At 27.8% G+C, this 115343-nt stretch carries 113 protein-coding genes, 1 tRNA gene and 1 other RNA gene (1 of these 115 running past the window's edge); 73 read left to right on the top strand and 42 right to left on the bottom strand.

Going from position 1 to position 115343, the window contains the following annotated elements:
• Positions 1-366: the end of an RIP metalloprotease RseP gene (gene rseP, locus DB723_RS00575; RefSeq protein WP_151551360.1), read on the top strand. 936 nt of this gene lie to the left of the window's left edge; 366 of the gene's 1302 nt are visible here — the last part of the coding sequence; the start codon falls outside the window, past its left edge; its stop codon occupies positions 364-366.
• Positions 367-387: 21 nt separating this feature from the next.
• Here rseP and trhA read toward each other — a convergent pair whose 3' ends face one another.
• Positions 388-1089: a PAQR family membrane homeostasis protein TrhA gene (gene trhA / locus DB723_RS00570; RefSeq protein WP_151551358.1), complete on the bottom strand. Its 702-nt coding sequence runs from the start codon at positions 1087-1089 to the stop codon at positions 388-390.
• Positions 1090-1302: 213 nt separating this feature from the next.
• Between trhA and DB723_RS00565 the strand changes: the two genes are divergently transcribed.
• From DB723_RS00565 to dnaB, 6 genes are all read left to right on the top strand, one after another.
• The gene (locus DB723_RS00565; protein ID WP_151551356.1) at positions 1303-3003 is read left to right on the top strand and encodes a PTS transporter subunit EIIC; all 1701 of its coding nucleotides are present in this window, start codon (positions 1303-1305) and stop codon (positions 3001-3003) included.
• A 144-nt stretch (positions 3004-3147) separates the two neighbouring features.
• Positions 3148-3567, top strand: a complete 420-nt coding sequence (rpsF, locus tag DB723_RS00560) for a 30S ribosomal protein S6 (protein WP_151551354.1) — start codon at positions 3148-3150, stop codon at positions 3565-3567.
• An 11-nt stretch (positions 3568-3578) separates the two neighbouring features.
• Complete coding sequence (locus DB723_RS00555; protein WP_151551351.1) at positions 3579-4028, top strand: single-stranded DNA-binding protein; 450 nt, start codon at positions 3579-3581, stop codon at positions 4026-4028.
• A gap of 14 nt (positions 4029-4042) precedes the next feature.
• Positions 4043-4333 carry a 30S ribosomal protein S18 gene (gene rpsR, locus DB723_RS00550; RefSeq protein WP_091973022.1) on the top strand — a complete coding sequence of 97 codons (291 nt, stop codon included), beginning with the start codon at positions 4043-4045 and terminating at the stop codon, positions 4331-4333.
• A 16-nt stretch (positions 4334-4349) separates the two neighbouring features.
• Positions 4350-4850 (top strand): 50S ribosomal protein L9, encoded by a 501-nt coding sequence (gene rplI, locus DB723_RS00545; RefSeq protein WP_151551349.1) that lies wholly within the window; start codon positions 4350-4352, stop codon positions 4848-4850.
• Positions 4851-4874: 24 nt separating this feature from the next.
• Positions 4875-6242: a replicative DNA helicase gene (gene dnaB / locus DB723_RS00540; RefSeq protein WP_151551347.1), complete on the top strand. Its 1368-nt coding sequence runs from the start codon at positions 4875-4877 to the stop codon at positions 6240-6242.
• Positions 6243-6252: 10 nt separating this feature from the next.
• Here dnaB and DB723_RS00535 read toward each other — a convergent pair whose 3' ends face one another.
• Entirely contained in the window at positions 6253-7623 is a 1371-nt protein-coding gene (locus DB723_RS00535; RefSeq protein WP_151551345.1) for a hypothetical protein, read from the bottom strand.
• 142 nt (positions 7624-7765) lie between these two features.
• Here DB723_RS00535 and DB723_RS00530 point away from each other — a divergent pair, with 142 nt between their 5' ends.
• The 7 genes from DB723_RS00530 to DB723_RS00500 all read left to right on the top strand — a co-directional run bounded on the left by DB723_RS00530 (position 7766) and on the right by DB723_RS00500 (position 15193).
• On the top strand, positions 7766-8959 hold the full coding sequence (locus DB723_RS00530; RefSeq protein ID WP_151551343.1) for an acetyl-CoA C-acyltransferase: 1194 nt from the start codon (positions 7766-7768) through the stop codon (positions 8957-8959).
• Positions 8960-9037: 78 nt separating this feature from the next.
• The gene (locus tag DB723_RS00525) at positions 9038-10048 is read left to right on the top strand and encodes a peptidylprolyl isomerase (protein ID WP_151551341.1); all 1011 of its coding nucleotides are present in this window, start codon (positions 9038-9040) and stop codon (positions 10046-10048) included.
• Between the two features lie 37 nt (positions 10049-10085).
• The gene (gene nusB / locus DB723_RS00520) at positions 10086-10514 is read left to right on the top strand and encodes a transcription antitermination factor NusB (RefSeq protein WP_151552890.1); all 429 of its coding nucleotides are present in this window, start codon (positions 10086-10088) and stop codon (positions 10512-10514) included.
• Positions 10501-12168, top strand: coding sequence for a tetratricopeptide repeat protein (locus DB723_RS00515; RefSeq protein ID WP_188093252.1), 1668 nt, complete (start codon positions 10501-10503; stop codon positions 12166-12168). The genes nusB and DB723_RS00515 overlap by 14 nt, the downstream gene beginning before the upstream one ends.
• Positions 12161-12916 (top strand): type I methionyl aminopeptidase, encoded by a 756-nt coding sequence (map, locus tag DB723_RS00510; protein WP_151551339.1) that lies wholly within the window; start codon positions 12161-12163, stop codon positions 12914-12916. Before DB723_RS00515 ends, map begins: the two co-directional genes overlap by 8 nt.
• Before the next feature lie 73 nt (positions 12917-12989).
• On the top strand, positions 12990-14414 hold the full coding sequence (htrA, locus tag DB723_RS00505) for a DegQ family serine endoprotease HtrA (RefSeq protein WP_151551337.1): 1425 nt from the start codon (positions 12990-12992) through the stop codon (positions 14412-14414).
• Between the two features lie 185 nt (positions 14415-14599).
• Positions 14600-15193, top strand: coding sequence for a phosphoribosyltransferase (locus DB723_RS00500; protein WP_151551335.1), 594 nt, complete (start codon positions 14600-14602; stop codon positions 15191-15193).
• Here the strand turns inward: DB723_RS00500 and DB723_RS00495 are convergent.
• Together DB723_RS00495 and asnS are read right to left on the bottom strand one after the other, a co-directional pair.
• Complete coding sequence (locus tag DB723_RS00495) at positions 15190-15711, bottom strand: hypothetical protein (protein ID WP_151551333.1); 522 nt, start codon at positions 15709-15711, stop codon at positions 15190-15192. The genes DB723_RS00500 and DB723_RS00495 overlap by 4 nt on opposite strands.
• A 23-nt stretch (positions 15712-15734) precedes the next feature.
• Positions 15735-17123: an asparagine--tRNA ligase gene (gene asnS, locus DB723_RS00490; protein WP_151551332.1), complete on the bottom strand. Its 1389-nt coding sequence runs from the start codon at positions 17121-17123 to the stop codon at positions 15735-15737.
• Between the two features lie 162 nt (positions 17124-17285).
• On the opposite strand from asnS, the gene murI reads away from it, so the two are divergent.
• The 14 genes from murI to DB723_RS00420 all read left to right on the top strand — a co-directional run bounded on the left by murI (position 17286) and on the right by DB723_RS00420 (position 32992).
• Positions 17286-18068, top strand: a complete 783-nt coding sequence (murI, locus tag DB723_RS00485; RefSeq protein WP_151551330.1) for a glutamate racemase — start codon at positions 17286-17288, stop codon at positions 18066-18068.
• Complete coding sequence (gene rsgA / locus DB723_RS00480; protein ID WP_151551329.1) at positions 18065-18988, top strand: ribosome small subunit-dependent GTPase A; 924 nt, start codon at positions 18065-18067, stop codon at positions 18986-18988. The genes murI and rsgA overlap by 4 nt, the downstream gene beginning before the upstream one ends.
• On the top strand, positions 18978-21323 hold the full coding sequence (locus DB723_RS00475) for an endonuclease MutS2 (protein ID WP_151551327.1): 2346 nt from the start codon (positions 18978-18980) through the stop codon (positions 21321-21323). Before rsgA ends, DB723_RS00475 begins: the two co-directional genes overlap by 11 nt.
• Before the next feature lie 5 nt (positions 21324-21328).
• A complete protein-coding gene (locus DB723_RS00470; RefSeq protein WP_151551326.1) occupies positions 21329-21715 on the top strand; it encodes a hypothetical protein in 387 nt (128 codons plus the stop codon).
• Positions 21716-21898: 183 nt separating this feature from the next.
• Positions 21899-22498, top strand: a complete 600-nt coding sequence (locus DB723_RS00465) for a V-type ATP synthase subunit E (RefSeq protein WP_151551324.1) — start codon at positions 21899-21901, stop codon at positions 22496-22498.
• A 9-nt stretch (positions 22499-22507) separates the two neighbouring features.
• On the top strand, positions 22508-23053 hold the full coding sequence (locus DB723_RS00460; RefSeq protein ID WP_151551323.1) for a hypothetical protein: 546 nt from the start codon (positions 22508-22510) through the stop codon (positions 23051-23053).
• A gap of 13 nt (positions 23054-23066) precedes the next feature.
• Positions 23067-24794, top strand: a complete 1728-nt coding sequence (locus DB723_RS00455) for a V-type ATP synthase subunit A (protein WP_151551321.1) — start codon at positions 23067-23069, stop codon at positions 24792-24794.
• A gap of 20 nt (positions 24795-24814) precedes the next feature.
• Positions 24815-26119 (top strand): V-type ATP synthase subunit B, encoded by a 1305-nt coding sequence (locus DB723_RS00450; protein WP_151551320.1) that lies wholly within the window; start codon positions 24815-24817, stop codon positions 26117-26119.
• A 2-nt stretch (positions 26120-26121) separates the two neighbouring features.
• On the top strand, positions 26122-26718 hold the full coding sequence (locus tag DB723_RS00445) for a V-type ATP synthase subunit D (RefSeq protein WP_151551319.1): 597 nt from the start codon (positions 26122-26124) through the stop codon (positions 26716-26718).
• A 10-nt stretch (positions 26719-26728) separates the two neighbouring features.
• Positions 26729-28555: a V-type ATP synthase subunit I gene (locus DB723_RS00440; protein WP_151551317.1), complete on the top strand. Its 1827-nt coding sequence runs from the start codon at positions 26729-26731 to the stop codon at positions 28553-28555.
• 16 nt (positions 28556-28571) lie between these two features.
• The gene (locus DB723_RS00435) at positions 28572-29006 is read left to right on the top strand and encodes an ATP synthase subunit K (protein WP_010255396.1); all 435 of its coding nucleotides are present in this window, start codon (positions 28572-28574) and stop codon (positions 29004-29006) included.
• A 71-nt stretch (positions 29007-29077) separates the two neighbouring features.
• Positions 29078-30073: a hypothetical protein gene (locus DB723_RS00430; protein ID WP_151551316.1), complete on the top strand. Its 996-nt coding sequence runs from the start codon at positions 29078-29080 to the stop codon at positions 30071-30073.
• A gap of 28 nt (positions 30074-30101) precedes the next feature.
• On the top strand, positions 30102-31910 hold the full coding sequence (gene lepA / locus DB723_RS00425) for a translation elongation factor 4 (protein ID WP_151551314.1): 1809 nt from the start codon (positions 30102-30104) through the stop codon (positions 31908-31910).
• A 131-nt stretch (positions 31911-32041) separates the two neighbouring features.
• Positions 32042-32992 carry an L-lactate dehydrogenase gene (locus tag DB723_RS00420; RefSeq protein ID WP_151551313.1) on the top strand — a complete coding sequence of 317 codons (951 nt, stop codon included), beginning with the start codon at positions 32042-32044 and terminating at the stop codon, positions 32990-32992.
• Positions 32993-33018: 26 nt separating this feature from the next.
• On the opposite strand, the gene DB723_RS00415 is transcribed toward DB723_RS00420, so the two are convergent.
• The 3 genes from DB723_RS00415 to DB723_RS00405 form a co-directional block, all read right to left on the bottom strand.
• The gene (locus DB723_RS00415; protein ID WP_151551311.1) at positions 33019-34554 is read right to left on the bottom strand and encodes a YifB family Mg chelatase-like AAA ATPase; all 1536 of its coding nucleotides are present in this window, start codon (positions 34552-34554) and stop codon (positions 33019-33021) included.
• The gene (locus DB723_RS00410) at positions 34551-34979 is read right to left on the bottom strand and encodes an iron-sulfur cluster assembly scaffold protein (protein ID WP_151551310.1); all 429 of its coding nucleotides are present in this window, start codon (positions 34977-34979) and stop codon (positions 34551-34553) included. The genes DB723_RS00415 and DB723_RS00410 overlap by 4 nt, the downstream gene beginning before the upstream one ends.
• A 218-nt stretch (positions 34980-35197) precedes the next feature.
• Positions 35198-36466, bottom strand: coding sequence for a cysteine desulfurase (locus tag DB723_RS00405; protein ID WP_151551309.1), 1269 nt, complete (start codon positions 36464-36466; stop codon positions 35198-35200).
• Between the two features lie 180 nt (positions 36467-36646).
• Here DB723_RS00405 and DB723_RS00400 point away from each other — a divergent pair, with 180 nt between their 5' ends.
• Together DB723_RS00400 and DB723_RS00395 are read left to right on the top strand one after the other, a co-directional pair.
• On the top strand, positions 36647-36967 hold the full coding sequence (locus tag DB723_RS00400; protein ID WP_151551307.1) for a hypothetical protein: 321 nt from the start codon (positions 36647-36649) through the stop codon (positions 36965-36967).
• Complete coding sequence (locus tag DB723_RS00395) at positions 36960-38258, top strand: hypothetical protein (RefSeq protein WP_151551305.1); 1299 nt, start codon at positions 36960-36962, stop codon at positions 38256-38258. The genes DB723_RS00400 and DB723_RS00395 overlap by 8 nt, the downstream gene beginning before the upstream one ends.
• An 8-nt stretch (positions 38259-38266) precedes the next feature.
• Here the strand turns inward: DB723_RS00395 and DB723_RS00390 are convergent, their stop codons facing one another.
• The 13 genes from DB723_RS00390 to DB723_RS00330 form a co-directional block, all read right to left on the bottom strand.
• Positions 38267-39517 (bottom strand): ABC transporter permease, encoded by a 1251-nt coding sequence (locus DB723_RS00390; protein ID WP_151552888.1) that lies wholly within the window; start codon positions 39515-39517, stop codon positions 38267-38269.
• A complete protein-coding gene (locus DB723_RS00385) occupies positions 39517-40197 on the bottom strand; it encodes an ABC transporter ATP-binding protein (RefSeq protein WP_151551303.1) in 681 nt (226 codons plus the stop codon). Before DB723_RS00385 ends, DB723_RS00390 begins: the two co-directional genes overlap by 1 nt.
• A gap of 1 nt (position 40198) precedes the next feature.
• The gene (locus DB723_RS00380) at positions 40199-41452 is read right to left on the bottom strand and encodes an ABC transporter permease (protein ID WP_151551301.1); all 1254 of its coding nucleotides are present in this window, start codon (positions 41450-41452) and stop codon (positions 40199-40201) included.
• Positions 41453-42481, bottom strand: a complete 1029-nt coding sequence (locus DB723_RS00375) for a hypothetical protein (protein ID WP_151551299.1) — start codon at positions 42479-42481, stop codon at positions 41453-41455.
• The gene (ftsY, locus tag DB723_RS00370) at positions 42478-43323 is read right to left on the bottom strand and encodes a signal recognition particle-docking protein FtsY (RefSeq protein ID WP_151551297.1); all 846 of its coding nucleotides are present in this window, start codon (positions 43321-43323) and stop codon (positions 42478-42480) included. The genes DB723_RS00375 and ftsY overlap by 4 nt, the downstream gene beginning before the upstream one ends.
• Positions 43324-43359: 36 nt before the next feature.
• Positions 43360-44769: a hypothetical protein gene (locus DB723_RS00365; RefSeq protein WP_151551295.1), complete on the bottom strand. Its 1410-nt coding sequence runs from the start codon at positions 44767-44769 to the stop codon at positions 43360-43362.
• A protein-coding gene (prfB, locus tag DB723_RS00360) for a peptide chain release factor 2 (RefSeq protein WP_151551292.1) occupies positions 44751-45828 on the bottom strand; the annotation gives its coding sequence in 2 pieces (ribosomal slippage) (positions 44751-45770 and positions 45772-45828; 1077 coding nt in all). The genes DB723_RS00365 and prfB overlap by 19 nt, the downstream gene beginning before the upstream one ends.
• 15 nt (positions 45829-45843) lie before the next feature.
• Positions 45844-46404, bottom strand: coding sequence for a hypothetical protein (locus tag DB723_RS00355; RefSeq protein WP_151551290.1), 561 nt, complete (start codon positions 46402-46404; stop codon positions 45844-45846).
• Positions 46401-48719 carry an RnfABCDGE type electron transport complex subunit D gene (locus DB723_RS00350; RefSeq protein WP_151551289.1) on the bottom strand — a complete coding sequence of 773 codons (2319 nt, stop codon included), beginning with the start codon at positions 48717-48719 and terminating at the stop codon, positions 46401-46403. The genes DB723_RS00355 and DB723_RS00350 overlap by 4 nt, the downstream gene beginning before the upstream one ends.
• 8 nt (positions 48720-48727) lie before the next feature.
• Positions 48728-50200: a hypothetical protein gene (locus tag DB723_RS00345; protein WP_151551287.1), complete on the bottom strand. Its 1473-nt coding sequence runs from the start codon at positions 50198-50200 to the stop codon at positions 48728-48730.
• 15 nt (positions 50201-50215) lie between these two features.
• Positions 50216-50677 (bottom strand): divergent PAP2 family protein, encoded by a 462-nt coding sequence (locus DB723_RS00340; protein ID WP_151551285.1) that lies wholly within the window; start codon positions 50675-50677, stop codon positions 50216-50218.
• Between the two features lie 14 nt (positions 50678-50691).
• The gene (locus tag DB723_RS00335) at positions 50692-51930 is read right to left on the bottom strand and encodes an aminopeptidase (protein ID WP_151551283.1); all 1239 of its coding nucleotides are present in this window, start codon (positions 51928-51930) and stop codon (positions 50692-50694) included.
• A gap of 9 nt (positions 51931-51939) precedes the next feature.
• Positions 51940-52821, bottom strand: a complete 882-nt coding sequence (locus DB723_RS00330) for an HAD family hydrolase (protein ID WP_151551282.1) — start codon at positions 52819-52821, stop codon at positions 51940-51942.
• A gap of 114 nt (positions 52822-52935) precedes the next feature.
• Here DB723_RS00330 and DB723_RS00325 point away from each other — a divergent pair, with 114 nt between their 5' ends.
• From DB723_RS00325 to DB723_RS00305, 5 genes are read left to right on the top strand one after another with little or no spacing between them, the layout of a single operon-like run.
• A complete protein-coding gene (locus DB723_RS00325) occupies positions 52936-54714 on the top strand; it encodes an aminopeptidase P family protein (protein ID WP_151551280.1) in 1779 nt (592 codons plus the stop codon).
• Entirely contained in the window at positions 54711-55397 is a 687-nt protein-coding gene (locus DB723_RS00320; protein ID WP_151551278.1) for a hypothetical protein, read from the top strand. Before DB723_RS00325 ends, DB723_RS00320 begins: the two co-directional genes overlap by 4 nt.
• A gap of 36 nt (positions 55398-55433) precedes the next feature.
• The gene (def, locus tag DB723_RS00315; RefSeq protein WP_151551276.1) at positions 55434-55931 is read left to right on the top strand and encodes a peptide deformylase; all 498 of its coding nucleotides are present in this window, start codon (positions 55434-55436) and stop codon (positions 55929-55931) included.
• On the top strand, positions 55928-56875 hold the full coding sequence (fmt, locus tag DB723_RS00310) for a methionyl-tRNA formyltransferase (RefSeq protein WP_151551274.1): 948 nt from the start codon (positions 55928-55930) through the stop codon (positions 56873-56875). The genes def and fmt overlap by 4 nt, the downstream gene beginning before the upstream one ends.
• A gap of 49 nt (positions 56876-56924) precedes the next feature.
• Positions 56925-57932 carry a PASTA domain-containing protein gene (locus tag DB723_RS00305; protein WP_188093251.1) on the top strand — a complete coding sequence of 336 codons (1008 nt, stop codon included), beginning with the start codon at positions 56925-56927 and terminating at the stop codon, positions 57930-57932.
• A 56-nt stretch (positions 57933-57988) separates the two neighbouring features.
• On the opposite strand, the gene DB723_RS00300 is transcribed toward DB723_RS00305, so the two are convergent.
• Positions 57989-58705 (bottom strand): 16S rRNA (uracil(1498)-N(3))-methyltransferase, encoded by a 717-nt coding sequence (locus tag DB723_RS00300; RefSeq protein WP_151551272.1) that lies wholly within the window; start codon positions 58703-58705, stop codon positions 57989-57991.
• A 73-nt stretch (positions 58706-58778) separates the two neighbouring features.
• Between DB723_RS00300 and trxA the strand changes: the two genes are divergently transcribed.
• The 8 genes from trxA (at position 58779) to secG (ending at position 65873) form a co-directional block, all read left to right on the top strand.
• Positions 58779-59132 carry a thioredoxin gene (gene trxA, locus DB723_RS00295; RefSeq protein WP_151551270.1) on the top strand — a complete coding sequence of 118 codons (354 nt, stop codon included), beginning with the start codon at positions 58779-58781 and terminating at the stop codon, positions 59130-59132.
• A gap of 83 nt (positions 59133-59215) precedes the next feature.
• Positions 59216-59674: an rRNA maturation RNase YbeY gene (gene ybeY / locus DB723_RS00290; protein WP_151551269.1), complete on the top strand. Its 459-nt coding sequence runs from the start codon at positions 59216-59218 to the stop codon at positions 59672-59674.
• On the top strand, positions 59675-60454 hold the full coding sequence (locus tag DB723_RS00285) for a hemolysin family protein (RefSeq protein ID WP_151551268.1): 780 nt from the start codon (positions 59675-59677) through the stop codon (positions 60452-60454). It abuts the gene before it with no gap.
• On the top strand, positions 60451-62442 hold the full coding sequence (locus DB723_RS00280) for a tetratricopeptide repeat protein (protein WP_151551266.1): 1992 nt from the start codon (positions 60451-60453) through the stop codon (positions 62440-62442). The genes DB723_RS00285 and DB723_RS00280 overlap by 4 nt, the downstream gene beginning before the upstream one ends.
• Before the next feature lie 73 nt (positions 62443-62515).
• Positions 62516-63523 carry a type I glyceraldehyde-3-phosphate dehydrogenase gene (gene gap / locus DB723_RS00275; protein ID WP_151551265.1) on the top strand — a complete coding sequence of 336 codons (1008 nt, stop codon included), beginning with the start codon at positions 62516-62518 and terminating at the stop codon, positions 63521-63523.
• Between the two features lie 24 nt (positions 63524-63547).
• Positions 63548-64729 carry a phosphoglycerate kinase gene (locus tag DB723_RS00270; RefSeq protein WP_151551263.1) on the top strand — a complete coding sequence of 394 codons (1182 nt, stop codon included), beginning with the start codon at positions 63548-63550 and terminating at the stop codon, positions 64727-64729.
• 1 nt (position 64730) lies between these two features.
• Complete coding sequence (tpiA, locus tag DB723_RS00265) at positions 64731-65492, top strand: triose-phosphate isomerase (RefSeq protein ID WP_151551262.1); 762 nt, start codon at positions 64731-64733, stop codon at positions 65490-65492.
• 15 nt (positions 65493-65507) lie between these two features.
• The gene (gene secG / locus DB723_RS00260; RefSeq protein ID WP_151551260.1) at positions 65508-65873 is read left to right on the top strand and encodes a preprotein translocase subunit SecG; all 366 of its coding nucleotides are present in this window, start codon (positions 65508-65510) and stop codon (positions 65871-65873) included.
• A 119-nt stretch (positions 65874-65992) separates the two neighbouring features.
• Here secG and ung read toward each other — a convergent pair whose 3' ends face one another.
• The 3 genes from ung to DB723_RS00245 all read right to left on the bottom strand — a co-directional run bounded on the left by ung (position 65993) and on the right by DB723_RS00245 (position 68302).
• Entirely contained in the window at positions 65993-66664 is a 672-nt protein-coding gene (ung, locus tag DB723_RS00255) for a uracil-DNA glycosylase (RefSeq protein ID WP_151551259.1), read from the bottom strand.
• A 219-nt stretch (positions 66665-66883) separates the two neighbouring features.
• Positions 66884-67585 carry a queuosine precursor transporter gene (locus DB723_RS00250; RefSeq protein ID WP_188093250.1) on the bottom strand — a complete coding sequence of 234 codons (702 nt, stop codon included), beginning with the start codon at positions 67583-67585 and terminating at the stop codon, positions 66884-66886.
• A gap of 42 nt (positions 67586-67627) precedes the next feature.
• The gene (locus tag DB723_RS00245; protein WP_151551257.1) at positions 67628-68302 is read right to left on the bottom strand and encodes a queuosine precursor transporter; all 675 of its coding nucleotides are present in this window, start codon (positions 68300-68302) and stop codon (positions 67628-67630) included.
• A 111-nt stretch (positions 68303-68413) separates the two neighbouring features.
• Between DB723_RS00245 and ssrA the strand changes: the two genes are divergently transcribed.
• Positions 68414-68776: a transfer-messenger RNA gene (gene ssrA, locus DB723_RS00240) on the top strand.
• 77 nt (positions 68777-68853) lie between these two features.
• Here ssrA and DB723_RS00235 read toward each other — a convergent pair.
• Positions 68854-68925: transfer RNA gene (locus DB723_RS00235), tRNA-Gly, on the bottom strand.
• Between the two features lie 150 nt (positions 68926-69075).
• On the opposite strand from DB723_RS00235, the gene DB723_RS00230 reads away from it, so the two are divergent.
• On the top strand, positions 69076-69456 hold the full coding sequence (locus DB723_RS00230) for a DUF3276 family protein (protein ID WP_151551256.1): 381 nt from the start codon (positions 69076-69078) through the stop codon (positions 69454-69456).
• 26 nt (positions 69457-69482) lie between these two features.
• On the opposite strand, the gene DB723_RS00225 is transcribed toward DB723_RS00230, so the two are convergent.
• Complete coding sequence (locus DB723_RS00225) at positions 69483-70028, bottom strand: ribonuclease HII (RefSeq protein ID WP_151551254.1); 546 nt, start codon at positions 70026-70028, stop codon at positions 69483-69485.
• A 92-nt stretch (positions 70029-70120) separates the two neighbouring features.
• Between DB723_RS00225 and DB723_RS00220 the strand changes: the two genes are divergently transcribed.
• From DB723_RS00220 to phoU, 4 genes are read left to right on the top strand one after another with little or no spacing between them, the layout of a single operon-like run.
• A complete protein-coding gene (locus DB723_RS00220) occupies positions 70121-72568 on the top strand; it encodes an AAA family ATPase (RefSeq protein WP_151551253.1) in 2448 nt (815 codons plus the stop codon).
• Positions 72569-72594: 26 nt separating this feature from the next.
• Entirely contained in the window at positions 72595-72996 is a 402-nt protein-coding gene (locus DB723_RS00215) for a hypothetical protein (protein WP_151551251.1), read from the top strand.
• Positions 72993-73982, top strand: a complete 990-nt coding sequence (locus DB723_RS00210; RefSeq protein ID WP_151551250.1) for a tetratricopeptide repeat protein — start codon at positions 72993-72995, stop codon at positions 73980-73982. The genes DB723_RS00215 and DB723_RS00210 overlap by 4 nt, the downstream gene beginning before the upstream one ends.
• Before the next feature lie 13 nt (positions 73983-73995).
• The gene (phoU, locus tag DB723_RS00205) at positions 73996-74667 is read left to right on the top strand and encodes a phosphate signaling complex protein PhoU (protein WP_151551249.1); all 672 of its coding nucleotides are present in this window, start codon (positions 73996-73998) and stop codon (positions 74665-74667) included.
• A gap of 33 nt (positions 74668-74700) precedes the next feature.
• On the opposite strand, the gene DB723_RS00200 is transcribed toward phoU, so the two are convergent.
• Complete coding sequence (locus tag DB723_RS00200) at positions 74701-75555, bottom strand: protein-glutamate O-methyltransferase (RefSeq protein WP_151551247.1); 855 nt, start codon at positions 75553-75555, stop codon at positions 74701-74703.
• 187 nt (positions 75556-75742) lie between these two features.
• On the opposite strand from DB723_RS00200, the gene DB723_RS00195 reads away from it, so the two are divergent.
• The 6 genes from DB723_RS00195 to DB723_RS00170 all read left to right on the top strand — a co-directional run bounded on the left by DB723_RS00195 (position 75743) and on the right by DB723_RS00170 (position 83838).
• Positions 75743-77245 carry a peptidylprolyl isomerase gene (locus DB723_RS00195; RefSeq protein ID WP_151551246.1) on the top strand — a complete coding sequence of 501 codons (1503 nt, stop codon included), beginning with the start codon at positions 75743-75745 and terminating at the stop codon, positions 77243-77245.
• Positions 77246-77256: 11 nt separating this feature from the next.
• The gene (locus DB723_RS00190) at positions 77257-78774 is read left to right on the top strand and encodes a pallilysin-related adhesin (RefSeq protein ID WP_151551245.1); all 1518 of its coding nucleotides are present in this window, start codon (positions 77257-77259) and stop codon (positions 78772-78774) included.
• An 8-nt stretch (positions 78775-78782) separates the two neighbouring features.
• Positions 78783-79523, top strand: a complete 741-nt coding sequence (locus tag DB723_RS00185; protein ID WP_151551243.1) for a 1-acyl-sn-glycerol-3-phosphate acyltransferase — start codon at positions 78783-78785, stop codon at positions 79521-79523.
• 20 nt (positions 79524-79543) lie between these two features.
• Positions 79544-81343 (top strand): DNA topoisomerase IV subunit B, encoded by a 1800-nt coding sequence (locus DB723_RS00180; RefSeq protein WP_151551242.1) that lies wholly within the window; start codon positions 79544-79546, stop codon positions 81341-81343.
• On the top strand, positions 81343-83223 hold the full coding sequence (locus DB723_RS00175; protein WP_151551240.1) for a DNA topoisomerase IV subunit A: 1881 nt from the start codon (positions 81343-81345) through the stop codon (positions 83221-83223). The genes DB723_RS00180 and DB723_RS00175 overlap by 1 nt, the downstream gene beginning before the upstream one ends.
• Before the next feature lie 78 nt (positions 83224-83301).
• Positions 83302-83838 (top strand): P13 family porin, encoded by a 537-nt coding sequence (locus tag DB723_RS00170; RefSeq protein ID WP_151551239.1) that lies wholly within the window; start codon positions 83302-83304, stop codon positions 83836-83838.
• A gap of 72 nt (positions 83839-83910) precedes the next feature.
• Here DB723_RS00170 and smpB read toward each other — a convergent pair whose 3' ends face one another.
• Together smpB and DB723_RS00160 are read right to left on the bottom strand one after the other, a co-directional pair.
• On the bottom strand, positions 83911-84363 hold the full coding sequence (smpB, locus tag DB723_RS00165) for an SsrA-binding protein SmpB (protein ID WP_151551237.1): 453 nt from the start codon (positions 84361-84363) through the stop codon (positions 83911-83913).
• 11 nt (positions 84364-84374) lie between these two features.
• On the bottom strand, positions 84375-85838 hold the full coding sequence (locus DB723_RS00160; protein WP_151551235.1) for an SUMF1/EgtB/PvdO family nonheme iron enzyme: 1464 nt from the start codon (positions 85836-85838) through the stop codon (positions 84375-84377).
• A 70-nt stretch (positions 85839-85908) separates the two neighbouring features.
• Between DB723_RS00160 and lepB (DB723_RS00155) the strand changes: the two genes are divergently transcribed.
• From lepB (DB723_RS00155) to DB723_RS00145, 3 genes are read left to right on the top strand one after another with little or no spacing between them, the layout of a single operon-like run.
• Entirely contained in the window at positions 85909-86889 is a 981-nt protein-coding gene (gene lepB, locus DB723_RS00155) for a signal peptidase I (protein ID WP_151551233.1), read from the top strand.
• Position 86890: 1 nt separating this feature from the next.
• Positions 86891-87526 carry a signal peptidase I gene (lepB, locus tag DB723_RS00150; protein WP_151551231.1) on the top strand — a complete coding sequence of 212 codons (636 nt, stop codon included), beginning with the start codon at positions 86891-86893 and terminating at the stop codon, positions 87524-87526.
• Positions 87516-87950 carry a DUF188 domain-containing protein gene (locus DB723_RS00145; RefSeq protein WP_151551229.1) on the top strand — a complete coding sequence of 145 codons (435 nt, stop codon included), beginning with the start codon at positions 87516-87518 and terminating at the stop codon, positions 87948-87950. Before lepB (DB723_RS00150) ends, DB723_RS00145 begins: the two co-directional genes overlap by 11 nt.
• Here DB723_RS00145 and bamB read toward each other — a convergent pair.
• Both bamB and DB723_RS00135 read right to left on the bottom strand, forming a co-directional pair.
• Complete coding sequence (gene bamB, locus DB723_RS00140; RefSeq protein ID WP_151551227.1) at positions 87936-88985, bottom strand: outer membrane protein assembly factor BamB; 1050 nt, start codon at positions 88983-88985, stop codon at positions 87936-87938. The two genes, DB723_RS00145 and bamB, sit on opposite strands and share 15 nt — an antisense overlap.
• Positions 88986-88992: 7 nt before the next feature.
• The gene (locus DB723_RS00135) at positions 88993-89631 is read right to left on the bottom strand and encodes a BB0027 family outer member beta-barrel protein (RefSeq protein ID WP_151551225.1); all 639 of its coding nucleotides are present in this window, start codon (positions 89629-89631) and stop codon (positions 88993-88995) included.
• Positions 89632-89779: 148 nt separating this feature from the next.
• Between DB723_RS00135 and DB723_RS00130 the strand changes: the two genes are divergently transcribed.
• Together DB723_RS00130 and DB723_RS00125 are read left to right on the top strand one after the other, a co-directional pair.
• On the top strand, positions 89780-90685 hold the full coding sequence (locus DB723_RS00130) for a bifunctional 5,10-methylenetetrahydrofolate dehydrogenase/5,10-methenyltetrahydrofolate cyclohydrolase (RefSeq protein ID WP_151551223.1): 906 nt from the start codon (positions 89780-89782) through the stop codon (positions 90683-90685).
• Positions 90686-91417 carry a YebC/PmpR family DNA-binding transcriptional regulator gene (locus DB723_RS00125; protein WP_151551221.1) on the top strand — a complete coding sequence of 244 codons (732 nt, stop codon included), beginning with the start codon at positions 90686-90688 and terminating at the stop codon, positions 91415-91417.
• 6 nt (positions 91418-91423) lie between these two features.
• Here DB723_RS00125 and DB723_RS00120 read toward each other — a convergent pair whose 3' ends face one another.
• Entirely contained in the window at positions 91424-92563 is a 1140-nt protein-coding gene (locus DB723_RS00120; protein WP_151551219.1) for a PQQ-dependent sugar dehydrogenase, read from the bottom strand.
• A 69-nt stretch (positions 92564-92632) separates the two neighbouring features.
• Between DB723_RS00120 and ruvA the strand changes: the two genes are divergently transcribed.
• The 6 genes from ruvA to DB723_RS00090 all read left to right on the top strand — a co-directional run bounded on the left by ruvA (position 92633) and on the right by DB723_RS00090 (position 98571).
• Complete coding sequence (ruvA, locus tag DB723_RS00115) at positions 92633-93223, top strand: Holliday junction branch migration protein RuvA (protein WP_151551218.1); 591 nt, start codon at positions 92633-92635, stop codon at positions 93221-93223.
• A 44-nt stretch (positions 93224-93267) separates the two neighbouring features.
• On the top strand, positions 93268-94311 hold the full coding sequence (gene ruvB / locus DB723_RS00110; RefSeq protein ID WP_151551216.1) for a Holliday junction branch migration DNA helicase RuvB: 1044 nt from the start codon (positions 93268-93270) through the stop codon (positions 94309-94311).
• Positions 94286-95326 carry a tRNA preQ1(34) S-adenosylmethionine ribosyltransferase-isomerase QueA gene (queA, locus tag DB723_RS00105; RefSeq protein WP_151551214.1) on the top strand — a complete coding sequence of 347 codons (1041 nt, stop codon included), beginning with the start codon at positions 94286-94288 and terminating at the stop codon, positions 95324-95326. Before ruvB ends, queA begins: the two co-directional genes overlap by 26 nt.
• Before the next feature lie 72 nt (positions 95327-95398).
• Positions 95399-97066, top strand: a complete 1668-nt coding sequence (locus DB723_RS00100) for a diphosphate--fructose-6-phosphate 1-phosphotransferase (protein ID WP_151551212.1) — start codon at positions 95399-95401, stop codon at positions 97064-97066.
• Between the two features lie 7 nt (positions 97067-97073).
• Complete coding sequence (locus tag DB723_RS00095; protein WP_151551210.1) at positions 97074-97583, top strand: hypothetical protein; 510 nt, start codon at positions 97074-97076, stop codon at positions 97581-97583.
• 4 nt (positions 97584-97587) lie between these two features.
• Entirely contained in the window at positions 97588-98571 is a 984-nt protein-coding gene (locus DB723_RS00090; protein WP_151551209.1) for an RluA family pseudouridine synthase, read from the top strand.
• Here DB723_RS00090 and DB723_RS00085 read toward each other — a convergent pair.
• Complete coding sequence (locus DB723_RS00085) at positions 98568-99533, bottom strand: YitT family protein (RefSeq protein WP_151551207.1); 966 nt, start codon at positions 99531-99533, stop codon at positions 98568-98570. The two genes, DB723_RS00090 and DB723_RS00085, sit on opposite strands and share 4 nt — an antisense overlap.
• 139 nt (positions 99534-99672) lie before the next feature.
• On the opposite strand from DB723_RS00085, the gene DB723_RS00080 reads away from it, so the two are divergent.
• Both DB723_RS00080 and udk read left to right on the top strand, forming a co-directional pair.
• Positions 99673-100056, top strand: coding sequence for a rhodanese-like domain-containing protein (locus DB723_RS00080; protein ID WP_151552881.1), 384 nt, complete (start codon positions 99673-99675; stop codon positions 100054-100056).
• On the top strand, positions 100049-100669 hold the full coding sequence (gene udk, locus DB723_RS00075) for a uridine kinase (RefSeq protein ID WP_151551206.1): 621 nt from the start codon (positions 100049-100051) through the stop codon (positions 100667-100669). Before DB723_RS00080 ends, udk begins: the two co-directional genes overlap by 8 nt.
• Here the strand turns inward: udk and priA are convergent.
• The 7 genes from priA to cdaA are packed head-to-tail and all read right to left on the bottom strand — an operon-like array spanning position 100666 to position 106973.
• Entirely contained in the window at positions 100666-102654 is a 1989-nt protein-coding gene (priA, locus tag DB723_RS00070; protein WP_151551204.1) for a replication restart helicase PriA, read from the bottom strand. The two genes, udk and priA, sit on opposite strands and share 4 nt — an antisense overlap.
• Positions 102647-103246: a uracil-DNA glycosylase family protein gene (locus tag DB723_RS00065; protein ID WP_151551203.1), complete on the bottom strand. Its 600-nt coding sequence runs from the start codon at positions 103244-103246 to the stop codon at positions 102647-102649. Before DB723_RS00065 ends, priA begins: the two co-directional genes overlap by 8 nt.
• Entirely contained in the window at positions 103239-103979 is a 741-nt protein-coding gene (truA, locus tag DB723_RS00060; RefSeq protein WP_151551201.1) for a tRNA pseudouridine(38-40) synthase TruA, read from the bottom strand. The genes DB723_RS00065 and truA overlap by 8 nt, the downstream gene beginning before the upstream one ends.
• A complete protein-coding gene (locus DB723_RS00055) occupies positions 103980-104819 on the bottom strand; it encodes a DUF2225 domain-containing protein (protein ID WP_151551200.1) in 840 nt (279 codons plus the stop codon).
• A 3-nt stretch (positions 104820-104822) separates the two neighbouring features.
• On the bottom strand, positions 104823-105197 hold the full coding sequence (acpS, locus tag DB723_RS00050; RefSeq protein WP_151551199.1) for a holo-ACP synthase: 375 nt from the start codon (positions 105195-105197) through the stop codon (positions 104823-104825).
• The gene (locus DB723_RS00045) at positions 105194-106198 is read right to left on the bottom strand and encodes a YbbR-like domain-containing protein (RefSeq protein WP_151551198.1); all 1005 of its coding nucleotides are present in this window, start codon (positions 106196-106198) and stop codon (positions 105194-105196) included. Before DB723_RS00045 ends, acpS begins: the two co-directional genes overlap by 4 nt.
• Positions 106199-106202: 4 nt before the next feature.
• Positions 106203-106973, bottom strand: a complete 771-nt coding sequence (gene cdaA / locus DB723_RS00040; protein ID WP_151551197.1) for a diadenylate cyclase CdaA — start codon at positions 106971-106973, stop codon at positions 106203-106205.
• Between the two features lie 118 nt (positions 106974-107091).
• Here cdaA and DB723_RS00035 point away from each other — a divergent pair, with 118 nt between their 5' ends.
• From DB723_RS00035 to trpS, 3 genes are read left to right on the top strand one after another with little or no spacing between them, the layout of a single operon-like run.
• A complete protein-coding gene (locus DB723_RS00035; protein WP_151551195.1) occupies positions 107092-107949 on the top strand; it encodes an HAD family hydrolase in 858 nt (285 codons plus the stop codon).
• 57 nt (positions 107950-108006) lie between these two features.
• Complete coding sequence (locus DB723_RS00030) at positions 108007-109098, top strand: AI-2E family transporter (RefSeq protein ID WP_151551194.1); 1092 nt, start codon at positions 108007-108009, stop codon at positions 109096-109098.
• A 2-nt stretch (positions 109099-109100) separates the two neighbouring features.
• Entirely contained in the window at positions 109101-110150 is a 1050-nt protein-coding gene (gene trpS / locus DB723_RS00025) for a tryptophan--tRNA ligase (RefSeq protein ID WP_151551193.1), read from the top strand.
• A 68-nt stretch (positions 110151-110218) separates the two neighbouring features.
• Here trpS and DB723_RS00020 read toward each other — a convergent pair whose 3' ends face one another.
• Positions 110219-112006 carry a phosphoglucomutase gene (locus DB723_RS00020; protein WP_188093249.1) on the bottom strand — a complete coding sequence of 596 codons (1788 nt, stop codon included), beginning with the start codon at positions 112004-112006 and terminating at the stop codon, positions 110219-110221.
• 143 nt (positions 112007-112149) lie between these two features.
• On the opposite strand from DB723_RS00020, the gene DB723_RS00015 reads away from it, so the two are divergent.
• Together DB723_RS00015 and DB723_RS00010 are read left to right on the top strand one after the other, a co-directional pair.
• Positions 112150-113631, top strand: coding sequence for a UTP--glucose-1-phosphate uridylyltransferase (locus DB723_RS00015; protein WP_151551191.1), 1482 nt, complete (start codon positions 112150-112152; stop codon positions 113629-113631).
• A complete protein-coding gene (locus DB723_RS00010; protein ID WP_151551190.1) occupies positions 113619-114644 on the top strand; it encodes a glycoside hydrolase family 3 N-terminal domain-containing protein in 1026 nt (341 codons plus the stop codon). The genes DB723_RS00015 and DB723_RS00010 overlap by 13 nt, the downstream gene beginning before the upstream one ends.
• A 41-nt stretch (positions 114645-114685) precedes the next feature.
• Here DB723_RS00010 and DB723_RS00005 read toward each other — a convergent pair whose 3' ends face one another.
• Complete coding sequence (locus tag DB723_RS00005) at positions 114686-115264, bottom strand: hypothetical protein (RefSeq protein WP_151551188.1); 579 nt, start codon at positions 115262-115264, stop codon at positions 114686-114688.
• Positions 115265-115343: the final 79 nt, after the last annotated feature.

The following is a 115343-nucleotide window of genomic DNA, read 5'->3' as shown; positions in this document are numbered from 1 at the left end:
TTGCAAGACATTTTGTATTCTATTTTTTTGTTGATAACAAATTTTTTAAATACTTCTAAGAGTGTATCAGGTCCTGTTGGGATTGTTGGTATACTTTCTTCGTCCTATTCTTTAGGACTGTTGTATTGGATTAATAGCATTTCTTTCTTGAGTTTAATTCTTGCCGGCATGAATCTGTTTTTTATTGTAATACCTGTTTTTGACGGAGGGCAAATTTTTATTAGCTTTATTGAACTTTTGCGTGGGAAAAGATTTAAGGCCAAAACCATTTATTATTTTTATAGCTTTGGCATTTTCTTTGCGCTGTTTCTTTTTAGTTTAGGCCTTTTTAATGATTTAAAGGGTCTTTTAAATATATTTAATTAAAAATTTAATTAAATATATTTTTTAGAAGTTAGAAATGTATTTTAGCATAAGCCAAAAGTGAGATGCTGATGCAATTATTATTAATATATGAAATACATCATGCATTTTCATATTAATTGTTGGATTAAATTTTTTACTTAATATGTATACTATTCCGCCTATTGTATATACAATTCCGCCAAAAACTAGCCAAAAAAATCCTTTTTCTTCAAGTGCCTTGTAAATGGGCTTAATCCTTAAAAGGATGATCCACCCCATGATTATAAATATAGATCCATTAAACCAACCAGGGCTATTTGTAAATATTGCCTTGAAAATGATCCCGATTATAGCTAGACTCCACACTATACACAATATTATTATTCCGGATTTGTTTGGCACAAGAATTGCACATGCAGGGGTATATGTTCCTGCTATTAGAATAAATATTGAAATATGGTCGAATTTTCTAAAGATTTTTTTTATTTTACTTCCTTTGGGAAATATGTGGTAAAGAGTGCTCATTGAATACAATAGAGTCATTGAAAATCCGTAAATAAAAAATACAAACATATGTAAATCTTTTTTCTTAATGGCAGATATTGTCATAAGAATTGTTGTTCCAATTATAGACAGAATGATTCCCAAAAGATGCGATATAGAACTAAAAAGTTCATTTTTCGGTATTTTGCCTGTATTAATATCACTTAATGAGTAATTTTTAAGTTTGTTTTCTGTAAGCACAACTTTTTCTCCATTTTATCATTTTTTTATAAAAATTATATAATACATTACTTTAATTCTAAGTTTTTCTCAAGATTAAATTAAATCTTGCTTGATTTGTCTAATCGCATTATTTTATTATTATTGGGTTTGTTTTATAAGCAAAGTTTTTTTTTGTAAAAAAAGCTTTATAATAGATAGTGTTTGCTGAAATTAGCATTGGAGAGGCTTAGCATGATTAATTTTATTAAAATAATTAACTTTTCAAGTTTGCAAAAATTTTCTAAAGCACTACGAGTGCCTATTTCTATTTTACCAATTTCATGTTTATTGATTGGTATTGGATCTGTATTTTCAAATTCTTCTAATATTGTTTATATTGATAAAATCTTTTTTCAAGATGTTTTAGGCTTAATGAAAGCTATAGGCAATGCTATTCTTCTCAATATGCCTTTAATCTTTTCTATTGGAATTGCCATTGGAGTTGCAAGAATGGGGCAGGGAACAGCTGCTTTGGGGGGGCTTATTGGTTATTTGACATTTAATATTACTGAGAATTATTTTATTGAGACTTTCTCAGGACTTGTTGAAGCAGAGGCAATGTCTTCTGTGGGGCGTATAAATTTTCTTGGTGTTCAAACTTTAAATACGGGAATTGCAGGGTCTTTGGCGGTAGGACTTGTAGTTGGTTATTTGCATAACAAATTTTATAATATGAAACTGCCAAAGCCTTTTATTTTTTTTTCAGAGTGTCATTTTGTGCCTATAGTAATTATTTTGCCTTTTTGTGTTATTTTAGCTATATTTTTTTGTTTAATTTGGTCAACTTTTGACAAGTTAATTGCATCTTTAGGTGCATTTGTTTTTAAGTTTGAATATTTTGGTAGTTTTCTTTATGGATTTTTAAATAGGTTGTTATTGCCTTTGGGATTGCATTCTATTTTATCTTTTCCTTTTGAGTTTACTTCTTTAGGGGGAGTGGAGGTAGTTAATGGTAATACTGTTAGAGGTCTTAAGAATATATTTTACGCTCAGCTGTTAGATCCATCGCTTAGTAAATATTCATCAGGTTTTGCTAAGATTAGCAGTGGCTTTTATCTTTCTATTATGTTTGGACTACCTGGAGCAGCATTAGGAGTTTACAAAGGTATTGTTCATGAAGATAAAAGCAAGGTTGCAGCTCTTCTTTTTTCTGGGGCTTTGACTGCTTTTTTGACAGGAATAACTGAGCCTTTAGAATTTTTATTTATTTTCACAGCGCCTTTGCTTTATTTTGTTCATGCTGTTTATTCAGGATTTGCATTGTTGCTTGCTAATTTTTTTGATGTTACTATTGGAAATACTTTTTCTACTGGATTTTTGGATTTTTTTATGTTTGGAATACTTCAAGGGAATTCTAAGACAAATTGGATTAGTGTAATACCTTTAGGGGCAATCTTTTTTGTTCTTTATTATTTTACTTTTAGTTGGCTTTATAGATATTTTGATTTTCAGATATTTATTGCAGATGATCCATTTTTTGAAGGCCAAGAGGGTAAATTAGAGAGTCTAGGTATTGCTCATCTTTTAATTCAAGGGCTTGGTGGATTTGATAATATTACAAAGCTTGATGTTTGTTCTACAAGATTACATGTAGATGTTGTTAATACTGAACTTGTTGATAATAATTTGCTTAAAGAGGCTGGAGTTCTTAAGGTAGGATTTGTTAATGGCAAGGTTCAGCTTTTTTATGGATCTAATGTATATTATATTAAAAAAGCTGTTGATACTTATTCTCCAAAAAGTCTGTTTGAAGCTAGTGTTATGGTTGCAGTTGATAATGTAAAAAAAGGCTTTAAGACTTATATTGAAATGAAAGAAGACAAAAAACTTGAGAAGCAAGGCAAATTGGGAAAAACTTATAAGCTTAGCGAATCAGAATCGGAAGAAGATTAAGCATTGAGATTATGTTTTATTTACATTTTTCTATGTTATAAATAAATTTTTTATTGTTGAAAAAAATCAATCTCTTTTATATACTAACTTAAGTAACCTTTGTTGCATATTTTGCAATGCGATAGACCATAAGGAGTTTTAGTGATGATTAAAAGATATGAGGCATGTTTTTTGTTTAAAAGTGAAGAAATTGAATATAAGGGTTCTTTAGAGGAAGTAAAAAAATCTTTAGAATTGTTTGGTGCTACTGATATTGTTAGTAATTTTATTGGAGAGAGAGCCTTAGAATATCCTATCAAAAAGCAAGCTAGGGGTCGTTATGAAATAATAGATTTTAGTATGGAAGGTAATAATTTGAAAGAACTTGAATCAAGGCTTAAGTTAATTAAAAATTTGCTTAGGTATATGATTTTGGTAAAAATAGTTAGAAAGATCAATACTAAAAAAATAAAAAGAAGAAATTTTAGAGAATTTAGAGACAATATCGATAAAGACAGTTTTAGAGGTGGCTCTAAAATCGAAACACCAATAGGCTCTGAAAGCACAGATGTTCAAGAAAAATAAGAGGGTTTTGAATGGCTGATATTAATTCATTAGTTTTGTCTGGCAGACTTACAAGAGATTCCGAACTTTCTTATACAGAAAGTGGCATGGCTATTCTTAGGTTTTCTTTAGCTAATAATAGAAGGATGAAGAAAAATGATGAATGGATTGATTATCCACAATATTTTGATTGTGTTATTTTTTCAAAAAGAGCTGAAAGTCTCAATGATTATTTGAAAAAAGGTAAACAAGTTGTGGTAAGCGGATCTCTTAAATATGAAAGCTGGCAAGACAGGAATACGGGTGATAAGAGGAGTAAGATAAATATATTTGTAGATAATTTGCAAATGTTTAGTTCAGGTTCTAATACTTTGCAAATGCAAGATTCAGATATCAATAGCTTGACAAGTCATAAGGGAGAAGATGTAGTTAAGGATATTGATATTGTTGATGACAAGTTTAGCGAAGATATACCGTTTTAATGGAGTTTAAGTTTATGTATAAAGATAGAGATGCAAATCAAAGAGATTCTAGATTTGAAAATCAGCAGGATGGCTTTAAAAAAAATTCAAATTTTAGATTTTTTAAGAGAAAGTCGTGTAAATTTTGTGATTCTGGGAAACATCCTGATTATAAAGATTTTGATTTTCTTAAAAAGTTTATTACCGAGCAAGGTAAAATTTTACCCAAAAGAATTACTGGAACTTCTGCCAAGCATCAAAGGCGCTTGGCGTTAGAAGTTAAACGTGCAAGATATATGGCCTTGTTGCCTTTTGTAAAAAAATAATTATTTAGGGGTAATTATGAAAGTTATTTTAAAGGAAGATTTTATTAATCTCGGAAGAGAAGGAGATACCGTAGAGGTACGCGATGGGTTTGCAAGAAATTATTTGCTACCTAAGGGTTTTGCAGTTTTTTCAAATAAACATAATATTGAGATTTTTAATCAAAAAAGAAGATCAATATTAAAAAAGCAAGAAACAAAAAAACAAATTGCCAACGATCTGAAATCTAAGCTTGATCTTGTTAAATTAGAATTTTTTATGAAATCCAATGATTCTGGCAAATTGTTTCATAGCATTAACAGCTTAAATATTGTTGATGAACTTTCTAAGCTTGGTTTTAATATAGAGAGAAAAAAAATAGATATACATCATGGAACTTTAAAGGCTTTTGGAACTTATGATGTGACAATTAAGCTTTATGAAGGGATTAGCTCTATTATTAAAGTAGAGATAAAAAAAGAAAACAAGCAAGAGGATAAAAAGTCTTTAAATAAAAAGTTAAATGAAACAGATGAGTAGACTTAAATAGAAGGAGTGTGATTTGTGGCTTTAGCAGCTTTTTCAAGTTCTGCACTTCTTTTTAATGATGGTGCAGAAAAAGCGGTAATTTCTAGTATATTTTATAATTCAGATAAGTTAGAACAAATTGCTTTTCATGTAAGAGCTGATGATTTTTACAATGAAACGCACAAATTGATTTTCAAAGCAATGGTTTCTCTTTATGAAAAAAGGGAAAATATTGATCCCATCACCGTTTTTGAAGAAGTATCTAAGCATGTTTCAAAAACACAGCTTTTGATTAAAAAAGATTTAATCAATTTGCCAGATTATTTAGATTCACTTTCAGTTTATTTGCCAACAGATAGAACTATAAACGTTTATGCAAAAATTGTAAAAGAACAGAGTGTTCGTAGAAGTATTTTAAATGTCTCTAAAGAACTTAATGATTATATAAATGATTCTACAAAAACTATTAATGAGATTGTTGAAGAATCTCAACAAAAGATTCTTTCAATTGAGTTAGATTATTCTAGTAAAAACCTATATCATGCTAAAGTTGTTGCAGAGCGTGTTCATAATGAGATATATGAGCGTAGTATGAAGAAAAAGGAAGCAAATTATGGCATTCCAAGTGGGTTTAGAAGGGTTGATTCTCTTATTGGGGGGTTTAGGAACAGTGATTTTATTATAGTTGGTGCTCGTCCTAGTATTGGTAAAACAGCATTTGCTTTAAATATTGCATCTGCTATAGCATTGAGAAAAGAAGGAAAAAAAAAGGTAGGATTTTTTTCCCTTGAAATGACAGCAGATGCTTTAATAAAAAGAATAATATCGTCTCAATCTTGTATTGATAGCTTCAAGGTTCAAAATAGCATTTTATCCGGACAAGAGATAAAATCATTAAATGATATTGTAAATGAAATTAGTGATTCTGAGCTTTATATTGAAGATACTCCAAATATTAGTTTGCTAACTTTGGCAACTCAGGCTAGAAAGCTCAAGCGATTTTATGGTATAGATATAATATTTGTTGATTATATCAGCCTGATTTCTTTTGAAACAAAAAATCTTCCAAGGCATGAACAAGTTGCTTCAATTAGCAAATCTCTTAAAGAGCTTGCTAGAGAGCTTGAGATTCCTATTATTGCATTGTCTCAGCTTACAAGAGATACAGAAGGGCGTGAACCCAATCTTGCTAGTCTGAGAGAATCAGGAGCATTAGAGCAAGACGCTGACATTGTAATTTTGCTTCATAGAGATAAGGATTTTAAATTTGAATCTTCTACTGAGATAGAGCCAATAGAAACTAAGGTTATTGTAGCAAAACATAGAAATGGCCCTACAGGTAGAGCAGATATATTATTTTTACCACATATTACTAAGTTTGTTAACAAGGACCATCAGTATTAATTTAATGTTATTATTTAATGATTATTCCAATTCCCAAATAATTAAAGTTAATAGAATGTTTTTCTAATTTTTTTTCATCTTGATTATAAGCTAGAGGAATGTAACTGACTTTTGAATATATTTTAAAAATATATTCGGTGTTATGGCATTCTAGCATTTTAAACAAAAATCCCAGTTCATTTTCAATTCCAGCTTGAAGAACATTTTTTATTCTTATTGGTCTAGAGATGCTTTTAATATCTTGGTTATTTTGATTATAGGCAAAAAATAAACCTGCAATGATGTAAGGATTGAACGTTTTTTGCGGCAAAAATTCATACATGATGCCCGATGATAATCGATTTGTAAAGCTATTAGTTTCATTATAATTGGTGTAATAATTTGTTGATATTGAAAAGTAATGGTTGATATTTTCATTTATTTTATAAAATAATGAATTTCTTATTTTTAATGGTATCATAATATCAAATCCAAAATAAAAATTATTGCTTACAATATTAAATTCATTTTTTGATTCTGGTATTGTTTTGTATTCTTCAGGTGTAATAATTATCCCAAATCCCCCAACGCTTAAGAAATTTTCTTTGGTTGAAAAGTTTTTAATGTTTAAATTATTTGTTATGAAAAAATTTTTAGAGTAAAATTGATAATTTATTCCAATTCCCGTTTCTGCTTCTTGTATTTTTGAGTATGTTTTAAGACTTTTAATTTGATTTTGAATTTGAGAGTAAAGTTTTATATCAAATCCAATGTTTTTATTTTTTAAGGTAATTCCAATGCTATTTTTGATAAAATAATCTGCAAAATAAGATAAATCCATATAATTTTCTAAATTTAAAAAATTCATGTAAGAGTAATTCAGGGCAAAACTTAAAAATCCCCTGTAATTGTAGCTATCGTAGCTTTTTATGTTTGGAATTGGACGGTGTTGATTTAAAATGAGGTGAATTATGCTTTGCATTAAGTGTCCTCCCCAGTCTCCGAATAATAAATTTTTAACTCCAATTCCCAAATCTATTTCTCCAAAATTTTTTCCGTTAATTAGCAATAAAATTGGAAAGTAATACATGAAACCTATTTCAATTAAGTCTGCTCTACTAATTAAATCTTTTGGCGAGTCTTTATAGCCTCTATAAGTTAACATGTGTGCTTCTAAATTTATTATAAAATTGTATTTTGAAATATAGGTGAAAATTAGAGAGCCACTTCTTAAATCATCAAAAAAATCGCTTAATGAAAATCCAAATCCATCATTTAGTATTTCAAAACAATATTTGTCAATACCTTCATTTTTGTATTGGATTGCATAATTATAAGAATAAGCTTTTAAAGTAGAAATTATAAATATAAATTTTATTAAAAGTATTTTTTCAAATTTCACTTAAAAATTATAACATTTGAGTTTATTTATTAAGTAATTTATTTAAATATTTTAGATTTTTATTGAATGAACTTGGTTTTTGTAGTGATCTATTGTATTGTATAATTCAATAAAGTTCGCCAAAACTTTAGGAGTAGTTGTAATGAAAAAAGTAGCTATTATTGATGGACTTAGAACACCTAATACCAAGTTTGGAGGTTCTTTTAAAGGTTTAAATATTATTGATGAATCTTCGAAAGTTGTTAAAGCTTTACTTGCAAGGAATAAATTATCTAAAGTGGATGAGGTGATTGTTGGCAATGTAATATCTGCAGGACTTGGTCAAAATATTGCAAGGCAAATTGCTTTAAACTCTGGTTTGGGCGATGCTGTGCCTGCATTTAGCGTTAATAAAGTTTGTGGCTCTGGTCTTAAGGCTTTGGAGCTTGCATTTAATTCTATTGTTCTTGGAGGCAATGATATTGTTTTAGCTGGAGGAGTTGAAGATCTAACCAATTCTCCTTATTTATTACCTAGAAAGATTAGATTTGACGGTCTTAAATTTGGCAATTTTGGGATTGAAGATTCAATTCAAAAAGATGCCTTGACTGATCCTTTAAATTTTGTTTCCATGGGACTTACAGCGGAAAACCTTTCAGAAAAATATAGAATAACAAGAGAGATGCAAGATGAATTTGCATATAATTCTCACTCGAAGGCATTAAAGGCTAGAGAGATTGGATATTTCGAAGATGAAATTTATCCTTTGACTGTTTTTGATAAGAAGACCAATTCTAGCAGAGTTGTCTCAAGTGATGAGGAAATAAGAGATAATTTAACTCTAGATAAGCTTACATTTCTTAATCCTGTTTTTAAAGAATCAGGCACAGTAACTGCTGGAAATTCCTCTAGTTTAAATGATGGGGCTTGTTTTTTGGTTTTAGCAAGTGAAGAAAGAGTAAAAAGCTTAGGGGTAAGTCCATTAGCTTATATTGGGGGATTTAAAAGTGTAGGGCTTGATCCGCTTTACATGGGCTTTGGAGCTTATGTAGCCATTGAGGGAATTATTGATAAATTAAGTTTAAATTCCAGCGAGATAGATTTGATTGAAGTAAATGAAGCATTTGCCGTTCAAGCATTAAGCATTGAAAAAGCGTTGTTTGAAAAATACAATATAACTAGTGACATTATTAATGTAAATGGTGGCGCTATTGCTTTGGGACATCCATTTGCAGTTAGTGGTTCAAGAATTTTATTAACACTTGCGCGTTCTATGAAAATTAGGAATAAAACAAAAGGAATAGCATCTATTTGTGTTGGGGGTGGGCAAGGGATTTCTAGTTTTTTGTATAGATGAAATGTTTTATTAACTAGATTTAAATGTAAAATTTTGTTAAATTAGTGTTTAAGTGATTCTTTAATAAGAGGTTGTGTTATGAAGAGCTTATTATTTTTGTTAATGTTGGGAATTATGGGGATTAACTCTTTTGCTCAAAATACTCCTGTTGCTATTATTAATTTATATAAAAACGAAATTATTACTAAAACTAGTTTTGATTCTAAGGTTGATATATTTAAAAAGACTCAAGGTCGAGATTTGACTGCTGCTGAGAAAAAGCAAGTTTTGCAAGTTTTAATAGCAGATGTTCTTTTTAGTCAAGAAGCTTCAAAACAAGGAATTAAAATTTCAGATGATGAGGTTATGCAAACAATTAGAACTCAATTTGGACTTGTAAATCTTACTGATGAGCAAATTAAGCAAATGATAGAAAAACAAGGTACAAATTGGAATGAGCTTTTATCTTCAATGAAAAGATCTCTGTCTTCTCAAAAACTTGTTTTAAAGCAAGCTCAGCCTAGGTTTTCTGAAGTTAAAACTCCTAGTGAGAAAGAAATTGTTGAGTATTATGAAGCTAATAAAACCAAATTTGTAAATCCCGATATTTCAAGAGTTAGTCATGTATTTTTTTCTACTAAGGATAAAAAAAGATCAGATGTTTTAGACCAAGCAAAAAATATTTTAAGCCAAATAAGGTCAAAAAAAATTACTTTTGAAGAAGCTGTTAGAAAATATTCAAATGACGAGGCTTCTAAGTCTAAAAATGGCGATCTAGGTTTTTTGTCAAGGGGTGATCAAAATGCTCAAAATCTTCTTGGAGCTGATTTTGTGAAAGAGATTTTTAATTTTAATAAGGGGGAGATATCTTCGCCTATTGCCTCAAAGGAAGGGTTTCATATAATTAAAGTTACAGAAAAATATGATCAGAGATTTTTAGGCTTGAATGATAAAGTATCACCTACTACAGATTTGATTGTCAAAGATGCAATAAGAAATAACATGGTTAATGTTCAACAGCAGCAAATTGTTGTTCAAGTACAGCAAGATGTGTATGCTAAGCTCAGCAAGTCTGCAAATATACAAATTTTAGATTCTAGTTTAAAATAAAACATATTTTTATTTATATAATTTTGGTATGGATTTAATGCATGAAGTTAGAGTTTTAGCTTTTCAAAAGATTTACAGTATTGATATTAATAAAAGCGCAATGGATGATATTTTTGATATTTTTAATATTGAGGATAAAGGATTAGATATGGAAAATGAATCTATTAAGTTGTTTTATTCTTCTTTAGTAAATGGTACTTTTGATAATTTAGAGCATATTGATAGCTTGATTAGGGATATTTCTTTAAATTGGTCCTTAGATCGTATTGATAAGGTTGATCTTGCAATACTTAGAATGGGTGTCTATTCTTTGAAGTTCCAAAATTTTGAAAATTCAAAACGTGCCGTAATTGATGAAGCAATTTTGATTGCTAAGAAATATGGAAGTAGAAATTCTTACAAATTTATAAATGGTATATTGGATGCTTTATTGAAAAATATGGAGAATTGTATTGAAAAAAAATAAAATTTTAGTGTTCATCTTATTATTTTTATTTCTGATTTTTTTAGGTGGTTTTTATTTTTATTTCAATCCCAATATTTTATATTTTTTGAAAGGTGAAAAAGATTTTAGCAAGCTTATTATGGGAATTGATTTTTACATTGATAAAAAAAAATTTGCTGAGGCTAAAAAAGCAATACGATTTTCATCATATTATGCTAATACTGAATTTAAGTGGTTAGCTCTTATCAAAAGAGCTAAGGTTTGGGCTTTAAATACAGACGACTACCGCCTTATGGGCGATATAGTAGACCTTAGTGTTAAAGTTTTGCCGGGTAATTTAAAACTAAGATCTTTAGAAGTTTATTCTAAGCTTAAAATTGGGCTTTTAAAGGATGCTTATGGAATTGCAAATCAATATCTTTTAAATAGTGAAGAGTATAAGGGCCTTTATGATGAAGTTTTTATGAAAAATTTAAGTTTAGATAATGGGATTTTAGATTTTAAAAAATTTATTGATAAAATTTATAGAGAAAAGGATGCTCGTATTTTTGAAGAGATAGGCTTAAATCTTAAAAATAATGCGTTTTTAGTAAATGCAATGCTTTTGTATATAGAGAAAAAAAATATGGATGCTGCTAGGCGCATACTTTTTAAAATTAAAGAAGACAAAAACTTTTTCAGAGAACTTGCATATATTTCATATAATCTTAATAATTTAGATTTTACAATTTCTAATCTTAGGTTTATAAAAAATGAAAATGACCCAACTTTACTTTTTTTACTTGCTGATGCTTATTTTAAAAAAGGAGATATTAAGAATGCTAAGAATGAATATTTAAAGCTTTATACAAAATTTCCTGATTATAATGTTCTTGTTTACTTAAATCTTGCGCTTATAGCTAATAATGAGAATGATTCTAAAAGAGCAATTTCTTATTTAAATAAGGCTAATGAAGTGTTTAAAGATAATAAGATAATAAATTATTATTTGGCAAACATATATTTTAAAATTAAGAATTATTTTAAAACTAATGAAATTATAGCAAATTACAAAGAAGATCCTTTATTTTTTAAACTTTATTTTGCATTGAATTATGCAAATTCTGAGTATGAGTCAAAAAAATCTTATTTGTGGCGACTGTTTTATAAGACAGATTACAATTCTAGCGTTGCACAATTTTTGGCTTGGAATTTGTTGCTTTATTCAGATTTAAAAGACTTAGATTTATTTTTTAAAATTTATAATTTTTATGAAAATAAACAAGATTGGTATGATTTTTATAAATTTTATTATTATTTTCTTAAAAGAGATTTCATTAGTTCAAAAAGGATAATTTTTGACAATAAATCTTCCAAATATATGTTTGGAATTTATTATAATCTTGGAGTTTTGAGCTTTTCTGAAAAAAATTATAAAGAAGCAGAAAGATATTTTAATCAAGGAATATCTTTGTTGCCTAGTAGTTTTTATGATAAAGGTTATAATTCTGATTATGAGCGCGAGCTTGTATCAAAAATATACTTAAAGCAAGGAATTAATTATCTTTATTTGGGTAAAATGGAAAAAGGCAAAGAAGCTATTTTAACTTCTTATTCTTTTTATAAAACTGATGAAGGAAGGCTTTATAAAAATATGATAGATACACTTAGGGAAAGGAAGTTGAATTTTGACTAAACTTAGATTGAAATCTAAAGATGAGATTAAAAAAATAAAGGCTTCAGCACATCTTTTAGCGCTTACTTTGTTAGAAGTTGAAAGGAATATTGTTCCTGGTATTAGTACTAAAGAACTTGATTTAATAGCATATGATTTTATTATTAAAAATAAAGCCAAGCCTGCTTTTAAAGGGTATCGTGGGTTTAAAGGCACTATTTGTGCATCTGTTAATGAAGAGGTTATTCACGGTATTCCCGGAAAAAGAAAATTAACTAATGGGGATATTATTAGTATTGATTGCGGAGTTAATCTTGATGGGTTTTATAGTGATATGGCAAAAACTTTTAAAGTGGGAAATGTAGATTCTAGTGTTGAAAGGCTTTTAGAAGTTACAAACGCTTCTCTTTACAAGGGTATTGCTGAAATGAAAGTGGGAAATAGAATTTTAAATATATCAAAAGCAATAGAAGATTATATAAAACCATTTGGGTTTGGAATAGTTAGAGAATACACGGGGCACGGTGTTGGATTCCAACTTCATGAAGAGCCGAGTGTTCCAAATTATTATGCTCCTTTTTTTAAAAATATTAGAATTCAAGAAGGTATGGTTTTGGCTATTGAGCCTATGGTAAACTTAAAGGGGCACGAAGTTTCAATAAAAAGTGATGGTTGGACCGTTTTTGCATCTGATCTAAGTTATTCTGCTCATTTTGAACATACTGTTGCTGTTGTTGATGGATTGCCTTTAATTTTAAGCGAAGTTTAAGTTTTAAAATATTCAAATATTAAAATATTGATTATTATTTATAAAATTGAGTAATTATGTGGAGGTTATAAAAGTGGAAAAAAAGTTTTTTTCTGGATTTATTCTCAGTTTTTTGGCTTTAGGCATTGGATTTTTTATTGGAATGCATTATTTAGATTCTAATAGAAGTAACATTGTTTTTGCAGAAGAAAAGGGCAATACAGTACAAGCCTTGCAAGATTCTTTTAGAGAAGTTTCCAAGAAAATTTTACCATCATCTGTAGAAGTTCATGCAACAGGGGTAATTAAGCAGAGTTTTCCTATTCCATTTTTCTTTTTTGATATGCCAGAATTTGATTCTGAGAGAAAAAGCAATTGGGCAGGTTCTGGAGTAATAATTGGTAGAGATTCTCAGAAAAAATCATTATTTTATGTGATTACAAATAGTCATGTGGTAGATAAGGCAACTGAACTTGAAGTTGTATCTTATGATAAGAAAAAGCACAAGGCTAAGTTAGTTGGTAAAGACGAAAAAAAAGATATTGCTCTAATTAGTTTTGAAAGCAATGATTCAGCCATTAGAGTAGCTGATCTTGGAGACAGTGATAAGATTGAAATAGGTGATTGGGTTATGGCAGTAGGTAGTCCTTTTCAATTTAGTTTTACAGTTACAGCAGGAATTGTAAGTGGGTTGCAACGTTCTGCAAATCCTAATTTGCAATCAAGGAATTTATTTATACAAACTGATGCCGCAATCAATAGAGGTAATTCAGGTGGTCCTCTTGTAAATATAAAAGGTGAAGTTATTGGGATTAATGCTTGGATAGCTTCAAATTCTGGAGGAAATATTGGCTTAGGTTTTGCAATTCCTGTTAACAATATTAAAAGTACTGTAGATTTTTTCCTTAAAGGTAAAAAAATTGAATCAGCATGGCTTGGAATTTCTTTCTATCCATTAAAAACAAGAGATTCTGAAGTGCTAAAAAGCTTAGGAGTTGAAGGTAAGGATGTTTCAGCTGCAATTATTGCCTCTCTTTATCCAGGTTCACCTGCTGTTAGGTCGGGGCTTAGAGCGGGGGACATTATTGTGAAGGTTAATGAAGTTCCAATGAGTGTTTTTCAAGACGTCACATCATATATTAGTGATTTTTATGCTGGTGAGAAAGTAAATGTGGAAATTTTAAGAGGCAATGTCAAAAAAAACATTGAGATTGTTCTTGCTGTTAGACCTAAGGATAAAGAACTTTCTTCTTCAAAAATGCTTCCCGGTTTTGTTGTTTATCCATTAGTCGATGATATTAAAGCTCAGCTTAATTTAAGAAACTGGATTAAAGGTGTTGTTGTTGATTATATTGATAAAAATTTAGCATCAAATATTAAAATGAAGTCAGGAGATGTAATTATTTCTGTAAATTCAAAAAATGTTTCTAATTTAAGAGAATTTTATGATGCTCTTGAGGTTGGAAAAAATACTTATAAAGTTTTAAGAGGAAATGATTCTTTTAAAATTACGTTTTAGTAAATTTTAGTTTTGGGTTAAGAGCTGATCTTAGCCCTTTTTGCTTTATGTGCTTTATTACGCTTTGCTTTAGATTATAATGCTTTTATTTTATGTTAAGTATTTGAGTTAATCTACAGGTAAAATATTTTGATTAAATAAAATTTATTGTTGTTGGGAATGAATAAAAGGAATAAGTTTGCATTATGAAAAAATATGTTTCTTATGAAGAGATAAGAATTAATGGGTTTAAGCTTGCTTATAAAATTTATAAAGATGGATTTATTCCAGATATTATGTATGTTTCTTTGAGGGGAGGAGCCTATCTTGGCAATATTATTAGTGAATTTTTTAAATTTGTAAAGACAGATAAGCCCCTTTTATATGCTGCTGTTGTTGCCAGATCTTATGATATTTTTAATGAGCAAAAAAAGATAATGATAGATGGGTGGACTTATGATCCAAAATATTTAAGGGCAGGTGATAAAGTTTTATTTGTTGATGATGTTTTTGATACAGGCCGTACTATTGTTTATTTGAGAGGTGAAGTTTTAAAAAAGGGTATAGAGAGTAAAAATGTTAAAATAGCAGTTTACGATTATAAGAATCATGGATTTGTAGATTATGTTCCTGATTATTACGTTAATAAATATTCTAGTCAAGAAGAATTGAATACTTGGATTCATTATGGAAATCATGAGCTGACAGGATTAAAAGAAAGCGAATATAAGAATAGTTTTAAATATATAGATGATGAGCTTAGTGAGGTTTTAAAATTTTTGGCAAAAAATAAATTCTAATTAGTTTCTTCTATATGTTCTATTAAAGTGTATCCCTTTGTTTTTAGCATTTTGATTATTATTCCTAGATTATCTTTTAATATTGGGCCAATTAGTGCGTGAGTTTTTTTGGTTTTAACTGAAAATTTATTAGTATTTTTAATTGTCTCAAAGTTATCATTTTTATAGCTAGGATAAACTTTAACATAATTATTTGCTGTAAAATTTGTAGCATTTGCAGTTTTTTGATTGATATTATTGTTTAAATTTTTGTTAGGATAATTAATTTTTTTTGATTTTTGTATGTATATATTGAAGTTTGTATTTTTTTCACTGTTTGCATCTTTTTTTAAAATTAGTTCTTTTTGAATATTTTTTAAATTTGAGTTTGAATCGCAAGTCTTAGATTTTTTTTTTATTTTTGTTTCTACGTTTGAAAATAGTTCTAATTTATTGTTTAAATTTTCATCTTTTACTGGAAATAATCTTATTGTAAAAAGAAAGAATAGTATTAATTTGCAGAGCTTTGCTAATCTCATCTTATTTTTTTCCTTTTGTTTGATTAAAAATAAAGATTTTTGGGAGTTCTTGGGAATGGTATTGAATCTCTTATATTAGGTATTCCTGTTGAGTATTGCACCAATCTTTCAAGACCAAGTCCAAAGCCAGAATGGGGAGTCGAGCCAAATCTTCTTAGATCAAGATACCAGTTTAGATGCTCAATGTTTAGGTTTAATTCTTTTATTCTGTCTTCTAATTTTTGTAAGTCATCTTCTCTTTCACTTCCTCCTATAATCTCTCCAATTTTTGGAACAAGTATGTCCATTCCTTTAACAGTTTTGTTATCTTTGTTTATTTTCATGTAAAATGCTTTGAAATTTTTTGGATAATCAATGACCACCACTGGTTTTTTAAAAGTTTCTTCTGTTAAGAATCTCTCGTGATCTGTTTGCAAATCTATTCCCCAGTAAGGTTTTGTTTCAAAATTTTTTTTTGAGCTTTCAAGAATTTCAATTGCTTGAGTATAGGTAATAATTTCAAAATTTGAATTTATTACGTTTTCTAGTTTTTTAATTAGCCCTTTTTCAATATAATTTTCTAAAAAATCCATATCTTGTGAGCATTCATTTAAGATTGAACTTAAAATATATTTTAAGAGATCTTCTGCTAGGATAATATTGTCTTTAAGCTTGTAAAAAGCCATTTCTGGTTCTATCATCCAAAATTCTGAAGCGTGGCGCGTGGTGTTAGAATTTTCTGCTCGAAATGTTGGACCGAATGTATATATTTTAGATAAAGCCATTGCATATGCTTCTCCGTGTAATTGACCGGTTACAGAGAGAAAAGCTTCTTTCCCAAAGAAATCATCTTTAAAATCAATATTACTAAGTGAGTTATTTGTTTTATTTAATTTTAGTGTGGAAACCCTAAACATTTCACCAGCACCTTCTCCATCATTTGATGTAATTATTGGTGTATTGATATAAAAAAAACCATTTTTTTGGAAATATTCATGAATTTTGTATGAAATTTTATTTCTTACCCTAGCAATAGCTCCAAATGTATTGGTTCGTATTCTTAAATGAGGTATTTCTCTTAAAAACTCAAAAGTATGTCTTTTTTTTTGCAATGGGTAGGTTTTTTGGTCCGCTTCTCCGATTACATTAAAATTGTCTGTTTTTATTTCGTAATTTTGTCCTTTTGCAGGACTTCCCACCAATAGACCGGTTAGCGATATGCTTGCTCCTGTTGTTAGTTTTTTTAAATCTTTTTCACTAAATTGATTTTCTTCTTCGTTTATTACAGCTTGAATTCCTTTAAGTGTTGAGCCGTCATTAATTTCTATAAATCCAATCTTACCATTACTTCTCTTGGTTCTAATCCAGCCATTTATTGTAACACTTTTGTTTAAAATTGGATTTTCTAAAATATCTTTAATGCTTGAAAACATTTTATTTATCACCTTAAATACTTATTAATATTGCTAAATCAATTTTATTATAGCTTAAAACTTTTTTTAAAAAAATATTCGACAATTTTTATTATTTTAATTCTTGAAATTAACTTTGTTAATATTTATACTTTGTTTTTTAGGAGTGATTATTATTTTGTAATGAAAAATTTCAAAGAAGTAATAATTGTTTTTGATTCAGGAATAGGGGGTCTTTCTTATTTTAAATATGTTAAAAGTAAAATAGAAGGATACCAATATGTTTATGTTGCTGATAATAAAAATTTCCCTTATGGAGAAAAGAGTTCAGAATATCTTTTAGAAGTAGTTTTATTGTTTATTGAGAAGCTTAAAAAGATCTATAATATTAGTGCATTAATTTTGGCTTGCAATACAATTTCCGTTAGTGTGTACAATAAATTAAATTTTGATTTTCCGGTAGTTTATACTTTACCAGAAGTAAGTTTGGTTCCAGATCTTGCTTTAAAAAGAGTTCTTTTGATTGCAACAAGTACTACTCTTGAAAGCAAATTCGTTAAGGATCAAGTAAATATACATAATGATTTAATTGTAAAAGCTGCTGGAGAGCTTGTTAATTTTGTTGAATATGGGCAGAAGTACAGAAAAGATGCTCTTAAATGTTTGGAAGCTTTAAAATTTGAAGTTGTAAACACCGGTAGAGAAATTGTTTTTCTCGGATGCACACATTATTTACATCTGAAGGAAATGATAGAAGATTTTTTAAAAATCCCTGTTTATGAGAATCGTGAACTAGTTGTACAAAGGCTTATTAGATCAATAAATTTTTCTAAATATAAAGGCGACTCTTGTAGAAATGATGCTGACTTTGTAGATGAATTTTATTTAACTAAAAATGAAAATTTGGCTTTTTATCAAGATTTTTGCAAAAAATATAATCTCCGCTTTAAAGGAATTATACTTTGAATTATCTTGAATTTGAAGTTATTTGGGGAGTTAATAATATATATTCTATTTTAGAACTTAAGAGCAAATTGATTTATGAAGGAATTTTTAAGGGGAAGGTATTAGAAACAGGTTGTAAGGAATATAGCCCTTTAGTTCCAGGAGATATAGTTTTAGGATATGTTTATGGTTCTCGCAAAGTGTATATTGATAAGCGAGCAAGTAGGAAAAATATTCTTTGGCGCTATAATAGAAAAGCAGATCTTAGACAGACAATTGTTGCCAATGTTAACAATGTTTTGATTGTAAATTCTGCTAATTTCCCCGAGATGAAAAATTTTTTTATTGACAGAATTCTTGTTGTTGCAGAAGAGCAAAATATTTTTCCTGTTATTGTAATTAATAAAATTGATAAAGGAATAAGCCAAAGAGTTGAAGAGTTGTCTGAAATTTATGAAAATCTAGGATACAAGGTTTTAAAAACTTCTGTTAAAACTTTTGAGGGTATTAAAGAAATAAAAGAGATTTTGGGAAATTCAAGAACTTCTTTTATTGGCCAATCTGGTGTTGGTAAATCTTCTTTAATAAATTTAATTGATTCAAGAGCTTCTCAAGCAGTAAATGAGATTTCACATAAGTATTCTAGAGGAAAGCATACTACTGTTTATTCAATATCATTTCATTCTGATAGTGGGGTAATAGTTGATACTCCTGGAATAAAGGAGTTTGGAATTGAAACATTGCCTTTTGAGAATCTTAAATATTATTTTAAAGAGTTTGAAAATTTTGCTGGTTTTTGTAAATATAAATCCTGTTTGCATGTTAGTGAACCTTGTTGTTCTGTTATAAGTTCTTTAGGCAATGGTATTTCTAATCTCAGGTACGAAAGCTATTTAAAGATTTTGTCGGAGCTTAAAAATTATAAAAATTATGCAAGATAAATATTTAAAAAATATTGATTTTTATGAAATTTTGTCTTTAGTATCGAAGTATGTTTCTAATCCAGACACTATTAATCTACTAAATAATCAAAAAATATTAAAAACAAGAGAAAGTTTAGAAAAAATGTTTTCCTTTGTAAATCTCATTAGAATGCTTTTTGAGAGTTTTAAAGGGTATCCAAATTCTTTTATAAATAGTTTGAAATATCCCATTTCATTATTATCAAAAGAAAATTCAAGAGTTTCTATTGAAAATTTGAGAGATATTATAGGGTTTTTAGATGAAGTTTTGAGATTAAATTTATTTTTAAATAAAAACAGTGATGCCAAGCATCTTAATGTACAGATTTTATATGATTTATTATTTTTAAGTCCAGAGCTAAAGAATTTGCTTAGTGAGTTGAAAGAATATATAGATGTTGATGCTCTTGAATTGAAAAGCGGTGTTGTAAAAGAATATGATTCGATTGAATTTGAAATTAAAAATTTAAATGGACGAGTTGAAAAGCAGATAAAAAGAATAATTGGCTTGAATTCAGAGTATTTAGCTTCCAATTTTGTTTATTATAAATCAAATAAATATGTCCTTGCTCTTAAGTCTAATTTTAAAGGTAAGATTAAAGGCAATGTTATTTCTGTTTCTTCATCGGGCGAAACTCTTTATATTGAACCAAATGATATTGTAAATGATAACAATAGGTTAAGTTATCTGTATTTAGAGAAAAAAAGAATATTTTTAAAAATTTTGCAAAATCTTTCTGGTAAAGTTCGCAGCAACATTATTCTTTTAGATAATCTTTATAATAATTTTTTGTATTATGATTCTTTAAAAGCACGAGCGATTTATGGAATTGAAACTAAAGGGGTATTTCCTGAGATTTCAGATGTATTAAATATTCTTGATGCACATCATCCTTTGGTAAAGGATTCAAAGGCAATAAATTTTACTCCTGTTGAGAATCGTGTTGTAATTATTACTGGTCCTAATGCTGGTGGAAAAACGGTAACTTTAAAGACAATTGGACTACTTAGTGCAATGTTTCAGTTTGGTATTCCTATTATTGTTAGTGAGTCTAGTACTTTTAAAATTTTTGACAACATTTTTATTGATATTGGTGATGAGCAGTCAATTCCTAATTCTCTTTCAACTTTTTCAAGCCATATGAGTAATATTTCTTATATTTTAAAAAATGCTACAAAAAATAGCCTTGTAATATTTGATGAATTTTGCTCAGGAACAGACATTGATCAAGGCCAGGCGCTTGCTATTGCGATTCTTGAATATTTAATCAATATTAATTCTTATGTTTTAATATCAACTCATTATAATGCCCTTAAATATTTTGCATATATCCATGAAGGTGTTATTAATGCTTCTATGCGGATGGATTTAGAGACAATGCAGCCCAGTTATAATTTGATTTTTTCCATTCCCGGTGAAAGTTATGCGTTTAATGTTGCTAGTAAAGCTTTGATTGACAAGAAAATAGTAATTCGTGCTAATGAGATTTATTCATTTCAAAAAACAGAAGTTAATGAAATTTTAGAAAGATTAATAGAGAAAGAAAAAGATTTGCTTTTACTTAAAGAAACCATAAATAATAAATTAATTCAAATAGAACTGCAAGAAAAAGAAGTAGAAAATCTTTATCAAGATCTTTTATTAAAGGAAAAAAATATTGAGACGGAGCTTTTAAATGAGCAAAATGAATTTTTAAAAAATTCAAGAAAAGTTTTAGAAAATTTAGTTAGAGAAATAAAAGAAGGCAATGTTAATGTTGCAAAGAATAAAACTTTTATATCAGATTTAGAAAAAAATATAGATCTTAAATTAAATAAAGTAAATTCTCTTAACAATAAGAGAAATGTAGTAACAGATTTTAAAATAGGAGATATGGTGAGGATAATTAGTTCCAATGCAAAAGGAAAAATAGTTGGGATTTCTAAAAAGAAGATTACTGTTAATGCGGGCGCTTTTAATATTAGTGTTTCTAGATTAGAGATATCTTTAGAAAATATTAAAGAACAGAAAAAAGAGAGTGGTAAAAATTTTAGCTTTTCAATTGATCATAATGATTATGATAAGGAAACCTTGCTAGGTTTTACCATTGATATTAGAGGTATGAGGACTGTTGATGCTCTAGACTTTTTAAACAAGAAAATAGATAATATTATATTAAATGGCATTAATAAATTTGAGATCATTCATGGAAAAGGGGAAGGGCATCTTATGAAGGAAGTTCACAATTTATTAAAAGAGTTAAGGTTTGTTAAAAAATATTATTTTGCTCATCCTAGTGATGGAGGAGCTGGTAAAACCATAGTTGAGATTTAATTTAAGTGGATATAACTAAATTTAATGAATTTGAAAATATATTGTTTCACATTTGTCTTGATGTTGATTTTATGCTTGAAGACGAATTTGGCGATTCTTATGATATTCATCCCAATAGACCTTTTAGGGGTAAGGCCGCAAACGGTCTTTTAGATGGTCTTTTCAGTGTTACAACAACTTTTACATCAGGCTATGGATCTAAGTTTGGAAGAGGTTATTTGATTGTTATTGAAATACTGACTTTAAATTTTGTTGATAGTGAATTTTGGGATAAGATAAATAAAAGGGGTATTGAAATTTTTAGAGAAGGACTTAAAAATAAATTTCCAAACAAAAATCTTGATATAGTGCTTGATGGCAATGTTTATAAAATTATTGGGCAATTTTTTTAATGACTGTATTATTTCTAATAATTAATAATAAATGTATTCTTAAAGAAGTATTTTTGTGCTAAATTGATATGTCTTGTTATATTATAAAATTTTTGATATTAAGAAATTTATTTTGCGCTTTTTTAAAGTTTTGTTTACTAATAATTGTTAATTTATTTTTACTTTGTATAATAAGGAGTTTTAATGCAATTTGAAGTAAAGGATCTGATAAATAAAATTAAAAAAGATGGGCTTGAAGAAGCTGAGAGAGTATCTAATGATATTATTTTGAAGGCTAAAAGAGAGGCAGAAGAAATAGTTTCTAGAGCAGAAGAAGCTGCCAAAGTATTAAAGCTAAAATCAGAAAAAGAAGCTAATGATTATAAACGCCATGCCCTTGAAGCTTCTCGCCAGGCAGCAAGAGATTTAATTATTGGTGTTGAAAAGAATCTTAAATCTCTTTTTGAAAATATCTTAAAAGATAATGTGGGAGAGGTTTTTAGTGATAATAATTTCTTAGCAGAGCTTATAATTAAAATAACAGATTCTTGGATTAAAGAAGAAAAAGTAGTTGTCCAATTAAATGAATTTGATGTTTCTAGCTTAGAGCATATGTTAAAACTAAAACTTGGAAATAAGCTTAAGGAAGAAATAGAAATTAAGCCCTTCAGGGGGATAAGCAAGGGTTTTAGGCTTCAAAAAAAGAATACTGATTTGCATTATGATTTTTCAGTGGAAACTATTGCAGACATTCTTTTTGATTATCTTAATCCAAGATTTAAGGAAGTTGTAAAAGTGGTCTAGGAGACTTTTGTGTTAGATTCATATTATTATGTTTTATCTTCTCTGCCTTATATTGATTTAAAATCTTTAAAAAGTTATAGTGTTTCAGATTTTTTAAACAATGTCGAACTTTCTTTAAGCAAAAAGGACTTCAATTTTTTAAAAGAGTTGCTAGAATTTAAGGTAGATAGAGGCAAATCACGAGTTATTGATCTTTTTCTTGATTTTGAAGATACGATAAGATATACACTTGCAGCTTTAAGGGCAGAAAAATTGGGTTTGTCTAAGGATTTTTATTTGGAATCTGCTTATTTCTCGAGTTATTATCTGAGTATTTTGAGAAATATTTGTTTGAAAGAAAATTCTTTTGAGATAGAATTGGGTCTTGACCTTCTCAAGTGGCAATTTTTGACTGATCTTGAGGTTGGGCATGAATTTGATTTTGAGAAATTAATAATTTACTTTTTAAAGTTAAGGTTATTTTTGAGGCATAATTTATTTAAAGAAAAATTAGGTATTCAAAATTTTGACAAGATTTGTCAAAATTTAATTGATAAAACTAATGGAAAAGTTTAGGAAAGGAATTTTAATGAAGACAAAAGGAAAAGTTGTTGGAGTAAATGGAAACTTAGTTACTATTGAAGTAGAAGGTTCAGTTTCTATGAATGAAGTTTTATTTATAAATACCGGTGGCAGGAATTTAAAAGCAGAAGTAATTCGTATTAGAGGGAATGAAGTTGATGCACAAGTTTTTGAATTGACAAAGGGAATATCTGTTGGAGATGTAGTTGAATTCACAGATAAGCTCTTAACAGTTGAATTAGGGCCAGGTCTTTTAACTCAAGTGTATGATGGACTTCAAAATCCTTTACCTGAACTAGCTATTCAGTGTGGATTTTTTTTAGAAAGGGGAGTGTATTTAAAGCCTTTGAATAAAAATAAGAAATGGAATTTCAAAAAAACTTCCAAAGTCGGAAAAATTGTTATTGCAGGAGATTTTTTGGGCTTTGTAATTGAAGGGACTGTCCACCATCAAATAATGATTCCATTTTATAAAAGAGATTGTTATAAAATTGTTGAGATTGTAAATGATGGTGACTATACGATTGATGATCAAATTGCAGTAATTGAAGATGATTCTGGGATGAGGCATAGCATTACAATGTCTTTTCATTGGCCTGTTAAAATTCCTATTACTAATTATAAGGAACGGCTTATTCCTAGTGAGCCTATGTTAACTCAAACTAGAATTATAGATACGTTTTTCCCAGTTGCCAAGGGAGGAACTTTTTGCATCCCAGGTCCTTTTGGAGCTGGAAAAACGGTTCTTCAGCAGGTTACAAGTCGAAATGCTGATGTTGATGTGGTGATTATTGCAGCTTGTGGTGAGCGAGCAGGTGAGGTGGTAGAAACTCTTAAAGAGTTTCCCGAATTGACCGATCCTAAAACCGGTAAATCTTTAATGGATAGGACTTGTATTATTTGTAATACATCTTCAATGCCAGTTGCAGCTAGGGAAGCTTCTGTTTATACTGCTATTACTATTGGTGAATATTATAGGCAGATGGGTCTTGATATTCTTCTTTTGGCAGATTCAACTTCAAGATGGGCTCAAGCAATGAGAGAAATGTCTGGTCGCCTTGAAGAAATTCCTGGTGAGGAGGCTTTTCCAGCTTATCTTGAGTCTGTCATTGCGTCATTTTATGAAAGAGCAGGCATTGTAGTTCTTAATAATGGTGATATTGGATCTGTAACAGTTGGTGGATCTGTGAGTCCTGCTGCTGGCAATTTTGAAGAACCAGTTACTCAAGCAACTTTAAAGGTTGTGGGAGCCTTCCATGGGCTTACAAGAGAAAGATCTGATGCTAGGAAATTTCCAGCTATTAGTCCTCTTGAATCTTGGAGCAAATATAAAGGTGTTATTGATCCCAAAAAAACAGAATATGCAAGATCTTTTTTAGTGAAAGGTAACGAAATTAATCAAATGATGAAAGTTGTTGGAGAAGAGGGTATAAGTAATGAAGATTTTTTAATTTATTTGAAATCCGAGCTACTTGATTCATGCTATTTGCAACAAAATTCATTTGATTCTATTGATGCTGCTGTTAGTTCAGAGCGTCAAAATTATATGTTTGATATAGTTTATAACATTCTTAAAACCAACTTTGAGTTTTCTGATAAGCTTCAAGCAAGAGATTTTATAAATGAGTTAAGGCAAAATCTTTTAGACATGAATCTTTCTTCTTTTAAAGATCATAAGTTTAATAAATTGGAGCATGCTTTGGGTGAATTGATAAATTTTAAAAAGGTAATTTAGGGGGTTCGAGAAATATATATATGAAAAGAGTCTATAGTAAGATAGAGTCTATAGCAGGCAATGTAATAACTGTTACAGCTCAAGGTATTAAGTACGGTGAGCTTGCTATTGTAAAAGCAAAAGATACAAGTTCTCTAGCCGAAGTAATTAAGCTTGATCGAGAAAAAGTTTCTCTTCAAGTTTATGGTGGTACAAGAGGTGTTTCCACATCAGACGAGATAAAGTTTTTAGGACATTCAATGCAAGTTTCATTTTCTGACAATTTGTTGGGCAGAATTTTTGATGGTTCTGGGAATCCTAGAGATGGAGGGCCTTCTCTTGATGACAGCTTGATTGAAATTGGTGGGCCTTCTGCGAATCCTACAAAACGTATTGTTCCTAGAAACATGATAAGGACAGGACTTCCAATGATAGATGTTTTTAACACTCTTGTTGAATCTCAAAAATTACCAATCTTTTCTGTTTCTGGTGAGCCCTATAATGAGCTTCTTGTGAGGATTGCACTTCAAGCAGAGGTTGATTTAATAATTCTTGGGGGGATGGGGCTTAAGCATGATGATTATTTAACTTTTAAAGATTCTTTAGAAAAAGGAGGCGCTTTAAGTAGAGCAATTTTTTTTGTTCATACTGCTAATGATTCTGTTGTTGAATCTTTAACTGTTCCTGATATTTCACTTGCTGTTGCTGAAAAGTTTGCTCTCAAGGGCAAAAAAGTCTTGGTGCTTCTCACAGACATGACAAATTTTGCTGATGCAATGAAAGAAATATCTATTACGATGGAGCAAGTGCCTTCTAACAGAGGTTATCCCGGGGATTTATATTCTCAGCTTGCATATCGTTATGAGAAAGCTATTGATTTTGAGGGTGCAGGATCGATTACAATACTTGCAGTTACAACTATGCCGGGTGATGATGTTACTCATCCTGTTCCTGACAATACTGGATACATTACAGAAGGTCAGTACTATTTAAAGGGTGGCAGGATAGAGCCTTTTGGATCGCTTTCAAGACTCAAGCAAATGGTAAACAGTAGAACTAGAGATGATCATAGGACTATAATGGATTCAATGATTAAACTTTATGCGTCTTCAAAAGAATCTGTAGAGAAGAAAGCTATGGGATTTAATATGACTAAGTGGGACGAGAAATTACTCAAGTATAGTAGCATGTTTGAAAGTAAGATGATGGATTTGTCTGTTAATATTCCCTTAGAAGAGGCTTTAGATTTGGGCTGGAGCATTCTTGCCAGTTGTTTTAGTCCAAAAGAAACGGGAATAAAAACAGACCTTATTAAAAAATATTGGCCTAAAAAAGAGACCTATTGATTATGTCTAAAATTAAATTGACCAAAAATGATCTTAAAAAGCAAAAAGATGAGCTTAAAATGTTTAAGAGGTATTTGCCTACTTTGCAGCTTAAGAAGCAACAGCTTTATATGGAAATTGTTAGAATTGAGAATTCTTGCAAAATTAAAAGTCTTGAGCAACAAAACCTTAAGGACAGTATTTCTAGTTGGATTTCTCTTTTTAGTGAAAAATTTCCTTTTGAAAGTTGGATTCAAGTAAAAACAGTATTCAAAAAGTCTTTAAATATTGCGGGGGTTGCTATTCCTTTATTTGATTCTATTGAATATGAAGACATAAAACACGATTTACTTTTTACTCCTTATTGGGTAGATAAGGGAATTGAGGTTCTTAAAACTGTAATTCAAATTGATGTAGAACTTAAAATTTTAAAAAAACAGATTGATTTGCTTTTAAAAGAGTTTAGAGTAACATCTCAGAGGGTTAATTTATTTGAGAAAGTTATGATACCAACAGTTAAGGCTAATATAAAAAAAATTAATGTATATCTTGGGGATCAGCAAACTGCGGCTGTTGTAAGAGGTAAAATTGCTAAGGCTAGTTTGATAAAAAAAAGATAGGAACAAGCTTATGATTGTAAAAATGAAAAAAGTTTTACTTTTGACTTTATCAAAATATAAAAAAGAATCATTAGAGATTTTAAGAGATTTTGGAGCAGTTCATATTAATTTTTGCAATAAGAATTCAGATTCTTTAAAAAAAAGCATTGATAATCGGCGAATTTTAATGCAAGCTTTTTCGCTACTTAAAGAAGATGGAGGTGTTAAGGCTTTAAAATCTTCTAATGGAAATTTTTTAGATATTGCAAAAAGCATAGTCAATTTAGGTAATGAGATTAAAGAATTTCAAGATATTAAGCGATCTTTATTGCATGAAAGGAATTTAATTTCTGTTTGGGGGAATTTTTCTTTGGATGATATTGACAAATTAAAAGATTCTGGCATTTACATTCAATTTTTTAAAATCCAAAAAAGTGAATATAAAAATTTATTAAAAGACCCTAATGTTAATGTACTTTTGATTCAAAATGTAAAAAACACTTATTATTTTGTGAGCGTTAGTGAGTTTGAGCAAAAAATTGAAATTGCTGATGAATTTAAGTTTAATTTTGATTTTGATTATATTAATAATAAATTAAAGGTTGTTGATGAGATTTTAGATCAAAAATTAACTCAAATCTCTCTTTTTAATAAATACATTGATATTTTAAGAGATGAAATAAAAAATTACGATCAAATCGTAGAGTTTGAGCAAGTCTTAGCTGATATGCAATCTGATTTTGAAGATTTTTCATATATTACGGGATTTGTTCCGGTTGAAAGGCAAGAATCTCTTAAAAGCTCAGTTTTAAAAGCAGGCTTTGCGGTGCAATTTGCAGATCCTGAAGAAAATGATATTATTCCAACCTATATAAAAAGAAAAGGAATTGCCAATTTAGCTGCGCCTATTTTTAATATTTTAGAGACGATTCCCGGATATAAAGAAAGGGATATAAGTTTTATTTTTATGTTATTTTTCTTTGTGTTTTTTGGTATGATAGTGGGTGATGCAGCTTATGGTGTAATATTTTTTTTGATAGGAATTTTGCTTAGTTTGAGTTTTATTCTTAGGGGCAAGCCCCTAACTCCGATTCATGGGTTAATATTTTATCTTAGTATATCATCGATACTTTATGGTTCTATGACTGGGACTTGGTTTGGTAGTCCTTTAATTCTTGAAATTTTTCCTATTTTAAATTCATTTAAAGTTAGTTATTTGACAGATAAAGATAGTGTACAAAATGTTATCTTTATTTGCTTTTCAATAGGAGTTTTGCAAATTGCATTGGCTCATGCTTGGAATTTTTTAAGACAAGTAAAAGAAAAACCCCATATTCATTCAATTGCACAGATTGGTTGGCTTATAGCTATAATTGGCCTTTATTACCTTGTTTTAAATTTAATAATAAGTCAATCTCGATTTCCCATGCACAGTGTTGTTTACAATGTAATATATTTGGGCATTGCGCTTGTATTTATTTTTGGCAAGCAAGATGGTTCAAATTTTTTCAAGTGTATCTTGAAAAGTTTTGGGGGAATTATAGAGCAATTTTTAACTACTGTGTCTGGGTTTGCAGATATAATATCTTATATTAGACTTTTTGCAGTTGGACTTGCAGGACTTTCAATTTCAGCAAGTTTTAATACTATGTCAATACCTTTACTAAAATCTTCTAATATTGGTTTTATAATAGTTGGAGCTATTGTTATACTTTTTGGACATGTTTTAAATATAATGTTATCTTTGCTTTCAGTAGTTGTTCATGGATTAAGGCTTAATATGCTTGAATTTTCAAACCATTTAGGCCAAGAATGGAATGGATATGCTTATAAGCCTTTTAGAAAAATAAAAAAATAAATAAAAAGGAGTACTTATGGATATAGGTTTAATAGGAGTTAATTCAGCTTTGACAATTTCAGCAATAGGCTCTGCCTTGGGCATGGGAGCAGCAGGCAGTGCTGCTATTGGGGCATGGAAGAGATGCTATATGCAAGGAAAGCCGGCACCATTTTTATTGATTGTTTTTGTTTCAGCGCCATTGACTCAAATAATATATGGGTATATTTTAATGAACACATTGTATGAGGTAATGATGCAGACAAATCCATGGTTATTGTTTGGAGCCGGTATTGGCGGTGGGTTTGCAATTGCTGTTTCTGGATTTGCTCAAGGTAAAGCAGCAGCAGGGGCTTGTGATGCTTTTTCTGAGACAGGTAAAGGATTTGCTACATATCTATTAGTTTTGGGATTAATAGAATCTGTTGCTCTTTTTGTAATGGTATTCTTGATGATCTTTAAGTTTGTTTAATTTTTTATTTATGTTTCTTTTAATATTAAATTTTCTCGTAATTTATGAGTTAATTTAATATATTTATTATTATGAGAAATTTGTTTTTATTCTTTTTTGCCCTGTTTTTTTCTATTTCTTTGAATTCTTTAAGTAATAATTTGAATTCTGTAGGTAATAAAAATTTTCCGTATTGGATTTTACTTGAAAAAGGTAGGCAATTTCTTTATTCTAAATCTGAACTTGGTAAGTCTAATCTTACACATGCGATTAATTATTTGCAGGAAGCTTTGCTTAGAAAAGGGGTTTATCCCGAAGCCAGCTATTATTTATCAGTGGCTTATAGTATGTCTGGGAATGCTGTTCTTGAAAAATTAAACCTTTACAAGTCTTTTGAAGACAAAGATTATTTATTAGATGAATCTTTTGAAAAAAAAATACTTTTTTCTTTAGCCAAAATGGCTGAACTTGAAAATAATTATGTTGATACAATTGATTATTTAAATGATATATTAAATAAGTTTTCAACTAAAAAAGATTACTATAGTTATCATGATTATTCTCAAAGTGAGAATGGTGCTCCAGACAATAAATTTAATGTTTCATTTTATCTAACTTCTTATTTAAAACAAGTAAGAGGAGCTTTTGGTCTTGATTTTACTTTTAATCTTTACAGATTTAAAAACTACAATGTTATTGATACTCATCAATTATTGTCAAAAGTTTATTTACGCTTAAGAGCTTATGAACTTTCAATTATTCATGGGCTTATAGCTACAGTGGGGATTCTAACAAGAATGTATGATTATATTTCTTATTATGAACCCGTTTATCAGTTTAAAAATTTAAGATCTTTTGTTAAAAAAATTAATGAGTATAAGGCAATAAAAAATGCTTTTGAATCTACAGATTTTTGGGAAATAGTTTATAATGTTGCTGTTGCTACTTATGCGTATTCCAATGGTAATTATAGATTTAGAGCAATAGATACTTGGAAATTAATAGTGGATCTTGCACCAAGATTTTCTCCTTATATTGCGAAATCAAGAAGTGAAATTAAAAATTATGTATATTTAAAAAAGGAGTAAATCTTTAAATCTTGATTTGTAGTTCGGGGTGAGTAGTATTAGTATTCGTAAGAAAAATTTTTGCATTATTGCACACATTGATCATGGTAAGTCAACATTAGCCGATAGATTTATTCAAAAGGCTAAAATAATATCTGATCGTGATTTTAAAAGTCAAATGCTTGACAATATGGATATTGAGCGAGAAAGAGGCATTACAATAAAAAGTCAGGCAGTAACAATTACCTATAAAAGTAATGATGGTAATTGTTATGAATTAAATTTTGTAGATACTCCAGGCCATGTTGATTTTTCTTATGAAGTTTCAAGAGCAATTTCATCTTGTGAGGGCGCTCTTTTATTAATTGATGCAAGCCAGGGGATACAAGCTCAGACAGTTTCTAATTTTTACATGGCTTTTGAGCATGATTTAGAAATTATTCCTGTTATTAATAAAATAGATCTTCCAAATGCAAATATTGATTTTGTAAAGAAGCAAATAAAGAGTGATTTAGGATTGAATGAAGAAATTGCTATTTCTATTTCTGCTAAGAATGGAATAGGAATTGATGATTTGCTTGAAGCTATTTGTAAGTATGTGCCATCTCCTAGGGGAAGTGTTAAAGATCCGTTAAGAGCATTAATTTTTGATTCGCATTATGATTCTTATAGAGGAGTTGTTGTTCACTTTAGAATTTTCGAAGGACAAATCAAGACGGGCGATAAGATTAAGTTAATGCATACTGGTAGCGAGCATTTAATTGAAGAGATTGGAATTTTTAAAATATCACTTGAAAGAAAGGATAGTCTAGAAGCAGGGGATGTTGGATATTTTATTGCAGGAATAAAAAATATATCAGATGTGAAGATTGGAGATACAGTAACCCTTTGTGATTTTACCGCATTATCTCCTCTTGAGGGATTTAAAGAAGTTAAGCCCGTAGTGTTTTCTTCAGTATATCCTGTTGATGCTAATCAATATGATGATCTTTTAAAGGCAATGGATAGATTAAAGCTTAATGATGCGTCGTTAACATTTGAAAAAGATTCATCATCTGCTCTTGGGCATGGTTTTAAATGTGGATTTCTTGGACTTTTGCATTTAGAAGTCATTCAAGAACGCATTGAACGTGAATTTAATTTAAATGTGATACTAACTTCCCCTTCTGTTAGATACAAAATAATTCCTAAAAAGGGAGAATCTTATTTTATTGAAACTCCTGAACAATTTCCTGGAAATGAATCTATTGAAAGTGTTCTTGAGCCTTATATTAAGGCCAATATTATTGTTCCTACAGAATTTTTAGGTAATATTATGAGTGTGTGTTTATTGAAAAGAGGAGTTCAGACGAACTTAATCTATCTTGATACTAAGCGTGTTGAACTTATTTATAAAATGCCTCTTTCTGAGATCCTTTTTGATTTTTATGATAAGATTAAATCTGTGAGTCGTGGATATGCTTCTTTTGATTATGAACTTTTAGATTATGAATATACAGATTTAGTAAGATTAGATATATTAGTCAATGGGGATAGAGTTGATGCACTCTCTCAATTAGTTTTTAAAGATAGCGCAAGAACTAAGGCTGTTGTGATTTGTAAAAAGTTGAAAGAAGAAATAGCAAGGCAGCAATTTAGAATAGCTATTCAAGGTGCTATTGGTTCTAATGTTATTGCTCGAGAGACAATTTCTCCTGTTAGAAAAGATGTTACTGCTAAGTGTTATGGAGGTGATATTACTCGTAAGCGAAAACTTTTAGAAAAGCAGAAAGAAGGCAAAAAGCGAATGAAGATGGTAGGAAATGTTGAGATCCCACAAAGCGCTTTTCTTGCAGTTTTGAAATCTAACGACAATTAAATGTGTTTTTAATTGTTAAAGGCATTTAAAGGTTTATGATTGGCAAAGCTCTTAGAAATGCGATAGAATATTTGTATCATTACTTATTTAAAATTAGTTTTTACGTAGTTTAAATTTATATGGAGTAATTTATGCTTAAGTCTAATAAAGTTGTTCTTATTGGAGCTGGTGGGGTTGGTTCAAGCTTTGCTTATGCTTTGACAATAGACAATTCACTTGTACATGAACTTGTAATTATTGACGTTAATGAAAATAAAGCAAAAGGGGAGGTCATGGACCTTAATCATGGCCAAATGTTTTTAAAGAAGAATATTAATGTATCGTTTGGGACTTACAAAGATTGTGCTAATGCAGACATTATTGTAATTACGGCAGGGCTTAACCAAAAACCTGGTGAGACAAGACTTGATTTGGTTGATAAAAATTCTAAAATATTTAAAGATATTGTAACTAATGTTGTATCTAGTGGTTTTGATGGTATTTTTGTTGTTGCAAGCAATCCTGTAGACATTATGACTTATGTTACAATGAAGTATTCTAAATTTCCTATTCATAAGGTTATTGGGACTGGAACTATTCTTGATACTTCAAGACTTCGATATTTTTTAAGTGATCATTTTAATGTGAACACTCAAAATATACATTCATATGTTATGGGTGAGCATGGTGATAGTTCTTTTGCTACTTGGGATGAAACAAAAATAGCAATGAAGCCTTTATCAGAATATCTTGCTGAAGGCAAAATAACTGAATTGGAGCTTGATGAAATTCATAAAAAGGTTGTGAATGCTGCTTATGAGGTGATTAAGTTAAAGGGAGCAACCTATTATGCAATTGGACTTGGTATTAAGAATATTGTAAATGCAATAATTGGAGATCAGAATATTATTTTGCCAATATCTTCTTATATTAATGGTCAGTATGGGGGATTGATTAAAGATCTTTATATTGGGGCACCTGCCATAGTTTGTAAGGAGGGAGTCAAAGAAGTTTTAAACTTTAATATAAGTCCTAAAGAGCTTGAAAAGTTTAACAGTTCTGCTAATCAGCTTAAAAGCTATATTGATAAAATAGAATTTTAGTTTTAAGGCCCCAATTTTTGGGGTTTTTATTTTTCAAGCATATTTTCTCCGTTTTTTCTGTGTTCAATTGCTTCAAGTAAGGCTTCTTTTGAAATATTTTTTTCTTCTTTTAAATCAGAGATTGTTCTTGCAATTTTTAATATTGAATGTGTTGCTCTTGAGGATATGTTGAGTTTATTTAAAATGTAAATCAAATCATTTTTTAAGATTGTATCTAATTTGCAAAATTTTTCAATGTGATCGGAATTAAGATCAGAATTTTTATTTATGTTTGCAAAATTTTCGTATCTTATATTTTGGATGTTTCTTGCTTTTATTATTCTTTGTTTTATTTCGCTTGAACTTTCGCTTGTTTCGCTGAGTAATTTTTCATTATTAATTGCTCTTGTTGGAACCCTAATGTCAATTCTATCAAGCATTGCAGCTCCAAGTTTTTTCCAATAATTGGAAATTTCTTGTTGCGAACAAAAGCAGTCTGTGTGTTTTTTGCCAAGATTTCCACAGGGGCAAAGATTCATTGCAAGCATTAGTTGGAAATTTGCAGGGTATTTGAATAATTTAGAACTTGCTCTTGAGATTGAAATTGATTTGTCTTCAATAGGTTCACGTAAGGATTGTAAGATAGATTTTTTAAATTCTAAAGCTTCATCTAAAAATAATATTCCATTGTGGGCAAGAGAAACTTCTCCGGGCAAAGGGTTAGGGCCTCCACCGATTATTCCTTCTTTACTAGCAGTGTGGTGGGGATTTCTAAAAGGTCTTTGTTTTATTATCTTTCTTTCTATTAATTTCCCGGATATTGACCATATTCTATTTGTTTCTATTAGCTCTTTGTTTGTAAGTGGAGGAAGAATAGATTGAGCGCACTTAATACTAAGTGTTTTTCCGCTTCCAGGCGGACCAAATAACATGATATTATGTCCACCAGCAATTGCTATTTCAATTGCTCTTTTTACTCTTTGTTGTCCTTTTATATTCTTGAAGTCATAATCTAAAATATAATCTTGTTCAATTACTGGCTGCGGTTTAATATTTGTTCTTGGGGGGAGTATATTGTTGTTTAATTGGTTTATTATATTTATAGTTTCTTTTAAATCTTTAACTCCCCAAATATTCAAACCATTTATTAGACGTGCTTCTTCTAAATTTTCAAAGGGAACTATTGCAAATTTTATTTTCCTTTCTTTGGCAAGAGCAATTGCTGGTAAAACCGCTTTTATTGATCTTATTTGGCCATCTAATTGCAATTCTCCCAATATTAAGATTTCTAAATTTTTATTATTCTTGTTTTCTTGTATTTTAATAATGCTGATAGCAATAGAAAGGTCAAGAGCTGTACCAAGCTTTTTAACCCCAGCAGGTGCAAGATTTATTAATATTCTATTTTTAGGAAAATGAAAATTTGAATTCTTGATAGCTGATTTTACCCTTTCTCTTGATTCTTTAATTTCGCTTCCAGCAAGCCCTACGATATCAATTCCAGAAATTCCCTTTTTAATATCTATTTCAATCTCAATTAGTTCTCCTTCATATCCGATTGATGAGTGTGAATAGATTTTCATTTAATAGCTCTCCTTAAAGGCTTATAGCTTTCTAAACTATCTTTTAATGATTTGTATGGTAGTAAAAAACAGTCTTTTCTGTTTGTATTTGTAAATATGTTAAAAATTTTTAAACTTACATCAATCTCGTCTAAATTTGTAAAATCGCTGTTTATTACTTTTTGCACTAAGTTTAGGATTTCTGGTTTTGGTTTGTCATTACATAATTTGTTTAAAGCGTTGGCGCTTGCAAGTAAAATCATACATCCAGATGCATGATGTTTAAAGTTAAATTTTCCGTTATTTATTTCTATTGTTTGGAATAAAATTTGATCTCCACATTTAGATTGATGTTTTAGATTTTGATTTGTTTCTATTTTATCTATTATATAATTATTTACTTTACTAAGTCTTAGTAATTCTTTTTTGGTTTTTTCAGTGAGCATAATTTAATTTTATTTTCTTTGATTTATTAAATCAATAATAAAAGATAGTGTGATAGAAGATAGTGTGAAGAATTTTAAATAAAAAATTTTAAAAATATAGTTGAAATTGCTTTGAGATTTTTAACGCTTGAAATAATGTTTATTAAGCCTTAAGTTAAAGTTAATCAAAAATCTTTTTTTTTGATTAACTTTGTTAAGATGCTTATTTTTTTAAATTTTTATGAAAGCTCTTTTATTACTTTTTTTAATCCCAGTATGAAATTATCAATTTCTTCTTGTGTATTGTAAAAATAAAAGCTAATTCTTAAAAGATGGTCTTTATTTAAATTTTCTGGAAAAAATGCTACGTAAGAACAAGTTTTTCCAGCCCTAGTTGCTATTCCCATTGTATCTAGATAGGTTTCAATATCGTGTGAATGAATATTTTTTACCGTAAATGATATTATTGAATTTCGTTTAAGATTTGTATTTAGTAAAAATTCGACTTCATCAAGCTCTTGTAATTTTTTTACTCCATAGTCGATTAACTGCTGATCATGATCTAAAATAAAATCCATAGAAATGTTATTAATGTATTTTATTGCCTCTTCAAGTCCAATAATTCCTGCAATGTTTGGGGTTCCCGATTCAAATTTATTAGGAGTATCAGATGGTTTAAATTTAATTTTTTCATTTTCTATAAATATTTTTTCTACGGTATTCCCTCCCAATTTTGAACTATTAAGTTTTTCAGACATACTATTTGAAATGTATAAAATACCTATTCCTGTTGGAGCAAGCATTTTGTGTCCGGAAAATACCAAAAAGTCACAGCCAATTTTTTTGACATCTATTTTTATATGAGGTGCCATTTGCGCAGCATCTACAAATAGACTTATATTATATTTTTTTGCGATTTTTCCAATAGATTCTAAATCATTAATGGTTCCCAAAGTATTATTTATTCCTGCAATACTAATGAGCTTTGTTTTTTCTGTAATAAGTTTTTCAATTTCTTCAGGGGTAACAATTCCCATTTCATTAAATTTGGCGAACTTAATTGTTAGATCAGCTAATTTTGCAAGATTTGCCCATGGCAGCAAATTGCTATTATGTTCGAGGGTTGTGAGAATAATTTCATCTTTTTTTTTAAAGTATTTTGAGCAAAAAAATGAGTTTGCGATGGTATTAACTCCATCCGTAGTTCCAGAATTAAATATTATATTTTTTGCAGATTCTGCATTAATGAAATTTTTTACAAGTTCTCTTGTTTTTTCTATTTTTATGCTAGATTCAATTCCAAATTTGTGTCCGCTTCTATGCACATTTCCGTTGTAATTTTCATAATATTCTATGCTAGAATAAATTACTTTTTTGGGCTTTTGAGAGGTTGCCGCATTATCAAAATAAATTATATTTTTATTGTCAAACTTTTTATTTAAAATAGGAAAATCTTTTCTTAAAAGCTTAACCTTTTCGGCATTGCTTTTTATTTGTTTTAAATACATATCCTTACAAGTTCCTTTCTTCTGATTTTTAGCTTTTAATTATTATATCATTATTTTTTATTTCATAAAAAAAGTTTAAAATGATTATTAATTAATAATCATTTTTTTTAGAATTGAAATTAATTTTTTGTATAAATTTGTTTATTGGTTATGTATTTTGATTATGGTATACTCGTTTATATGAAAGAAGTAATTTATAGGTTTGAAAAAGCTGAGGATTATAAATTAATTCCTGTTAATAATATTTATGGGAATATAACTAATGCGGGAGAAATTTTTTGTGATCTTGTTTTCGAGTCTACTGAGATTTCTGAGGATATTGCTTACACAAAAACCAAAGAAGGTGTTTTGGAAGAGGCTTCAAAAGAGCTAAAACGCGGAGAAGAGGGAAAAATAGTATTAATTAATTCTTTTATAGGAATTTCTATTACAAAGACTACTGCCAGAAATATTGCTTATTGGCTTTTAAAAAAAGTTGATGAATTAGAAGACAATGAATAGTCGTAAAACATCTGAAGATAGAATTAAAGTTTATTTATCAAAACTTAGGAAACATAGGAATAAGATTTTAACCAAAAAGAGTATCAAAAATATTATTGAAGTATCAGATATTTCTGATAATGATATTGAGAATATAGAATTTCATTTTAAAAGATCTTATGCCAGAGTTAAAAGATTTTTTGATATGGGTAAGGTAGATATTGCTTTTAGAGAGCTTGAATCCGTCTATTTTTATTCTCTTCATAATAAATCAACTTTTAGTTTATTTTTTTTTCTTTTTAAAGAAATTACCGATAAGTTAAATACTAAAGAATCTAAAAAAAAAATGATGCATGTAATTTTGCAAGCAAAAGAATTTGGAATAAGAAATGATTTAGATTTAATTGACTATTATGAGTCTAAAAAATCCAAGAACAGAATGTTAATATTAACTTTGAGTTCCATTTTAATATTTTTTATTTCTTTAATTACTTACAGATCTTTTCAGGGTTTTATTGGTTTGAATGGAAATGGTAAAATGTCTTTAAAAGAAAAATTTACTCCTTCTTATACATCGCAAGGTCTTCCTCCTATTACTATGGCTACGGATTTAGTAGTTGAAGCTGCTAATCTTATTTCAGATCCTAAGGATTTATATTACATAGAAATAGAAGATGCCAAAGTTTTAGTGTTTGAAGATGCGCATTTATACCAGCTTAAAGCCGGTGTTGTCTCAACAACTCATCCTGTTAAAAAGATTTCTTACAGAGTTACAATTTACGATGATCTTGGCAAATCTGTTTTTAACCAGGTTTTTGCCAAAGAAAGTGATTTTTCTGCAAAGTGGGGTAAAAATGTTTATATTCCAATTGATGTTATATCGAGTATCCCAAGAGCTATTGATGTTAACCCTAAGAAAATAGTATTGGATATAATTGATATTGATTTTTTTAAGAATGTTGATGACAAAATTGGTGTCAATCTTGATTCAGATTCTTTTACATTAAAATTTAAATATATTGGAAATTATTTTAAAAATTCTTTTGGGATTTGTAAGGCAAATACTGTGATAGAAGTTTTCAATTCTTCAAGGGATGTTGTTAAAAATTTGGAAATTGGAATCAGCTATATTGATAAGGAGGGCAAAATAATTAGGTCTTTGAGACGTAAATTAATCTCTTCTTCTAATTCTTTTTTGAAATCTAAATCTAAACAGAGTTTTACAATTAGTACAATTTTCCCAAATGAGATTTATCCTACAATTGAAAAGGATTTTTCATCTATTAAAATTTATAATGTGATTATTAAATAATTTTTTAACTATCTTAAGATTTCTTTTTCTTTTAAATTTGAAACAATGTTAAGTGGAATCAGCGTGGTTAAAATGTTTATTAACATATACATGCCAAGAAGTGTTAAGCTAAAGCTTAGGCTTAAATGTATTTGGAATTCGGAAACATAATATTCTGGATTTAATATTTCAGAATTTTCTTCTCCAAGTATTTTTAAAAAAAAGTTTAAAACATTATCAACAAAGTTTATTAAATAAGATATTTTAAGTGTTAAATAATTTCCAATTATTATTCCAATTCCACAAAAGATGGTACTTAATGTGAATGATATCAAAAGAAATATTATTTTTATGTTTAAATTATTCATTCCAATGGATTTTAATATTGCAATTTTCTTTTTATTTTCAAAAATAAGCATTGAAAGAGATGAAGATATATTAATGCTTGCAAATATTATGATCAAAGCCATAATGAATATTAAAAGTTTTTTACTTATATCTAAATTATTATATTTATTTAAGTAAAGTTCATAAAATGTTTGTATTTGAAATTCTTGAAATTCAGTTTCTAAATTCTGTTTTAAGATTTCATTGGTTTTTATGGAGTTGGAATTTGTATTAAGCCCAATTATGCTTTTTGAAAATTTTTTTGACATTAAATTTTCGTTTTCAAAAGAAATTAACACTAAATTATTATCAATATCTTTTAGTCCTGTTTCAATTATTCCTGAGATATTAAACTTTTTTATTTTAGGTATTATTTTGTTGTTTTTTGTATTTGGAATCAAAATGTCAATTTTTTCATTTAGATTTAAATTAAGTTTATTTTTTATTTGATTTGAAATGAGTATAGAATCTTTTTTTAAATTTTTAATACCTTTTATTAATTTTATTGATTTGTTTTTTAATATGAATTCATTTTCTATTGCTCTTATTAACAAACCTTGTTTTTTATTATTTCCAATAATTCCATAAGTTCTTTTCTCAAAAAAATAATTTAAATCTTTATAATTATATTTGTTTTTAAATGAGCTTAATCTGTCTTTTAGGTAATTGGTTTTATTTGTGTCGTTGTATTCTATTTGTATGAAAAATCCTTCACTTTCAATGTATTTATTAATAGTAGAAGTCATAATATTGCTCGACATATAGTAGACAATAATTAATGGGATCATTACTAAGCTTAATGATATTCCAGAGCCTATTAAAGCTATTTTATTTGTTGAATTTTTAAAAATTATATAAGCAATTTTTGTAATTTCTATTAGCTTTAGAAACATCATAGTTTTTTTAATGTCCTATCTTTGAATTCATATTTTGAATCTGCTTTGTTTGCAAATTGTGGGTTATGACTAACTAGTATTAAGGTTTTTTTAAAATTTTTTGCTGTGTTGATAAGTAGATTTTCTACGGTTTTAGCTGTGCTTAAGTCTAAATTTCCTGTAGGCTCATCACACAATATTATATCAGGTTCATTAATTAGTGCTCTAGCAATGGCAACTCTTTGTGATTCGCCCCCCGAGAGCTCTGAAGGGTAATGTTTTGCTCTGTTTTCTATTTTTAGTATTTTCATTAGATCCACAGCTTTTTTATTTATTGTTACTTTTGTTTCTTGGCCTGAGATGATTTGGGGTAAAATTATATTTTCAATTACACTAAACTCATTTATTAAATTATAATTTTGGAATACTAAACCTATTTGCCTGTTTTTATACAAACTCAATGTTTTTTCATTTGCATTTTTTAAACATATTCCGCAAGATATTATCTCTCCAGAATCTATTTTATCAATTCCCGAAATCATATTAAAAAGGGTTGATTTACCACAGCCACTTTTCCCTTGAATTGAAATAAATTCACCTTTTTCTACAGTTAAGTTTAAATTTTCTATTACTTGAATTTTTGTTTTATTTTTTTTGTATGCCTTGTAGAGATTTTTTATAATTAATATATTTTCCATTTTATGATCCATTTATAGTTTCAATGTTTTTTTGACTTCCAATTTGTTTTGTTACTTTTAAGCTTGAATATATTGTAGAAAAGCATGCAAAAAAGAAAGTAAATGCTAAATCACTTAAAAATAATTTGGGAGTAATTGTGTTTTTTACTATTTGTATTTTAATGCTAGCTATTTCTAAGGCCAATATTTTATTTAAAAAAATTATTAAGACGTTTGCCAGATTGTCAATTATTTTTAAAATTTCATTTATATTTAAGGAAATAGAAATTCCCAGCAACAAACCTAGAAGGCCTCCTATAGTGCAGATTATTATTGCGTGAATAAAAAAAATTTGCTTTATTTTTTTTATTCTAAGCCCCATAGCTAATAGTATTAAAATAGCTTTATTTTTATTTATTATTATTCTTTTTTGTAGATAGTATGCATTAACGGCAATAACAATGAAAATGCTTGTTAAAATAATTAACATTGTATTTCGTTCTATTTTCAATGTTTTGTAGAATTCTTTATTGTATTCATTCCAAGTTTTTACTTTGATTTTTGGGTTAACAGCTTTGATCTTTTTAATTAATTTGTTACTTGGATTTAAATTTTTTGTTTTTATTTGGTAATTAATACTTGAATTATTTAAAATTTTATTTTTAATGAAATAGTCTATGTTCATAAAAATTAAAGTTTCATTTATTTTTGCATAATTGCTTTTGAAAATCGATTTTATTTTAAAGTTTTTTATATCATTTTCTAATGAGATAAAAAACTTTATTTCATCTGTGATTATTAATCCCAGTGTATCATTTTCAAATAAGTTGAAATTGTGGGAAAGTACATTTCCAATGATGACCTCATTATCTTTAATATCCATTTCATCTTCATTAAGTCCTGTAAATGAAATAAAATTTTGGTCTTTTTTGAGATTTTCAATATCAATTGCAATGACATTTAAAATAGTCGGATAATAATAATTTTGAATTCCAATGCCTTGTGTTTCGTATATTTTATTTATGTGTTTTATTCCTTCAATTTTTTTAATTTCTTCGATTTCTTCTTGAGTAAGTTCATTTTCTATTTTCAAATTTCCGCTTTCTACATTTGTAATGCTAAGGAAAAAGTCGTTTTGGAAGCCGTTCATTATCGATATTGTTAGGATAATTATTATTTCACCTAAGGCAATACTTAATATTATTACAATTGTGAGGGCTAGGCTATTTTTTTCTTCTAATATTAATTTTTTAAGCAAAAAATTTCTTATACCCATTTAATTTGTTCCTATTGGTTTTTCTTCGGTAACTTTTCCATTCTTGTGCTTTACTCTAAGAGCAGGCTTTTTATTGTAGTATATTTCTTCTTCATATTCATTATCATTATGGTATTCGGCTTTTAGATAAATTATATCGTTTTCATAAATTTTTTTAATTTTTAATTGATTGTCTTGGTTATATTCGTATTCAATTTTAGTATTAGTGTATTGGTCTTTATCCTTTTCTTTAGTGTTTTGAAAAATTATCATATCAGATTCGTTGTATTGAAAATCATTTGTTTTTATAAGTTCATTGTTTTTATATGTTTCTTCTTTAATTAGGTTGTTCCCCTGGTAGGTGGATATTATTTTTGTATTGTCTTCTTCAAAGGTATTTACTGTTTTTTGGTCATCTAGATATTGGTTTTTTTCTTTGGATTTTGTTTTATTATTAGCAATTATTGTACTGTTTAAATTTCTTTTTTTGTCATCGTATTTTATCACTTTTGTTGTTGATTTTTTGATGTCAAAATATGTAGATTTTATGTCACCATTAATTCCATAGTTCCAAATTTGAAAATTTGATCCCGTTATTTTTAGTAATTTACCATTTTCATCTTTGGAGTAATGTATTAGTTTTGGTTTTTGATTTATTATTTTTAAATTTTTAGATATTAAGTTGCCGTTTTCATAAAAGTAATTTGCTGTTTCAAGAATTTTTCCCTTATTGTTATATTCAATTTCTTGTATTTTATTATTTAAATTGTCGTAAACTTCTTCTTTTCTTTTTATGTCTTTTGTATCATAAAATGTGATTTTTTTTGTATTTTCTATTGTTTGAATTGTCTTGTATTTTATTAAATTTTTTTCTTTGTATAAGTAAAGTTTTTCAGTGTCATCAATAGAATAATACTCAATGTAAAATCCCTCTTTTGGTTTTTCGCTTAATTTTTGGTATTTATTGAAAAATGCATCAGATGCAAAATAGCTTTTTGCATAAATGATTTGTGGGATAAATATAAGAAATATTAATTTTGTTTTTTTCATAGCAATTTATTAAAATATTCATTTATATCAAATTCTTTAATATCTTCTAGTTTTTCCCCAAAGGTAGTAAAGTATATAGGTTTTTTGAGAATTTTTGAAATGTTTATTATTGCACCTGCTTTTGAGGATGAATCAAGTTTTGTGATTATTATTCCGTCTATTTCTATTGCTTTATTAAAAATTTCTGCTTGGCTATTTGCATTTTTCCCAATAGTAGAATCGATTACAAGTATTTTTTGATAATTGATGTTAGTATTATTTATTTGCTTTAATATTACATTGTTTATTTTTTTAAGCTCTTTTATTAAATTTTCTTTATTTTGCAATCTTCCGGCTGTGTCAATAATTAATGCATCGTAATTTTTAAGCTTAGCGCTTGAAATGCTGTCAAATATTACAGCCGATGGATCGCTTCCTTGGTTTTGAGATATTATTCGAACACCTATTTGTTCTCCATAAATTTTCATTTGTTCAATTGCAGCTGCTCTGAATGTATCAGCAGCCGATATTAATATATTTTTGCCTTCATTTTTTAATTTATTTGCAAGTTTTGCTATACTTGATGTTTTTCCAATTCCATTTATGCCAACTATTAGTAAAATGTTTAATTTGTTATTTTCTAGAGTAAATTTTTTTGTGTTAATATAATTACTTAAAAGTTCTTTTAGTTTTTCAATAATAGTTTGTTCGTTTTTATTTTTTTCTTTTGTTAATTTGTTTGTTATTTCTATTACAATTTCATTATTAATGTCTGATTCTAATAGAATGTCTTCTAGGTTTTCAATAACATTTTCTTGTTGTTCTTTTTTAAATAAATTTTTTATTTTTTCTAAAATTCCCAAAATTTTGTTCTCCTATTTTATTGCTAATTATTAAGCCTATTCTCCTAGATTTGCTTCTTTAATGTATTTTACTAAATGAGTTATTAATGAAATAAAGCTGCCAATAGTTAAAGTGATACCTGCTCCAAATAGAAATGTTGCAGTCATTTGTTCTGCTTTTGCCATATAAACATCCTCAGCTGTTAATTTTTGGTTTAGAAAATGATTACCAGTTATTTTGTAAAGTGTTTCTGAATTATTAATTAATGTTCCTGCAAAAATGGCTCCTATTGTACTTAATGTAAAAACAGCCAAATTAACATAAAATTTATCTCTTGCATCACTAAGTCTATTTTTATTGGTTTTTATCATTTCTATTTGTACTTGATCTTCATCTTTATTTATTAATTTGAATCTATCTTTATACCCTTGAGATTTAAGCAAAATGATGTCTTGATTTTCCGGTTTTTCAATTTCAATTGGGGTTTCTCCTATAAATATGCCTTTTTTAAAAACTTTAGATTCTACATTGCTTGTAATTGATACTTTTTTAGAGATTGTTCTTTTTAAGTCAATATTTAATATTATTGAATCTGCATTTTTTACTTTTCTTTTAATATAGTAGTTTTCGAAATTTGTACTTGTGATTTGTATTTCAATCTCTTGGTTTGGGAGTTTAGAAATGTCAAAAATATTATCGTAATAGATTCCTTTTGAAACAAATTTTTCATTTATATAGATTTTTGCATCTGGGTTGTTTTTGACATTAATATTGATTTTTAAAAATTCTCTACCCAATATTTCTTTGAAACTTTGGCTTGTGATTTTATCCGCAATTTCATTAATAGAAGATGATGTTTTAAATACCGCTTTTTTAGTCTCAATTTTTTCAGGGGTGATGTTACTAATTTCTAGTAAATAATAATTTTCTATTTTTTTCAGATCAATATAGTTAATAAAAAATAATGCTTCTCTTATGAAAAATTCTTTATTTAAATCTGATATGTTTATTTGTTCTTCGATTTTTTTATATTTTACTTTTAGTTTTTTTAAATTATTAAAATATTCTGCAAATTTTTTTTGCTTGCTGTTAATATTTTGAATATTTTTTTTAAGCTCATTAATTTTAGTATTGGTGCTATGCTTTTCTTTGGAGTTTATTATGTTTTGAAGTTTTTTTTTATCCATTTCTTCTCTTAATTTGCTAATTTCAAGTTCTGTTTTTATTATATCTTGATTTATATAAATATCTTCAATGATATTCTTGTTATTATTGTTTACGATATGTTCTGTTATTTTATCGTAGATTTTGTCCAATTGTTTTTCAATGCCTTTTTTAAGGTCAATATTTTCTTTTTTTGTATTAATTATGTAGGAAAAGTTATACTCAATATTACTTTGAGCGTGTATTTTGTATATTGTAAATATTAGTAAGGCTATTACTAATGTTAGTTTAAGCTTTTCCATTTTAAATACTCTTCTATGAAATTGTCTATGTTGCCGTCCATAACCGAAGTTGTGTTTGAATTTTCAAATTTTGTTCTGTGATCTTTTACCAAATTATAAGGCTGAAATACGTAAGATCTTATCTGGTTACCCCAGGAAATTTCTTTTTTTGTATCTTGTTTGGATTTATTTTTTTCATCTTCTTTATTCTTGTAGTATTCATAAAGTCTTGATTTTAAAACTTTCATTGCCATTTCTTTGTTTTTGTGCTGACTTCGGTCGCTTTGAGATTGAGTTACTATTCCTGTTTCAATGTGAGTTATTCTCACAGCAGAGGATGTTTTGTTAACGTGTTGCCCTCCGGCTCCCGATGCTCTGTATGTATCAATTCTAATATCTTCTGGTTTAATTATTATTTCTATTTTTTCATCAATAACAGGGTCAATAAATACTGATGCAAAAGAGGTATGTCTTTTTTTAGCAGCATCAAACGGAGAAATTCTTATAAGACGATGTATTCCCACTTCACTTTTTAAAAGTCCATACGCATACTCACCTTTTATTTCTATTGTAACAGATTTGATCCCACCTTCTGCTTCAAGCAAATCAATAAGCTCTGTTTTGTATTTTTTTCTCTCAGCATATCTTGAATACATTCTGTAAAGCATTGCAACCCAGTCGCATGCTTCAGTGCCTCCAGCTCCAGAATGAATAGTTAAAAAAGCTCCATTTGCATCAAGCTCTTCTTTAAAGTAAGAAATTGTGAGTAAATCTTTGTACTGTTTTTCAAGTGCATTAAATTCAATTTCCAAGCTGTTAGTATCTTTTTCATTTTCAATAATTTCGTATAGATCACTTAATTCTTTGATTTTGTTTAATAGCTCTTCCCACAGATCAATTTTGTTTTTTAAAATACTTTGAGCTTTAATGACTTCTTTGGCTTTTTTAGGATCATTCCAAAAATTTTTCTGGTTTATTTCTTTTTCGTATTTTTCGATTTTAGCTTGAATTTCTTTTTTGTCAAAGCTTCCTCCAAATGTCTTCAGCTTGTTTAAATAATGCATTTATTTTTTCTTTCATCTTTATTTCTCGCTATCATTGATTGTATATTAATATAATTATATTTGGAATTAAAGATAAAATAAACATTATAAAAAAATATATTGATTCGTTGTCTAGTATTTTTATTTTAGGGTTTTTGTCAAAATTTTTTTTTATTAATGTTATTGACATTAAAGCTATTAGTATTCCAAGTGCAGACAGAATGAGTATTTCTAGTCCTTCAAAAAATCCATTATTTTTATCAAGTGCAAAAAATGTTATTGCAATTAAGCTGCTGTTTGAAAGCATGAAATCGTTTGAATAATTTGATTTTTTATTGTAAGCAATAAATATATCATTTAATACTTTAAATGATAATATCAATATGTAAATTAAAATTACATAAAAAATTGGAATTAAGAACAATACATTATTCTTCGCAAGCAGTTTATAAGGATAGAATGATATTGAATATATTAATAAAGAAATAATTGTTATTATGAGATATTTTTTTATTAAGATTGAATTACTTTTTATTTTTATATCCTCAAATCCAACAAAGTGTATTAAAGTTAAGTTGTTAATAATCAAGTATGTAATCAAATTGTTAGTCATAATTTTATTATATCCTTTTCATTCTCAAGAGGAGTTTTGAATGTTTTTTCTTTATTTGTTTTCAAAACATGTATTATTTTTTTAATTTTTAAGGTTAAACTATATTTTTTTATTAAGCTTGAACTTATTTGTAAGATAAAAATAGATATTATGATCGACAAAGTTTCAAAAGGAATATAGCTTAATATTAAAAAGTATGTAAATGCCAATAGTGATCCGTAGAGTATTTGCTCAAATTTAAAGTGTGGTGTTATTTGCACTTCTGTTGCCATTGTAAATATTAAGAGCATTGTTATTGGAGAAATAAGCAGTGTTAGCATGTCTGAGCTTATGTGGTTTAGCATTCCCATATTATGTGCTATGTATGAGATTGTCATCAAGCTTATATAAAATGACAGCGGTATTAATTTGTTAATTATGTATTTGTCAATTATTAATAAGAGTCCAAGATAAAGCAAGATTGGAGATATTTTTTTTTCATTATTAACTCCCAAAAGACTTTCAATATGGAATCTTGTGATAATTATATTGAAAGTGGAAAAAATGTTTTTATTTACAAAGTTTTCAATAGCATCAATTGTTTTGTTTTCATATCTTGTGAAGGTATTCAAGCTTTTTAAATTTTTTATGTTTGGATTTGTATCAATTATTTCGTTCCAGGTTGGAATTGTTGATGTTGAGTTTTTAAGTCCTTCTTGATAAGTTTGCTTAAAGCTTACTGGAAAATTTAATACAAAAAACATAAAAGAAATTAATATAGGATTTGCTAAAAATGCTGATAGCCTGAGAAAGTAAAAGAATACTAAAAAAGCAAATAATAATGAGGTTATTTTTAGTGTAATTCCTAAATTTAAGGGCAATATAATGCTCATCATTAAGGCGCTATAAACAAAAAAGGATAAACATTTGTAATTAATTCTTAGCATTATTGGAATATAGATTGCTACGCTAATAAATATTAATATCAAAGTGTCTGTCATGAATTTTGTGTTATTTAAGAAAGAAAACATTAGACCGGGCAACAATGCTAGTATGATAGTAAAGTATATATCTTTTAAATTGTTTTCAGTAAATATCACCTTATTTATTAGATTTTCATTTAGGACTTTTCCTCTAATTTCTTTTTGAACTTTGTGTATTTCTTCTTCTACCTCTTTGTCTGTATATGTAAATATTTTTAACTCATTTGTATCATTTTTTTTTTCATTTTTTAGGTATGAAAAAATAATATTTTCCATTTGTAATGGTGAAAAACTTGATATAAACAATCCTTTAATTTTGTCATATAATGATTTTTTCTTTAATATAGTGAGACTATAAACATCTCTTGTTATTGGTATGTTTAATGTATTAATTTTTATTTTATTGGCCGGGTTGTTTAAAAAAATTTCATATTTTTTTGTATCAATTTTTTCATTTATTATTTGGCTAAAAGAAGTTCCAATTTTTACTTTTAGTATTCTACTTTTTATTTTTTTATTTCCATTTATAGCTATAAATTTTTCTTTATAAGGATTGTTATTTTTTATAACAAGATTTGTATTGTATAGATCTTCAATATTTACTAATAAAATATTGTTTTGGGGATTTATATCATCTTTTGTATTTTTGTTGTTGTATAAAAAGTGCATTATCATTTCGTGATTTGTATAAGGATATGCATTTTCTAAAGATTTAATTTTTATTTTGCTGTTTTTAAAAATACTCAATTTTTCGAATTCTTTTTTGAGCTTTTCTTTATCTGATATTATTATTATTTCTTTGAATTTAAATATTTTGTAGATTATTTGGAATCCTGAGAGGATATCTTCTAATTTTTCTGCTATCAGTGCTTCTGAAGTATTTGTAAATATATCTTTTCCGTTTGTTAATAGAATCATTTTGTCTATTTTTTGACATTTGTTTATGAATTGAAATAAGGAATTTTCGTTAAACCAAGGAATTCCTAGTTGAATTAATTTTGCTAGGGTTTTTTCTCTTGAGATTTCATCTTCAATTGGGGTTTTTTCGGTTTTTATTTTTCCTTGAAATTTGATTAATGCTGATTTTAATTTTTTTCCATCCGGAAAGTTTGCTGTGTATACTTTTTCTACTATTCCAGATATTGGAGAGTATGTGTATAGTTCTATGTTTGAATTTTTCGATAAAATTTGATTTTCTTCTATTTTTTGTTTTTCGATTATGTATATTATAGATTTTGAATTTTCTGTTTCAAGGGGTATTAGGGCATATTCAGGTATTTGAATCTTGTCAATATTTATCTCGTACTTATTATATTTTTTGAAAATTGTTTTTATTTTTTTTAAGTCTAGCATTAGCTACCTTATCCTTGAATATATTTTTTATAGGTTTTTTCACTTATGTTTAAAAGAATTGTAAATCTTATTGCTTTAAATAGGAATAGCAATACAAAGAAAGGTAAAGAGCATAAGAATAGTATTTTGTAGTTTTTTTTATGAATGTTGATATTACTGCTATTTTCTTTATATATTAAGATTGGATTTTTATTTTTTAAAAACAGACTTGCAAGATTTTTTTTTAGAGTTTCATCAATAAATGATTTGTCTACTTCGTAAACAGTTTTAGGATTAATTTCTATTTTGTCGTTTTTAATTTCAAAGTAATTTTCTTTTATATTTTTAGGAATTTCCCCATATTTAGCGTCAATATTGTATTTTAGTTCGTTTTGATGAAGAATGTGTGATAGATATCCTACAATATTGGGCATTTCTTTGTTATACCCTAGCATTATATAAATATTGTTAGGATTTAAGTAATCAAAATAATTTAATTTTTTACTGTAAAGGTAGTTGATGTTTTTATAAGAATTTAGCATGTAGCTTGAATAAGCGAATGGTATTAACGAGAGAGTAAATAGTAGTAAGTGTATTGCTATTTTTGATTTTAAATCTTTTTTTTCTTGTTTTTTTTTCTCTTTAATTTCAATTGGGAATAAGAATGTATCTTTAAAGTTGCTTTCTGTTTTGATCCAGCTTAAAATTAAGAAAATGCAAAGGGTTGGTATTGCAATAAATGCAATAAAAACAGGATCAATATTTGCAGTAAGAAAGGTTGTGATTGCAATGAAATATAGGGTTGTGAATATAAATAAAAATAACAAGTGTTTTATTTTTTTCATCAGTGTTAAAAAATTAATTTCTTTTAAATATATTTTATTGTAATTTTTGTTAAAATTATTGATTATTAAAAATAATAAATAAGAGAAAACTGTAAATGGATAAAAATACATTATTTCTTTGCTTATTATAAAAATAAAGGATGAAATTAATAGAAAAATTAAAGTAAATATAGAACTTGATGGGTCTAAAAAAATTAATAAAATTATTATGATTAGAAATATTATGCTATAAATGAAGTTAATTTTTGTTTTATAGTCAAGAGAATGCATTTCAGCATTAATTTTGAGCTCTTTTTTTAATTTTTGAAAATTTATAGTTTTAAACTTGTTTTCAACATAAAGAATTTTTTTATATCCAATGTTGAAAAGATTAGGGAGTTTGTTTAAAAATATATTTTTTCTCATATCAAGGTTGTTAAGTTTGTTTGCCTCATTTATTGTGATTTTTTTATTTTCGGGAAAGTCTAGAATGTCAATTTTTGTTGTGTATTCTGAGATTGTTTTATATCCTAGTGAATTTATATATTCATTAGCAGTTTTTAGATCGACTTCATTTTCAAAGTATAGGGGTTTATAATCTCCAAATTGAGCTACATCGCAGGAATTGATAAGTGACATTGTTGTAGTTAAATATAAAAAACTTAGAAAACGAACCATTTATTTTTTCCTATGCTATAAATAGCACACAATATATGCAGAGATTATTCCTATTATTATGCCGGTTAGAACTTCTTTCTTTTTATGTCCTTTGACCACTTTTATTTCTGTTGTATCAATTTTTATTTCTTTTTTTAATTTTTCTGATAATGCGTTTAAATATTCTGCTTGAACTCCGGACATATATCTCACCCCGAAAGAATCTCTTATTGTAATAAGGGCAAAGGCAAGAGCTATTATAAAATTTGTATCTATTCCTTCAGTTAGTGCAATTGAGGTTGAAAGAGCAGTAACTGTTGATGAATGACTGCTTGGCATGCCCCCTGTTTCTAGGAAAATTTTTTTTAAAAGATGTATTGGTGTTAGTTTTAACTTTCTTGTTTTTACGGTTTGAATACCATATTTAATCACTTGAGCAGAAATTCCCGATAAAAGACAAGATAAAAAAAGATCATTGGTAAGCAATGCCCTTAGCATTATTAAACCCTCCTTTATATTTCGAATTTGCCAGCTTTTATTATTATGTGTTCTTTTCCATTTTTGTCTACACCAATGACATTCAATTTATCGCTTCCAATCATTAAATCTGTATGTACTAATGAAACGTTGCATCCATAAGTTAGTTTATCGGTGTCGGTTTTTAAATCTTCTTCATTGCTTAAACAAGATGGATATGCAGCTCCTAGCGCTATGTGGCAACTTGCATTCTCATCGTATAATGTGTTGTAAAAAGTAAGATTGCTTTGATAAATAGGGGAGCTGCTGTCAACCAATGCTACTTCTCCTATATATTTTGATTGAATGTCAGTTTCAATGTGTGATTTTAATATTTCTTTTTGTTTTTCATCCCTACAGCCAAAATCAACGACTTTTCCATTTTCGAATTTTAACCATATTCCAGATATTAGTGCTCCAAGTACCATGACAGGGCGAGTTGCGTATACAATTCCTTTTGTTTTTTTATAGTTTGGAGTTGTAAAAACCTCTTCTGTTGGTACATTCGCATTAAATTTTATTTCTGTTCCTTTGACTTTTTCGCTTCCACCTGTCCATAAAGAGGTTTCAAGTAAATACACTTCTAGGTTTGTTTTTTCGGTTTTAAAAATTACTTTTTCTAGGTTGAGTTCGTTTAAGATTTTACATCTTTTGTTAAGTTTTTCTCCATGGGATTCCCAATTTTTTATTGTATTCTCTCCATCAAGTAGCAATATTTTCTTTTGTATTTTGAAAAATTCTTCTAAAGTTTCATTTCCTTCTTTTTTATTTAAAACTTTGGAAGCCCATTTTGGACCTGGTGCACAAACAACACACCATGCTATTTCGTTACTCATTATTGCTTGTGACAAGGTTTTGCTTGTTAGATTTAAAGCTTTTTGATAAATTGACATTTTTTGACCAATGTTCTCTTTTAATTCTTCAAAATTTTCTGTATCATCGACGCTAATTCTTGCCCATTTATCTTGAACTATTTCTTTTAAAAAGCTTTTTTCGGCATTTGGAATGAATTCTAAGTTTTTCTCTTGCGAGAATTCTAATCTTGATTTTAAAATATCAATGTCTTTAATATTTAGTTTGACATATTTAGCTCCATATTCATAAGCTTTTTTTGCTAATATTTTTAAAAAGTTGTAATTTTCAATTGAGCCTTGAATTAGAACACATTGATTTTTTTGTAAATTAATTCCTTTTAAAATTATAAGTTCTGCATATATTATTAAATCTTTCTCCATTTATTCCTCCTAGATAGGTTCTTCTAAAACATTCTCGTTAATGTAATTTGCAACAGCTTCTTCATCATTTGTTCCTATTACTTCTAAGTAAGGAAGCATTGCTTTTAATCTATAATTTGCATTTCCCATTAGCAATCCCTTTTTTACATTTTCTAGCATATCAGTATCATTAAATCCATCGCCAAAAGCTATGGTTTCGCTTAAATCAATATTAATAATTTTAAGAACTTCTTTTAATGCATTCCCTTTGGATACTTTATGATCTACAATTTCTAGTGAATTTGGAGTAGAAAGGTATGCATTTATTTCTCCTTTGTATTTTTCTAAAATCATTGCTTCATATTCTATTAGACTTTCTTCTCTACCGGCCAATATTATTTTTGCAACATTTTCAAAATTTTCAAGCTCGCTAAAGTCTTTGATTTCTTGAATTTTATTGATTGGGCTAACTATTCCATGTCTGAAAATATTGGATTCTTTTTTTAATTTTTTGCATTCATCAATTGCGATTTTAGTCTTAATGTCAATATTTAATTGGTCGTCGTATTGATCTGCTTTATGTAAAAAATGTGGTATGTAGCTAAACTTCTTTTCTCTTAGGCTTAAAATCTTCTTTACCACTTCAGGAGACAAATTATGACTTTTTATTAATTTCCATTCTTGGTTGTAAACTTTTGCACCGTTCAATGTAATAAAAAATGAAACTTGCAGTTGATCTATTTTTTTTGTAATTTGAATGATTTCATTTTTGCTTCTGCCTGTTGCTATTATGAATTTCTTTTTTTCTTTTGTTAATTTTTTAATTACAAGTTCTGTAAATGCTCCAATATAGCTTTTTGATAGCAAGAGAGTCCCATCAAGATCAGAGGCAACCGCTTTAATATTTTTCATATTTTATCCTTTAGGAGTTAATTTCAAGCTAAATTATATCAAATAAAAAATTTTTTTTAAATTAATAATTATTTGCTATAATAGTGTTAATAAGGTTGTGTAAAGGGGATTTTTTTGGGTATTAATAAAAGATTAGCTTTGCTTAGAGAGCATATGAGAAAAAATGGAATTGATGCTTATTTGGTAGCAGGTTATGATCCTCATTTTAGTGAATATTCTCATGAAAGGTATAGTACTCGTAAGTTTATTACAGGCTTTTCTGGTAGTTTGGGCACGGTAATTGTAACATTGTCAAAAGCCGTCCTTTTTACAGACGGCAGGTATTTTTTACAAGCTGATCAAGAACTTAAGGGAACTGAAGTTGCATTAATAAAGCTTGGAGTAAAAGGGTCCCCCGATGTTTTTACATATATAAATTCAAATTTACAAGAATTAAAACTTGGAATTTACTCTGATGAGATTAGCATAAAGTTTTATAAAGAGTTTTCTGAGAAATGTAAAAATACACATATTAGTGTTTTAAATCAAGATCTAATTGATTTAATTTGGGAATCTAGACCCCAGCTTGAGCTTAGCCATATATTTGAATTGATTGATGCTGAGAGGAATAATAAAAGAGCTGAAAAGATCAAATCTATTCATTTAAGTTTGGAAAAGAATTTGGCAGATTTTTATGTTATTACTGCTCTTGATGAGATTGCTTGGATATTGAATTTAAGAGGGTCGGATATTAAAGAATCCGCATTGTTTTATTCGTTTCTTTTAATATCTAGGAATAAGGATCAGAAAAACGTTCTTTTTATTGATACAAAAAAACTTGATTCAAGCGTTAAAGAAACGCTTGAAATGGATAATTTTGAAATAGAGGCTTACAGCGATTTTTACTATTTTCTAGAGAAAATAAAGCATAAAGGTAAATTCTTTGTTTCATTTTATGCTAATGTTAAGGTTTTAAAGGTTCTTGGTGAGGCTAATGTGATTTTGGGAGAGAGTATTGTAAGCGATCTTAAGGCATCAAAAACGGATTATGAACTTCTTAAGATTAAAGAAGCTCATATTATTGATGCTGTTGGCTTGATTAAATTTTTACATAAATTTAAAAGTCTAAGTATGGCCGAATTGGCTAAATTAGATGAAATAGATATTTCTGATATGCTTTTGCAGTTTAGAAAATTGAATAAAAATTTTTTTAGTTCTAGTTTTGACTCAATAGTTGGTTTTAAAGAAAATGGAGCTCTTCCACATTATAAGCCTAAAAGAGGTAAGAAAATAAATACAAAAGGTCTTCTTCTGATTGATTCTGGGGGTTCGTATTTTGGACTTGGTACGACAGATGTTACAAGAGTTTTTCTAATAGGAGATGCTTCTAGTGAAGAAAAGCGTGACTATACTTTGGTTCTTAAAGCTTTCATTAGTCTTGCTTCTTTAAAATTCCCATATGGATCTTCAGGGGCTTTTCTTGATGGAATTTGTAGATTGCCGCTTTTAAAAAATGAATTAAATTTTATTCATGGCACTGGTCATGGTGTTGGATTTTTTCTTAATGTTCATGAACTTCCAGTTTCTATTAGTCCTAATTCTAGTTATCCTTTTAAAGGATCTGAAGTGGTTTCAATTGAGCCTGGTCTTTATCGAAGGCTTAGTCATGGAATAAGGATTGAAAATTTAGTTTTTGTAAAGCAAGCTTTTGCAAATGACTTTGGAGTTTTTTTGGAGTTTGAGAATTTAACTCTTGTTCCTTTTGAAAAAGAATTAATAGTAAAAGAAATGCTTTCAGAAGATGAGTTGAATTATATTAATAATTATCATGAATCTGTATTTTCAACTTTAAAAGAGCATTTTGATGGTGAAGGGGAGTTAGAATTTTTAGCAAAGTTAACAAGTAAAATATGAGATTTATAATTGCATTTTCAATGATTTTAAATCAAGGATTTTCAAGCTTGTTTTCTTTATCAGAAGATATTGTTTTTGAGAGTTCTTATGAAATTGCAATTAAAAAAGCTCAAAAATTGGGTAAAAATGTTTTAATTTTAGTTGGCAGAGATATTAAAGAGAATTTAATAAAAGATTTTTTAAATTCTTTTAGAAGTGATGAAGTTGTTCGCACAATAACTAAAAAAAATGTTTTTTTAGTTATTGATAAAAATAATGAAATTTTTAATAAAATTAATCTACAAAAAAGCCCAACTATTTTTTTTATTGATCCTAATAATGAGCAAATAAAGGCAGCTTATGTGGGGCCTGTTTTAAGCAGTATTCAATTCGATAAGGATTTTTTAAGCTATGTTATGGGGGCTATAAAATCAACAAGTGTTTTAAAAAAACAAAAAAATTATGAAATTAATACTGTTGATGGGAAGACCTTTTTTTATAAAACATTAAAAGGTGATTGGCGACTAAAGTTTGACGGCAAAGACAGAAAGCTTGTTCTTTTTGATACAGATCTTAAAGAATTTTTAGTTTTTAAAGATATTGATGAAAATAAGCTTTATGCTATTCCTAAATCCAGAATTGGCAATATTTATTTTTCATTATTGGGAAATGAGGAGTGGAAGCTTTTTGGAAAAATAAAATAAGTTTCTTTTTTAGTTTTAAAGGGGGGTTGAGCTTTTATGGAAATGGTATTTTATCCTAATGATTTGCTTCGTGTTAAGACAAAACAAATTGATAATATTGATAATAAGATTAGAGATTATGCTAAAAAGATGATAGAATTGATGGATATTAGCGGTGGAGTTGGGCTTGCTGCTCCTCAGGTAGGTCTTGATCTTTCACTTTTTGTAGTTAGAGAGAATAAAATGGTAAAACCTTTGGTTTTTATCAATCCTTTAATTACAGAGACTTCTTATGAACTTAATTCTTACAAAGAAGGGTGCTTGAGTATACCCGGAGTTTATTATGATTTAATGAGGCCCAAGGCTATTATGATAAATTTTTATGATGAGAATGGAAAATCTCTTACTATAGAAAATTCTGATTTTTTGGCAAGAATTATTCAGCATGAAATGGACCATTTAAATGGAGTTCTTTTTATTGATTATTACGAAGAAAGGCTAAGAAATAAATTATTAAAGCCTTATATGAGAGAAAGAGGTTTTAAGGGAAAATGAAAATATTTTTTGTGAGCTCTTCTTCTATTGCTTTAGAAGTTTTTAAAGAGATTGTAAGGCATTATGAAGTTGTGGGAGTTTTAACATTGCCCGATAAACCTAAAGGCAGAGGACAAAAATTAAGCCAAAATGCAATAAAGATGGAGGCCGTTGCTAGGGGTATTAAAGTTTTTGATCCCTTAATTCTTGATGACAATACATTAAATTTAATTAGAGGCTTGAATCCAGATTTAATGCTAGTTTTTTCTTATGGCAAGATCTTTAAAAAAGAATTTTTAGATATTTTTCCAAAGGGATGTATTAATGTTCATCCTTCTCTTTTGCCCAAATATAGGGGTGTTTCTCCGATTCAATCTGCAATTTTAAATGGTGATTGCGTTAGCGGTATTACTATTCAGAGTATGGCTTTAGAAATGGATAGCGGCAATATTTTAGTGCAAAAAAGTTTTAAGATAAGATCTTATGATACAAGTTATGATATTTCAAAGCTTGTTTCGAGCCTTAGCCCAAGCCTTGTCTTAGAAGCTTTAGAAAAAATTAGCAAAGGTTTTTCAGGAATTCCTCAAAAATCAAGTGACGTTACTTTTTGTTCTTTTTTAAAAAAAGAATTGGGATTTATAGATTTTAATTTAAGTGCATTTGAGATTAAAAATAGAATTAATGCATGCAATCCTTGGCCACTTGTAAGAGCTAAGCTTGATTTTGGTGAGATTATTTTTCATCGTGCTGATTCTTTGGAAATAGATTTATATAAAAAGAAAAAAGTGGGAGAAATTATTGATTTTGATCCCGAAAGAGGATTATTTGTAAATGCCGGGGAAGGTATTCTTTTGTTATTAGAAGTTCAAAGACCTGGGAGAAAGGTTTTAGATTTTAAATCTTTTTATAATGGAAGTAGACATCTAATAGGCCAAGTGTTTTCTTCAATAGGGGGAGTATATTAGTTTTAATAATAATAACAATCTAGAGAATAAATTTTCTAATGGAGAGGAATTGTTTAAAGATAAATTAGATCTGACTCAGAGTGACAAAAATTGTAATGATGAAATATTAATTTTGCCTAAAACTACAATCAAGGGTTTGCTTTTAGTTATTTTTGGATCTTTAATTGTTGCTTTTGCAGTTTTCTTTATGGTTTTGGAAAATAAGGAGATTGCAGTTGTTCCGAATCTTTATTCTCTTAGTATTGAAGATGCTATTCTTGAATTGCAGAGAAAAGATTTAATTCCACACATTGAATTTAAATTTTCTTCAAGTGCTCTTGACAAAGGGAAAGTGATAGAACAGGGCCCAAAGCCAGGAACTGTTTTAAGGCATAATAATAAGGTCATAATTTTCATTAGCAAAGGGGCTGTAATAAACAGCGTTGATAGTTTTATTGGCAAAAACATTGACGATGTTATTATTAATTTAAAGGCAAATTCTTTTGATAATTCTAAATTGCTTTACCATATTGTTAAACCTCTTGAGGTTGAGAGCGAATTACCGAAGGGTATAATAATTCGTCAAAATCCATCGCCAGGTAGTCAAATATCAAGTTTAACAGATCTTCAATTTTTAATTAGCAAGGGCAAAGACCGTTTGGACAAATATGCGAAAAATTATGTTGGAATTTATTATAAAGATGTTGTTGTTTCTCTTTTGAATGATAATATTAACTTTGACATTGATTTGGTAAATACGAGTGATTTTGGGAATGTTGTTTCTCAGTCTATTCTGCCTGGAACTAAAATAAATGAATCAAATAGAATTTTAATTACTATTGCAAGACCCAAGGTTGACAATAAAATTGCTTTTGGAATTTTGACTTATAAATTAAGGCAACATCCATCTTATGTTGATATATCTGTTAGGCTAAAAGGTTTGGATGGTGAAAATTCTTTGATTTATTCCTTCAAGTCGATGGGAGGATTGATTAAATTGCCTTATGAGGTTTACAAAGGCTCTAAGATTGAGCTTTATATTTATGATAAGCTTATCAATCAAACAGTTATAAATTAATTTTGTTTAAACGAATTGGCTTAAAATAATAAAAAAATTTCTAACATAAAATCATATTACATATTAATTAGTTTAGCTGCAGCAATAATAGATCCAGCAATTATGGCTGTTTCTGTTCTTAGAATGTTTGAGGATATACTGTAAGAGGAGAAATTATTTTGTGTTATTAATTGTTTTTCTTTTTCTGTAAATCCCCTCTCAGGTCCCACAATAATAGTTAAATTATCTGCTTGTTTTATATCCATTAAATTTTTTTTGCTATCTTTTTCAAGCAATATTTTTATTTCAAAATTTTTTTGTTTAATATATTTAAGGCTATCTTTCAAATTTTTAATAATTTTTATTTTAGGCAGGTAAGTTACCCCTCCTTGCATTGCTCCGGCTATTAAATACTTTTCGTAATCATTGTTTTTAAAGATTTTAGAATTTAAATATGATTTTTCAGTAAGCTCAGCGTTAAAAAAAATTATTTCGCATATCCCAATACTAGCAAGTTCTTTTATTATTCTTTTAGCAACAATTGGCCTTATCATTCCAATTAGTACATTTAATTTTTTAAGTTTATTAGATTCTCCTATTTTAGAAATTTTCTTGAAAAATAGTTTTTTGTCTTTTTTGTAAATGCAATGGTAAATGTTTTTTTCTCCAATAATTCCAAATTTAAATTTGTCGTTATCTTTTAATTTTAAGATTTTAATAAGATGTTCTGTCCTAGCGTCATTTAGTGAAATTCCTTTTTTAAATTCATCAAAAGTTATTAACATTAGATTCATTTCTTATAATTCCTTATTATTAATATTGTATTTGTGATATAATTTTAAGTCGATAGGGGGGCATGTATAATATATGGCTATTTCTTTAACCAAAGAAGATTTTATTGCTAAAGTTTTTGATTATGAGAATGATAAAGAATGGAGTTTTAAGGGCGAGCGGTCTGCAATTATTGATTTTTATGCTGATTGGTGTGGTCCATGTAGAATGCTTTCTCCGGTTTTTGAAAAACTTTCTAAAAAGTACGAGAATAGTATTGATTTTTACAAAGTAGATACAGATAAAGAACAAGATATTGCTTCTGTTCTTAAAGTGCAAAGTCTTCCAACTATTCTTTTTATTCCTGTTGATGGCAAACCAAAGGTTTCTGTTGGCTTTTTACAAGAAGATGCTTTTGAAAATATAATTAAGGATTTTTTTGGGTTTTAGTTTGCAAAATAAAATAATTTAATTACTATAGCAATTAAATTATATGTAAGTTTATATATGGATTATTCTAGGGTATAGTTAATTTGTCCAAATCTGATTTAAATTTATTGGTAGAAAATATTAAATTTGAACATCTTAGTGTTTTTTATGATTTTATTTTATCCGTTTTAAATACTCTTTCTATTAGTGATTTTGAACTTTCAGTTATTCTTTGTGATAATGTTTATATACAAAAATTGAACAATAAGTTCAGAAACAAGGATGAGCCGACCGATGTTCTTTCTTTTAATTATAATGAACTTAACGAAGATTTAGTTGATAGCATAAATTATAAAATACAAGGAGATCTCATAATATCTTTTGAATATTTAAAATTTAGTTCTCAAGAGTTTAATGTTGAAATTTACGAGGAGCTTCAGCGTGTCACTATTCATGGGATTTTGCATTTAATGGGATATAAGCATGAAACTAATGATTTTCAAAAGGAAGGTATGTTGATTCTTCAAGAAAATATCTTAAGAAAAAATAAAAGGGTATTTTAGATGTTGGGATTTTTTAATTTTAAAAATAAAAAAAAGAAAAAAGGAAGCCCAAAAAATGATATTGAAGATAAATCGAATATTGAAACTTCTTTGATAAAAAATTTCAATGCTCTTAAAGAGACTATTGTAAAAGAGATAATGGTTCCTAGAATAGGAGTCATATTTGTTGATTATGCTAAGAGCAAGGATGAGCTTTTAAAGGTTGTAACATCTAGTAGTCATTCAAGATTTCCTGTGTATCATGGCACTATTGATAATATTGTTGGGATAATTCATACAAGAGACATACTATTGCATATGTGCAAAAAGGATTTCTACGAAATAGATTTAAAAGATATTATGCGTAAGGTTATGTTTGTTCCTGAAAGCAAAAAAACGGATTCTCTTTTAAAAGAATTTCAAGAAAATCATGTTCATATTGCAATTGTAGTTGATGAGTATGGTGGGGTTTCAGGCCTTGTAACTCTTGAAGATATTCTTGAAGAGATAGTGGGTGATATTCAGGATGAATTTGACAATGAGCTTGATGAAATAGTTTTTCTTGATGATGGGTCTTATCTTTGTGATGCGAGAATTTTAATAGAGGATTTAAATGAAAAGCTTAATTTAAATTTGCCAAATGGAGATTTTGATACTCTTGGTGGTTTTGTTTATGATCTTTTTGGGAGGATTCCTTTGAAAAATGAAAAGGTAGAATATGGCAATTTAGTTTTTTCGATTAAAAATATGCATCAAAGAAATATTAAGGTAATAAAGATTTCCAATAAGGAAGGTTTATGAATTTTAATCGATTTTTAATGTTATTCCTTTTTAAAATGTTATTTTTTTTTAATTTTAGTGCTCTGTTAGCTAGTAGTGATAATACAGCATTGGGGTATTATCAAAAGGCTCATGAATATTATTTATCTAAAAGGTATTATGATGCTATTGATGAGCTTGTTGAGGCTATAAAAATTAATCCTAATTATTATGAAGCTTATAAATTTATTGCATCAATTTATTATTTTCTTAAGATATATACTCAAGCACAATTTTTCATAGAGAAAGCCTATAAAATGTCTAATGAAGACATTGAGTATAAAATTCTTTATGCAAATATATTGCTTAAAAATAATAAAATTGATCAAGCAAAAAAAATCTATTCTGAGGTTTTAGTTAAACAGAAAAATAATATTGATGCTTTGGTTGGACTTGCTTCAATTTTTGAAAAAAATGGATTATTCATCGCTGCTGCTAATTATTATTTGTCTATTCTTGATTATAGTCAAAATAATTATAGTGCGTTTGAACATCTTATTGATATTTATCAAAGGTTGGGAATGCATGACAAGATTAGGCATTTGATAAATAAAGTTAGGGTAAATTTTTTATCTTTTCCAGATTTTCATAAAAGAGTAGCTGAATTTTATATTAGTGTTAATAATTTAGGTCTTGCTGAAAAGTATGCTTTAAATTATTTGGCTTTAATTGAAAGTTCTTATAAAGATTTTGGAGTTGTTGATGCGTACCGATTGCTAGCGCTTGTTTATTTGCATGAATTTAAATATGAGGACGCAATTGAAGCATTACAGAAAGCTATTTTGGTCAATAAAGATTCTGATGAACTTTATTATTTATTGGGGTATTCTTACTTAAAATTTGGGAATGTTGAAAATGCTATTTTAAATTTAGAGCGAGCTAAAAATCTCAAAAAAGATTTAGAATTTTATAATATTGCTCTTGAGGAAAGTTTTTTTGCATCTAATTTTAGAAATTTTTTGAAGAATGATTCCAATGTTAAAATTTCTAAGCATTATGAAAATGAAGGACTTAAAGCTTTTAAATCTTTAAATTTAAACAAAGCACTGTTTCATGCAAAAAATGCTGTTGACATTTGGCCTGACAATGATAGTGCTAGGTTTTTGCTTTCAAAAATATATAAGCTTATGAATTTAGATATTATGGCTTATGAGCAGCTTTTTTATTTGGCAAAACAGAGAGGTTCTACTGATTCTAGAATTTTGGATTTTTATGATGTTGTGTCTTTTGATGTTAGAAAATCTTTATTTTATAAATACGGATATAAAAGTATTTCTGATTTTAATAAACTTTATGATGACAGAATGGTTTATAGAATAGCTATTTTTACTAAAAGTGAGAATAAGGTTTTTGGGGCAAACGATTTGATATTAAGATATGCTGAAAGGGTGCTTGAGCGCAATTTGAATATAGAAATAGTTAACTATAATTTTGATTACAATAAAAATAGAGATTATATGATTAATAATTTTTCCGAAGGATTTTCTTATTCTAGAAATAATAATTTGGATTTGTTTTTAATTTTTGATTTTAATGCAGACATTTTGAAAAATTCAGCTACTTTGGTAGTAAATATTTTTTCAGGGAAAACAGGGATTAAGGTTGGTTCTTTTTCTTATAATGTGGGGGGTGTTAATTATTTAAGCAATGCTTTAAATTCCCTTTCTAAAGATTTTCATGATTATTTGCCTAAAAAAGGCAAGATCCTTCAAATTAAAAATGACGATGCTCTTATTAATCTTGGTCAAGTAAATGGAGTTGTAAAGGGTGATGTTTTTTTAATTCTTAAGGAAGGTGCTTTAAACGGTGATACTAGAGACTCTAGTTTTATTGTTTACAAAAAATCAGATATTTTGGGAGAGATTTTAGTTGAAGATATAAGCGATTATATTTCTAGAGGTACAATGAAATCTTCTACGTTTTTAAAGGATTATATTCAAGAGGGAGCTACCGTACTTGTAAAAAGATAGTTTGACACTTGTTATTAATTTGTGATTTAATAATTCTAGTAAGAATAAAATCAAAAAAATTGGAGGATTTTGTATGAAATTGGCTATTAATGGTTTTGGTCGTATTGGTAGAAATGTTTTTAAGATTGCTTTTGAAAGAGGAATTGATGTTGTTGCAATAAATGATTTAACAGATCCTAAAACTCTTGCACATCTTTTAAAGTATGATTCGACCTTTGGAGTATATAATAAAAAAGTTGAGTCAAGAGATGGCGCTATTGTTGTGGATGGAAGAGAAATAAAAATTATTGCTGAGAGAGATCCTAAAAATCTTCCTTGGGCAAAGCTTGGAATTGATGTTGTAATTGAGTCAACAGGTGTTTTTTCATCAGCAACTAGTGATAAGGGGGGGTATCTTGATCACGTAAATCATGCTGGTGCTAAAAAAGTTATTTTAACAGTTCCTGCTAAGGATGAGATTAAAACAATAGTTCTTGGTGTAAATGATCACGATGTTAATTCTGATTTAAAGGCTGTTTCAAATGCTTCATGTACAACCAATTGCTTGGCTCCTCTTGCAAAAGTACTTCATGAATCATTTGGAATTGAACAAGGACTTATGACAACTGTTCATGCTTATACTAATGATCAAAGAATTTTGGATCTTCCTCATTCTGATCTTAGAAGAGCAAGAGCTGGTGCGCTTTCTATTATTCCAACTTCAACTGGCGCTGCAAAAGCGGTTGGACTTGTTTTGCCTGAACTTAAGGGAAAGTTAAATGGGACTTCAATGAGAGTGCCCGTGCCAACAGGCTCAATTGTTGATCTTACAGTTCAACTTAAGAAAAAAGATGTTACAAAAGAGGAAATTAATTCTGTTCTCAAAAAGGCATCAGAAACACCCGAGCTTAAAGGTATTTTAGGGTATACAGAAGATCCAATTGTATCTTCAGATATAAAAGGGAATTCTCATTCTTCTATTGTTGATGGTCTTGAGACAATGGTTCTTGAAAATGGATTTGCAAAGGTGTTGTCATGGTATGACAACGAGTTTGGGTATTCTACCAGAGTAGTTGATCTTGCTCAAAAATTGGTAAAATAAGTAGAAATGTTTGTAAGGTAAAAAATGTCAATAAAAACAGTAAAAGACTTTAATAACTTTGCTGGCAAGCGAGCTTTAGTAAGATGCGATTTTAATGTTCCCTTAAAAGAAGGGAACATTGGCGATGATACTAGAATTAAGGCTGCATTGTCTACAATAGAGTATTTGAAAGAAAGAGGGGCTAGGATTGTACTTGTAAGTCATTTAGGTAGACCAGAAGGCAAGAAAAATCCTAAATATTCCCTTAAACCAGTTGCCAATAGATTGTCAGAGCTTTTGGGTCAAGATGTCAAGATGCTTTCGGATTGCATTGGAAGTGAAATTGTAAATAGTACTTTGCAAATGAAGGATGGCGATGTTGTATTACTTGAAAATGTAAGGTTTTACGCAGAAGAAGAGAAAAATGATAAAAATTTTGCAAAAAAACTTTCTGAGAATGGTGATGTTTTTGTAAATGACGCCTTTGGCGCAGCTCATAGAGCTCACGCTTCAACGGTAGGAGTTTCTGATTATTTGCCATCTGTTGGTGGATTTTTAATGGAAAAAGAAGACAAATTCCTAGGGGGAGTATTAAAAAATCCTGAAAGACCATTTATTTCAATTATTGGTGGATCTAAGGTTTCTTCAAAGATTGCAGTATTGGAATCGCTTTTATCAAAGTCGGATGTAGTTGTAATTGGTGGTGGAATGGCTTATACTTTTTTGCATTCTAAGGGATATTCCATAGGAGAATCTCTTTTAGAGGCCGAATATATTGATATAGCATCTTCTTTTTTAAAGAAAGCAAAAGAGCTGGGCGTTAAAGTAATTTTACCGCTTGATCACGTTGTAGCAAGTGAATTTGATAAAAATTCTACTCCTGAATATGTTGATTCTTTTAATATTCCCGAAAACAAGATTGGCATGGATGTTGGAGTTAATACTTTAAAAGAAATTGAAGAGGTTGTAAAAACCGCCAAGACTATAATTTGGAATGGTCCTCTTGGTGTGTTTGAATTTGATTTATTTTCAAAAGGAACTGCTAAGGTTGCCGAAATGGTAGCATCTTGTTCAGGTTTAACCATTGTTGGCGGTGGAGATTCAGTTGCAGCTGTTAATAAGTTTAATTTGTCTGATAAGATCACTCATGTTTCAACAGGTGGGGGTGCATCACTTGAATATCTTGAGGGAAGGATTTTGCCAGGTATTAAGGTTTTGGAGAAGTAAAGTGAGAAAAACGTTTTTAGCGGGAAATTGGAAAATGCATTATACAAGCACAGAAGCTTCGATTGTTGCAAAAAACATTGTATCTGAGGTTAAAGCTTTAAAAGATGATATTGTAATAATGTTAACTCCTCCGTTTACAGCTTTATCTAAGGTTTCAGAATGTATTAAGGGAAGCAATATTCTTCTTGGCGCTCAGAACATGTCTTATATGGAGAGTGGAGCAAGGACAAGTGAAATTTCACCTTCAATGCTTTTAGAATTTGGAGTAGAATATGTTATACTTGGCCACTCTGAATGTAGATTGTATTTAGCAGAGACAGATGAAATAATAAATAAAAAGATTCTTACAGGGCTTAAGCATTCTTTTAAGCACTTAATTCTTTGTGTTGGAGAAACTCTTGATGAAAGGAATTCTGGAAAAACTTTAGATGTTGTTTTAAATCAGGTTAAAAAGGGGCTAAATTGTGTTTCTGAATCGGATATTGCAAGAATAATTTTAGCTTATGAGCCTGTTTGGGCAATTGGAACGGGCAAAACTGCAACAAAAGAGGAAGCAGAAGAGATTCATAAGGCAATTAGACTTGAAATTATGAAGCTTTATTCAAAGTCAGCTTCAGATAATATTATAATTCAGTATGGAGGCTCTGTTAATTCTAGCAACATAAAAGAGCTTATGAATGAGCCTAATATTGATGGTGCGCTGATAGGTGGAGCATCTTTGAAGGCTGAATCTTTTTTATCTATAATTAATAATGTTCTTTAGTCAAAGAGGTTTGTTTTGGATTTAGTTAGATTTTTGGTTTTTATAATTTTTGCGATTGTTTCAGTTTTTATTATTCTTTTGGTTTTAATTCAAGATGAGCAGGGCGATGGAATAGGCGGTGTTTTTGGGGGAGGTAGTTCTTCTATTTTTGGAGCAAAGTCTTCGAGTGTTGCTGTAAAAATTACTGGATTTTTTATAGCGCTCTTTTTCATCTTTGTAGTTTTACTATCTTTTATGAATACTAGAAGAGCAGATAATAGCTTTCTAAATGACATAAAGGTAGAAAATAAGAATAGTTCAACCTTCTGGGATAATGAAAATAATGAATCAGAAGATGCTAACATCAATGAAGCTAAAGAAAAAAATTTGAGAGAAAAATAGTCTAAATTGATTGCTGTTATATGTATGCTTGTAGTCGGTCGGCATTTACGTAGAGAGAGCTCTCTACGTAAAAATAATTTTAAATCAATAGCTATTAACTATTATTAAATTTATCAATTTTATTGAAAGTTTATTTTATTTTTATTGTGTTTTTTTAAATAATTTAAAGCATTGATAAAGTGGTTTGATCCTAAAAATCCATTGTTTGCTGAATATGGAGATGGATGGCTTGTTTCAAGAATTAGATGCTTTGTTGGGTCAATGAGGCTTTTTTTACTTCTTGCTAAATTGCCCCAGAGCATAAACACAATATTTTTTAAATTTTTAGAGATTATTTTTATTACTTCATCTGTAAAAATTTCCCATCCAATAGCTTTGTGAGAGGAAGGTTTGCCTTCTTCGACCGTTAAGATTGTATTTATTAGAAATACACCCTGAGTTGCCCATCTCTTTAAATCTCCGTTTGGGATGGTTTTTATTTTTAAACTATTTTCTATTTCTTTAAATATGTTTTGCAAAGACGGTGGAATTTTAATTTCTGAATCTACAGAAAAAGCAAGTCCATTTGCTTGGTTTTTTCCATGATATGGATCTTGTCCAATTATTACTACTTTTATGTCTTTAAATGGCAAAGAATTAAAGGCATTGAATATAAGTTTTGGAGGAGGAAATATTTTCCCCTTTTTTGTTTTATATTCATGTTTTATAAATCTTACAAGTTTTTTAAAGTATTCTTTGTTAAATTCATTACTTAAAACTTCTTCCCAAGACTTTTCAATTTTTACTTTCATTTTTGTATTATATAAAAAATATTTTGTAATTTAAAATATCTTGAAATGTAAGTAGCTTTGCTATTTTAAAATTTAATTTTTATTTTTGGATGATAATGTATTTAAAAGAATATATGTTTTGTTTAGGCTTATTGCAAATAAAATGGCGGTTTTCGGGGGAAAAGTTAACAGTAGACAAGTTGTTAAAAATTATTAATTTATTAAAAATCTTATTAATTTTTAAACTTCTCTTATTTTTTCCCAAGAAGTTAAGAATAAATAAAAAACGGTATCGATTATAATTATTGTCAATGTAAGAATTAGAGAACCTTTTATAAGTTCAATATTTTTTGTTTCGGGATAGAATTTAAATATTGTATTTATAGATATTGAAATTAGTAAATTAGCCAGATATCCAGAAATTAATCTTGACAAAGGATGAATTATCCATAAAGATTTTATTTTTATTTGTTTAAAATAATTATATAGTAAGACGTTTATATATTGGGATAAAAAAAACACATAGGTTCCAATTAATATTGTTAAAATGTATGTAAAATTATTGAACAATATTTTAAAATGAATATCTGCCGTGTCTAATTTATTATGATTGAATAGTATCATGAAATTAATCATAATTGTAAAAGTTATGTTTAGCAAAAGACTTAATATTACAGAATTTGTTGCTTCTTTTTTGCTGTATTTTTCTACTATTAAGTTTAAGGAGAATAATGCCGATAAAAAATTGATACCGGATAGATTTAAGGGCATTCCAAATGCTTTTAAATTTCTTAGTATTATAATATTTGATATTGTTGAAATAATTGCATTGAAACAAAAAAGACCAGATTTTCCAAAAAATCGGTAAAGAATTCCCAATGTTATATATGTAAAGAGAAAAACCCCCGTCCACAAACTTAAATCAAATATATCGTTATTCATAGCATTTAATTGTAACAGATTAATTATCTTAGATAAAGTTTTTTATTTTTGAAGTTTTACATATTTTGCAAAATATATAAAAGGTGTTCCTAAAATTCCTGCTAAACCTTTAATTAGATATGTTGAAATTATTATATCTAAGAAAATTTGTTTTGGAAATACTTTAAAATGGGTTGCTATGCTTACAAAAATTATTGTATCTATTAAACTACTTATGAGTGTTGATCCGTTAGTTCTGAAAAATAAAAACCTAGGAAATTTTTTTTTAATAAACTGATATAGGTATACATCGTTTAATTGGGATACTAGATATGCAGTAATAGAGGCTAATAGTAAAGCTGGTATTGAAGAAAAAATGTTTTCTAAGCTTTTAAAATTTTCTTGAGTTCTATTTGACATAAAGTGAATTTGGGCATTTGTTAATACTGCAAAGATAATAAAGCTAATAAATCCAATATAAACGGCTTTTTTTGAAGTTTTTTTCCCATAAAATTCTGAGAGAATATCTGTTGCAATATATGACGATGCATAAATAATATTCCCCAAAGTAGCATTAATCCCAAATATTGTAATTTGTTTTAAAACTTGAATGTTTGCTATGATAATTGCCACTGCAACCCATGCAAATAATCCGTTTTTTTTAAAAAAAACGAATATAATGATCAAAAATGAATAAGCAGTAATTAGCATAGCAAACCATAAAATTTCATTAAGCATAAAATTCTCTTTTAGTAATATTGAATTTACTATTATAAAATAGTAGTTTAGTTTTTGCAAATGGACAACATTGTTATTTTATCCAAACTATGGTAAAATGGCATTTGATGAGGGGATGTTTTGGATTTGACTGAAAATGCTAATATTGTAAGTTGCAGGCAGAGGGAATCTCTTAAAACTTCTAAAAATAAATGCAAAAAATAATAACTTTACAAGCTCAAACCTTGTAATGGCTGCTTAAGTTAGCAGAGGGTTTTGTTGAATTTGGCTTTGAGGTTCACTTATACTCTTTTTGACATCGAAGCTTGCTTAAAAATGTTTTCAAGTTGATTTTTAAGGACTTTTATACTTGAGAGCAATTTGGCGGTTTGCTAGTATTTCTAAACCATATTGCTTAATAAAATACTAGATAAGCTTGTAGAAGCTTATAGTATTATTTTTAGGACGCGGGTTCAATTCCCGCCATCTCCATTTATTTTTTATTTATCCTTTTAATATAATCGTTTAACAGCATTGTTAAGCTTATAATGGGTGTAATCGGTATTATTTAAAGCGTCCTATCGGAATCGAACCGACATCATTAGCTTGGAAGGCTAAGGTAATAGCCATTATACGAAGGACGCAAGACAATACTTTACTTATATAAAAAAAATTAATTTATGTCAATAAGATTTATTCCAATGTTATTTTTGGCTAGCAATTTTTTTTTTAAATCAGTACAATTAGTTTAACTTAAATGTATTCAAGTACAAAAACTTGTGTGGAGGAAATTGATGGGAGAGAGAGGGGAAGTATACTCTGAGAAGCTATTTACAGAGTCTGAGAGAACTTATTTTTTTAATGTCAAGGAAAATAGAAAAGGAGATTATTTTTTAAATATTGTAGAGAGCAAAAGAAGTCCAAGTGGAGATTTTGAAAGACATTCTATTTTTGTATATGAAGAAAATATAGGTGAGTTTGAAACTAATTTACTTAAGGCAATAGCGGTTATTAAGCAGAAAGTGTCTAAAGGATCTATTGGTTCTTCTTCTAGGCAATATAATAAAGGGCATGGTGAATATGGAGGAGGAGGAGATAGATCTAAATTAGACGATTCTAGATTTCAGAAGAAATCTCATTTATCAGGCGGTCGATTTAAAAAGAAAGATTATTAATTTTTATTTTTTTAATTATTTTTAAATTAGTTTAGTTTAAAAGTTTTTCTATGAAGGCTTAAAACCCCATATTTCTTTATTGCATTTTTATGTTCTTTTGTGGGGTACCCTTTATTTTTTTTAAGTAGATATAATGGGTAAATTTTATCGTATTCATCCATCAGTTTATCTCTTTTAACTTTAGCAATAATTGAAGCAGCTTTTATTTCGTTTATTATTGAGTCTCCTTTAATTATTGCTTTTACAGTTTTTGCTGTTATTTTTGGAACAAATTTGCCATCTACAAGCACCAAATTGCAATTTAATTTTAGGTTTTCGTATGCAGTTTGCATTGCAAGAAGAGATGCGTTGTGAATATTTATTTTTTCTATTATTACATTTGAAATCTCAGCGAATGCGTAATATGAGTTTTCAAGTATTAATGAGGACAAGTATTCTCTTTTTTCTTTTTTTAGTTTTTTAGAATCATCCAGCTCTTTTATAAAGCTAGGAGGCTTTTTGAAAACTACAGCGGCACTTATGATAGGCCCAAAAATACAACCTCTTCCAACTTCATCTATTCCGCAAATCATAATTGACCTTTTTATAAAAATATTTTTTATTTATTATAATATGAAATTGTAGATTTATTAGTAAGTGTTTTTAATTTTAATTAGGAGTTATTTTGTTTTTAAGAAAAATAGTACTTTTGGGGTTTAAATCTTTTTTAAATAGACAAGAGTTTGAAATAGGGGAAAATTTAAGCTTTATTGTGGGTCCTAATGGATGTGGGAAGAGCAATCTTATTGATGCTGTACGTTTTTGCATGGGAGAAGATAATTTAAAATTTTTAAGGGTTGAAGATATTTCTGATTTAATTTCTGTTTCAAAATTAGGAAAATCAAATTTTGCAGAAATAACTCTTTTTTTTAGTAATGTTAACTACGAAAAATCTAATTTAAGGGAATTTGGAGAAAATTTTTACATCCGCAGGCGTCTTTATAAGGATGGATCAAGTGAGTATTATTTTAATAATAAAATTTTAAATTTTCAAGATTATAATAGACTTTTGAATAGGTTTAATTTTAAAAAATCGCCTTATATGTTTATAACTCAAGGTAGGGTTGAAGATATTTCTTTGGCAAGAAGCGTAAATCTTAAATCTTTGATTGAACAAGCAAGCGGAATAGATGTTTTAAAAATTGAAGAAGAGGAGGCACTGAAAAATTTTAAGCAATCTAATCAAAATTTATTATCTTTGTTATCTTTGCAAGAAGATCTAAGGCAAAAGTACGATAACATAAAAAATGTTTATCTTTTAAGAAAAAAACATCAAGATTTAAGTCAAAAATTAGAAACTTTAGAAAAAACAATAACATTAAAAAAGCTTTTCAATATTAATTTTGATCTTAATGTCTTGAAAAGTGAATTAAATTTAGATGGTTTGAGTAAATTTTTATCTTCTGGGTTTAAGCAAAAGTTAGAATTTTATTCGTTTAGAGAAAAAAATGTTATTAGCAATATTCAAGCTTTAGAAAAAGATATTGAGCTTATGAAGTCTAAAATTATTGGGCTAGAGATTAAAATTCAAAAATTAGAACAAGAAAAGGCAATAAAGATAAGTTTGGAAGATAAGTTTGTAAAGAGTAAATCTAAGTTTGAAGAGAAAAAAAAATCTATAAATGACGATTTATGTCAGTCAAATAGTTTGCTTAAAGAAAAGAAAAATGAATTTTTTTCTTTAAGCGATGAGATTAATAAATATACTAAAAGTTTTTTTGAACTTGTTGATTTAATTTTATCTGTATTAAAGAGTGCCAAATCGGAAGAGTTTATTTTATTAAAAGAAAATATATTAGATTCTCTTAAGCTTTTTGAAGAATCATTGAGTATAAAATATATTAAAGAGATTAGAGTAAATTTAATCAAGTATATAAGTAAGGATGAGAATCTGTTGGCTTTATTGAAGGATAAAATTGAGCCTATTTTCGATCAAAATGTTAATTTAAAAAAATTTTTACTAGAGAAAAATGCTTTAAAAGCAAATATCGCTAAAGAGATAACAACTATTGAGAGATTAATTGAAGAAAAGACGCTTCAGTTAAATGATGTATTAGGCGAGCTTGAATATGTAGAACTTTCTAAATTCAAAAATTTGGACGAAATTAAACTTATAGATGGTAATTTAGAATTTTTATTTGAATCTAAGAATAGTCTTGATGAGGAGTTTAAAAGTTTATATTTAAAGCTTGAAAATTTAAATTTAGAAAAGAGCGATATTCAGCTAAATTTAAGCAGTCTTATTGGTTCTTCAAAATTTAGTAATGAGCCTTTACAGGAGAAAGATTTAAACTCTTTAAGCTTTTTAAATGATTTTAAAAAAACTAATTATTATGAATATATAAAAAAACAGACAGAATATGAATTTCTTTTAAACTCTAATTTAAGCATTAAAAATGAAATAGAAAATTTCAATATTTCTAATCAAATGTCTAATAAATTTGATTTGGAAGAAGATCTTGCAACCAGAAAGCTATTACAAAAAGAGATCAATGCAATCAATCTGGGTGATTATGTATTTTTCAATATTGATAAAGAATTTGATGAAACTAAGGATCGGTTTGAAAAAGTAAGTTTACAAGTAGAAGATTTAAAGCTTTCAAAATATTCATTACAAAAGCTTCAAAAAAAAATAAAAAATGAGATTAATAAAAAATTTAAAGAAGCATTTGATGAGATTAATAAAAATTTTTCTTATTTTTTTAAAAAAATTTTTAAAGGATCCGCCGCTCTTTTTTATAATGAAAATATTGATAATGTTGAGATTAGAATAAATTTTTCAAACAAATTTGTTAAAAACAATAATATGCTTTCAGGAGGTGAGAGCACCTTGGTTAGTATGGCTTTCTTATTTGCACTTTATTATTACTCTCCTGCTTGTTTTTGTATGCTTGATGAAATAGATGCAGCTCTTGATTTTGAGAATAGTAAAAAACTTTCTTTACTTTTAAAAGAATTGGGGGAAAAAATTCAACTTTTAGTAATAACTCATAATGCATATGTTTCTGCTGGTGGTGAAAATTTAATAGGTATTACACTTGATAATGGTGAAAGTAGAGTGTTTAATATATAATTAAGTTAGATTTAAGGAAAATTAACATGCGAGATGTAAAGTTTAGTTTTAGAAAATATTTTTTAATTTTAATATTTTTAATTTTTATTGTTTCGGGTATTACTTATTTCTATTCAACGCAAATGTTAGAAAAATCTCAAAAGTTTGTTGAAGACAATTTAGATGCTAAGGTTAAATTAGTTGATATGGAAGATTTTTATTTTGATTTAAATGAATCTCTAAATATGGATGATTTTTTTATTCCAAGGCCCGATTTTTTAAATGAAAATTTAAATAAAAATTTGGTTGTTGATGGTCTGATTAAAAATCAATTGCTTGATGAAAATTTTTTCAAGGATTTTTGGATTAAAAAGGAAAATTTATTTAACATTGATATTGAGAAGGAGAATGAAAAATTAATAGATAAGATTTTAGAAATTTCCAAATGATTAATAAATTTTTGATTTATATAAGTTTGCTATTTTTTGTTTTTGAAGTTTATTCTAAGCCAGCTTTTATAAATCAGGGTTATTCATATGAGCTTGATTTTAGCAGTAGAAAAGTAGATATTAATGTAAATACCAACTCAAGGTTTAATCTTGCTTTTAAAAATGAGTCTTGGATTTATATCAAAAACAATGAAAATCAAGCTTTTATTAAGTTAATTGGAGAATCTTATGAAAATGGAGCTGTTTTTACTTTCCAAACTTTTAACAAAGAATGCAAAATTAATTTGGTTTTCAGCTACCAAAATGTTAAAGATTCTAACGAATTTAATAAAATAATTGTCTTGAAAATTACAAAGAAGTTTGAAGTTGAAACTAATAATATTCAGCCTGGGAAGAATGGTATCAATGATGTAACCCCTTTAGAGGTTACTACTAGAGCTTTAAATTTGTCTTACATTAATGATTACAGAGGAGCAATAGATTTGCTTAATAAATATAATTTTAATGATGATAAATATATTTTATTGAAGGCGGAAATTTATTATAAAAATGGTGATTATTTGAAATCTTATGAAAATTATTTGAAATTGAAAAATAAATGCTTTAAAAGCATTGTTTTTGATCTAATTAAACTTGGTATAGAATTAAATATTAAAGAAGAGGTCTTGGAGAGTGCTAGATATTTAGTTGAAAAGAATATTGATTTTTCTGAGAGTATTTATCTTGACATATTTGAATTTTTAGTAACAAAGGGGGAGTATGAGTTTGCTTTAAATTTTAGTTATTTGTATTTTCCTAAATATATTAAGTCAAACTTTTCAGATAAATATAGTTACTTTTTGGGGAGACTTTATGAGTCTGAAAGCAGATATAAAGATTTTTTAAAGGCTTTAAGTTGCTATAAATTAGTTATTGATAATTACCCTTTTAGTTCTTATTATGAGAGAGCCAAGATAAGATATTTATTTTTAAAGCGGTTTTTTTAGGAGATAATATTATATGATACGGAGAAAGCTTACCAAACAACTTGAAATAATAAAAGATTATCTTTGGGATATGAAAGAATGTGTGCTTAAAATTATAGATGATTCTTTAATAGCTTTAGAATCTAAAGATAAAAGTTTAGCTAAAAAAATAATCAATGAAGATGAAAAAATAATAGATGATTATCAATACGATATTGAGGATTTGTGTGGAAGAATAATTGCGACTGAACATCCTGTTGCCACAGAGCTTAGAGAAATTTTAGCAATTATTAAGATAATAAGTTCTCTTGAAAGGATTGCAGATCATGCCACTAAAATTGTAAGAGTTGTTCTTCTTCTTGAATCAGACTTGGATGATTTTGATTTTCTTAATCTGTATTTTAAACCTTTAAGAGAAATGGCCGATACGGCTAAAGAAATGTTATCTGATATTTTTGACGCATATTTTGATGGAGATTTTACTAAAATATTAAAGATAGTTAAGTATGACAATATAATAGATAAATTGTTTTCAAAGCAAAAAAGCATTGTTATTGATGCAATGAAAAAAAATCCTGAAAATTTGGATTATCTTTTAAATATATTATTTTTGAATAGTTTTTTAGAAAGAGTTGGCGATCACGTAGCAACAATTGGTGAATTGCTTTATTTTATTAGAGTAGGCGAGAAAGTAAACTTAACCTAGCTTATTATTTTTTAGGCTAAGTTAAATAAGCTTTTATAATATCTTTTTATAAGTAGCAGGCATTATATATTCAAGATTTTTATTCCCCCTTATTGTTTCTGAGTGTCCAATTAAAAGATAAGAATCTTTTTTAAGATAGGAGTTAAATTTATTTGCAAGGTTGTTTCTAGTTTTTTCATCAAAATATATCATGACGTTTCTACAAAATATCAGGTCAAATTTTTTGCTAAATGGAAATTTTTCATCCATTAAATTTAATTTTTTAAAATAAACCATTTTTTTCAAAATTTCTTTAACTTGAAATTTATTATCTTGAAGTTGATTTAAATATTTATTTTTTAAATATTTGGGTAAATTTATTATACGATCTTCAGGATAAATTCCTTCATAAGCTTCGTTAAGAACGCTAATTGAAATATCTGTTGCTAAGATTTTGACTTTAAAATTTACTTTATTATTTTCCATGTATTCGTTTAGTATCATTGCAATTGTGTAAGGCTCTTCACCGCTTGAGCAGCCAGCCGACCATATTCTAATTTCCGAGTTTCCCGATTTTAATATTTTTTCGGTAAGTTTGGGCAATATTTTATTATTTAAAAAATCAAAATGTTTAGATTCTCTGAAAAAGTAGGTATGATTTGTTGATATTTTGTCTACCAGCTCAATTAATTGAATGCTTCCAGTGCTTTTTTCTAAAAAGTTAATGTATTCGGTAAAATTTTTAAAACCCTTAACTTTGAGAAGAGATGATAATCTGCTTTCAATTAGCATCTTTTTTTTTTCGTTGAGATTTATTCCAAAATTGTTGTAAACTATTTTTATTAACCTTAACAGTTCTTCCTTAGTTATATTTATATTAAGATTGAATTTGTTTTGGCTTGCATTCATATGCTTTTGATTTCATTCTCCTTTCTGATCCAGAGTGATTTGTTTTAATTCTAGAAATGTAATTTTTTTTTAGTTCTATTAATATTTAAACGTATATCTTAAGTTAGATATTTCAATTGCAATAATTTTTCAATTGTGATAATTTAGTAGTTAAATTATTAGTATTCTTACTTATTAAGGGTTTTTTATGCGAAAAAGAAGTAGAAAAGTCAAAGGTGATTTAGTTGTACTTGAATCGAAAGAAAAAAAAATTGGTATATGGGGTATTTTTGCTCTTATTTTAATTGTTTTTGGATTTATTATTGCGCCTTTGCTTCCAGGAATTTTTGATAATGCACATTCATCTGGCTTAAAATTTGGTTCTTATAAAGGCCAGCCTATTTACTATAAAAAAGATAGTAAGTTTGCCAAGTATGTTAATTATTATTCAAATCTTTATTCTAGATTACAGGGAAATGCTAAGAATATTAATGTAGATTATAATGCCTGGTATTTGGCATTTATGAAATATGTTGAGGATATTGCTTTTCTTGACTTAATAAAAAAATATAATTTTTATATTTCTAAGGAAACCTTGAATAAAAATTTACTCAGATCTCCTGAATATTTGGATTCTAGCGGGAATTTTAGTTCCAAAAGATATAATAAAGCTTCTGATTATCAAAAAGTTAAGATTTATAATGATATGGTAGAAAATATATTGTTTTCCAATGTGAAAATTTTTTTAAATAGTAATTTAATATTTCCCGATTCTCTTTTTAATCTAATTAAAGATATGAGTACTGTAGAAAGGCATATTTCATATCTTTCTCTTTCTTATCAAGATTTTTCTAATCAAGAGGCAATATTTTATGCTGAGAAAAATTTAAATTTATTTAAGCGTTTATCGCTTGCATCTATTCGGTTTAAAAATATGAATGATGCTAGGAATGCTCATGATAAGTTATTAAATAAAGCTCCATTTGAAGAGCTTGCTAAGCTTTATTCAGATGATATTGCCAATTTTAAAGGTGTTGTTTCTTTGGATAAGCATTATTTTGATTTAGATCTTATTATTGAAAATAAAGAAGACCTAAATTCTATTTTTTCTTTAAGAGAAGGAGAATTTAGCAAACCTATTAAGACTAAAAATAAAAGTGAATATCAAATATATAAGGCATTTAGCAATGTTCATGATTTTGATAAAACCTCAGATAGCGATATTAGTTCTGTTAAAAATTATATTGAAACTTATGAACCAAGTGTTATTGAGGGTTATTTGGAAAATAAGCTAAATGATTTTCTAAGTGATGTTAAGCTTAGCAGTTTAAGCCAAGCTCTTGAAAAATATAGGTTAAGTTTTAAAGAAGAAATTGTTAATTTATCTTATAATATTAATATTTATCCGAATACTTTAAAAGATTTGGTTGAGTTTAATAATAGTAAGTCTTTTTATAATATTATTTTTGGATTGAAAGAAAATTCTTGGTCCAAGCCTTTTGCAGCTAATAAAAAAGTTTATTTATTTTTACTTAATTCAGCTAAAAAAGGATCTAATCAGTTCAAAGAAGAGATCAAAAATGAAAAACTTCTTGAAAATTTCAATATTGCAAATAGTGGTTTGATTACAGATTTTTTATTGAATAAAAAAGATTTTGTTAATAATTTTAATGAATCGTTTTTTGCTTTACAAAACTTTAGTCAGAACTAAAAAATAAATCTATGATAAAAGTTTTATTTGCTGGTGTAATTAATATTCTTAATAAAAAATTAATTTGGTTTTATAGATTTTTGTTTTTTTTCTTTTTTTTTATACTATTTGCTTGTTCTAAAGTAAGTAAAGATTTCATTGTTTTTAATAAAGATGTGAAATCTGCTTCCAAGATCGATAATCTAAATTCTAATGTTTTGGAAATTAACAAAATGGAAGATTTTTTTGGATCTATTATAGATTTAAAAGGTTATAAAATTCTTGCAGTTCAGCAAGAAAATTTAAATTTAGATGTTTATTTTGAACAGGTGGTTTTAGCTCAAAATTTTTCAAATCTTAATGCGTATTTATTTATTATTGGTTTTGATCCTAAAATTAAAGTTGGAACGATTCTTTTTAAAACTCAAATAGATATTGACCCAAAAAATTCTTATAACATGTATCTTGAGGATATTACAGGTGATTATGATTTTAATATAGTTGTTCAAGGATTTTTAAAAGATAAATCTGTTTTGTATGTTTTTCAAAAATCTGTGTTAAATGATGTCTCTTCTTATAAGCCTATATTTTTTGACAAAGTTAATGGAACTGTTCTTATCAATAAGTATACAAGATCCTCAGCTTATGAAGAAAATAGATCAAGAGAAAGTTATCCTATTTCTTTAGAAAAATATGAAAAAGTGGGAGAAGATTTAATAATTAGCAAGATTGAGAAATATGAATATTCTCATGCTCAGGGCAAATATTATCTTTCTTCTGTTAGTGAAAAAGTTGGCAAGATTGATAATAATGTTTATAAAACTTTAAAGAATTTAAGTAAAGATGAAGTTTATAGATTTTTGCACGGAGTTTGGTACGACGTTCATGATTATAATAAAAAACAGGACAAAGATATTGATGAAGTTTTATTCTTATCTTTTGAAAAGCAATCAAGTGAGATTAATCTTTTTAGAAAAAATTCTCAAGAAGTTGCAAAGATTAAATATATTTCAAAGCCAGCTTATAATACTCTTAATGTTAGTGCAAAGTCTCTTTTCTCAGATTTGATAGTTTACAATTTTTGGATAAAAATTGTAGATAAAGAAAACATTGAAATCAAAATTGATACTAGTACTAATTCTTATGATAATAGTGGATTTTCAGGCGCATTTAAAAGATTTGATGAGAATGTATTGAATCTTGAAAAAAGGGGTAATAATAATATTTATTTTATTCCTAATGGGAATTACGTGTATAAGGACAAAATTTATGATTTTTCTTATCCCCATTTAACTTATATTGATGAGAATAAAATTTATTATGGTATTTTTAATATTTTCCCTTTAAAAAATAATTATGTTCTTGAATATGAAATTGATATGGGCAATTACAAGCTCGTTGAATCTTTTTTCCTTGAGCATAACGAGAGAGTTGTTCAAAAGCAAAAATTTTCTACAATTATTTTAAATCCTATTAAAATTTTAAAAGATGATGTAAGCTTACTTAAAGGGCAAAAATTAAAACTTGAACGAATAGAAAAAATAGGATAATAATTTTAATGAAAATATTGAGAAGTCTTATAACTTATGTTAATGTTTTATTTTTCTTTTTGATTTTAATTTTTTTTTTATATCCTTTTTACTTAGTTTGTAAAATTTTTTTACTTGAGCGTTATGTTATTAGATTCAGCTTCGTTATGATGCGGGTCTGCATTAAGATTAGCTTATGGCTTGCTGGAATTAAAGTTGTTGTTACAGGTTCTGAGAATATTCCCCTCCAAAAAGGCAATGTAATAATAATGGGAAATCATATTGCGGCTATGGATCCTTTAATTTTTATTTATACTTTTGCAAGTCCGTTTGTAATATTGGCAAAGCATTCATTGCTTAGAGTTCCTTTTTTGAATATTGTTTTGATTGTTATGGGCACTATTTTTGTTAATAGAAAGAGAATAAGATCTGCTGCAGCAGCTGAGGTTAGGGCAATAAAGGTTATGAAAGAGGGTAGATCCATTGGAATTTTTCCTGAAGGGACTAGAAATAGAGGGGGAGATACTAAAGTTTTTAAAAAGGGTGCATTTAAGATGGCATTAAAGACGGGAACATCTATTCTTCCTGTTACTCTTTGTAATACTAATAACTTTTTTATTAAAAATATTATTTTTAATTCTGGACTATCTGTTTATATTCATATCCATCCTTTGGTAGATATTTTATCCTTAAGTGAATATGAAAAAGATAATCTTGCTAGTATTATTAGAGATCAAATAGTTAAAAAGCTTGAAACTATTAAAATTTAATTTATAAAGCAAGGATTTAGATGAATACTCAAAATTATGATGAAAGCAAAATAATCACTCTCTCTTCTCTTGAGCACATCAGATTAAGATCTGGTATGTATATTGGGCGTTTAGGAGATGGTTCTAATATTGATGATGGTATTTACATTTTAATTAAAGAGATAATAGACAATTCAATTGATGAGTTTATTATGGGATACGGAAATGAAATTTTTATAAAAAAAGAAAACAATCTTATTACTATTAGGGATTACGGAAGAGGAATTCCTCTTGGAAAAGTTGTTGAGAGCGTTTCAGTTATTAATACTGGAGCCAAGTATAATGATGATGTTTTTCAATTTTCTGTAGGTCTTAATGGGGTTGGAACTAAGGCGGTTAATGCTTTAAGTTCAAAATTTTTGGTAAGATCAACAAGGAATGGTAAATCTTTTGAGGCTTTGTTTTCTAAGGGAAATTTATTGGAATCTAGAGAAGTAAAATCTTCTGATAAAGATGGTACTTATGTTGAGTTTTTAGCAGATTCAGAAATATTTGGAAAATATTCTTACAGTGAAGATTTTCTAAAGAGAAGATTTTTCCATTATGCTTGTTTGAATAAAGGACTTATAATAAACTATAATGGTCAAATTTTTGAATCTAAAAATGGGCTTTTAGATTTTTTGAATTCAGAAATTAAAAGTGATGATTTGCTTTATGATGTTGTTTACTATTCTAGTAAAACCTTAGAATTTGCTTTTTCTCATACAAATAATTACGGCGAGACTTATTTTTCATTTGTTAATGGGCAATATACCAACGATGGAGGCACTCACCAGACTGGTTTTAGAGAGGGCTTTGTAAGAGCTATTAACGATTTCCTTAAAAAAACATATTCCTCAACAGATGTTAGGGAGGGACTTGTTGCAACTCTTTCTGTTAAAATTAAGGACCCAATATTTGAAAGCCAAACTAAGAATAAACTTGGAAATATTGAAACTAGAGGCAATGTTGCAAAGGAAGTTCAGAAGGTAATTTCTGAGATTTTGTATAAAGATAAAACACTTGCGAAATTGATTGAAAAAAAAGTAGTTGACAATGAGCGACTTAGAAAAGAACTAAGTAGTGTAAGAAAAGAGGCAAGAGAGAGAGCAAAAAAAATATCTTTCAAAATTCCAAAACTTAAGGATTGTAAATTTCATTTTAATGGCAACAGTAGTCATTCAGAGCAAACCATGATCTTCTTGACAGAAGGAGACTCTGCAACAGGTTCAATGGTGTCTTGTAGAGATGTTTATACTCAGGCTATATTTTCTCTTAGAGGGAAACCTCAAAATATGTTTGAAAAAAATAAATCTGAAATATACAAAAATGAAGAGCTTTATAATATGATGGTAGCTCTTGGCATTGAGGAATCAATTGAAAATTTGAGGTACAATAAGGTTGTAATAGCAACCGATGCAGATTTTGATGGATTTCATATTAGAAATTTGTTGTTAACTTTTTTCTTGACTTTTTTTGAAGATTTAATTTTAAATGGGCATATGTATATTTTAGAAACTCCTCTTTTTAGGGTTAGAAATAGAAAAGTCACAATTTATTGTTATTCTGAGGAAGAAAAGCAAAAAGCCATTCTTGAGCTTAAGGGAGGATGCGAAGTAACAAGATTTAAGGGTCTTGGTGAAATTTCTCCAAATGAATTTAAAGGTTTTATTGATATTAGTAGCATTAAACTTACAAAAGTGGATCTTTTTAATATTAAAGAAATAAAAGAGAAGTTAGCTTTTTATATGGGGCAAAATACTCCTGAGAGGCGGAATTTTATTATGGAGAATTTAATTTAATGGATATTAGAACTGTTCTTAAAGATAATTTTTTACAATATTCATCTTATGTTATTAAAGACCGTGCTATTGCTAGTGTTGTTGATGGATTTAAACCAGTTCAAAGGAGAATCATACATTCTCTTTTTGAAATGCATGATGGCAATTTTCATAAAGTTGCAAACGTTGTTGGCAATACAATGAAATACCACCCCCATGGGGATGCGTCAATTTATGAGGCTCTTGTTAATATTGCTAATAAGGATCTGTTTATTGAAAAGCAGGGCAATTTTGGTAATTTGTTTACAGGCGATCCTGCTTCTGCTTCTAGGTATATTGAATGCAGATTAACGCCCTTAGCTTTTGATGTTCTTTACAGCAAAGAAATAACAGTTTATGAATCTTCTTATGATGGAAGAAATAATGAACCTTTGCTTTATCCTGCAAAAATTCCTGTTATTTTAATTCAGGGAAGTGAGGGAATTGCTGTTGGAATGGCAGCCAAAATTTTACCTCATAACTTTAATGAGATTTTAAATGCAGTAAAAAGTGAGCTTCTTGGAGAGAATTACGATATTTATCCCGATTTCCCAACAGGAGGAATAGTTGATGTTAATGAATATGCTGATGGTAATGGCAAAGTTTTAGTTAGAGCTAAAATTGAAACTGTAGATGAAAAAACAATTGTAATAAGGGAACTACCTTTTGGGGAGACTACTGAGAGTTTAATATCTTCGATTGAGAAAGCGATTAGAAAAAATTATATTAAAGTTTCAAGTATTAATGATTTTACTGCTGAAAATGTGGCTATAGAGTTATCTTTGCCCAGAGGTGTTTATGCAAGTGAAGTGATTGAGAAGTTATATCATTATACAAATTGTCAGATATCAATTTCTGTTAATTTATTGTTGCTTAACGATAGGTATCCTGTTGTTTATACTATTAAAGATCTTATTAAGTTTCATGCAGCCAATCTTCAAAAAATTTTAAAAATGGAGCTTGAATTACAAAAAAGCAAGGTTCTTGAAAAAATATTTTATAAAACATTGGAACAAATTTTTATTGAAAAAAAGATTTATAAACTTCTTGAAACAATTTCTAAAGAAGAAAATATTGCAAGCGTAATATTGTCAGAAGTTTTAAGGTATAAAGATTCTTTTTCAAGGGAAGTTTTCAAAGAAGATGTTGAAAATTTACTTAAGATTCCAATTAGAAAAATAAGTCTTTTTGATATTGATAAGAATTCCAAAGATATTAAAATTTTAAATAAAGAATTAAAGAGTATAAATAGCAATATTTCTTCAATAAGAGGATATTCAATAAACTTTATTGATCTATTACTTGCAAAGTATTCTAAAGAGCATCAAAGGAAGACTGAAATTTCTTTAATAAAATCAAAAAATGTAAAAGAAATAGCTACGAAGAATATGAAGGTTTATTTAAATTTAGCAGAAGGTTTTGTAGGAACTAGTCTTTTTGATGGTGAATTCATTGGAAATGCTAGCTATTATGATAAAGTGCTAGTTTTTAAGAAAAAAAGTTATATTCTTAAAAATATTGAAGACAAGACATTTATAGATAAAAAGAATGTATGTGCTTTAGTTTATGATGTAAATAGTTCAAAAGAACAAATATTTTCAATAATTTATTATAATAAGCTTGATAATTTTTATTATGTTAAAAGATTTAAAATAGATAAATTTATTACAGACAAAGTCTATGAATTTTTAGGAGAAAATGATGAATTTGTTGATTTTTCATTGAGTCCTGAATTTGTAGAATTTTCGACAAATAAAGACATTGTTAAAAGAATTGAGATTGCTAATTTTATGGTCAAATCAAGAAGCTCTATTGGGAAGCGAATTTCAAATAACAATTTGAAAAAAGTTAAATTTAAATAATAGAAATAATGTTTTAAAAACCTTTTTTAAATTTCATTAATATGCTACCATAGTACCAGTTTTAATAAAGGGGTTTTTATGAATAAATTTTTAATTTTCGTTTTGTTAACCTTTTGTGCTTTTTCTAGCTTTGCTCAAGCTGATGATTCTAAAAGTACTTTTAATCTTGGGGCAGGAGAAAAACTTTTAGCTTATGAAACTAGCAAGAAAGATCCTATTGTGCCATTTTTATTGAACCTTTTTTTAGGTTTTGGAATTGGTTCTTTTGTTCAAGGAGATATTCTTGGAGGTTTTCTTATTCTTGGATTTGATGCGGTTGGTATAGGGCTAATATTTACAGGAGCTTATTTAGATATCAAAGCTTTTGAGAATAATACTAAAAAAGCTGCTTTTCAATGGACTTGGGGTAAGGGAGTTATGTTAGCGGGTGTGGTTACTATGGCTGTAACAAGATTGACAGAAATTATTCTTCCATTTACATTTGCTAATAGTTATAATAAAAAATTGAAAAATAGTCTTAACATAGCTTTTGGAGGATTTGAGCCTAGTTTTGATATTAGCATGGGCCAAGCTAGTGCTCTTGGGTTTGAACTATCTTTCAAGAAAAGTTATTAATTTTATTTATTATGAAAATGAGTGATTGCAATCTTGTATTGTGATTGCTCATTGTAATTTAAAATTAGAGTTTTATTTGTATTTTATCTCTCTACTAATGTCTTTTTTTATGCTTTTTTGTTTTAGTATTTCTCTTTTATCATACAATTTTTTTCCCCTGCATATTCCAACTTCTACTTTAATTATCGATTTTTTTAAATAAAAACTAATAGGAATTAAAGTATATCCTTCTTTTTCTTTAAATTTTTTTAGCCTTTGTAATTCTCTTTTTTTGATTAGAAGTTTTCGGGGTCTTAATTCGTCATGATTGAAGATATTTCCTTCTTTATATTTTGACACGTGTAAGTTTTCAAGCCATAATTCTTCTTTTTTTATACTTGCGAAGCTATTGTTAAATGATAATTTTTTTGCCTTTATTGATTTTACTTCAGTTCCTTGTAGCACTATTCCGCAACTTATTTTTTCTTCAATAAAGTAATTGAATTTTGCCTTTTTATTTTCAAGAATCAAAGTGTTTGTATTCAAGCCTATTCCTTCTATTCCTTTGATACAATCAATCTAAAACCAATGTTTGGAGAGCTCCAATTTTTTAAAAAAGAAGCCTTAGTTGATGGATTTAATAAATTATTATTTTTATGAGAATATGTTCTAATCTCTGTTATCAATGAATAAAAATTTGAATTTTCGTTATAAAAATTTCTTTCATTTTTAAATATTGCAATATCGTTAAAAGACGAATTTTGCATTAAATTCCAAAATCCAACTTTTTTTGATATTTCATTAATATTTAATGGGTTTTTGTTTGGTTCTTTCTGGTACAATTCCCATTCTTGTGATATGGGTAGTCTTGCTTTAAATCCCTTGGGAAGTTTTTTAGAGTACCAGTTGGCATATTCTATTGCTGAGAAATAAGATATTCCCGTAATAGCTTCATTTAAGCCTATTTGATTAAAATTTTTAAGATAATTTTCATCTACAAGTTGTGCTTTTATTAAATTTTCTTTGTTATTTGCTGCCCATTTTGGATTTTCTTTTAAAAAATCCTGATACTCATATTTTGTAACATTTTGCTCTTGAATAAGAAATTCTTTTATGCTATAGATAGATTTTAGTGAAATATTTTTTGAATCTAATTCATAATTTTGAGTTTTTTCGATTTTATTTGAATTTATTTTTTTAAATCCAGGTAACTTTATATTAATTTTTTCATTTTTAGAAATTAATTGAATGTTTTCATTGTCTAGAGTTTTGATTAATGTTTTAATCCAAGATTCATTTTTTGTTAGCATTTTTTGATCTTCGTCTAAATTTTCTAAAAACCAAAAGATAGCTCTATTTTCTAAGTCAAAATTTGTTTTTAAGGAGCTCCATATTTCCTCTTGATTATTATTGTTTTTGTCTATTGAATACACAGTTTTGTATGAATTTAGAAAATCTTTAAACATTTCTATTGAATTTAAGTAAGGTATGGAATCTTTTAGAAATTTTTTAATGTATTCGGGATGTTCTTTTAGCTCGCTAGATATTAATGAAAATACAGGAATTAGTTTTGTATTTTCATTAATATTTTTTATTTTTACCATTACAGAGAGCTCTTTTTGTCTTTGTTTAATGATTTTTTCAGGATCAACTAATTCCAAATTTATTTGCAAATTGTAGCTTCCAAAAAATTTGTTGTTAATTTTTATTTTTTGTTCGTAGGTTTTAAATCCCATTCTTTTTGCTTTAATAATTCCTTCAGTGGTATTTATATATTTATTAATTGGAGTTCTTCCAATATATTTTTCGTTTAAATAGATGTAAGTGTTTGCGATATTAGAATCTATTTTTAAATATGCTCCCGGATTTTTAAATTTGGGTATGATTATTAAAATTGATATTAAACTTAGAAGTAGTATTATTATTGTAAGAAATACGTAAACTTTAGGTCCTATTCCTAGAATTGGCTTTAATTTAACTTCAAAAAGCTCAATATTTGAATTATCGTCGACTTCTTTCATCTTTTAAAGTATAGAAAAGTATTTAAATAAGTGTCAATATTTTGTATGATTTAATTCTTGAGGTTAGATTATGCATTTAAAAAGATTGGATAAATTTGCATCTTTTTTGGTATGTCTTGTTGAAAAATACTTGACATATCGAAAAAGAAAAAAGTATTTTTGCAAGTTAAGGGCAAAGAAACGAGGATTTTTGCTTAACTTTTTATTTGATTTTTTAGCAGCAGCAATTTTTGTACTGGCAATAAATCAGTATTTTGTTCAAGCTTATAAAATACCATCAGGTTCAATGGAAAATACTCTTCAAATAGGAGATTTTTTGTTTGTAGATAAATTTTCTTACGGTCCCGAACTTTTACCTGGATTATTTAAGATTAATGGTTTTAAAACTCCAGAAGAATCCGATATTATTATTTTTGAAAATCCAGAATATAAATCAAAGGGTGTTTTTTTTGATATCTTTCAAAGAATACTTTACATGTTAACGCTATCTTTTGTTGATCTTGATAGAGATGAATACGGCAATCCTAGTGTTAGATTTCTTGTAAAAAGGGGTGTATTTACAGACGGTAAAATTGTTAGATTTAATAGCGGGAAAGCTTATATTAAAAGAGAAGGTGAAGAGAATTTTATTTTAGAAGATTCTTATTGGGATTTGGTTGATCAAAGTTTTAATATTAAAAAAATTGTAGCAAATGAGGACTACGAGATTTATGGTGATTTTGCTATGTTTATTGCTCTGCGCCAGTTAAATATAAATTTAAGTAGTACTCCCGATTTCTCATTTTTTGATGTTAGAGTGATTGATAGGTTTGAGCTTGAGAGATTGGAATATAAGTATTTATCTGCTTTTATGCCCTATGTTGATTATTATATAGAAAAAGCTATAATAAGGGATTATGGGATTTATGTTCCTTATGGGTATGTTTTGCCAATTGGAGACAATAGAGACAATTCTCATGATGGTCGATTTTTTGGAGTAATCAATAAAGATAAGGTGCTTGGCAGAACCCTAATAATATATCTTCCATTTTCTAGGGTAGGATTTATTTAAAGTGGCCCGATATTTAACCTTTGAACAAAGACTTTTTAAAAAAAAGCAAAGAAAAATTTTTTTAAAATATGTTTTAGCATTTTTAATATTAAATTTTTTTTTCACAAAGTTTGTTTTGCAAGTTTTTATAATTAAAGGTAATGAGATGTTGCCAACAATAACACGAAATGCTAGTTTATTTTTTGTTGCAACACATATAACATCTTTTTTTGTTCCCTTAAAAATGAATGATATTGTTCTTTATGAAGATTTTAGATTAAGTAATAATTTTTTATTAACTTTAATAAAAGATTTCTTTTTTTTAAATAAAATTTTTAAAAAAGCAAGCTATAAGGTGTCAAGAATAGCGGCTGTTCAGGGCGATTCTGTGTATGTTAGAGGTTTAAATGTTTTAGTAAATAAAAAGGATACAAATTTTTTTTATTTGAATGGCAATTTAGTTAGTTATTATAAGTTAAATGATTTTTTTAATACAGATGAAGTGGTTAAATGTTTTATTTTGAAAAAAAATGAAATTTTTTTATTAAATGACAATTTAAGTGTTTTAAATGATTCTAGAATATTTGGACCGATTAATAAAAATGCTATTATTTCTTTTTTGGCCTTTAAAGTAGTGGAATATAAGATTGTTAAATAAAATTTTTGTTGATGCTGATTCTTGTAATTTTAAGATAATAAAATTTTTACAAAACTTTATTAGAAACTACAATAAATCAAAACTTATTGTAGTTTCTAATAAAGTTTTGAATTTGGAAGAAGCAGAAAATGTTGTTTTAGAAGTGGTAGATAATGTTGATGCATTTATTTTGAATTTAGCAGATAGGTACAGTCTTGTTATTACTCGAGATATTTTTTTTGCTAAACTTCTTTTAGATATTGAAACCAAGGTCATGAATGATGAAGGCCAAATTTTTAATATAAATAATATAAATTATTTATGTTTTAGGTCTAAGATTAATCTTAATTTGAAAATTAAGATTAAAAAATATTATGATCTAGATTTTAATAAATCTAGATATGAGAAATTTATAACGAATTTTTATTCTTTATTCTTTAGTTAATTTTTTGTTTTCCAATTTCCACAATCCTTTACCTTGAGTTAGTATATAAATTGTGTTGTTTGATACAGGAATAATATCGTTAAGACCCGTTTTGCTTAACTGAGAACCGTTATAAGCTCCAGGTTCTACAGATTTTGAGGGTCCTTGTAAAGCAAAAACTCCTTCTTTATTTTTTTTAAATTCTGCAAACCCATTATTACTTCCGATTAATATTGCATCATTAAATTCTCTTGCAAAGTAGCTGTTAAATTCGCCTACTTCGTCTTGAATGAATATTGGTGTTGTGTAATTATTTACACTTGAATACACTTTAAATTTTGTTTCTAAATTATTATAACCACCAGTCATTACTAAGATTTCAGAAAAACCTCTAATGTTTGTTTTAATAATAGGCATTATTTCTTTTGCTTGTTGATAGTCTATGCTTTTATATGTATTGTTATTTATTTGCCATATTTTAAGTGAATTTCCTGTAATTAAGTTATTTTCATTTGATATTTGATAAAATTTGTCATTTTTATTAGCTTGTGATGGTGTTTTATCCATGCCTTCTAGATCAAAAATTCTCTCTTGCTTGTTTTTGTCTATAGCTAAAATATATGCTTCTTTTACACCATCTTTGCCCACAGATTTTAAAAATTTATATGCTTTTAATGGTTTTTTAAATTTTAATTTCCAATCTTTTCCATTTAGTTCACAAACCTCTAGTTCTGCTTTTTTGTTTTGCGCTAAAAGATAGGTTTTTCCAGATACATTTACAATGTCATTTATAAATTCATAAGAATTGCTTAAATCAATTTTTTCAATCTTGCCGTTTTCTTTTTTAAATAAATGCATAGCTGCAATGTAGAGAGTTTCTCCTACTAGAGAGATTCCTATTGGACTTGAACTGCCCAAAATATTATATTCATGGTTTATTTTTTGCAGATTTCCTAATTGGGAAAATATAGATTCGCTTGAGCATGCTAGTAGTAAAAATATTAATAGGTTTAAAATTAATCTTTTTTTAAAATAGTTTTCATATTTTTGTTTCATTTTCATCCTACAATTTATTTACATTTACTGTAACTGATAATGATATAAGTGCAAAATGTGCCATTTTAGCAGAATTCCCAAATTCAAACATCATCCACCAAGATGCTGTTGTTCCAAAAGACCATTTATAGTTAAAGTTCCACAAAATTCCAGATCCAAAAGAGATTGTAGGGAGTGCATCAAAAGTTCTTAAGTTTGTAATGTTGTTATTTCTATCTCCATATGTATTAAGAGAAAACCCTACATTTGTGAAAACTGGAATTTGAAATAATTCTCCTATATCAAATATATAGTTTACTGAAAATGTAATAGGCACACTATAAAAAATTTTGCCTACACTGGAATCTGGATTTAATATATTAAAAGAATGGTTAATGTCAAAGTTAAACATATATCTTAACTCAAGTCCAATTGCTAAATTGTTTAGAATATGGTACTGATATTTGATTGCTCCAATTCCTCCGGGATATAAATTAGTAGAATAAGCTCTTGATAAGTCATTGTAAAAGATAGGCACTCCAACGCTTAAATCTATTCCTAAAGTAGAGTTTGTATGCCTATCAATATTAGCTGCGGCTTCAACTTTTTTTGTGTTTACACTAATTAACAAGATTGCAATTAGTGTAAAATAAAGGTATTTTTTCATTATTCTCCATTCTTTTAAAATTATTATCTTTGTTTATTATAGTTGAAAATAAATTTAATTACAATTTGAATTTAGCAGTTTAGCTTTTCTTATATCGACAATCTAAGTATAATATTAGGGTAATCTTGTTAGGTTTAAGAGGTATATTTTGAATACTGTGTTTAATGGGAGGGATTTTGCAAATAAGTATTATTTAATACTTAAAGAATTCTTAAAACAGTATGACTTGAGATATAAAATTGCATTAAAAGTTATTTTAGCAAATGATGAGCCTGCAAGCAAGCTTTATGTTTCAATTAAGAGTCGAGTTGCAAAAGAGATTGGCTTAAATGTTGAAGTGATTAAATTTTCTGCAAATTCTGTTCAAAGTGATATTTTAAAAGTAATTAATAGAGAAAATAAAAATTTAAGTACAGATGGAATTATTGTTCAATTGCCCTTTTTAGAAGGTATGGATTTAAATTCTATTTTAAATGGCATAGTTTCTTCAAAAGATGTTGATGGTTTGTCTTTTGTTAATTTGGGTAAAATGATTTTGGGTGATAAAAAAGGATTTATTCCTTGTACAGCTCTTGCTGTATTAAAGATTTTGCGAGATGAAGAGATAAAAACATCGGGGAAAACGGTTGTTGTAGTTGGCAGAAGTCCTCTTGTAGGAAGGCCTATTTCAATATTACTCTCGTCAAAGCCTTATGATGCAACTGTTATTACTTGTCACAGTAAAAGTATTTATCTAGATGTTTATTTAAGACAGGCTGATATTATTATTTCGGCTGTTGGTAAGCCCAAGTTGATAGATAAAAGTATGTTGAGTAGAAATCCTTATGTGATTGATATTGGTATTTCTGAAATTGAGACTAATAACGGAAAAATTCTCTCAGGCGATACAGATTTTGACAATATTAAAGATTGTGTTAAATTTATTACTCCTGTTAAGGGAGGAATAGGACCAGTTACAGTGCTTATGTTAATGTTTAATACAATTAAAGCTCATTTGATTAATAATAATATGCTTGATATTTTAGATAGACTGGAAAAATTATTGGAGGTGTAGATGTCTGGACATAGCAAATGGTCAACAATAAAGAGAAAAAAGGGCGCTCTTGATGCAAAGCGCAATAAAATTTTTACAAAGCTAATAAGAGAAATAACTATTGCAGCTAAAATTGGAGGGGGAGATATTGATTCTAATCCGAGACTAAGAGTTGCCGTTAATAAGGCCAAAGTTGCCAATATGCCAAAAGATAATATTGAGAAGGCAATAAAAAAGGGTATTGGTGGCAATGAAGGGGTTGAATATTTTGAAGTCACTTATGAGGCTTATGCTCCTTATGGAGTAGCATTAATGATTAAATGCCTAACGGACAATAAAAACAGAACTTCTAGCGATGTGAAAAGTGTTCTTGCAAAAGGTGGGGGATCTCTTGGTGCTCCAGGTTCAGTTTCATATATGTTCTACAGAAAGGGTCTAATTGTTTACAACTTAGAAAAATATCTTGAGGATGAAATAATGGAGCTTGCATTAGAAGTTGGTGCTGAAGATATTTTAGTTTCAAATAATGAAGCAGAAGTTATAACAAGTCCTGATGATTTTGATAAAGTCTTATCTTTTTTAAAGCCTGAATTTAAAGAAGAGGTTGCAGAGATAGCTTTAATTCCTGAAAATAAAATTTCTTTAAACAAAGAGCAAGCAGAAAAAATAATTCTTCTTGTTGAAAAGCTTGAAGACTTTGATGATGTTCAGGAAGTAATTCATAATTTAGAGATTCCGGAAGAATTAAGTTAGTTTTATTTAAGTTTTTTCGTAGTAAACTCTGTAAATTTTATTTCCAAAATCATCTGTAAAAAGAATTGAGCCGTCATAATATGTGGTTATATCAACAGGGCGCCCAAATTTAGAGTTGTCAGGTTTTAAAAATCCAGATAAAAAGACCTTATAATTTTTTGCTGTTCTGTTTTTAGAATCAATGTCTAGTGTAGTTATTTTGTAGCCAACAGGAGAAGATCTGTTCCATGAGCCATGTTCTGCTATGAATAATTTATTTATATATTCTTTTGGAAAGTTATTTTCTCGGTAAAAGTGTATTCCAAGTGGAGCTACATGTGCAGGAAGGTCATAAGTAGACGGAGTAAACTTAGTGTTTTTGGGTGCTTTGTTATAAAAATTGTAATTTTTTTGGTTTTTCCCATACACATATGGAAATCCAAAGTGTTCTTTATATTTGGTTATTAAATTTATTTCATCTGGAGGAATGTTGTCACCCAATCCGTCTTGACCATTGTCGCTAAAATATATTTCATTGCTAATTGGATGAAAATCAAATCCAACCGAGTTTCTTACTCCAAAAGCTATTATATCTTCTTTTTTTGTTTTTAAATCAATACTAAGGATTATTGCTTCTTTTTTTGGAGGAATTTTGACATTATGTTGGGATCCTATGTTTACTATTAATTTGTTATTTTTAGGATCCACTTTAATATAACGCCCTGAATGCATTTGAGAATTATTTTTTGGTAAAAATGCAAAAATTTGCATTTTCCATGTATAGTCTTTATCTGCTTTTATGCTTTTATTAATTTCTTCTTTTACATTTTCAACCACATATATTTTATCAACAGAAGATATATATAGTTTATTATCCCAATAAGCAATGCCAATGGGTTTTTGTAGGGTTTTAGCTATGGTATAAATTTTTTTGTTTTTTGTTACAAAGTATGCAAAATTACTCCCAGATCCTATGAATATGTTTCCATCTTGATCGCTTGTAATTCCCCTTGGTTTTTCAATTATATTTTTTAAAAAAATTTCGACTTTAAATCCATTTGGAACTTTTAGTGTGTTTGCCGTTTCTTCTGCTGCCATAGGTATAGATAAGATTAAAAAAATAGTTGTAATTAATTGAAAATAGGTATTTAAAAATTGATTCTTCATTTAGTGCCCTTTTTTTATTTAAAATTCTTGCTTTAAATCGGATGTTTCTGTGTAATATAATTTAATTATATGATAAATAAGATTCATGGTAAAGTTATAGAAAAAAAAGAATCTAGTTTAATTTTAATGACCACTGTTTTTGAATTTGAGCTTTTAGTTAGTACATTTTGCCTTGCTAATTTTAGGTTGTCAGACAAGGTTGAGCTCTTTACTTATCTTTATATAAGAGAAAATGAATTAAAACTTTTTGGATTTTTGAATTCAGATGAAAGAGAGACTTTCAAAGGGCTTATTGGAGTAAGTGGAATAGGGCCAAGGGCTGCTTTAAGGGTGTTGTCTAATATAAGATATAATGAGTTTAAGGATGCTATTGATAGAGAAGATATTGAACTTGTTGCTAAAATTAAAGGCATTGGCAAAAAAATGGCTGGTAAAATGTTTTTACATCTTCAAGGTAAGCTTTTGATTAGTAATGAGCCTGAATCTAGTCTTTTTGGATTTAAAGAATTAGAAGAATCGATTGTTAGCATGGGATTTGACAGAAAAATTGTTAATAGCAAGCTTAAAGAAGCCTGTAATCTAACTGAATTTGCAAATTTAAAAGACTCTGAAAAGGAGCAATTTTTATTTAAGGAGGTTTTAAAAAGAATGACAAATTAATTATTGGTTTTTAATAGTTATAAAATAGTCTTTAAGAGGTATTTATGAGAGACGAAAATAATATAAACTTTTTAAGTTCTAATGAAAATTATTTATATGATAAGGGTGAAAATGAGCTTAGGCCTAAAGTTTTTGAAGATTTTAAAGGTCAGGTTAATGTTAAAGAAACTCTTAGTATTTTTATAAAAGCTTCTAAAGAGAGAGATGAAGCTTTAGATCATGTTTTTTTAAGTGGCCCACCAGGTCTTGGAAAAACTACTCTTGCAAGTATTATTGCCTTTGAGATGAATGCTTCTATTAAGATTACTTCAGCTCCAGCTTTTGACAGGCCCAAAGATATTATTGGAATTTTGACAGGTCTTGATGAGAAGAGTGTTTTATTTATTGATGAAATACATAGACTTAGGCCAATAATAGAAGAAATGCTTTGTATTGCTATGGAGGATTATGAGCTAGATTGGGTAATCGGGCAAGGAGCCAATGCAAGAACTGTTCGAATGCCACTTCCAAAATTCACATTGATTGGAGCTACTACTAAGCCTGGAAGAGTAACATCTCCACTTTATGCGAGATTTGGAATTACTGCAAGATTTGAACTTTACAGTGAAATAGAGCTTGTTGAGATAATAAAAAGAAATTCTCTTATTTTAAATATTGAAATAGAAGAGGATGCTGCTTTTCTTCTTGCAAGAAGTTCAAGAGGAACTCCCCGTATAGCAAATAGACTTTTAAGACGAATAAGAGATATTGCTCAAGTAACTGGAAGTTTGATTATTACAAGTGACATTGTTGCAATTGGGCTTGAAATGCTTAGAATTGATGGGGAAGGTCTTGATGAGCAAGATAGAAATATTTTAAGAAGTTTGATATTGAAATTTAATGGGGGGCCTGTAGGTGTTGATACTTTAGCTATTTCTGTAGGGGAAACAGCAGATTCTCTTGAAGACTTTTATGAGCCTTATTTAATTATGAAAGGATTTATTAATAGAACTCACAGAGGTCGTAAAGCTACTGAGTTTGCGTATCTTCACTTAAACTTAGAGATGAAAGAGGATAGTCTTAGTGAAGACCAAAGAGTTTCATTTTAATTTATCTAATTCTTTAATAGCACAATATCCAAGTGAAAAAAGGGGATCTTCAAGGTTAATGGTACTAGATCCTCAATTGCAAAAAATTTACCATGAACATTCTGTAAATAATATTTTTAAATATATAAATAGCGATATTTTTATTGTTTTTAACGATTCAAAAGTTAGAAAATCAAGAATATATGCAGAATCAGAGATGGGTAGTAATGTTGAATTTTTAATTTTAGATAGAATTGGCACTAATTTGTTTACTGCGCTAGTTTCTAAATCTAAAAAGCAAATTGTTGGTAATCTTTACAAATTTCCTGAAGGGTTAATGGGTGAAATTCTATCAAAAAATAGTAGTGAGATTGTTTTAAAATTTAACAAGGATGTTGGTGAAGATTATTTTGAAAAGCATGGTTTTATTCCTTTACCCCCTTACATTAAAAGAGATTATGATAAGATAGATGAAGATCGATATCAAACTATTTATTCTAAATACGTTGGATCTGCGGCTTCTGCAACTGCAGGATTACATTTTAGTAAAGATTTGTTTTCTGCTTTTGAAAAGAACAATATTGAATATGATTTTATTACTCTTCATGTAGGGCTTGGGACTTTTCTTCCTGTAAGATCTAAAAAAGTGGAAGAACATAATATGCATTTTGAAACTTTTTTAATGAAAGATTGTGTGTCTGAGAGATTGCAGAATGCGAAGCTTCTTGGTAAAAAAATTTTGTCAATTGGCACTACAACCTTGAGGACTTTAGAATCATCTTATGACAATACCCTTAAGAAATTTAAAACGGGTCCGCAAAGTACGAATCTTTTTATTTATCCTAGCAAGAACTATTGTTTTAAGTTTGTTGACATGCTTTTTACAAATTTTCACACTCCCCAATCTACTCTGTTGATGCTTGTCTCTTCATTTGCAGGCAAAGATTTTGTGTTTAGTTCTTATGAAGAAGCTATAAATAAAGGTTATAAATTTTTTTCTTATGGGGATGCTATGTTAGTTTTAAATCATATATAGATATTAGTTGTGAATTATTTTAATATTTAATTTATGATAAAGGCTTAATTTAATTAATTAGGAGGAAAATGTATGAACACTTCTCTTTTTAATCAGGAAAGGCAAAAGTATATTCCCAAATTGCCAAGTATTTTAAAAAAAGATTTTAGGAATATTGGTTTAGTTTATGGAGAAAAGACCGAAGCAATTCAAGATAGACAGGCTTTAAAGGAATTTTTTAAGAATACCTATGGACTGCCAATTGTAAGTTTTACTGAAGGTGAGTCTAGTTTATCTTTTTCAAAAGCTTTAAATATTGGAATTATTCTTTCTGGAGGACCTGCTCCTGGGGGGCATAATGTTATATCTGGTGTTTTTGATGCAATAAAAAAATTTAATGTAAATTCAAAGCTTTTTGGATTCAAGGGAGGTCCTTTAGGTCTTTTAGAGAATGACAAAATTGAACTTACTGAGAGTTTAATAAATTCTTACAGAAATACTGGGGGTTTTGATATTGTATCTTCTGGAAGAACAAAAATAGAAACGGAAGAGCATTACAAAAAAGCTTTATTTGTTGCCAAAGAAAATAATCTTAATGCAATTATTATTATTGGCGGTGATGATTCGAATACCAATGCTGCTATTCTTGCAGAGTATTTCAAAAAGAAGGGAGAGAATATTCGAGTTATTGGAGTTCCAAAGACAATTGATGCTGATCTTAGAAATGATCATATTGAAATTTCATTTGGTTTTGATTCTGCTACAAAAATTTATTCTGAGATGATAGGTAATTTATGTAGAGATGCTATGTCTACTAAAAAATATTGGCATTTTGTCAAACTTATGGGTAGGAGTGCGTCTCATGTTGCTTTGGAATGCGCTTTAAAAACCCATCCAAATATTTGTATTGTGTCTGAAGAGGTTTTAGCTAAAAAGAAAACTTTGTCTGAGATTGTCGATGAAATGGTGTCTGTTATTTTAAAGAGATCTTTAAATGGAGATAATTTTGGAGTAGTTATAGTTCCTGAAGGTTTAATTGAGTTTATTCCAGAAGTTAAGTCTTTAATGATTGAATTATGTGATATTTTTGATAAAAATGAAGGTGAGTTTAAGGCGCTTGATATTGAAAAAATGAAAGAAATTTTTGTTGCCAAGCTTAGTGATTATATGAGGGGAGTTTATCTGTCTTTGCCTTTGTTTATTCAATTTGAACTTGTAAAATCAATCTTAGAAAGAGATCCTCATGGGAATTTTAATGTTTCAAGAGTTCCTACTGAAAAATTGTTTATTGAAATGGTTCAATCAAGATTAAATGACATGAAAAAAAGGGGAGAATATAAGGTAAGCTTTATCCCAATAGATCATTTCTTTGGCTATGAAGGCAGAAGCGCTTTTCCTTCTAATTTTGACAGTGATTATTGTTATAGTTTAGGGTATAATGCTGTTGTTCTTATTTTAAATGGTCTAACAGGCTATATGTCTTGTATAAAAAATCTAAATTTAAATCCAACAGATTGGATTGCAGGAGGAGTGCCTTTAACGATGTTGATGAACATGGAAGAGAGGTATGGAGAGCAAAAGCCTGTTATAAAAAAAGCTCTAGTTAATTTAGAGGGAAAACCATTTAAAGAGTTTGTTAAAAATCGTGATAAGTGGGCTTTGAATAATTTGTATTTATATCCAGGCCCTGTGCAGTATTTTGGTTCTTCTGAGATTGTTGATGATCTAGCTGAGACTTTAAAATTAGAATTATTGAAGTAGTAAATTTATGCTTATTGGAAGCTTATTGCTGCTTTTTAGTGTTTTAAATGTTTATTCAAATTCAATTGATTATTTCAATTTGAATTTGAATAACTTAAAGTTAAGTGATGCTAAAAGTTTGCCATTGCAAGATAAATCAACTTCCGATGACAATTTTGTTTCTAATGAAAAAAATAAACTTGTTGATGATAAGGATGATTCTTTTCTTTATAAAAATATTCAAGAGAATAAGGCTTTAAATCTTGAAAATGATCTTGAGTCAAAATCAGCAAAAGATTTATTTAGGTTTTCGGCTATTAGTATTGGATCTTTTCCAATAGTTTTATTTTTGAGCTTGTTTTTTTTTGATGTAGGATACTATTTTTATAGCGGAATGGATGAAAATTATGTGCCGTATCCTTTTTCAAATGGTCCTAGTTTTTCAAAAGATGAAATTTATAAAAAATTTATTATTTCAGCTTCCGTTGGGGCTATACTTGCATTAACTATTGCTTTGATTGACTATTTCCTTCAGTGATAATATGGCAAGGCTTAAAAAAGAATTTATCGTTAAAGAAAATGCTTTAAGATTGGATCTTTATCTATCATACAATTTGGAAGTTTTTACTAGAAGTCAGATTAAAAGAAGAAATGTAGAAGCGTTCAAAAAGAGCAATGGAAAATTTTTTAATATAAAATTATCTAAGCCTGTTTTTAAGGATGATGAAATATTGATTGAATTTGACGAAGAGAGTAGTAGTCAAATTGATTGCCTTAGACCCAATAATATTCCTATTGTTATAATTTATGAAGATTCTAACATTATTGTTTTGAATAAACCACAAGGAATTTTAAGTCATCCTGGAATATCGCATTGGGATGATACTGTTGTAAATTTCCTTTTATATCATATAAAAAGATTAGAAATTAATTTTGATGAAGAAAAAATTAGACCCGGAATTGTTCACAGATTAGACAAAGATACTTCTGGTGTGATAATTTGTGCAAAAAATATTAGCACTTTGAGGTTTTTAGCCCAGCAGTTTAAAGACAAAAGGGCAAATAAAGTTTACATTGCAATTGTTAAAGGAAATTTTAATAGTGTTTTTGGAAGTATTGAATCTTTTATCGATAGAGATAAGCACAGTAGGAAAAGATTTGGTGTTTCTAAAGATACAGGTAAAAAAGCATTAACAGAATATAGATTGTTACTCAATTTTGGGGGATATTCTCTTTTAGCTTTAAAGCCCAAAACTGGTCGTACGCATCAATTGAGAGTTCATATGAAATATCTTAACTTCCCCATATTGGGAGATGGGGTTTATGGAAGAGTGGACAGTAGTTTTAAAGAAATCACTTTAATGCTTCATTCTTATAAGCTTGAAATTGATGTTGGAAAAAATTCTTTTGAGAAATTTATTTCTGAATTTCCGCAAAGATTTGTTAATTTTTTGTTGAATTTTTACAAGAGCGATGAGTTGAAGTTGATTATTGATAATTTAGTTCTTTTTTTAAGAGATTTTTAATTTGAAATTTCTTGTTTTAATGAGACCGCATCAGTTATTTTTTTGCCTCCAGTTATTTCATTAGTGTTAATAACAGTAATGAAACAGTTTGGATCAACTTTTTGTGATATATACTTAATTCTTGACAAACGCATTATTGGAACTACTATAAATACGATAGTTTTTTCTGTTCCTGCCCATGCTCCTTTCCCGTTTATTAACGTAGCAGCTAATTTTAACTTGTTTGTAAGAAGATAAGCAATTTCTTTTCCTTTATCTGAAATTATTAATATAGCTTTTTGATTGCCAAATCCAGTGCTTGTTTTGTCTGTCATAATAGATGTTACAAATGATGCTATTAGTGTATAAAGTGCGATTTCAATATTAAAGAAAAAGGTTGCAAGAATTAATACTGCTAGATTAACTATGAAATTTGTTGTTCCAATACTAATTGAATATTTTTCTTTAATGATCATTGCAATTATGTCTGATCCTCCTGAAGATCCTTTTCCCCTAAATACAAGTCCAAGTCCAAGTCCAGAAATAAGTCCAGCTAGTATTGATACAAGCATCATATCATTAAGATGTATTTTATTTTGTAAAAATTGGGAGTAGTTTATAATAATAGAATATAATCCCATTGCAATCCAACTTTGAATGATGAATGTTATATTTAAAAATTTTATTCCAATAAGAAATAATGGGATGTTTAATGCAAATATTGTCCATCCTAAATTAAAACTTAACAGGTAATGCAACATTAATGAAATGCCTCCAATCCCCCCACTAAGAAGTCCATGAGGAATGTACAAAACATTTGTAGAAATTGCCATTAGTGCAGAGCCTAAAGTTATTTGCATTGTGCTGTCAAATATTAATTTAGGGTTTTTAGTTATAGTTTTTAATTTTTTAGTTAATATTATGAATAATAGTTTGAGTTTTTTTTTAATTCTACGACAACTTATCTTTTTTTTCTTTTTCATCTTAACGCTAGAGTTGCTTTAAAGCTAAAGCTACAAGTTAATAAACAATTTATTTGAATTCTATATTAATTTTGCAAAAAAAACAATTTTATTCCCTTTTTTTATTTTTTTTGATATCATGTTCATGAAAACTATGGCTATGAATTATGCAAAATTTATGTTATTAATAGCTCTGCTTTTTTTTTATATTTGGTTTTTTATTATTCTTAGAATGAGAAGAATTAATCTGTTTTTGTTAGAGAAAATCAAAAATGGAGCAAAGATTTTGGATATTCGATCTTCTAAAGAATATAGTAAGTCCCATTATTTGAAATCAATTAATATTCCTTTTAATAATTTATTTGCTAAAAAAGATAAATTGGGCGATTTAGATTCAGAAATAATTGTTTATGGCAAAAGTTTTAATAAGTCTTACGAGGCGAAAAAAGTTTTAAAAAGTATGGGATTTAAGAATGTGTTTGTAGCTGGCACCTTGAAAGACATACCACAAATGGAAGAAAAAAAGAAGTTAGTTGATGGCTAAGATTATTGGGATATCTGGTGGTTCTGGAAGTGGAAAGACTACAGTTGTAAGCAAGATTAGTGAGTTTATTCCAGAATTTGTCCTTATTTCTCAAGATAATTACTATAGGAGCGTTGGTGATTATGAACATGAATTTTCTAAGGTAAATTTTGATCATCCAGATGCTTTTGATAATAATTTGTTTTATGAACATTTGAAAAATTTAAAAAACAATAGTCCAATAGATATGCCTCTTTATGACTTTATTAATCATAAAAGACAACTTAAAACGGTTTTGGTTGTTCCAACTCCTGTTGTTATTGTTGAAGGTATTATGATTTATGTTGAAGAGAGAGTAAGAAATTTAATAGATCTTAAAATATATATTGACACTCCAAATGATATTAGATTTATTAGGCGTTTAAGGAGAGATATTTCTAAAAGAGGGCGTACTTTAGAGTCTGTGATTGATCAGTATTTAAGCACTACTAGATGGGGGTATTACAGATTTATTGAGCCTACGAAAGAATATGCTGATCTTATTATTCCTGAAGGGGGTCACAATGATAAAGCGCTTTATGTACTTTCAACGTTTCTTAAGTCTTTAAGTAAAGAAGGCTTAGATTTTACCTAAATTAATGAAATTGGATAATAATCTATTTCAATATAAACAGTATTTGTTATTTTTATTTTTTCTCTTGTTTTGCTAACTAGCTTTTCAAGTAAGCTGTAGGATTTTGACAAGTATATTATATTGTATCTGTAATTTTTAGATATTTTCTTCATAATGGCTTCTGATGGGCCTAGGTGCTCAATTCCTTCTTGCAAAAATTCTTTAGATTTTTCAAAAAATTCCCAACATTTTTGTTTAGCAGATTCTTCATTTTTGCTTCTAAATATTATTCTAATAATTTTGTTAAACGGAGGATAGTTTAATTTTTGTCGTATATCTAGTTCTTGTTCGTAAAATTGTTCGCATTGGTTCTTGTAAGCATATTTTATAGCATAATAATTAGGATTTTTTGTTTGTATGATAATCGTGTTGTCATCTTTGAATCTTGCTGCTCTTCCCATAATCTGTGAGAGTATTGTAAAAATTCTTTCGCTGCTTCTAAAATCAGGCAATCCTATTCCAATGTCTGCGTTGATTATGCCTAGTGTTTTAATATTTTCAAAATTGAATCCTTTTGCAATGATTTGTGTTCCGATAAGTATATCTATTTCTTTGTTCTCAAACTTATTTATTGAGTCTATATTTTCTATTTTTGTAATATCGGAATCTATTCTTACAATTTTTGCATTTGGCAAAAATTTTTTTAATTCTTTTTCAACAAGTTGAATTCCATAGGTTTTGTATTTAATGTCTTTTGATTTACATTGAGGGCAATGGTTTGCTGTTTTTGTTTGATAATTACAATAGTGGCATAAAAGTTTATTTTCCTTTTTATGGTAAATAAGGCTAAATGAGCAATTTGGGCAATAAATTGTATGACCACATTCGTTGCATTCGAGATTTTTTAGATACCCTCTTTTATTAATGAAAATTAAAGATTGTCTTTTTTCGTTTAGACTTTTTTGAATACTGTATAATAGCTCTGATGAAATTGTGCTAGGTTCTTTTTTCATGTTTATTATTTTTATATCTTCTATTTTGCTTTGAGAGAATTTGTTTTGCATTATGATTTTTTTTATTTGGTTATGTTTCATTGCATAGTATGCTTCAAGAGAGGGGGTTGCACTTCCCATTATAAATTTAGCATTAAATTTTTTTTGTAAAAAAAATGATATGTGTCTTGAGTGAAATCTTGGAATATTCTCAGATTTGTATGTAGTTTCGTGTTCTTCGTCCATAATTATTAGTTTTAGGTTGGTAAAAGGTAGCATGAGCACACTTTTAATGCCAATAACAACTAGACTTTCTCCATTTTTGACTTTATTCCATATTAAATTTTTATTAGAATTTAAAACCTTAGAGTTGTATTCATAAATTTTATCTTCCATATTTAATGCATATTTTATTCTTTTTATTATTTGATATCCTAATGATATTTCAGGAATTAAGAAAAGCACTTGTTTTTCTAGTGTTAAGTAGTATTCACACAATTTGATAAATATTTCAGTTTTTCCAGATCCAGGTATTCCAAAAAGGTAAAAAACATTAGTTTTGTCTGACTCAATAATTTCTTTGTAAATATTTTGTTGTTCGATGTTTAGCTGAAGGCGCTTTTCATGATATGAATGGGGGTACTCATTTATTGAAAGTGGTGTTTGATTTTTTTTAGATTTTGAATTTTTGGGTAATCCAAAGAATAAAGTTTCTCCAAATCCTGAAAATGTTTTTTTACTAATCCAATGTGCTAAATTAATATTATGTTCTGTTATTATTTTAGTTTTATCTATTATTTTAATAATTTTTTTTATTTTGAATTCAAATTTTTCCTTGAATTCGTTTTCAAAATATTTTTTAATAATTATTCCAATTTTATTAGAGCCATTAAAATTAACCATTACCCTTATTCCAATTTCTAGATTCAAGTTAAACTTGTAAAAAAAAAGTTTATTTAAAGGAATGTTTATTGCAATTTCATAGTAATAAGTTGAATAATAATGTTCATCCATATTTTATTATGCCCTTTATTATTTTTAAATCTTGCCATATTTCTTTTTTTAACTCTGGATTTTTTATTTGATTTTCGGGAAGGTATGTAAAAACTAATGGAATGCCTTTAAATCTTAGCTCTATTCCTCTTACAATTTGAATTCTTAGCGGTTGATTTAAGAAAAAATCTATTTCTTCGCAAGATAAAATTGCCTTAGGGGGTTTGTTTCCAATTTCCAAGTTAAGTGATTCAATAGTATCTATTATTTTATAATTGTGTATGTTTATGCCTTTGCACCATTTTGTTATAATATCTCTTGAGGGGTCGTTGAGGTAATTTTTGTTTACATATATTATGATATAATTGTTGATACTTTTTTCTTGTAAGTTATTATTTGATAATATGTTAGTTAAAATTTTGTTGTTTAAAGGTACTTCTGTAGGTGCTGCGTTATTTTCGTTTTTTTGATAAATTTTAGTATTTTTAACTTCTTCTATTTTTTGTTTAATCTGATTATCTATTTCTTCAAAATTTTCTGTAAGTTTGCCTTCGATGTTATTTTTCAATATTTTAAGTAAAAAAAGTTTTTTAGTTAAAATATTGTTATTCATAGTAAACCTTGTCTAAAAATAAAGCATTTGCAGGCGCAGTTGTTCTTGTAAGGTTTCTATTTTTTGATTTTAGTATTGTTTCAAAAGTAGAAATCGGTTCGTTTTTTATTTCAATATCCAGTATTGTGCCTATTATTGATCTTACCATTGTCCATAAAAAAGAAGATCCTATTATTTCAAAGATAATATATTTTCCTCTTTTTTTAAATTTGGCAAAATATATATGTCTAAATTTGGATTTACTTTTATCTTTTATGCATGAAAATGTGGTAAAATCATGGCTTCCAATTAATATTTTAGCCATTTGGTTTAAATTGCTTATGTTTAGTTTTTTATTTACATGGTGAGCTTGATAGCCTTCCCAAGGATAGTAGTTATCGCTGTTTAATATATGGTAACTGTATTTTCTTTTTTGAGCGTTAAAACGTGGATGAAATGAATTTTTAACATATTTGAGCTTTAGTATTTTTATACTGTCTTTTAATAATATTGCATTTAAAGCTTTTTTTAGATTGTTTAGTTGAATATTGATGTCCATATTAAAAGTTATTACATGTCTTTTTGCATGAACCCCTTTATCTGTTCTTCCGGATGAATGAATCTTTACTTTTTTTTTATTGACTTTCATTAGGGCTTTTTCAATTTCTCCTTGAATTGTAGGCTTTGCTGGTTGTATTTGAAATCCATGGTATTTAGACCCTTCATAAGCGATTTCAGCTAATATTTTTTTCATTTATTTAAGATTTTTCATTTCCTTTGATATTTTAAAGTAGACTTCTTTGATTTTATCTAAAAGGATTGAAGGTTTTTCTTTTGAAAATTTTCCCATTCCTGCTATCTTAGAAAGAGTAGTTTTTATATCATTTAATTGTTTATATCTGTATTCTTTATTGTCTTTATTTCCATAAAAGTATTCTAAAAGGCCTGATAAGTAAAGAACACTGTCATATCCATAATTTTTATCTGTATCTGGGCCAAATATGGTTGCTGCGCTAACAGGTTCTGAATTGTCTTTGTCTTTTTCAATGACTAGTTTATAAAGATATGCAGCTTTGTGATAAAATATTTTTTGAAGGTAATTATAATTTTTGCCCGGGTCTTCTTTTTCAAGGTCTTCAAATGTCCAAGCGGCTCTTATTGCTGATTTTGCTTGATTTAAGGTGGGGCTATAATTCTTTTCAAGATGCTCATAACATAGCATAGCAAGAATATAGCTTGCAGCTCCTTCTTTTAATGTTCTAGGCTTGCTGAAATTGATAGTCTCGTCAAAAATAGAATTTATTTTTTTTCTTTCAGATTTTTTATTTTTCAGTATTTCTTTTTTGCTTTTAGGGATTGAATTAAATTCACTTGGGAATGTTGCAAAGTAGCATTTTGGACATACTGTTACAGAATATATTCTAGGATAAATGTTGCCATATTTGTCGTTTTTTATATATTCCCTTTTTAGATCAATTTTTAACTCTCCAGCTATTAGTCTGCTACTTCCAGTTAAAAATTCTTCTTTTTGAAATTTAAAAGAGCATATAGGGCATTCAATTTTTTCTTTTGTAAAATATGATATTTTTTTCATGAATTAATTTTCTACTATTACAAATGCAATAGCGTACTCCTTTTCATGGGATATTGTTAGGTATAGCTTTAAATTCATTTTTATTGCAAATTTTTCAATTTCATTGTGCAAACAAAACCTTGCATTTCCTTTTAAAGATTTTATTACTTCAATATCTTTAAGACTATAATTTATTTTATATTGCAAAAGTGGACTTAATGCTTTGATTAAAGATTCTTTAGCTGCAAATTTTCCAGCTAAACTTTCTATAATACTACCTCCTTTTAATTTAAAATTTTCAATTTCTTTATGTGTAAAGAACCTCTCCATTTTTTTTTGATTTTCTAAAAAATTTTTAAATCTTTCTACTTTTATTATATCACATCCTATTGACTTCATGGTTTGATCTCTGAGTTTTCAATTATTTCTAGTTTTATTTTTTTGGGTTCATAATCATATATTTCTGTTTCATTAATATTTCCTTTAAGAATTATATTTGCAGGAATGCTGTAAATTCCCGGGGTTTTTATATCTGACAAATCAAAAGCCAGGCTTATATTTTGATTGTTTATATGAGTTTTAATTTGTTTTTCAGAAAGCCTTGTTTTTATTTTTACAAACATTTTGTTTTCTGAGTTTATTATTTTCTCTTTATCTTTAATTTCAAGACCATTTTTTAGATTATTAAAAATAAGATTGGGAGCTTTTATTGTTGTGTTTGAATATTTTTTGTTTAAATAAATATTTATTACCACATGACTTTTTCCCAACACAACTAGGGGATTTGGAGGAACTACTTCAAGATAATCTGATACAAATAAGGTTCTTGTATCAAATTCTTTTACTTTGGTTTGAATAGTGTTTATTTTTTTGAGTTCTTGTTCAGACCCAGATACCAATAAATTTTCAGGCAATATATTATATTTTGCAATAAAATATTCCCCCTTACCATCTTTTTCTATAAGTTTAAACTTGGGTTCTATTTTAACTAATTTGGAGATTTTGTTATCAAGATTTAGCAATACATTCGTTTTTGAAAGTTTATATTCTGCAATGTTTATTGAGTTAAAATTTTTTATTTTTATTGGTAGCTTGTATTTCCCAGGAATCTTTATTTTTGATGCTTCAATAAATAATATTATTTTATTAAGATCGAGGTATTTTAAATCATCTTTGTTGACTTTTATTGTAATCTTGACTTTGCTAAAGTCTGGCATTTTTTCAAGAGCTATTTGATCATTTAAGATGATGTTGAATTCTTTTTCAGTTGTTATTGATTCTATTTTATTTAAATGAAATGCTACAAACATTAGAATAGCTATTAAAATAGAAATAGCTTTATTTTGCCAATCATCAAATAATAACTTTGTTATATTTATTATTTTTTTGCTTATTTTCATTACTTTACTCTATTAGCTCGAGATTTAGCTTTTTTCTAATTTCGCTTAAGCTTAAATTGTATTCCAATTTGGCATTGATTGTAATAGAAATAGATCCAGTTTCTTCGGAGGTTATTATTGTTATTGCATCCGAATTTTCAGAAATCCCAAGTCCTGCTCTATGCCTTGTTCCAAATGCTTTGCTAATAGAATCAACATTAGATAATGGCAAAAATGAGCCTGCATATTTTAATTTATTTTTACTAATTATTACGGCTCCATCGTGAAGGGGAGTTTCGCGTTCAAATAGTGATATCAGTAGTTCACTAGATATTAGTGCATCAATTTTAGTTCCTTTGTTTATTATTTGTTCCAGCTGTATTTTTTTTTCTATACATATTAGGCTGCCAGATTTGTTTTCAGATAGGTGTTTAACTGCTTTTAGAATTTCAGAAATAACTTTTAAGGTTTCTTCTTTTTTATTTGAAAGCTTAAAAGCTAAATTGAAATTTCCAATTTGCATTATTATTTTTTTTATTTCTTGATTAAAAAGTATGACTATTGCTATTGGTAGTATATTGGCTACATAATTTAATACCCAGCTAATTGTATAGAGATTTAAATAATATGAAATAATTCCTACAGAGATGATAATTAATATTCCTTTTAATAGATTTGTAGAATAAGAATTGATTACGTTTTTATATATGTAATATACTAAGATACTAATTAAGCTTAGATCTAAAATTCTTGAAAAAGTATCTTTTATTTGATTTAAGTCATTTATGTCTATCATAAATTTTTTTACTCAATGTTAAAACACTGTACTTATTAACCTATATTAGTATAATATAAAATATATAAATAAGCACAGTTTGTTAAATGCAGTTTATAATTAAATTGTTTTTGAATTTATGAATGAAAGAGAAAATATTGTAGCTTTAATATTTGATTTTGACAATACTCTTATTTATGGCAATATGCAACAAGTGCTTTTTGATGAGTATTGTGTTGATTCTTGTTCATTTTGGAGAGAAGTTGAAGGTTTAGAGTATGTTTATAGACAAAATGGTTATAATATAATTTCTAATGAAATGATATATTTATCCCATTTTTTAACCTATGTAAAAGAAGGATTTTTTAAAAGTCTTGATAATAAAGCATTATTTAATTTAGGTGCTAGGTTAAGATTTTTTGAAGGGGTTATTGGTTTATTTGATGAAATATCTGAAATAAATAAGAAGTTGGAAAATGATAATTCTCAAGTCAAGATTTATATTGTTTCAAGTGGTTTTAGACAAATGATTTTGGGGAGCAAAGTTGCGCCTTATGTGAGCAAAGTGTGGGCATGTGAGTTTATAGACTCTTATTTGATGCCTTTTTATGAACTTAGAGATGATAAATTTTCTAAAAATAAGGTTTTAAGCAGTGTTTGCTATTTTGTAGATCATACAATAAAAACCAGGGTTATTTTTGAAATCAATAAAGGCTCTTATGAAAAGATTAACGAGAGAGTGCCAAAGAGTAAAAGACAAATTCCTTTTAAAAATATATTCTACATTGCTGATGGATTTAGTGATATTCCTGCATTTGAAATCTTAAATAATATTTTGAATCATTGTAGGAATACTTTGACAGTGTATCATGGAAATGATAAGAATGCAAAAAAATTGTTTTATGATAATAGAGTGGGAGATTTTGCTGAAGCTAATTATAGCAAGGGCACTAAATTGTATAATTGGATAATGGAGAAAATTTGCTTGAACGTGTAATTTCTGTATTACTTTTGTTTAGTTGATAAAAGCAGTAAAAAAATAGAAAGGGGAAATATGTTTAAAGATTTAAATACAAATCAAGGGTTAAGGCCTTGGAGAGTAGAATCTGTTTTTTATTGTATTGTTATAGTTTTAATATTTATTGGGGCTTTTAAAATAGCAGAAGCTGTATTTAAACCTTTGGCTATTTCCATAGTGTTAGGATTTTTAGTTTATCCTGTCTATACTTTTTTGGCAAGATTTAAAGTTCCAAAATTTTTAATAGTTTTTATTATATTTTTTTTATTATTTTCTTTTTCTTATTTAGTTTTTAGCTTCGTTTATTACAGCGTTACTGTTTTAATGAAACAATTGCCCTATTATCAAAATCAATTAGCATTTATTATGAAAGATGCTCTTAGTCGCTATAAAATTGATAGTTCTGTTATTAATGATATGAATTTTTCTGGTTACATTTATTCGTTTTTAACAAGAGCTTCTAATGAGATTATTGGATTTACAAGTAGTTTAGTGGTAGTCTTTTTATTGTTGTATTTTTTGCTTTCAGAAATACATGTTTTTGGAATGAAGCTTGATAAAGCTTTTAAAAAACCAGTATCTACTAGATTTATTGGGGCTTTAGATACGATTAATAATCAAATTGGCAAATATTTAGGTATAAAAATTCTTGTAAGCTGCTTAACAGGTATTTTAGTGTTTATTGGATTAACTTTATTTGGCCAAGACTTCCCTCTTGTTTGGGCAGTTCTTACCTTTGTTTTCAATTTTATTCCCAGCATTGGATCTATATTAGCTGTGTTTTTTATTGTAATAACATCTTTAATTCAATTTTATCCAAATTTAAATATAGTGCTTTATATTTTTATATATAATACCTCTGTTCAAATGTTAATTGGAAATATTCTTGAGCCCAAGATGCAAGGAAAAAGACTTGATATTTCGCCATTTTTGCTATTATGTTTTTTATTTTTTTGGGGATGGCTTTGGGGCATTGTGGGTCTTCTAATAGCTTATCCTTTTACCGTAATTGTAAAGGTAATAGTAGACAATGTAATCTGGTTAAAGTCTTTTTCTGTATTTTTTGGGGGGGGATCTGAGATTTTAAGTGATATTAGTCCTGTTTCAGGCAAAAGTAAGGAGATTTGATTTTGGAAAGAAAGGTTATGCTTACAGGAGACAGACCTACTGGTGCTCTTCATTTGGGGCATTATGTGGGATCTGTAGTAAATCGGTTGAAATTTCAAGAAGAGTATGAAACATATTTTATTATAGCGGATTTGCACACTCTTACCACAAAGCCTGATTTAAAAAGCATTAGTACAATACCTTCTAATGTTAGAGAAATGGTTTTGGATTATCTTGCTTGTGGAATTGATCCCAATAAGGTTAATATATATTTGCAATCAGCTATACCTGAGCTTTTTGAGCTTCATTTAATATTTTCAATGATTGTTACTGTTGCGCGGTTACAAAGGATTCCAAGTATAAAGGACATGAGCATTGCAGCTGGGCTTAAAGAGATTCCTTATGGTCTTTTAGGATACCCTGTTCTTATGAGTGCAGATATTTTAATGGCAAAAGCAAATTTAGTGCCCGTTGGGCGTGATAATGAATCTCATATTGAATTTGCAAGAGAACTTGCAAGAAGATTTAATTATTTGTACAAAAGTAATTTTTTCCCAATACCTGAATCTGTTTTCACAGATTCTTGCCCTTTAGTGGGTATTTACGGTAAAAATAAAATGAGTAAGAGTCTTAATAATGCAATTTTTTTAAACGATGATGAAAATTTGTTAGAAAAAAAAATTATGTCTATGTATACAGATCCAAATAGAATAAGGTCGGATATTCCCGGTAATGTTGATGGTAATCCCGTTTTTATTTATCATAGTATTTTTAATAGTAATCACGAAGAAGTTGAAGATCTTAAAAGTAGGTATAAGGAAGGTAAAGTGGGTGATGTTGAAGTTAAGAGAAAATTGTTTTTAGCTTTGAATAGCTTCTTAAAGCCAATTAGAGATAAAAGAAGTTTTTATGAAGCCAAAAAAAAAGATTACATTGATGAAATTATTTTTGATGGTACGAGCAAGGCAAGGTTTATTGCAAATAAAGTAGTAAAAGATGTTAAGGATTTAATAGGACTTTCAAAGACTTGGAATGGAATAAAATATAGTGTTGAAAAAATAAAAAATTATTAATTTTTTATTTTTTATGCCTGGCCCATATATTACTAATTAACTTATTATTTAATCAAACAATATTAATTTTATAGTAGATTTGCTTTTTTTATTAAGTTTTTATTAAATTCTAGTAGCTTGAACAAAATGTTTTTTTTCGAATAAATAACTTCGCTGAGCACTCTTGTTACTGGTTCTGTTTTTGAGATTCTCATCCATAATGTTGCAACAATTTCTTTATCAGTTTTTAACAATACCTTTAGTCCCCCTGAGGAATCTCCCGTTCTAATCTTAGATTGTCTTTTACCTTCATAGTTAATAATTTCATAATCAATTATTGATAATTCTTTAAATAACTTATTGCTTTTTATCTCTTTAATTAATAAATTTTCATAATTACTTTTTAAAATTTCTTGATTTTCTATTTTAAGATTTTCTAAGTTCGCTTTTTTGGATGATACTACTACATTGCTATAAAAATTTGTTGTATTTAAAATATCTTTTAAGTCGTAATTTTCTTTATAGTAATTTTTAGACAATTTGCACCATATTTGGTAAAGTTCTTTCATTTTTAATAATTTTACGATACTAAGTAGAGTAGTAATTGGGTCTCTTACCCTTGAAGGGTGTATTATGCAACCTCCATTTGATCCTTCCCCCGAAATTTTTACAATCAATCCCTGGACTCTTAAGTCATCTGCCATTTCTGTTAGATTGGCCTCTCCAACTTCTACCCTATAAACTTTGGCGTTGAAAAAATTTGCAATTTTTTCAATATTTAGAGATGTTGCATCATTGGTTACTATGGCTACGTTATTTCTTATTCCTGTATAATAAAGATAGCTAAGCTCTGAAATTACTACAAGTGCAAATATTTTTTGAGCCTCAATGATATTCGCAGTGTTTGTGACTTTGTCTATAAACACTAGATTGCCCCTATCTCCATCACAATCTGGTACATATCCTAGTTCAAAAGAATTGTCTTGTATATATTTCTTTTGTAGCAGATTTTTACATTCATTTAAAGATTTTCCTTCAGGAATAATATTATGCTTAAAAATACCTATTTTGTCATTATATAATTCCATTTTCAATCCCAAAGATTCTATCAATTCTTTATCTATTGAATTGATTCTAGAGCTTCCATTCATTTCTGCTATTATTCCAATTGGATTTTTTAGTATTCTTTTTTTCAGAATTTCGATATTTTTATTGTTAATATCGTTTTCATATGCTATTTCATGTATTAATGATTTATATACGTCGTAAGATTGTTTTTTATTTTTTATTTCTAATGTTATTGTTTTGTTATAATCCTCTAAATGGCATTTATCTTCATCAAATTTGTTTAGAGTATTAATTAAGTGATTTATTAACTTTTCATTTTGACTATTATTTTTAATTTGTTTTATTATTTCATGAGCTTTTGAAGAATTTAGCACGCCACCATCGTTTAATCCTATTTTTATTCCATTGTATCCTGTTGGGTTGTGACTTGCAGAGATGTAAATAAAGCCCTTTAAATCTTTGCTATTTTTTGTACAAGCTAAAATTTCAGTTATTGGCAGTATGCCAAAAAATTTAATCTTTTCTTTATTTGTTATTAGTGTTTTCATTGTTATTTCTGCAATAATGTTGCCAGTTGGTCTTGAGTCTAATCCTAATCCAATATATGGTTTGGATTCATTTTTAAAATAATTTGATATTGTAAAGATTATTAATGCTATTAGTACTTTATCTTCATTGTCTATTTCATTTTCTATTGAATCTTTATTTTTTGATTTTGCAAAAATTTTTCTAAATCCCGAAGGAGAAAATATCATCTCGTCAAAAGCTTTTTTAAAACTTTTCATGTTAAGTGAATATTGTTTAAGCATGTAAATTTCTTCTCATTGATATTCTAGCCATATTATTGCTATAATAATCAATCAACAATATAGGTACTTATATTATTATACTTAAAAATTTATTTTTTTGCCTATATTGATAAGTTTTATCTTAAGGATTTTAGTTTTAACCAATGAATATTCAAGTTGATAAAATTTTTTCTGAAATGATACTCAAAAAACTTAATTCTGGTGAGATAGGAATTAATAATTTTGAAACTATTAAATATTTCCCTTGTGATAATCATGAAAATATTTTTAATATTTCAGATAAAATTAAGAGTTTTAAGTTTAATAAAGGTATGGTTGAAGATAATTTAAAAAAATATTTTTATGATTATTATAAGTTTTTGCGTTTAGAAGAAGGTAATTTTTATATTTTTTCTTCTTGTGATCTTGAAAATTTAGGACTAGCTCTTTTTCCATATCTTTCTTTTGGAATCTTAAATGGGGGTTCTGCAACAAGTTATTTTGATTTAGCTAAAAATAGAGGGTTAAGTGAAGATTTATATGTGCTATATGAATCTAAAATACTTGAATTTAAGGAAAAATTTGGAAAACTTCCAAAGGGTATAACCCCAGCTTATATTAATAAAGATGGCAGCTTTGGATTTTCATTTTTGGCTTTGAAAATCAGACACCTTTTAATGGTTGCCAAAATATACGAATCTTTGTATGGTAAAAGGATTAAGCCTTCAATGTTTCAAATGACTAGTTGCAAAACCAATGAATTAATTTCAAAATTTTTGGATGATTTATTTGTAGATGATTTAATTAAAAGTGTAAATTTTTGTAATTTTAAAAAAGAAGATATTTTTACGGCTGTCCAACCCTTAGTTTATTGTTATGAAAAACTGAATGGCTCTAATTATCAATATTTTACTTTCAAGGATAATAAAAATAATAATTCTATTTTAGCTTTGCCTGCTGGTCATGGTCAAAATTTTAAAATTTTAAAAGATATTTATTTACAGCTTTACGAATCTGGGAAAAGATTTGTATACATTGGCAATGTTGATAATATGGGCTTTACAATTAATTTTAAGGCTCTTGCTGTAATGGCCTTAACTAATTGTTCTTCTGGATTTGAATTTAGTTTTAAAAGCAAGACAGATTTTAAGGGGGGAGTATTAGCAGTAAATGGTGAAAATCGTTTAACTTGTGTTGATATTGGTGGGGGGATTTCTTCTGAGAGAATAGAAGAGTTTGAGAATAAAGGCAATCCCCTATTATTTAATTGTGCTACTGGGCTTTTTAATTTAGAGTATTTGATAAAAAATATTGATCAAATAATAGAAAAAATGCCCATTAGAATTATTGAGCAAAATAAAGAAATTGGCAAATATGTTTCGGTTGAGCAAATAACTTGGGAAGTGTTAAGATTAATGAAAAATCCATTAATCTTAACGGTTGACAGAAGTAAAAGATTTCTTCCTGCAAAGTTATTTATTGACATGTTACTTAATAGCAGTTGCCTTGAAGATAGATGTGAGCATAATTATAGGAAGAAAATCGATGATTTTGAGGCTACTAAAGGTTTATATAATTGTTCTCTTTCTGCTTTATTATTAAAAGATTATGGCTTGCTGTGTGGGCTTTATAGATGGACTTTTTAAAAGCTTTATCTTTTATATTTTTTTATTTTTGTTTAGATTTATTTGCAGCAGAATCTTTGCCAGAAATAGATTATGAATATTTTAATAAAGATAAATCAGATCTTGTAGATTTAATGAACTTTTTAGGTGAATTCGATTTTCAAACTATTTTAAAGGATAGAAACTTATTTATTGGGATTAGAAATTTAGCGGATTTTAAGAATGCTCAAGCGTTCAATGTCGATGATATTAATAGGATAAGAAAGATTAATCCAATTGGTATAATTTTGTTTAGGGAAAATTTAAAAGATGCTCAACAGACAAGAGAATTAATTAGAGCAATAAAAAATCATGTTGGATATGATATTTTTATTGCTATTGATGAAGAGGGTGGAATAGTTAGTAGAGCTAGTGAAAATAAAAAAATGGGAGTTTATAATTTTCCACCTATGGAGTATGTGGGTGGTGTTAAAGATTTGCATCTTATTTATAAAATTGGCGAAGTTCTTGCTAAGCAATTGCGGAGACTTGGTATTAATTTAAATATGGCTCCAGTTGCTGATATAAAATTTGCACCACACACGCCTTTGCTAAATAGAACATTTGGAGAATATTCTGCTTATAATATTGGACTTATGGTAGAGGCTTTTATTGATGGCATGCAAAGTCATGGAGTATTTTCAGCAATCAAACATTTTCCCGGATTAGGGGGAACAACTATAGATACACATAAATATTTGGCGTTTTTGCCTTATAGTAAAAGCTTTTTAATGTTAAATAATTTTGTGCCGTTTGTTTTTGGCAGAGCTTCTAAATTTATTATGATTGGTCATGTGAATGTTCCTAAAATTTCTAAAGATATAACGAGTATGTCTAAAGCCATTGTTAATATTATAAGGGAAAATTTAAATATTACTAGTATTATGATAACAGATTCTTATGATATGGGCGCAATTACAACAAGTTTTCCTAATGTTGAAAATGCTATTAAAAAGTCTTTAAATTCAGGTATGAATATAGTACTTATTCCTTAATGAAATCATTATTTAACGATTGGTTTTTAATCTGCGTGTTTTTATGATATAAGTATAGAGATTCCTAGATCTAAAAGAATAAATTCTTTAAAAGAAGTTGATAGTTTGCAGTAAATGCTATAGTTATTGGGTATAAAATCAATTTCAAATTTAAAGGTAATTAGGGGGAAGATTGGATAGAGAAATGCATTAGTTGTTTTTCCTGTAAATATAGTAGTTCTTAAAGTTAAATTTACTTGGGTTCCAATTAAGAATTTTATATTAATTGTATCAGCTAAAATTGAATATTTAGCAATGTAAATAGTGAAAGCTAAGTTGAAATAAGCATTTGAAATAAAATCTTTATTTATTGGAATGGTAAAAAAATTTATAGGACTGAACTGCATTTCAATCCATTCATTATAAGATGTTGATATTCCAATAAAGGCAATGTATTTATAGTTTTCATTATAAAAGATGGGATTTATGTAGTTATGATAAGTTATACCTATTTTTATTTTTTTTTTTATTAAACTCTCTTTAGGGAATTCCCAGCGATTAGTAATGAATTTATTTTGAAAACAAAATAAATTCATGCTACATATCAATAAATAAAAAAAGGTCGATAATATTATATTCATATTTTAATTTTAATTAATTTAATAAGAATATAATATACTGATAGTTTATTTTTTTCAAATATTTTGTATACTATTAAAT

It is taken from the genome of Borrelia maritima, from assembly GCF_008931845.1.
Lineage (GTDB): Bacteria > Spirochaetota > Spirochaetia > Borreliales > Borreliaceae > Borreliella > Borreliella maritima.
Note: the sequence above shows the minus strand (reverse complement) of the source record. Positions and strands in the feature narration are given on the sequence as shown.

Bases quoted from the DNA above. Each gene is read 5' to 3' on its own strand.
- DB723_RS00415 (WP_151551311.1), bottom strand. From the start codon at position 34,554: ATGAAAATCTATTCACACTCATCAATCGGATATGAAGGAGAACTAATT.
- DB723_RS00440 (WP_151551317.1), top strand. From the start codon at position 26,729: ATGATTGTAAAAATGAAAAAAGTTTTACTTTTGACTTTATCAAAATAT.
- DB723_RS00380 (WP_151551301.1), bottom strand. From the start codon at position 41,452: ATGGGTATAAGAAATTTTTTGCTTAAAAAATTAATATTAGAAGAAAAA.
- DB723_RS00005 (WP_151551188.1), bottom strand. From the start codon at position 115,264: ATGAATATAATATTATCGACCTTTTTTTATTTATTGATATGTAGCATG.
- DB723_RS00160 (WP_151551235.1), bottom strand. From the start codon at position 85,838: ATGAAAGAAGTCGACGATAATTCAAATATTGAGCTTTTTGAAGTTAAA.
- DB723_RS00035 (WP_151551195.1), top strand. From the start codon at position 107,092: ATGAATGAAAGAGAAAATATTGTAGCTTTAATATTTGATTTTGACAAT.
- DB723_RS00475 (WP_151551327.1), top strand. From the start codon at position 18,978: ATGCAAGATAAATATTTAAAAAATATTGATTTTTATGAAATTTTGTCT.
- rpsF (WP_151551354.1), top strand. From the start codon at position 3,148: ATGATTAAAAGATATGAGGCATGTTTTTTGTTTAAAAGTGAAGAAATT.
- ruvA (WP_151551218.1), top strand. From the start codon at position 92,633: ATGATAAATAAGATTCATGGTAAAGTTATAGAAAAAAAAGAATCTAGT.
- DB723_RS00230 (WP_151551256.1), top strand. From the start codon at position 69,076: ATGGGAGAGAGAGGGGAAGTATACTCTGAGAAGCTATTTACAGAGTCT.
- gap (WP_151551265.1), top strand. From the start codon at position 62,516: ATGAAATTGGCTATTAATGGTTTTGGTCGTATTGGTAGAAATGTTTTT.
- acpS (WP_151551199.1), bottom strand. From the start codon at position 105,197: ATGAAGTCAATAGGATGTGATATAATAAAAGTAGAAAGATTTAAAAAT.
- trxA (WP_151551270.1), top strand. From the start codon at position 58,779: ATGGCTATTTCTTTAACCAAAGAAGATTTTATTGCTAAAGTTTTTGAT.
- fmt (WP_151551274.1), top strand. From the start codon at position 55,928: ATGAAAATATTTTTTGTGAGCTCTTCTTCTATTGCTTTAGAAGTTTTT.
- DB723_RS00455 (WP_151551321.1), top strand. From the start codon at position 23,067: ATGAAGACAAAAGGAAAAGTTGTTGGAGTAAATGGAAACTTAGTTACT.
- udk (WP_151551206.1), top strand. From the start codon at position 100,049: ATGGCTAAGATTATTGGGATATCTGGTGGTTCTGGAAGTGGAAAGACT.
- DB723_RS00400 (WP_151551307.1), top strand. From the start codon at position 36,647: ATGAAAGAAGTAATTTATAGGTTTGAAAAAGCTGAGGATTATAAATTA.
- DB723_RS00420 (WP_151551313.1), top strand. From the start codon at position 32,042: ATGCTTAAGTCTAATAAAGTTGTTCTTATTGGAGCTGGTGGGGTTGGT.
- ruvB (WP_151551216.1), top strand. From the start codon at position 93,268: ATGAGAGACGAAAATAATATAAACTTTTTAAGTTCTAATGAAAATTAT.
- DB723_RS00175 (WP_151551240.1), top strand. From the start codon at position 81,343: ATGGATATTAGAACTGTTCTTAAAGATAATTTTTTACAATATTCATCT.
- DB723_RS00405 (WP_151551309.1), bottom strand. From the start codon at position 36,466: ATGTATTTAAAACAAATAAAAAGCAATGCCGAAAAGGTTAAGCTTTTA.
- DB723_RS00020 (WP_188093249.1), bottom strand. From the start codon at position 112,006: ATGCTTAAACAATATTCACTTAACATGAAAAGTTTTAAAAAAGCTTTT.
- DB723_RS00065 (WP_151551203.1), bottom strand. From the start codon at position 103,246: ATGAATAACAATATTTTAACTAAAAAACTTTTTTTACTTAAAATATTG.
- murI (WP_151551330.1), top strand. From the start codon at position 17,286: ATGAAAAATTTCAAAGAAGTAATAATTGTTTTTGATTCAGGAATAGGG.
- DB723_RS00565 (WP_151551356.1), top strand. From the start codon at position 1,303: ATGATTAATTTTATTAAAATAATTAACTTTTCAAGTTTGCAAAAATTT.
- DB723_RS00495 (WP_151551333.1), bottom strand. From the start codon at position 15,711: ATGAGATTAGCAAAGCTCTGCAAATTAATACTATTCTTTCTTTTTACA.
- DB723_RS00285 (WP_151551268.1), top strand. From the start codon at position 59,675: ATGTTGGGATTTTTTAATTTTAAAAATAAAAAAAAGAAAAAAGGAAGC.
- DB723_RS00055 (WP_151551200.1), bottom strand. From the start codon at position 104,819: ATGAAAAAAATATCATATTTTACAAAAGAAAAAATTGAATGCCCTATA.
- DB723_RS00015 (WP_151551191.1), top strand. From the start codon at position 112,150: ATGAATATTCAAGTTGATAAAATTTTTTCTGAAATGATACTCAAAAAA.
- DB723_RS00300 (WP_151551272.1), bottom strand. From the start codon at position 58,705: ATGAATCTAATGTTAATAACTTTTGATGAATTTAAAAAAGGAATTTCA.
- DB723_RS00525 (WP_151551341.1), top strand. From the start codon at position 9,038: ATGAAGAGCTTATTATTTTTGTTAATGTTGGGAATTATGGGGATTAAC.
- ung (WP_151551259.1), bottom strand. From the start codon at position 66,664: ATGAAAGTAAAAATTGAAAAGTCTTGGGAAGAAGTTTTAAGTAATGAA.
- DB723_RS00200 (WP_151551247.1), bottom strand. From the start codon at position 75,555: ATGAATGCAAGCCAAAACAAATTCAATCTTAATATAAATATAACTAAG.
- DB723_RS00330 (WP_151551282.1), bottom strand. From the start codon at position 52,821: ATGAAAAATATTAAAGCGGTTGCCTCTGATCTTGATGGGACTCTCTTG.
- DB723_RS00465 (WP_151551324.1), top strand. From the start codon at position 21,899: ATGCAATTTGAAGTAAAGGATCTGATAAATAAAATTAAAAAAGATGGG.
- lepB (WP_151551233.1), top strand. From the start codon at position 85,909: ATGCATTTAAAAAGATTGGATAAATTTGCATCTTTTTTGGTATGTCTT.
- DB723_RS00195 (WP_151551246.1), top strand. From the start codon at position 75,743: ATGCGAAAAAGAAGTAGAAAAGTCAAAGGTGATTTAGTTGTACTTGAA.
- DB723_RS00345 (WP_151551287.1), bottom strand. From the start codon at position 50,200: ATGGTTCGTTTTCTAAGTTTTTTATATTTAACTACAACAATGTCACTT.
- DB723_RS00395 (WP_151551305.1), top strand. From the start codon at position 36,960: ATGAATAGTCGTAAAACATCTGAAGATAGAATTAAAGTTTATTTATCA.
- nusB (WP_151552890.1), top strand. From the start codon at position 10,086: ATGCATGAAGTTAGAGTTTTAGCTTTTCAAAAGATTTACAGTATTGAT.
- DB723_RS00530 (WP_151551343.1), top strand. From the start codon at position 7,766: ATGAAAAAAGTAGCTATTATTGATGGACTTAGAACACCTAATACCAAG.
- DB723_RS00340 (WP_151551285.1), bottom strand. From the start codon at position 50,677: ATGCTAAGGGCATTGCTTACCAATGATCTTTTTTTATCTTGTCTTTTA.
- DB723_RS00280 (WP_151551266.1), top strand. From the start codon at position 60,451: ATGAATTTTAATCGATTTTTAATGTTATTCCTTTTTAAAATGTTATTT.
- phoU (WP_151551249.1), top strand. From the start codon at position 73,996: ATGATACGGAGAAAGCTTACCAAACAACTTGAAATAATAAAAGATTAT.
- DB723_RS00210 (WP_151551250.1), top strand. From the start codon at position 72,993: ATGATTAATAAATTTTTGATTTATATAAGTTTGCTATTTTTTGTTTTT.
- priA (WP_151551204.1), bottom strand. From the start codon at position 102,654: ATGGATGAACATTATTATTCAACTTATTACTATGAAATTGCAATAAAC.
- DB723_RS00350 (WP_151551289.1), bottom strand. From the start codon at position 48,719: ATGCTAGACTTAAAAAAAATAAAAACAATTTTCAAAAAATATAATAAG.
- DB723_RS00270 (WP_151551263.1), top strand. From the start codon at position 63,548: ATGTCAATAAAAACAGTAAAAGACTTTAATAACTTTGCTGGCAAGCGA.
- DB723_RS00250 (WP_188093250.1), bottom strand. From the start codon at position 67,585: ATGAATAACGATATATTTGATTTAAGTTTGTGGACGGGGGTTTTTCTC.
- asnS (WP_151551332.1), bottom strand. From the start codon at position 17,123: ATGTTTTCAAGCATTAAAGATATTTTAGAAAATCCAATTTTAAACAAA.
- DB723_RS00095 (WP_151551210.1), top strand. From the start codon at position 97,074: ATGCTTATTGGAAGCTTATTGCTGCTTTTTAGTGTTTTAAATGTTTAT.
- DB723_RS00170 (WP_151551239.1), top strand. From the start codon at position 83,302: ATGAATAAATTTTTAATTTTCGTTTTGTTAACCTTTTGTGCTTTTTCT.
- DB723_RS00385 (WP_151551303.1), bottom strand. From the start codon at position 40,197: ATGGAAAATATATTAATTATAAAAAATCTCTACAAGGCATACAAAAAA.
- DB723_RS00435 (WP_010255396.1), top strand. From the start codon at position 28,572: ATGGATATAGGTTTAATAGGAGTTAATTCAGCTTTGACAATTTCAGCA.
- DB723_RS00375 (WP_151551299.1), bottom strand. From the start codon at position 42,481: ATGAAAAAAACAAAATTAATATTTCTTATATTTATCCCACAAATCATT.
- DB723_RS00085 (WP_151551207.1), bottom strand. From the start codon at position 99,533: ATGAAAAAGAAAAAAAAGATAAGTTGTCGTAGAATTAAAAAAAAACTC.
- DB723_RS00225 (WP_151551254.1), bottom strand. From the start codon at position 70,028: ATGATTTGCGGAATAGATGAAGTTGGAAGAGGTTGTATTTTTGGGCCT.
- rpsR (WP_091973022.1), top strand. From the start codon at position 4,043: ATGTATAAAGATAGAGATGCAAATCAAAGAGATTCTAGATTTGAAAAT.
- DB723_RS00185 (WP_151551243.1), top strand. From the start codon at position 78,783: ATGAAAATATTGAGAAGTCTTATAACTTATGTTAATGTTTTATTTTTC.
- DB723_RS00090 (WP_151551209.1), top strand. From the start codon at position 97,588: ATGGCAAGGCTTAAAAAAGAATTTATCGTTAAAGAAAATGCTTTAAGA.
- DB723_RS00080 (WP_151552881.1), top strand. From the start codon at position 99,673: ATGAATTATGCAAAATTTATGTTATTAATAGCTCTGCTTTTTTTTTAT.
- DB723_RS00245 (WP_151551257.1), bottom strand. From the start codon at position 68,302: ATGCTTAATGAAATTTTATGGTTTGCTATGCTAATTACTGCTTATTCA.
- DB723_RS00030 (WP_151551194.1), top strand. From the start codon at position 108,007: ATGTTTAAAGATTTAAATACAAATCAAGGGTTAAGGCCTTGGAGAGTA.
- def (WP_151551276.1), top strand. From the start codon at position 55,434: ATGGAAATGGTATTTTATCCTAATGATTTGCTTCGTGTTAAGACAAAA.
- DB723_RS00390 (WP_151552888.1), bottom strand. From the start codon at position 39,517: ATGTTTCTAAAGCTAATAGAAATTACAAAAATTGCTTATATAATTTTT.
- DB723_RS00445 (WP_151551319.1), top strand. From the start codon at position 26,122: ATGTCTAAAATTAAATTGACCAAAAATGATCTTAAAAAGCAAAAAGAT.
- bamB (WP_151551227.1), bottom strand. From the start codon at position 88,985: ATGAAACAAAAATATGAAAACTATTTTAAAAAAAGATTAATTTTAAAC.
- DB723_RS00430 (WP_151551316.1), top strand. From the start codon at position 29,078: ATGAGAAATTTGTTTTTATTCTTTTTTGCCCTGTTTTTTTCTATTTCT.
- DB723_RS00180 (WP_151551242.1), top strand. From the start codon at position 79,544: ATGAATACTCAAAATTATGATGAAAGCAAAATAATCACTCTCTCTTCT.
- DB723_RS00190 (WP_151551245.1), top strand. From the start codon at position 77,257: ATGATAAAAGTTTTATTTGCTGGTGTAATTAATATTCTTAATAAAAAA.
- DB723_RS00045 (WP_151551198.1), bottom strand. From the start codon at position 106,198: ATGAAAATAAGCAAAAAAATAATAAATATAACAAAGTTATTATTTGAT.
- DB723_RS00120 (WP_151551219.1), bottom strand. From the start codon at position 92,563: ATGAAGAATCAATTTTTAAATACCTATTTTCAATTAATTACAACTATT.
- DB723_RS00355 (WP_151551290.1), bottom strand. From the start codon at position 46,404: ATGACTAACAATTTGATTACATACTTGATTATTAACAACTTAACTTTA.
- truA (WP_151551201.1), bottom strand. From the start codon at position 103,979: ATGAAAAAAATATTAGCTGAAATCGCTTATGAAGGGTCTAAATACCAT.
- DB723_RS00010 (WP_151551190.1), top strand. From the start codon at position 113,619: ATGGACTTTTTAAAAGCTTTATCTTTTATATTTTTTTATTTTTGTTTA.
- DB723_RS00410 (WP_151551310.1), bottom strand. From the start codon at position 34,979: ATGCTCACTGAAAAAACCAAAAAAGAATTACTAAGACTTAGTAAAGTA.
- DB723_RS00135 (WP_151551225.1), bottom strand. From the start codon at position 89,631: ATGAAAAAATACCTTTATTTTACACTAATTGCAATCTTGTTAATTAGT.
- DB723_RS00320 (WP_151551278.1), top strand. From the start codon at position 54,711: ATGAGATTTATAATTGCATTTTCAATGATTTTAAATCAAGGATTTTCA.
- DB723_RS00555 (WP_151551351.1), top strand. From the start codon at position 3,579: ATGGCTGATATTAATTCATTAGTTTTGTCTGGCAGACTTACAAGAGAT.
- DB723_RS00365 (WP_151551295.1), bottom strand. From the start codon at position 44,769: ATGGAAAAGCTTAAACTAACATTAGTAATAGCCTTACTAATATTTACA.
- DB723_RS00500 (WP_151551335.1), top strand. From the start codon at position 14,600: ATGAAAAAATATGTTTCTTATGAAGAGATAAGAATTAATGGGTTTAAG.
- cdaA (WP_151551197.1), bottom strand. From the start codon at position 106,973: ATGATAGACATAAATGACTTAAATCAAATAAAAGATACTTTTTCAAGA.
- DB723_RS00125 (WP_151551221.1), top strand. From the start codon at position 90,686: ATGTCTGGACATAGCAAATGGTCAACAATAAAGAGAAAAAAGGGCGCT.
- DB723_RS00215 (WP_151551251.1), top strand. From the start codon at position 72,595: ATGCGAGATGTAAAGTTTAGTTTTAGAAAATATTTTTTAATTTTAATA.
- DB723_RS00335 (WP_151551283.1), bottom strand. From the start codon at position 51,930: ATGGAGAAAGATTTAATAATATATGCAGAACTTATAATTTTAAAAGGA.
- DB723_RS00100 (WP_151551212.1), top strand. From the start codon at position 95,399: ATGAACACTTCTCTTTTTAATCAGGAAAGGCAAAAGTATATTCCCAAA.
- DB723_RS00450 (WP_151551320.1), top strand. From the start codon at position 24,815: ATGAAAAGAGTCTATAGTAAGATAGAGTCTATAGCAGGCAATGTAATA.
- rplI (WP_151551349.1), top strand. From the start codon at position 4,350: ATGAAAGTTATTTTAAAGGAAGATTTTATTAATCTCGGAAGAGAAGGA.